Source organism: Vibrio sp. JCM 18905, from assembly GCF_055393305.1.
This window is the reverse complement of the sequence record NZ_AP043879.1, coordinates 749,590-864,932: the sequence shown is the minus strand read 5'-3', so window position 1 is coordinate 864,932 and position 115,343 is coordinate 749,590. Positions and strand designations below refer to the sequence as shown.

108 protein-coding genes, 1 tRNA gene and 1 pseudogene (2 of these 110 only partly in view) are annotated in these 115,343 nt (G+C 44.7%); 44 read left to right on the top strand and 66 right to left on the bottom strand.

The annotated features are described in order from the left end of the window. The 4 genes from ACZ5ZC_RS12265 to ACZ5ZC_RS12250 form a co-directional block, all read right to left on the bottom strand. Positions 1-130 carry the beginning of a NupC/NupG family nucleoside CNT transporter gene (locus ACZ5ZC_RS12265; protein WP_464931942.1) on the bottom strand. It extends 1,070 nt beyond the left edge of the window, so the window shows 130 of its 1,200 coding nt (coding positions 1-130); it begins with the start codon at positions 128-130; its stop codon lies beyond the left edge, outside the window. 257 nt (positions 131-387) lie between these two features. Then, positions 388-1,332, bottom strand: coding sequence for a LysR family transcriptional regulator (locus ACZ5ZC_RS12260; protein WP_005396032.1), 945 nt, complete (start codon positions 1,330-1,332; stop codon positions 388-390). A 91-nt stretch (positions 1,333-1,423) separates the two neighbouring features. Next, complete coding sequence (locus ACZ5ZC_RS12255; RefSeq protein WP_048626139.1) at positions 1,424-2,395, bottom strand: lytic murein transglycosylase; 972 nt, start codon at positions 2,393-2,395, stop codon at positions 1,424-1,426. A gap of 48 nt (positions 2,396-2,443) precedes the next feature. Then, a complete protein-coding gene (locus ACZ5ZC_RS12250) occupies positions 2,444-2,725 on the bottom strand; it encodes a YcgL domain-containing protein (RefSeq protein WP_005382303.1) in 282 nt (93 codons plus the stop codon). Between the two features lie 197 nt (positions 2,726-2,922). Between ACZ5ZC_RS12250 and minC the strand changes: the two genes are divergently transcribed. From minC to minE, 3 genes are read left to right on the top strand one after another with little or no spacing between them, the layout of a single operon-like run. Next, positions 2,923-3,585, top strand: a complete 663-nt coding sequence (gene minC / locus ACZ5ZC_RS12245) for a septum site-determining protein MinC (RefSeq protein ID WP_464931941.1) — start codon at positions 2,923-2,925, stop codon at positions 3,583-3,585. A 17-nt stretch (positions 3,586-3,602) separates the two neighbouring features. Beyond that, complete coding sequence (gene minD / locus ACZ5ZC_RS12240; RefSeq protein ID WP_005388331.1) at positions 3,603-4,415, top strand: septum site-determining protein MinD; 813 nt, start codon at positions 3,603-3,605, stop codon at positions 4,413-4,415. Between the two features lie 2 nt (positions 4,416-4,417). Then, positions 4,418-4,681, top strand: coding sequence for a cell division topological specificity factor MinE (minE, locus tag ACZ5ZC_RS12235; protein ID WP_005396037.1), 264 nt, complete (start codon positions 4,418-4,420; stop codon positions 4,679-4,681). Between the two features lie 78 nt (positions 4,682-4,759). Here minE and rnd read toward each other — a convergent pair whose 3' ends face one another. The 7 genes from rnd to ACZ5ZC_RS12200 all read right to left on the bottom strand — a co-directional run bounded on the left by rnd (position 4,760) and on the right by ACZ5ZC_RS12200 (position 12,253). Further along, positions 4,760-5,878 (bottom strand): ribonuclease D, encoded by a 1,119-nt coding sequence (rnd, locus tag ACZ5ZC_RS12230; protein ID WP_054867852.1) that lies wholly within the window; start codon positions 5,876-5,878, stop codon positions 4,760-4,762. Between the two features lie 79 nt (positions 5,879-5,957). Beyond that, positions 5,958-7,649 (bottom strand): long-chain-fatty-acid--CoA ligase FadD, encoded by a 1,692-nt coding sequence (gene fadD, locus ACZ5ZC_RS12225; RefSeq protein ID WP_005396044.1) that lies wholly within the window; start codon positions 7,647-7,649, stop codon positions 5,958-5,960. Positions 7,650-7,755: 106 nt separating this feature from the next. Continuing rightward, complete coding sequence (locus ACZ5ZC_RS12220; RefSeq protein WP_006743344.1) at positions 7,756-8,610, bottom strand: alpha/beta fold hydrolase; 855 nt, start codon at positions 8,608-8,610, stop codon at positions 7,756-7,758. A gap of 6 nt (positions 8,611-8,616) precedes the next feature. Continuing rightward, positions 8,617-9,174, bottom strand: a complete 558-nt coding sequence (locus ACZ5ZC_RS12215; protein ID WP_237283698.1) for a Slp family lipoprotein — start codon at positions 9,172-9,174, stop codon at positions 8,617-8,619. 41 nt (positions 9,175-9,215) lie between these two features. Continuing rightward, entirely contained in the window at positions 9,216-9,521 is a 306-nt protein-coding gene (locus ACZ5ZC_RS12210) for a hypothetical protein (protein WP_012842040.1), read from the bottom strand. Between the two features lie 60 nt (positions 9,522-9,581). Continuing rightward, entirely contained in the window at positions 9,582-10,283 is a 702-nt protein-coding gene (gene tsaB, locus ACZ5ZC_RS12205; protein WP_054867851.1) for a tRNA (adenosine(37)-N6)-threonylcarbamoyltransferase complex dimerization subunit type 1 TsaB, read from the bottom strand. A 29-nt stretch (positions 10,284-10,312) separates the two neighbouring features. Further along, positions 10,313-12,253 (bottom strand): ATP-dependent DNA helicase, encoded by a 1,941-nt coding sequence (locus tag ACZ5ZC_RS12200; RefSeq protein WP_005382210.1) that lies wholly within the window; start codon positions 12,251-12,253, stop codon positions 10,313-10,315. 218 nt (positions 12,254-12,471) lie between these two features. Between ACZ5ZC_RS12200 and purU the strand changes: the two genes are divergently transcribed. The 3 genes from purU to ACZ5ZC_RS12185 all read left to right on the top strand — a co-directional run bounded on the left by purU (position 12,472) and on the right by ACZ5ZC_RS12185 (position 15,498). Then, a complete protein-coding gene (purU, locus tag ACZ5ZC_RS12195; protein ID WP_005382206.1) occupies positions 12,472-13,305 on the top strand; it encodes a formyltetrahydrofolate deformylase in 834 nt (277 codons plus the stop codon). Between the two features lie 218 nt (positions 13,306-13,523). Then, positions 13,524-15,125 (top strand): trypsin-like serine protease, encoded by a 1,602-nt coding sequence (locus tag ACZ5ZC_RS12190; RefSeq protein ID WP_253651724.1) that lies wholly within the window; start codon positions 13,524-13,526, stop codon positions 15,123-15,125. 4 nt (positions 15,126-15,129) lie between these two features. Continuing rightward, the gene (locus ACZ5ZC_RS12185; RefSeq protein WP_054867850.1) at positions 15,130-15,498 is read left to right on the top strand and encodes a hypothetical protein; all 369 of its coding nucleotides are present in this window, start codon (positions 15,130-15,132) and stop codon (positions 15,496-15,498) included. A 72-nt stretch (positions 15,499-15,570) separates the two neighbouring features. Here ACZ5ZC_RS12185 and ACZ5ZC_RS12180 read toward each other — a convergent pair whose 3' ends face one another. Continuing rightward, positions 15,571-16,167, bottom strand: a complete 597-nt coding sequence (locus ACZ5ZC_RS12180) for a VOC family protein (protein ID WP_243327079.1) — start codon at positions 16,165-16,167, stop codon at positions 15,571-15,573. 220 nt (positions 16,168-16,387) lie between these two features. On the opposite strand from ACZ5ZC_RS12180, the gene argS reads away from it, so the two are divergent. Both argS and ACZ5ZC_RS12170 read left to right on the top strand, forming a co-directional pair. Further along, positions 16,388-18,121: an arginine--tRNA ligase gene (argS, locus tag ACZ5ZC_RS12175; protein ID WP_170892663.1), complete on the top strand. Its 1,734-nt coding sequence runs from the start codon at positions 16,388-16,390 to the stop codon at positions 18,119-18,121. Positions 18,122-18,247: 126 nt separating this feature from the next. Then, complete coding sequence (locus ACZ5ZC_RS12170) at positions 18,248-18,676, top strand: HIT family protein (RefSeq protein WP_012842045.1); 429 nt, start codon at positions 18,248-18,250, stop codon at positions 18,674-18,676. A 93-nt stretch (positions 18,677-18,769) separates the two neighbouring features. Here the strand turns inward: ACZ5ZC_RS12170 and ACZ5ZC_RS12165 are convergent, their stop codons facing one another. From ACZ5ZC_RS12165 to znuA, 5 genes are all read right to left on the bottom strand, one after another. Beyond that, positions 18,770-19,000 carry a FeoC-like transcriptional regulator gene (locus ACZ5ZC_RS12165; protein ID WP_005396058.1) on the bottom strand — a complete coding sequence of 77 codons (231 nt, stop codon included), beginning with the start codon at positions 18,998-19,000 and terminating at the stop codon, positions 18,770-18,772. Further along, a complete protein-coding gene (gene feoB / locus ACZ5ZC_RS12160; RefSeq protein ID WP_268979816.1) occupies positions 18,997-21,273 on the bottom strand; it encodes a Fe(2+) transporter permease subunit FeoB in 2,277 nt (758 codons plus the stop codon). Before feoB ends, ACZ5ZC_RS12165 begins: the two co-directional genes overlap by 4 nt. Then, positions 21,273-21,500, bottom strand: coding sequence for a FeoA family protein (locus tag ACZ5ZC_RS12155; RefSeq protein WP_005382190.1), 228 nt, complete (start codon positions 21,498-21,500; stop codon positions 21,273-21,275). The genes feoB and ACZ5ZC_RS12155 overlap by 1 nt, the downstream gene beginning before the upstream one ends. 828 nt (positions 21,501-22,328) lie before the next feature. After that, positions 22,329-25,706: a helix-turn-helix domain-containing protein gene (locus ACZ5ZC_RS12150; protein WP_464931940.1), complete on the bottom strand. Its 3,378-nt coding sequence runs from the start codon at positions 25,704-25,706 to the stop codon at positions 22,329-22,331. Positions 25,707-25,907: 201 nt separating this feature from the next. Then, positions 25,908-26,795, bottom strand: a complete 888-nt coding sequence (znuA, locus tag ACZ5ZC_RS12145) for a zinc ABC transporter substrate-binding protein ZnuA (protein WP_046874248.1) — start codon at positions 26,793-26,795, stop codon at positions 25,908-25,910. A 78-nt stretch (positions 26,796-26,873) separates the two neighbouring features. On the opposite strand from znuA, the gene znuC reads away from it, so the two are divergent. Together znuC and znuB are read left to right on the top strand one after the other, a co-directional pair. Then, positions 26,874-27,662: a zinc ABC transporter ATP-binding protein ZnuC gene (gene znuC, locus ACZ5ZC_RS12140; RefSeq protein WP_006742704.1), complete on the top strand. Its 789-nt coding sequence runs from the start codon at positions 26,874-26,876 to the stop codon at positions 27,660-27,662. Next, a complete protein-coding gene (gene znuB, locus ACZ5ZC_RS12135; RefSeq protein WP_046874250.1) occupies positions 27,655-28,440 on the top strand; it encodes a zinc ABC transporter permease subunit ZnuB in 786 nt (261 codons plus the stop codon). The genes znuC and znuB overlap by 8 nt, the downstream gene beginning before the upstream one ends. Before the next feature lie 70 nt (positions 28,441-28,510). Here the strand turns inward: znuB and sucD are convergent, their stop codons facing one another. The 8 genes from sucD to sdhC form a co-directional block, all read right to left on the bottom strand. Further along, complete coding sequence (sucD, locus tag ACZ5ZC_RS12130; RefSeq protein WP_005382181.1) at positions 28,511-29,383, bottom strand: succinate--CoA ligase subunit alpha; 873 nt, start codon at positions 29,381-29,383, stop codon at positions 28,511-28,513. Continuing rightward, positions 29,383-30,549, bottom strand: a complete 1,167-nt coding sequence (gene sucC / locus ACZ5ZC_RS12125) for an ADP-forming succinate--CoA ligase subunit beta (RefSeq protein ID WP_054867849.1) — start codon at positions 30,547-30,549, stop codon at positions 29,383-29,385. Before sucC ends, sucD begins: the two co-directional genes overlap by 1 nt. 213 nt (positions 30,550-30,762) lie before the next feature. Next, positions 30,763-31,971, bottom strand: a complete 1,209-nt coding sequence (gene odhB, locus ACZ5ZC_RS12120) for a 2-oxoglutarate dehydrogenase complex dihydrolipoyllysine-residue succinyltransferase (protein ID WP_005393012.1) — start codon at positions 31,969-31,971, stop codon at positions 30,763-30,765. 28 nt (positions 31,972-31,999) lie between these two features. Beyond that, positions 32,000-34,825 (bottom strand): 2-oxoglutarate dehydrogenase E1 component, encoded by a 2,826-nt coding sequence (gene sucA, locus ACZ5ZC_RS12115; RefSeq protein ID WP_005393014.1) that lies wholly within the window; start codon positions 34,823-34,825, stop codon positions 32,000-32,002. Between the two features lie 170 nt (positions 34,826-34,995). After that, positions 34,996-35,706: a succinate dehydrogenase iron-sulfur subunit gene (locus tag ACZ5ZC_RS12110; protein WP_005382174.1), complete on the bottom strand. Its 711-nt coding sequence runs from the start codon at positions 35,704-35,706 to the stop codon at positions 34,996-34,998. Between the two features lie 15 nt (positions 35,707-35,721). Next, positions 35,722-37,488 (bottom strand): succinate dehydrogenase flavoprotein subunit, encoded by a 1,767-nt coding sequence (gene sdhA / locus ACZ5ZC_RS12105; RefSeq protein WP_005393016.1) that lies wholly within the window; start codon positions 37,486-37,488, stop codon positions 35,722-35,724. Next, the gene (gene sdhD / locus ACZ5ZC_RS12100; RefSeq protein WP_005382169.1) at positions 37,489-37,833 is read right to left on the bottom strand and encodes a succinate dehydrogenase, hydrophobic membrane anchor protein; all 345 of its coding nucleotides are present in this window, start codon (positions 37,831-37,833) and stop codon (positions 37,489-37,491) included. Then, a complete protein-coding gene (gene sdhC / locus ACZ5ZC_RS12095) occupies positions 37,827-38,219 on the bottom strand; it encodes a succinate dehydrogenase cytochrome b556 subunit (RefSeq protein WP_017634811.1) in 393 nt (130 codons plus the stop codon). The genes sdhD and sdhC overlap by 7 nt, the downstream gene beginning before the upstream one ends. A 396-nt stretch (positions 38,220-38,615) precedes the next feature. On the opposite strand from sdhC, the gene ACZ5ZC_RS12090 reads away from it, so the two are divergent. After that, on the top strand, positions 38,616-39,905 hold the full coding sequence (locus ACZ5ZC_RS12090; protein ID WP_005382163.1) for a citrate synthase: 1,290 nt from the start codon (positions 38,616-38,618) through the stop codon (positions 39,903-39,905). 92 nt (positions 39,906-39,997) lie between these two features. Here ACZ5ZC_RS12090 and ACZ5ZC_RS12085 read toward each other — a convergent pair whose 3' ends face one another. Then, entirely contained in the window at positions 39,998-40,756 is a 759-nt protein-coding gene (locus ACZ5ZC_RS12085) for a Nif3-like dinuclear metal center hexameric protein (RefSeq protein ID WP_005393019.1), read from the bottom strand. A gap of 232 nt (positions 40,757-40,988) precedes the next feature. Between ACZ5ZC_RS12085 and ACZ5ZC_RS12080 the strand changes: the two genes are divergently transcribed. After that, positions 40,989-41,762 carry a DUF1853 family protein gene (locus ACZ5ZC_RS12080; RefSeq protein ID WP_054867846.1) on the top strand — a complete coding sequence of 258 codons (774 nt, stop codon included), beginning with the start codon at positions 40,989-40,991 and terminating at the stop codon, positions 41,760-41,762. A gap of 62 nt (positions 41,763-41,824) precedes the next feature. On the opposite strand, the gene pgm is transcribed toward ACZ5ZC_RS12080, so the two are convergent. Continuing rightward, positions 41,825-43,471 (bottom strand): phosphoglucomutase (alpha-D-glucose-1,6-bisphosphate-dependent), encoded by a 1,647-nt coding sequence (pgm, locus tag ACZ5ZC_RS12075; protein WP_256964992.1) that lies wholly within the window; start codon positions 43,469-43,471, stop codon positions 41,825-41,827. Between the two features lie 92 nt (positions 43,472-43,563). Then, a complete protein-coding gene (gene seqA / locus ACZ5ZC_RS12070) occupies positions 43,564-44,106 on the bottom strand; it encodes a replication initiation negative regulator SeqA (protein ID WP_005393026.1) in 543 nt (180 codons plus the stop codon). A 92-nt stretch (positions 44,107-44,198) separates the two neighbouring features. Here seqA and ACZ5ZC_RS12065 point away from each other — a divergent pair, with 92 nt between their 5' ends. From ACZ5ZC_RS12065 to fldA, 3 genes are all read left to right on the top strand, one after another. After that, a complete protein-coding gene (locus tag ACZ5ZC_RS12065; RefSeq protein WP_464931939.1) occupies positions 44,199-44,966 on the top strand; it encodes an alpha/beta fold hydrolase in 768 nt (255 codons plus the stop codon). Positions 44,967-45,078: 112 nt separating this feature from the next. Further along, positions 45,079-45,300 (top strand): DUF2788 domain-containing protein, encoded by a 222-nt coding sequence (locus ACZ5ZC_RS12060; RefSeq protein ID WP_005393038.1) that lies wholly within the window; start codon positions 45,079-45,081, stop codon positions 45,298-45,300. Between the two features lie 48 nt (positions 45,301-45,348). Beyond that, entirely contained in the window at positions 45,349-45,882 is a 534-nt protein-coding gene (gene fldA / locus ACZ5ZC_RS12055; RefSeq protein ID WP_005393040.1) for a flavodoxin FldA, read from the top strand. Between the two features lie 50 nt (positions 45,883-45,932). Here the strand turns inward: fldA and ACZ5ZC_RS12050 are convergent, their stop codons facing one another. Further along, positions 45,933-46,436, bottom strand: coding sequence for a DUF4442 domain-containing protein (locus ACZ5ZC_RS12050; protein ID WP_047009532.1), 504 nt, complete (start codon positions 46,434-46,436; stop codon positions 45,933-45,935). 200 nt (positions 46,437-46,636) lie between these two features. On the opposite strand from ACZ5ZC_RS12050, the gene fcrX reads away from it, so the two are divergent. After that, on the top strand, positions 46,637-47,086 hold the full coding sequence (gene fcrX / locus ACZ5ZC_RS12045) for a ferric iron uptake transcriptional regulator FcrX (protein WP_005382141.1): 450 nt from the start codon (positions 46,637-46,639) through the stop codon (positions 47,084-47,086). Between the two features lie 289 nt (positions 47,087-47,375). Here fcrX and glnS read toward each other — a convergent pair whose 3' ends face one another. Continuing rightward, positions 47,376-49,046: a glutamine--tRNA ligase gene (gene glnS / locus ACZ5ZC_RS12040; RefSeq protein WP_085343423.1), complete on the bottom strand. Its 1,671-nt coding sequence runs from the start codon at positions 49,044-49,046 to the stop codon at positions 47,376-47,378. Between the two features lie 235 nt (positions 49,047-49,281). Then, entirely contained in the window at positions 49,282-50,853 is a 1,572-nt protein-coding gene (gene nagE, locus ACZ5ZC_RS12035) for an N-acetylglucosamine-specific PTS transporter subunit IIBC (RefSeq protein ID WP_006742711.1), read from the bottom strand. A 489-nt stretch (positions 50,854-51,342) separates the two neighbouring features. Between nagE and nagA the strand changes: the two genes are divergently transcribed. From nagA to asnB, 4 genes are all read left to right on the top strand, one after another. Further along, positions 51,343-52,479, top strand: coding sequence for an N-acetylglucosamine-6-phosphate deacetylase (gene nagA / locus ACZ5ZC_RS12030; protein ID WP_047009534.1), 1,137 nt, complete (start codon positions 51,343-51,345; stop codon positions 52,477-52,479). 2 nt (positions 52,480-52,481) lie between these two features. Next, a complete protein-coding gene (nagC, locus tag ACZ5ZC_RS12025) occupies positions 52,482-53,696 on the top strand; it encodes a DNA-binding transcriptional regulator NagC (RefSeq protein ID WP_006742713.1) in 1,215 nt (404 codons plus the stop codon). Positions 53,697-53,777: 81 nt separating this feature from the next. After that, on the top strand, positions 53,778-55,367 hold the full coding sequence (locus ACZ5ZC_RS12020) for a cation:proton antiporter family protein (protein ID WP_104971389.1): 1,590 nt from the start codon (positions 53,778-53,780) through the stop codon (positions 55,365-55,367). Positions 55,368-55,597: 230 nt separating this feature from the next. Continuing rightward, positions 55,598-57,262: an asparagine synthase B gene (gene asnB / locus ACZ5ZC_RS12015; protein WP_005393054.1), complete on the top strand. Its 1,665-nt coding sequence runs from the start codon at positions 55,598-55,600 to the stop codon at positions 57,260-57,262. A 148-nt stretch (positions 57,263-57,410) separates the two neighbouring features. On the opposite strand, the gene rfaH is transcribed toward asnB, so the two are convergent. After that, positions 57,411-57,911, bottom strand: coding sequence for a transcription/translation regulatory transformer protein RfaH (gene rfaH / locus ACZ5ZC_RS12010; RefSeq protein ID WP_005393056.1), 501 nt, complete (start codon positions 57,909-57,911; stop codon positions 57,411-57,413). 334 nt (positions 57,912-58,245) lie between these two features. Between rfaH and ACZ5ZC_RS12005 the strand changes: the two genes are divergently transcribed. Next, positions 58,246-59,634 carry a peptide MFS transporter gene (locus tag ACZ5ZC_RS12005; RefSeq protein ID WP_005393058.1) on the top strand — a complete coding sequence of 463 codons (1,389 nt, stop codon included), beginning with the start codon at positions 58,246-58,248 and terminating at the stop codon, positions 59,632-59,634. Positions 59,635-59,677: 43 nt separating this feature from the next. Here the strand turns inward: ACZ5ZC_RS12005 and hemH are convergent, their stop codons facing one another. From hemH to htpG, 3 genes are all read right to left on the bottom strand, one after another. Continuing rightward, positions 59,678-60,640: a ferrochelatase gene (gene hemH, locus ACZ5ZC_RS12000; RefSeq protein WP_104974378.1), complete on the bottom strand. Its 963-nt coding sequence runs from the start codon at positions 60,638-60,640 to the stop codon at positions 59,678-59,680. Positions 60,641-60,809: 169 nt separating this feature from the next. Beyond that, positions 60,810-61,454, bottom strand: coding sequence for an adenylate kinase (adk, locus tag ACZ5ZC_RS11995; protein ID WP_005393061.1), 645 nt, complete (start codon positions 61,452-61,454; stop codon positions 60,810-60,812). A gap of 321 nt (positions 61,455-61,775) precedes the next feature. Next, entirely contained in the window at positions 61,776-63,680 is a 1,905-nt protein-coding gene (htpG, locus tag ACZ5ZC_RS11990) for a molecular chaperone HtpG (RefSeq protein WP_005393063.1), read from the bottom strand. A 271-nt stretch (positions 63,681-63,951) separates the two neighbouring features. Between htpG and ACZ5ZC_RS11985 the strand changes: the two genes are divergently transcribed. From ACZ5ZC_RS11985 to ACZ5ZC_RS11970, 4 genes and pseudogenes are all read left to right on the top strand, one after another. After that, positions 63,952-64,830 carry a transcriptional regulator gene (locus tag ACZ5ZC_RS11985; RefSeq protein ID WP_054868387.1) on the top strand — a complete coding sequence of 293 codons (879 nt, stop codon included), beginning with the start codon at positions 63,952-63,954 and terminating at the stop codon, positions 64,828-64,830. Positions 64,831-64,840: 10 nt separating this feature from the next. Further along, the gene (toxS, locus tag ACZ5ZC_RS11980; RefSeq protein WP_005393067.1) at positions 64,841-65,356 is read left to right on the top strand and encodes a transmembrane regulator ToxS; all 516 of its coding nucleotides are present in this window, start codon (positions 64,841-64,843) and stop codon (positions 65,354-65,356) included. A gap of 46 nt (positions 65,357-65,402) precedes the next feature. Beyond that, positions 65,403-66,158, top strand: a complete 756-nt coding sequence (locus ACZ5ZC_RS11975; RefSeq protein ID WP_053807090.1) for a sulfite exporter TauE/SafE family protein — start codon at positions 65,403-65,405, stop codon at positions 66,156-66,158. Positions 66,159-66,179: 21 nt separating this feature from the next. Continuing rightward, positions 66,180-66,457: pseudogene (locus ACZ5ZC_RS11970) on the top strand (Rdx family protein). A 39-nt stretch (positions 66,458-66,496) separates the two neighbouring features. Here ACZ5ZC_RS11970 and yfcE read toward each other — a convergent pair. From yfcE to ACZ5ZC_RS11940, 6 genes are all read right to left on the bottom strand, one after another. Next, on the bottom strand, positions 66,497-67,042 hold the full coding sequence (yfcE, locus tag ACZ5ZC_RS11965) for a phosphodiesterase (protein WP_005393071.1): 546 nt from the start codon (positions 67,040-67,042) through the stop codon (positions 66,497-66,499). A gap of 64 nt (positions 67,043-67,106) precedes the next feature. Beyond that, positions 67,107-67,316 (bottom strand): hypothetical protein, encoded by a 210-nt coding sequence (locus ACZ5ZC_RS11960; protein WP_005393073.1) that lies wholly within the window; start codon positions 67,314-67,316, stop codon positions 67,107-67,109. A gap of 149 nt (positions 67,317-67,465) precedes the next feature. After that, positions 67,466-67,873 carry a CBS domain-containing protein gene (locus ACZ5ZC_RS11955; RefSeq protein WP_005393075.1) on the bottom strand — a complete coding sequence of 136 codons (408 nt, stop codon included), beginning with the start codon at positions 67,871-67,873 and terminating at the stop codon, positions 67,466-67,468. Continuing rightward, on the bottom strand, positions 67,870-68,220 hold the full coding sequence (locus tag ACZ5ZC_RS11950; RefSeq protein ID WP_005393077.1) for a P-II family nitrogen regulator: 351 nt from the start codon (positions 68,218-68,220) through the stop codon (positions 67,870-67,872). Before ACZ5ZC_RS11950 ends, ACZ5ZC_RS11955 begins: the two co-directional genes overlap by 4 nt. Then, positions 68,210-69,001, bottom strand: a complete 792-nt coding sequence (locus ACZ5ZC_RS11945) for a DUF1538 domain-containing protein (RefSeq protein WP_005393079.1) — start codon at positions 68,999-69,001, stop codon at positions 68,210-68,212. Before ACZ5ZC_RS11945 ends, ACZ5ZC_RS11950 begins: the two co-directional genes overlap by 11 nt. Beyond that, positions 68,998-69,732 carry a DUF1538 family protein gene (locus ACZ5ZC_RS11940; RefSeq protein WP_464931938.1) on the bottom strand — a complete coding sequence of 245 codons (735 nt, stop codon included), beginning with the start codon at positions 69,730-69,732 and terminating at the stop codon, positions 68,998-69,000. The genes ACZ5ZC_RS11945 and ACZ5ZC_RS11940 overlap by 4 nt, the downstream gene beginning before the upstream one ends. Before the next feature lie 252 nt (positions 69,733-69,984). Between ACZ5ZC_RS11940 and ACZ5ZC_RS11935 the strand changes: the two genes are divergently transcribed. The 6 genes from ACZ5ZC_RS11935 to ACZ5ZC_RS11910 all read left to right on the top strand — a co-directional run bounded on the left by ACZ5ZC_RS11935 (position 69,985) and on the right by ACZ5ZC_RS11910 (position 75,141). Further along, entirely contained in the window at positions 69,985-70,899 is a 915-nt protein-coding gene (locus ACZ5ZC_RS11935) for a TIGR01777 family oxidoreductase (RefSeq protein ID WP_005393083.1), read from the top strand. A 40-nt stretch (positions 70,900-70,939) separates the two neighbouring features. Then, positions 70,940-71,767 (top strand): SDR family oxidoreductase, encoded by an 828-nt coding sequence (locus ACZ5ZC_RS11930; RefSeq protein ID WP_054868393.1) that lies wholly within the window; start codon positions 70,940-70,942, stop codon positions 71,765-71,767. Positions 71,768-72,246: 479 nt separating this feature from the next. Then, the gene (locus tag ACZ5ZC_RS11925) at positions 72,247-73,101 is read left to right on the top strand and encodes a co-chaperone YbbN (protein WP_464931937.1); all 855 of its coding nucleotides are present in this window, start codon (positions 72,247-72,249) and stop codon (positions 73,099-73,101) included. Between the two features lie 154 nt (positions 73,102-73,255). After that, a complete protein-coding gene (locus ACZ5ZC_RS11920; RefSeq protein ID WP_005393087.1) occupies positions 73,256-74,173 on the top strand; it encodes an SPFH domain-containing protein in 918 nt (305 codons plus the stop codon). Between the two features lie 3 nt (positions 74,174-74,176). Beyond that, entirely contained in the window at positions 74,177-74,638 is a 462-nt protein-coding gene (locus ACZ5ZC_RS11915) for an NfeD family protein (protein WP_012842052.1), read from the top strand. Between the two features lie 323 nt (positions 74,639-74,961). Beyond that, positions 74,962-75,141, top strand: coding sequence for a hypothetical protein (locus tag ACZ5ZC_RS11910; RefSeq protein ID WP_074191004.1), 180 nt, complete (start codon positions 74,962-74,964; stop codon positions 75,139-75,141). Positions 75,142-75,479: 338 nt separating this feature from the next. Here the strand turns inward: ACZ5ZC_RS11910 and ACZ5ZC_RS11905 are convergent, their stop codons facing one another. The 3 genes from ACZ5ZC_RS11905 to zipA form a co-directional block, all read right to left on the bottom strand. Further along, positions 75,480-76,889, bottom strand: coding sequence for an OprD family porin (locus ACZ5ZC_RS11905; protein WP_006742721.1), 1,410 nt, complete (start codon positions 76,887-76,889; stop codon positions 75,480-75,482). 509 nt (positions 76,890-77,398) lie between these two features. Continuing rightward, positions 77,399-79,411: an NAD-dependent DNA ligase LigA gene (gene ligA / locus ACZ5ZC_RS11900; protein WP_041852978.1), complete on the bottom strand. Its 2,013-nt coding sequence runs from the start codon at positions 79,409-79,411 to the stop codon at positions 77,399-77,401. Positions 79,412-79,501: 90 nt separating this feature from the next. Further along, complete coding sequence (gene zipA, locus ACZ5ZC_RS11895; RefSeq protein ID WP_258656666.1) at positions 79,502-80,458, bottom strand: cell division protein ZipA; 957 nt, start codon at positions 80,456-80,458, stop codon at positions 79,502-79,504. Positions 80,459-80,709: 251 nt separating this feature from the next. On the opposite strand from zipA, the gene cysZ reads away from it, so the two are divergent. From cysZ to crr, 5 genes are all read left to right on the top strand, one after another. Next, positions 80,710-81,453: a sulfate transporter CysZ gene (gene cysZ, locus ACZ5ZC_RS11890; protein WP_031780324.1), complete on the top strand. Its 744-nt coding sequence runs from the start codon at positions 80,710-80,712 to the stop codon at positions 81,451-81,453. A gap of 164 nt (positions 81,454-81,617) precedes the next feature. Beyond that, a complete protein-coding gene (gene cysK / locus ACZ5ZC_RS11885; RefSeq protein WP_005382045.1) occupies positions 81,618-82,586 on the top strand; it encodes a cysteine synthase A in 969 nt (322 codons plus the stop codon). Positions 82,587-82,886: 300 nt separating this feature from the next. Next, positions 82,887-83,144, top strand: a complete 258-nt coding sequence (locus ACZ5ZC_RS11880) for an HPr family phosphocarrier protein (protein WP_005382043.1) — start codon at positions 82,887-82,889, stop codon at positions 83,142-83,144. A 140-nt stretch (positions 83,145-83,284) separates the two neighbouring features. Then, a complete protein-coding gene (gene ptsI, locus ACZ5ZC_RS11875) occupies positions 83,285-85,009 on the top strand; it encodes a phosphoenolpyruvate-protein phosphotransferase PtsI (RefSeq protein WP_005393100.1) in 1,725 nt (574 codons plus the stop codon). A 121-nt stretch (positions 85,010-85,130) separates the two neighbouring features. After that, positions 85,131-85,640 (top strand): PTS glucose transporter subunit IIA, encoded by a 510-nt coding sequence (gene crr, locus ACZ5ZC_RS11870; protein WP_005382041.1) that lies wholly within the window; start codon positions 85,131-85,133, stop codon positions 85,638-85,640. 80 nt (positions 85,641-85,720) lie between these two features. Here the strand turns inward: crr and ACZ5ZC_RS11865 are convergent, their stop codons facing one another. The 3 genes from ACZ5ZC_RS11865 to ACZ5ZC_RS11855 all read right to left on the bottom strand — a co-directional run bounded on the left by ACZ5ZC_RS11865 (position 85,721) and on the right by ACZ5ZC_RS11855 (position 89,756). Further along, entirely contained in the window at positions 85,721-86,845 is a 1,125-nt protein-coding gene (locus ACZ5ZC_RS11865) for a flagellin (RefSeq protein WP_464931936.1), read from the bottom strand. A 116-nt stretch (positions 86,846-86,961) separates the two neighbouring features. Then, entirely contained in the window at positions 86,962-88,095 is a 1,134-nt protein-coding gene (locus ACZ5ZC_RS11860) for a flagellin (RefSeq protein ID WP_005393103.1), read from the bottom strand. A 506-nt stretch (positions 88,096-88,601) separates the two neighbouring features. Next, positions 88,602-89,756, bottom strand: coding sequence for a flagellin (locus ACZ5ZC_RS11855; RefSeq protein WP_006743025.1), 1,155 nt, complete (start codon positions 89,754-89,756; stop codon positions 88,602-88,604). 258 nt (positions 89,757-90,014) lie between these two features. On the opposite strand from ACZ5ZC_RS11855, the gene ACZ5ZC_RS11850 reads away from it, so the two are divergent. Further along, a complete protein-coding gene (locus tag ACZ5ZC_RS11850; protein WP_181869548.1) occupies positions 90,015-90,173 on the top strand; it encodes a hypothetical protein in 159 nt (52 codons plus the stop codon). Positions 90,174-90,179: 6 nt separating this feature from the next. On the opposite strand, the gene flgL is transcribed toward ACZ5ZC_RS11850, so the two are convergent. The 13 genes from flgL to ACZ5ZC_RS11785 all read right to left on the bottom strand — a co-directional run bounded on the left by flgL (position 90,180) and on the right by ACZ5ZC_RS11785 (position 103,181). Further along, complete coding sequence (gene flgL / locus ACZ5ZC_RS11845) at positions 90,180-91,373, bottom strand: flagellar hook-associated protein FlgL (protein ID WP_005393113.1); 1,194 nt, start codon at positions 91,371-91,373, stop codon at positions 90,180-90,182. Between the two features lie 13 nt (positions 91,374-91,386). After that, the gene (flgK, locus tag ACZ5ZC_RS11840; protein WP_464931935.1) at positions 91,387-93,327 is read right to left on the bottom strand and encodes a flagellar hook-associated protein FlgK; all 1,941 of its coding nucleotides are present in this window, start codon (positions 93,325-93,327) and stop codon (positions 91,387-91,389) included. Positions 93,328-93,487: 160 nt separating this feature from the next. Then, a complete protein-coding gene (gene flgJ, locus ACZ5ZC_RS11835; RefSeq protein WP_046874278.1) occupies positions 93,488-94,414 on the bottom strand; it encodes a flagellar assembly peptidoglycan hydrolase FlgJ in 927 nt (308 codons plus the stop codon). 16 nt (positions 94,415-94,430) lie between these two features. Then, complete coding sequence (locus ACZ5ZC_RS11830) at positions 94,431-95,522, bottom strand: flagellar basal body P-ring protein FlgI (protein ID WP_006743028.1); 1,092 nt, start codon at positions 95,520-95,522, stop codon at positions 94,431-94,433. Positions 95,523-95,565: 43 nt separating this feature from the next. Continuing rightward, a complete protein-coding gene (flgH, locus tag ACZ5ZC_RS11825) occupies positions 95,566-96,345 on the bottom strand; it encodes a flagellar basal body L-ring protein FlgH (RefSeq protein WP_006743029.1) in 780 nt (259 codons plus the stop codon). A gap of 30 nt (positions 96,346-96,375) precedes the next feature. Beyond that, positions 96,376-97,164 carry a flagellar basal-body rod protein FlgG gene (gene flgG / locus ACZ5ZC_RS11820; protein ID WP_005382032.1) on the bottom strand — a complete coding sequence of 263 codons (789 nt, stop codon included), beginning with the start codon at positions 97,162-97,164 and terminating at the stop codon, positions 96,376-96,378. 18 nt (positions 97,165-97,182) lie between these two features. Further along, a complete protein-coding gene (gene flgF, locus ACZ5ZC_RS11815) occupies positions 97,183-97,932 on the bottom strand; it encodes a flagellar basal-body rod protein FlgF (RefSeq protein WP_005382031.1) in 750 nt (249 codons plus the stop codon). A gap of 289 nt (positions 97,933-98,221) precedes the next feature. Further along, entirely contained in the window at positions 98,222-99,535 is a 1,314-nt protein-coding gene (flgE, locus tag ACZ5ZC_RS11810; protein WP_005393123.1) for a flagellar hook protein FlgE, read from the bottom strand. Between the two features lie 30 nt (positions 99,536-99,565). Continuing rightward, complete coding sequence (gene flgD, locus ACZ5ZC_RS11805) at positions 99,566-100,276, bottom strand: flagellar hook assembly protein FlgD (RefSeq protein ID WP_005393125.1); 711 nt, start codon at positions 100,274-100,276, stop codon at positions 99,566-99,568. Positions 100,277-100,293: 17 nt separating this feature from the next. After that, a complete protein-coding gene (flgC, locus tag ACZ5ZC_RS11800; protein ID WP_005393132.1) occupies positions 100,294-100,707 on the bottom strand; it encodes a flagellar basal body rod protein FlgC in 414 nt (137 codons plus the stop codon). A gap of 5 nt (positions 100,708-100,712) precedes the next feature. After that, entirely contained in the window at positions 100,713-101,108 is a 396-nt protein-coding gene (flgB, locus tag ACZ5ZC_RS11795) for a flagellar basal body rod protein FlgB (protein ID WP_005382026.1), read from the bottom strand. Positions 101,109-101,415: 307 nt separating this feature from the next. Next, positions 101,416-102,243, bottom strand: coding sequence for a CheR family methyltransferase (locus tag ACZ5ZC_RS11790; RefSeq protein WP_005382024.1), 828 nt, complete (start codon positions 102,241-102,243; stop codon positions 101,416-101,418). A gap of 11 nt (positions 102,244-102,254) precedes the next feature. Beyond that, positions 102,255-103,181 (bottom strand): chemotaxis protein CheV, encoded by a 927-nt coding sequence (locus ACZ5ZC_RS11785; RefSeq protein WP_005382022.1) that lies wholly within the window; start codon positions 103,179-103,181, stop codon positions 102,255-102,257. A gap of 76 nt (positions 103,182-103,257) precedes the next feature. Here ACZ5ZC_RS11785 and flgA point away from each other — a divergent pair, with 76 nt between their 5' ends. The 3 genes from flgA to ACZ5ZC_RS11770 all read left to right on the top strand — a co-directional run bounded on the left by flgA (position 103,258) and on the right by ACZ5ZC_RS11770 (position 104,888). After that, positions 103,258-104,004: a flagellar basal body P-ring formation chaperone FlgA gene (gene flgA / locus ACZ5ZC_RS11780; protein WP_005393139.1), complete on the top strand. Its 747-nt coding sequence runs from the start codon at positions 103,258-103,260 to the stop codon at positions 104,002-104,004. Between the two features lie 116 nt (positions 104,005-104,120). Further along, positions 104,121-104,435: a flagellar biosynthesis anti-sigma factor FlgM gene (flgM, locus tag ACZ5ZC_RS11775; RefSeq protein WP_005382018.1), complete on the top strand. Its 315-nt coding sequence runs from the start codon at positions 104,121-104,123 to the stop codon at positions 104,433-104,435. A gap of 27 nt (positions 104,436-104,462) precedes the next feature. Further along, entirely contained in the window at positions 104,463-104,888 is a 426-nt protein-coding gene (locus tag ACZ5ZC_RS11770) for a flagella synthesis protein FlgN (RefSeq protein WP_012842057.1), read from the top strand. A gap of 112 nt (positions 104,889-105,000) precedes the next feature. Here ACZ5ZC_RS11770 and flgP read toward each other — a convergent pair whose 3' ends face one another. Beyond that, positions 105,001-105,432 carry a flagellar assembly lipoprotein FlgP gene (gene flgP, locus ACZ5ZC_RS11765; protein ID WP_031854523.1) on the bottom strand — a complete coding sequence of 144 codons (432 nt, stop codon included), beginning with the start codon at positions 105,430-105,432 and terminating at the stop codon, positions 105,001-105,003. Positions 105,433-105,441: 9 nt separating this feature from the next. After that, positions 105,442-106,080 carry a FlgO family outer membrane protein gene (locus ACZ5ZC_RS11760; protein WP_005382013.1) on the bottom strand — a complete coding sequence of 213 codons (639 nt, stop codon included), beginning with the start codon at positions 106,078-106,080 and terminating at the stop codon, positions 105,442-105,444. 169 nt (positions 106,081-106,249) lie between these two features. Between ACZ5ZC_RS11760 and ACZ5ZC_RS11755 the strand changes: the two genes are divergently transcribed. The 3 genes from ACZ5ZC_RS11755 (at position 106,250) to ACZ5ZC_RS11745 (ending at position 108,421) form a co-directional block, all read left to right on the top strand. Beyond that, on the top strand, positions 106,250-107,383 hold the full coding sequence (locus tag ACZ5ZC_RS11755; RefSeq protein WP_167426815.1) for a flagellar assembly protein FlgT: 1,134 nt from the start codon (positions 106,250-106,252) through the stop codon (positions 107,381-107,383). A 177-nt stretch (positions 107,384-107,560) separates the two neighbouring features. Next, positions 107,561-107,637, top strand: a tRNA-Arg gene (locus tag ACZ5ZC_RS11750). A 277-nt stretch (positions 107,638-107,914) separates the two neighbouring features. Then, the gene (locus ACZ5ZC_RS11745) at positions 107,915-108,421 is read left to right on the top strand and encodes a hypothetical protein (RefSeq protein ID WP_031780328.1); all 507 of its coding nucleotides are present in this window, start codon (positions 107,915-107,917) and stop codon (positions 108,419-108,421) included. A gap of 113 nt (positions 108,422-108,534) precedes the next feature. Here the strand turns inward: ACZ5ZC_RS11745 and ACZ5ZC_RS11740 are convergent, their stop codons facing one another. The 4 genes from ACZ5ZC_RS11740 to chiP all read right to left on the bottom strand — a co-directional run bounded on the left by ACZ5ZC_RS11740 (position 108,535) and on the right by chiP (position 113,584). Then, complete coding sequence (locus ACZ5ZC_RS11740; protein ID WP_006743033.1) at positions 108,535-109,497, bottom strand: OmpA family protein; 963 nt, start codon at positions 109,495-109,497, stop codon at positions 108,535-108,537. A 640-nt stretch (positions 109,498-110,137) separates the two neighbouring features. Then, positions 110,138-111,565: a glutamate--tRNA ligase gene (gene gltX / locus ACZ5ZC_RS11735; protein WP_054868259.1), complete on the bottom strand. Its 1,428-nt coding sequence runs from the start codon at positions 111,563-111,565 to the stop codon at positions 110,138-110,140. A gap of 178 nt (positions 111,566-111,743) precedes the next feature. Further along, positions 111,744-112,337, bottom strand: coding sequence for a YccT family protein (locus ACZ5ZC_RS11730; protein WP_012842058.1), 594 nt, complete (start codon positions 112,335-112,337; stop codon positions 111,744-111,746). Positions 112,338-112,462: 125 nt separating this feature from the next. Next, positions 112,463-113,584 carry a chitoporin gene (gene chiP / locus ACZ5ZC_RS11725; RefSeq protein ID WP_006743034.1) on the bottom strand — a complete coding sequence of 374 codons (1,122 nt, stop codon included), beginning with the start codon at positions 113,582-113,584 and terminating at the stop codon, positions 112,463-112,465. 479 nt (positions 113,585-114,063) lie between these two features. Here chiP and ACZ5ZC_RS11720 point away from each other — a divergent pair, with 479 nt between their 5' ends. Continuing rightward, on the top strand, positions 114,064-115,343 hold the 5' portion of the coding sequence (locus tag ACZ5ZC_RS11720; RefSeq protein ID WP_464931934.1) for a heavy metal translocating P-type ATPase. Its footprint extends 1,450 nt past the window's final position; 1,280 of the gene's 2,730 nt are visible here — the first part of the coding sequence; its start codon is at positions 114,064-114,066; its stop codon lies off the right edge, out of view.

The window sequence follows — 115,343 nt, the reverse complement described above, 5'->3', positions numbered from 1 at the left end:
AAACCAACAATGCAAACAGCACCTGTAAAGCAAACGCAAACGTCACTGTTCTCAGCTTTATATTTTTTCTATTTGTAGAAAGTAGCCATGCTACGAATAGTATGGCTACGATACCAATAATTGAGTTCATAAAATGAATCCGACAGAAGGGGGATATGGAAGGCACCGGATTGTATAGCGGACTCAAAATGCTGCAAGTTGAGGATGTTAACAGTGTGAAAAGTTTAAGCGCACAATAATTGACCTTAATTATAAGGCATTGAATTATATAAATATAAACGTTTGCTTATTTTTATTGTTTCTATATGGAAAAGATGTTTCTAGTTCTGGAAAAATTTTTGTGAATTGAATCACCTTATGTGCCGTTCAATAACGTCATTGATCCTGTTATTTAGGAATAGATATGTAAGGCGCTAGACGTTGATCCCAATGACACGGGTTACCGATCTTCTGTTTGATGAAGTTAATCACTGCGGATATTTTTTTGGGCATATGTTGGCGGCTTGGATACACCGCATAAAACGGCATCGACTGGCTTGCTTTCCAGTCCGGTAACAACTGTATTAACTTACCCGTTCTAAACTCATCACCCAGTAAGTAAGTGGCAAGGTAGGCAATGCCCCAACCCGCAATAGCGGCATCCCGAACGGCTTCTGCCAGATCCACTGAATAGTTGCCCGAAACTTTTACGTTCAACTCCTGCTGATCTTTAGTAAATGCCCACCCCGTATAGTCACGCTCCCAGCTTCTGTATATAAGACAGTTGTGAGAAGACAAGTCATCCGGCTCTGTTGGCGTATCATGCTTCAATAAGTAATCTGGTGATGCCGCTACAACAAACTGGCAATCCGTCAAACGCTGCGCAATGTAGCCTTCAGGCAAATGCTCGTTGTTAGTCACCCATAAATCGAGCCCTTCGGCTAACATATCGACTTTATAGTCAAACAAATGCACCTCCACTTGAAGTTGAGGATACAGTTCGCGTAACTCTTGAATCGCTGGGATAATGTGCAAGGTACCGAATGATTGCGACAAACCAAGACGCACTAAGCCTGCCACTTCATCCCGCTGGGTTTCCATCTCTAATGTAGCACTGCTCACCGCTTGTACTACTTGCTCACAGTGATGAAAAAAGGTTTTTCCTGCCTCAGTCGGCGTAAAGCTTCGCGTAGTGCGTTGAACAAGCTTGATACCAAGAGACGCTTCTAGCTGGCTCAACTGCTTACTCACATGAGACACCGACACGCCTAAGCTCTTTGCAGCAGCCGTGAAACTTTTATGTTTAAGAAGAGCGGAGAAGATCACCATTTGTGCAGCACGTTCAGATAACACGCTTTACCTCGATTTGATTATAGGAAAAACAAAGGACTCCGAAGAGCCCTCATATTGAATACTGGATGCCAAGTGATTATTTGATAACAGCTCAGTATTTAATTCGGTCAGCCAAGTGACTCACGGCGAGTGCGAAGTAGTAAGAGCGGTTCCACTTCATCAGTACGTTGTAGTTATTGTAAACCAGATACGTACGACCATTTTCGTCGTCCGGCATGATCAACCATGCTTTGATGTCTTCATCCAGTTTTGGCAACGGACTACCGTCGTATTTTGTGATGCCAAGTTTGCTCCACTCCTGAAGGTATTTACCTTTTTCAGCCGTGCGCCCTTCTAAGCTGCGATCAATGCCTTTAGGAACTTTCACTTGGCGACCCCAAGTGTATTTGTCATCCCAGCCGGACTTGCTCAAATAGTTAGCGGTTGATGCAAATACGTCGGCTTCAGATTGCCAAATGTCTTTTTTACCATCCCCGTTGCCGTCAGCGGCAAAACGTAGGAAAGAGCTTGGCATAAATTGACACTGTCCCATCGCACCAGCCCAAGAACCTTTAAAATTATCTAGCTCGATATGGCCTTGATCGAGGATCTGCAATGCCGACATGGTCTCTTTACGGAAAAACTCTTCACGACGACCTTCAAATGCCATTGTCGACAACGCGTCAATCACTTTGAAGTTACCCGTAAATTTACCAAAGTTACTTTCTACACCCCACAGCGCCACGATAAAGCGAGGCTGCACACCGTACTCATCGCCTATACGCTTTAGCTCGGTGTAATGCTCTTTATAGAGTTGTCTTGCTTGCTTCACCTTCCATTCAGGCACCGCGCGAGGAATGTATTCATCCAACGTCAGTTTCTTCTCTGGCTGGTTTCGGTCCGCTTTTACTGCTCGAGGCTTGTACTCAACATTCGCAAAAGCAGCACTAATGACCTGCTCTGAGATACCTTTATCACGCGCTTCAGCACGCAGCTTATTCAAGTATTCATCGAAACCCTCGCTACTTGCAAAAGCCGAGGTACACACACCAACGCTAAGCATGGTAGCCAGTATTTTTTTCATATTGCCCTCCTTGAGCAAGGCAGAAATCCCAGATGAAAAACGATGACGTTATTCGCCTTTCTGCTGGGCTTTTTGTTCTTTGTACTTTTCTAGTAGGTTCTCCGGCGGAGGCGGAACCTGCAAAAAGAAGCCATCATTTTGCAATGAAGCCTTCACTTTTTCGATATCAACTTGTGCCAATTTACGGCCATCAAGTTTAATCGTCATAACAGCGATAGGCTTACCGAACATCTGCATTAAGGTGTCAGGAACCTGTGAAAAATCATCCTTTTTCGGAATATAGAGATAAGTACCTTCTTTTTTCGAGCTTTTATAAATAGAACAAAGCATGACACGCCTTTTATGCTGATTTAGCCGCGTTGAGTGCGGATTAGGTTGAAAACGTCAAATTCTCGCAAACTTAATAGCAAATTTGAGATTAATTCACCTATTTGCCCACGAGAGAACTTGCTGCGTCAAAGGATGAAATATAACATGACAGACCTAGTTTAAGGCAACGCTCTTTCAATAAAGGCAAGAAGTCCACGATGACCCATTCACCAGACCTTAAAGGTAGCAGTTTTACATTGTCAGTTTTACACCTTTCTGACAATGAGATCGCAAAGACTGTCGAATTTTTGCAAGAAAAAGTTTCTCAAGCACCTTCTTTTTTTGCATCCGCGCCTTTGGTAATCAATATAGCAAAAGTACAAGGCGACATTGATTTCCCTAAGCTTAAACAAGGCATCTCAGATGCTGGTTTTATTCCGGTCGGTGTAACGGGCTGTAAAGACAAGCGTGTACAAAATCTTGCTTCCGAAGCTGGCTTCGCCATTATGTCGGCAAGCAAATCACCAAGCCAGGCGCCAGCCAAAATGGCACCAACGAAAGTAGTTCGCACGCCTGTTCGATCAGGACAACAGATCTACGCGAAAGGTGGTGATTTGGTAGTGTTAGCGCACGTAAGTGCTGGTGCTGAAGTCATCGCTGACGGCTCTATTCATATCCATGGCACACTTCGAGGCCGTGCGATTGCAGGCGCAAGTGGTCAGCAGGAAGCGCGTATTATTTGCCACGATTTACAAGCAGAACTGGTATCCATTGCGGGTGACTACTGGTTAAGCGATCAAATTGAAAGCGAGTACTGGCAAAAGAAAGTAATGATCAGTAAAGCCGATGAGTCATTACATTTAGAAGTTCTCGCGATTTAATCTAAAAAGGAAAAAAAATGGCACGCATTATTGTAGTAACGTCTGGTAAAGGTGGCGTTGGTAAAACCACTTCAAGCGCAGCCATCGCCTCTGGTCTAGCTCTGAAGGGAAAAAAGACCGCGGTGATCGATTTTGATATCGGTTTGCGTAACCTCGACCTAATCATGGGCTGTGAGCGCCGTGTCGTGTATGACTTTGTAAACGTCATTAACGGCGAAGCGACATTAAACCAAGCGCTGATCAAAGATAAGCGCACGGACAACCTATTCATTCTTCCTGCTTCTCAAACTCGTGATAAAGACGCACTGACAAAAGATGGTGTTCAGCGCGTATTCGGCGAACTTGATGAAATGGGCTTTGATTTCATTATTTGTGATTCACCAGCAGGTATCGAACAAGGCGCATTGATGGCCTTGTACTACGCCGATGAAGCCATTGTCACAACGAATCCAGAAGTCTCTTCTGTGCGTGACTCTGACCGCATTCTCGGTATTTTAGATTCTAAGTCCCTGCGCGCAGAACAAGGGCTAGAGCCAGTAAAACAGCACCTGCTACTGACTCGCTACAACCCATCTCGCGTCACTCAAGGCGAAATGCTAAGCGTTGAGGACGTAGAGGAGATCTTACATATTCCACTACTGGGCGTGATTCCAGAAAGCCAAGCCGTGCTTAACGCGTCAAACAAAGGTGTACCGGTTACTTTTGACGATAACACCGATGCGGGCATGGCTTATTCTGACACCGTTGATCGCTTATTAGGCAATCAGGTTGAATTTCGTTTCCTTACTGAGGAGAAGAAAGGACTCTTTAAACGACTCTTTGGAGGCTAGACATGTCATTATTAGAATTTTTCCGCCCACAGAAGAAAACTTCTGCGAATCTAGCTAAAGAGCGTTTGCAAATCATTGTTGCTGAGCGCCGCAGCCAAAATGATCCTGCGCCTTCTTACTTGCCTCAATTGAAAGAGGACATCTTGAAGGTGATCAGTAAGTACGTGGCAATTGATCCAAATATGGTTGACTTAACATTTGAGCACAAAGACGACGATATCTCAGTTCTTGAGCTCAATGTGAAGCTACCAGACGACGAGAAATAAACCACTTTTCCTCACGAGATTGAATGCTCAGATTAGAATGAAAAAGGTTGGCACCGAGGCCAACCTTTTAATCTTTTATTACTTTAATGCTTTGTTCATCTTGTCGCCGAGCAGATCCAAACGCCATCCCTGCATCAAGTCAGGCAACACTTCTGGATCGCGATCTTTTTTCCACACCCAACTGATCAGCTGATTAATCTGCTTTTTAGAAGCAAGGAACTCCGTCGCTAAGCCAGACTTCTGCGACGCCGATTTCACTATGTCTTTCATATTTTTGAAGACTTGTTTGTAACCTGGATAATCCATTAAGCGTTCAATTTTCGCTGGATACTCTTCAGAAGGTGTTTGCTTCGCTTGTTTAACAATAGCGGCAATCTTCGCGCCATGGCGGTTAATCGCTCGGATATCAATATCTTCCGCTTCCATCTTCTTAAAGTTAGTTAAGCCAAGACGAGCGACTGTTAACAGGTCACCTTCTTTGAAGATAAAGTTCAGCGCTAAATCTCGTTTGATTGCTTCACGGTAACGCCACGTCGCTAGAGGCTTTAAAATCGCCAGCTCAGAAGGTTTTAACTGCCAAGCACCTTTAATATCAAGGTAGGCATTCTCTTCATTAGTGACGCGAATGCGTTTTGAAACCAACAAATCACTTTCTTGTTGTACGGCTTCCCACCAACCTGCTTGCGTCACCTTATCGAAAAGCTTTTCGTATAACGGTAGCAAGTAATGCACGTCTGCAGCAGCATAGTCTAATTGCTTTTGTGTCAGTGGACGAGCCATCCAGTCAGTACGTGACTCACTTTTGTCGAGCTCAACACCTAAATATTCTTCCACCAGCGTTGCAAAGCCTGTTGATAGACCGTGGCCAAGAAAGGCCGCCATCAACTGAGTATCTACCATAGGGAACGGCGTACAACCAAATGCATTTTGGAAAACTTCTAAATCTTCACCGCAGGCATGCAGCACTTTTAACACGGAAGTATCTTTTAATAGCGCTACGAACGGCGTCATATCCGTTAATTCGGTCGGATCAATCAGCGAGAGGCGATTACCATCGAAAAGCTGAATCAGACCTAACTGCGGGTAGAAAGTGCGAATACGGACGAATTCGGTATCCAGCATCACTACATCTGCCTCTCGGGCGTGAATGCAAACTTCTTCTAGGTCTTTGTTTTTGGTAATAATTTGATAATTCACATACTTCTCGCTATAAAAAATGCCAGCAAAACGCTGGCATTCTATCATTTTTTAAATCTCTCGACTCGACGAAATCGGCTTATGCGCTTTTCTTCGCGAGTTCAGCGTCGTTCTCCTCACGCAGAACACGACGCAAGATCTTACCGACATTGGTTTTAGGTAAGTCTTCACGGAACTCAACCAACTTAGGTACTTTGTAGCCAGTTAAGTGCTGACGACAATGCGTAATAACTTCATCTTTGGTCAAGCTCGGGTCGCGCTTCACGACGTAGATCTTCACTAATTCACCAGACACTTCGTGCGGTTGACCAATAGCAGCCACTTCAAGGACTTTGCCGTGTAGCGCTACAACGTCTTCGATTTCGTTCGGGTAAACATTAAAGCCTGATACTAAGATCATGTCTTTCTTACGGTCAACGATATGCAGGAAGCCTTCGTCATCGAACTTAACGATGTCGCCGGTTGATAGCCAGCCGTCTTCGTTAATCGTATCTTTCGTTGCTTCAGGTCGTTGCCAGTAACCTTGCATAACCTGAGGACCACGAACTTGAAGTTCACCAGTTTCAGTATTCGCAAGAGCGTTGCCTTCTTCGTCCACGATACGAACTTCTGTTGATGGTACCGGCAGACCAATAGAGCCATTGTATTCAACAAGATCATGCGGATATGCCGCCACCAACGGAGAACATTCTGTTAGACCGTAACCTTCGAGCAAATAGCAACCCGTGGTCTTTTGCCATCTTTCTGCCACTGAGCGCTGCACTGCCATGCCGCCGCCAACGGCTAAACGTAGGTTACTGAAATCCAACTCGTGGAAGTCTTCGTTGTTGATCAAAGCATTAAATAAGGTGTTCACGCCCGTAATCGCAGTAAACGGATGCTTTTGTAGCTCTTTCACGAACCCTGGAATATCTCTAGGGTTGGTAATAAGTAGGTTACGGCCCCCCATTTCGACAAACAGTAAACAGTTTACGGTAAGAGCAAATACGTGATACAGCGGTAACGCTGTCACGACTAACTCGCGCCCCGGAGATAAAACCGGTCCGTACGCGCCTTTTGCCTGTAGAACGTTCGCAATCATGTTGCGGTGAGTCAGAATGGCACCTTTCGCGACGCCTGTCGTCCCCCCCGTATATTGCAGGAATGCAATGTCATCCCCAGACATAAACGGTTTAACGTATTGTAGACGACGACCTTTACGTAGAGCCTGACGCATTGAGATCGCACCAGGTAAATCGTACTTAGGCACCATGCCCTTAACGTACTTCACAACAAAATCGACAATCGTACCTTTCGCTCGTGGCAGCATTTGACCAAGGCTGGTTAACACCACGTGTTTAACTGGTGTTTTATCGACGATTTGTTCTAGCGTGTTCGCAAAGTTAGATACAATCACAATCGTCGTCGCACCTGAGTCATTCAATTGGTGTTCAAGTTCACGAGGAGTGTAAAGTGGGTTAACGTTTACGGCGATACAACCTGCACGCAAAATACCAAACAACGCCACTGGGTATTGCAGTAGGTTTGGCATCATCAGAGCAACACGGTCACCCTTTTGCAGTTTTAACTCGTTTTGCAGATACGCTGCGAATGCGCGACTACGCTCTTCCAATTTACGGAAGGTCATAACCGAGCCCATGTTCATGAATGCTGGTTGGTCTGCATATTTTTGTACAGACTGCTCAAACATTTCTACCAAAGACTCATATTGCTCTGGATTAATGGTTTCAGGTACGTCACTTGGATAACGTGAAAGCCATGGTTTATCCACGATGTTACTCCTCGTTTATAACTGGCTAAAAAATAGCGTCCTTTTTATTTTGAAAGCTATTACAGCACAGCGAACGTGCTTGAGCACGCAACTCTCAAACACTTGTTTAAATTTTGTTAACTACACCAAGAATTCGCGTTGCGACCTCGAGTATTTGCTCTAAATGACAGTGATGACCACCCTTGACAGAAACCACTTGCGGCGGGTTCTCTCCCCAATCAGCTTGGTTAGATGGTAAATTCTGAAATCCTTGATCGCCTAATACGATCAAATGAGGACAACGTATTTGGCTGGTAATCGAGTTAGCATGCGCTTGCGCCATTCGGTAAAGCGACGCACATTTTAACTTGGCGTCATGCCGCCAATACCATTTATCTCCTCGCTGCTCCGTTCCTCGCTCGACTATCGGCAGAAGCTGCTCAGCGGTTAATTGGTTGGCTTGCACGCGTAATTTTAACGCCAGATCGAAGGAGGCAATGGCTCGCTCTGGCTTGTTTTGCTGTCTTATTCGACTTAAAACGCCATCGCGAAGACGAGGCAAACTGTTAGTAGGATCTTCAGTAAGAGGTCCTGCTCCCTCAATTTGCACAAGAGCTTCGACCTGCTCTGGAAACGCAGCACTATAGCAACTTGCGATTAAAGCACCAAGTGAATGCCCTACTAATATCAGTCTGTTTGGCGATAATTCGTCCAACAACTGATATAAATCGGCAATATAGTCGTGAAAGGGGTAATAGTTATCGTGAGATTTATGACTCGATAAACCGTGACCAAAATGATCGATGGCGAGGAGGTGTAAGTGAGGATTAAGTTGGTTCAACTGCTCCATGAGCGCTTTAAAGCTGCCCGCATTATCTAACCACCCATGAAGAAAAACGACTGACAAGTCAGCCGTTTTCTCGTTCCCTATCTCAAGGGCTGCCATTTTGCCGGCAGGAAGCTCGAATTGACGCTCATGCATCGCAGATTATTTGACCTGTTTTATCACTTTACCGTCTTGTGGGAAATCATTACGCCACATGCGGCAGTTAATCGAGTAACATGGGTAAAAGTAGGTTGGCGAGTCATACATGCGTACACGTTCTTCAATTTTCCATAAACGATACCCTTCCCCCTTAATAATCGGGAAGATGTAACCGTGCTCACCGATCTTTCCTTCTTCTTCCCCTGCTCCTTTGCCTACAACCGTCACCAAACGGCCTTCACTAAAGGCGACAGGCTCTAAATAGCCATCAAAATAGGCGACAAAACGTCCCGTAGGCTCTTCATCAATATCCGGTTTACCAGATTTACTGATTGGTAGGTTTACAATCTCTAGACGGGTTTTATCTTTAAAGTTATCCACTTTAGCGATGATTCCACCAAGGCGAACATCTTCACTCACTTGCCCCTGAGACTCAGCAAAAGCTTTATAGTCTGTAACGACCAATTCTGTGCTTGCATTTAGCTCCTCTGGCAACGAGCTACACGCAGACAAACCAACCGTAGCAAATAATGCGAGAAAAAACCGTCCAAAAACCTTCATAAACCACCTTTCAATATTAGTAACCCCAAGCAGGGGAGATCTCACACGTAAATATCGACACCAAGTAATTGAGCCAGTTCCTCTTTTTTAGCTCGATTCATGACATCCATGTACTGCTCCATTGCTTTACGTGCGCTCCCTTCAGGAAGGTCATATTGCACTTGAGCTCGGTGAATTTGGGACTCATCCACGTGCTTTATGGAGTGCGCCACAGCGTTAGCAACCTTTGAAGGCTGACCTACAGGCTGCTTTGTTTGTGATTTATCTACCTGCTTCTTTTTGCTGACTTTATTAGTGCGATTTGCACCGGGAATCAAAGAAGGAGGCAAGCCATTAATCGACGCCATAGCACTCCATAAAAATACAGGGCAAACGCCCTGCTTTTTGTCAGGTTAATGAAAAACGGACTATTCGCGACCAGGAAGTTTTTTCCATGTCACATTATCGCGTAGATAAACTGGGCTAGAATCTTCTACCGGCACAGTATTACCCTTTTTAAATTCTTGTTCAGCAAGAATCACGATGTCTTGTGAATCAGGGTACAGAACGTCACCATGCGTCAAATTAAACGGTAGGTCTGCTAATACTTCTTGGTAGGCATCCCAACCAGTACCTGCTGTCGTCCATGTTTTGTCGTCTGCTTGTGCTTCTTCAGTTAGACGTGCTGGTGGAATAACACACTCTTCATCAATACCAACCCATTCACCATTGTCTTGACGAGAATAGCGCGCCCAATAAACTTCACTCATACGTGCATCAATGGCAACAGCGACATTGGTCACACCATGTAAACGATGGCTACCTTGAGCCATCGCAGCCAGCGTTGAAACGCCGATCATAGGTAAGTCAGCACCGAACGCCAAACCTTGTGCGATACCAATACCGATACGAACGCCAGTAAAGCTACCTGGACCACGTCCAAACGCTAACGCATCTAGCTCTTGTAGAGTCAGGCCAGCTTCTTTAAGTACTTCATCAACCATTGGCAGTACTTTTTTGGTGTGATCGCGTGGTGCAACCGCGCTACGTGAAATCACTTGATCATTAGCCAACAACGCAACTGAACAGTTTTCAGTCGCTGTATCGATAGCAAGAATTTTTGCGCTCATTTAACTCTCTACAACTCTCATTTATTGGGTTATGCCTCAGCACTTGCGTCTGTGACAGATTGTTCTGCTTTCAGGAATGCTTTGATTCCATCTAAGTCTCGCGTTCTTGGGATAGGTGGTAGGCTTCCGAGGAAAATACCACCGTAGTCTCGCGTGACAAGGCGATTATCACAAATGATCAACGCACCGTGATCCTTCTGATCTCGAATTAATCGCCCTACTCCCTGCTTTAACGTAATCACTGCATCCGGGATTTGTACTTCAGCAAATGGTTCACCGCCACGTAATCGACAATCCTCGATACGGGCTTTGAGTAACGGATCGTCAGGGGCGGTAAACGGTAATTTGTCGATAATAACACAGCTCAGCGCATCACCTCTAACATCAATCCCTTCCCAGAAAGCGCCTGTCGCCACGAGTAAAGCGTTACCCAGTTCCATAAACTCCGCCAAGGTTTTCTGCTTACTCATCTCCCCTTGCATTAACACAGGCAGCTCAAGTACTTCTCGGAACTTCTCACCTAGTTCACGCATCATGCTGTGCGAGGTACATAAAAAGAAGCAGCGACCATCGTTTTCTTCAATCACCGGGGCAAGCATTCGGACTAACTTATCCGCTAAGCCGTTACTGTTTGGCTCTGGCAAATACCTTGGCACACAAAGGCGCGCTTGTTTTTGATAATCAAAGGGGGACGGCAGAGAAAATTGCTTTGTAGGCTTGAGGCCAAGGCGCTCAGTAAAGTGCTTGAAGTCGCCCGATACGGCTAGGGTTGCTGACGTGAAAATCCACGCGCCTTGTTTAATCTCTATTTGCTCATGGAACTTGTCCGCGACAGAAAGAGGCGTAATGTGCAGAGCGAAATGACGAGGCGAGGTATCATACCAGTATGAGTAACCAGTAATATCGACATCACATACCCGGTCGATGCGGCCTTTGATCAAATTGGCTCGTTCAAAGGCGGTATCCAGTAATTGACTGCGCCCTAAGGCTATTTTGAGTACATCAATCGCCAATTCGAGGCTATCAGTTAAGCGCAACAATTCTCGCTTAATAGAGCCTGATTGCAACGCCTCACGCCAGTTGCCACGAAAGCCAGGCTCACCCAGTACAATCCGCATGTCCATTGCGCTTTGCATGAGTTTGTCACCCACTTTTTGCAATTGGCGCATGTCTTTTGCTTCGGTGCGATAGGCTATTTCAATGTCTTTGGCAAGATCGTGAATTTGGCGGCTTGAAACTGACTGGCCGAAATATTCGCTCGCAATATCTGGCAACTGATGAGCCTCATCAAAAATAAACACATCGGCTTCTGGAATCAGTTCGCCAAATCCTGTTTCTTTGATCGCTAAGTCAGCAAGAAATAAGTGATGGTTCACCACAACAATGTCGGAATCCATGGCTCGCTTACGCGCTTTCAATACAAAGCAATCGGTGTAGCTCGGACACTCTTTACCTAAACAGTTATCATTGGTTGAAGTGATGGTCGGAATGATCATGCTGTCTTCGGGTAGATCATCACAATCACCAAGGTCACCTGTTTTGGTTTCTGATGACCAAGCACGCACTTTAACCAGTTGAGTTAATAACGTCGGGTCAGATTCATTAGTGTGGCTTTCGACCATTTGGCGGCTCAAACGATCCAAACACAGATAATTAGAACGCCCTTTTAATAACGCCACTTGGCCATAAAAACCAAGCGCATTGACCATAAGCGGTAAGTCCCGATGGTACAACTGCTCTTGCAAGTTTTTCGAGCCTGTACTGATGATCACTTTTTTACCACTCAACAGCGCAGGGACTAGGTATGCGAAGGTCTTACCGGTTCCGGTTCCTGCCTCCACCACCAACTGGGTTTGATCTTTGATCGCACTGCTGACGGCTTCCGCCATATCGATTTGTGGCTGACGAGCTTGAAAGCCCGGAATGGCCTTACCTAATGCGCCATCAGAGGAAAAAGTTTTTGCGATCATGCTTGGTATTGAGTATGAAAAATTATCGAGAGTATATCAGAGGAATAGGAGTGACATCAGCCCACAATCTGACCAGCTTGCGGCGACACACGGATATTTTGTTGAAACCAACGTAAGAATAGATTATTTATGGTGAAACATGGCAGTACAGTTACACCCGCCAGGGAATAATAACAAATTCGTACGCTAAAATATTAATGCATGGAAGTACCTGATTTATGGAAAAGAAAACACTGTTGACCCACTGTTCTGACGCCCCGGGTCTCATCTCGAAAATCACTAATATCTGTTACAAGCACCAACTCAACATCGTTCACAATAACGAATTTGTTGATAATACCAGTGGTCACTTTTTCATGAGAACGGAGTTGGAGGGATACTTCAACGATCAAACGTTTCTTGCCGATTTGGACCAAGCACTCCCGCAAGGTGCTAAGCGTAAATTGGTTGGCTCTCGCCGTAAGCGCATCGTCATTCTCGTCACAAAAGAAGCGCATTGTTTAGGCGATATTCTGATGAAAACCTACGATGGAAGCCTAGATGTTGAGATCGCTGCTGTGGTGGGGAATTACGACAAACTGCAAACTCTCACTGAGCGCTTCGACATTCCTTACCACCACGTGACCCATGAAAACCTTAGCCGTGAAGAACACGAGCAGAAGATGCTAGAAGTGATCGATCAATACGATGCTGACTTTTTGGTGTTAGCTAAATACATGCGCGTATTGACGCCTACGTTTGTTGAGAAATACCACCACAAAATCATTAATATTCATCACAGCTTCTTACCTGCTTTTATTGGCGCGAAGCCATATCAACAAGCTTACGATCGCGGTGTGAAAATCATCGGAGCAACGGCACACTTCGTGACCAATGATTTAGATGAAGGGCCGATCATCAAGCAAGACGTAATTCCTGTCGACCATACATTCAATGCCCAAGATATGGCGCAAGCAGGACGCGATGTAGAGAAGAACGTATTGAGTAAGGCTTTGAATAAAGTGATCAATGACCACGTCTTTGTTTATGGAAATAAAACAGTGATCCTGTAATCCTTCCGCACTAGTTACAAAGAGAATGAAACCCGTCCAACTTGACGGGTTTCATCTTTTCAGGGATATCCCCCGACTCTAACCATCAAAATTAAACCGATATATTATAATTTTTCATTTCACTACAATTATTTACTGAGAGAATGATTCCGTTTATCATTTGGTCCCTTTATAATAAACCACGTTAATATTACGGAATTAAAAGGAAAAAAACGTTAGTGGCTTTTCTGATTGGGCTGACTTTGCCAGCAACCACAATCGCAGATACTCTTAAGCCTGTTCAGAATGATGTATCCACTCGCATTATTGGCGGCGAGCCAGCTAATACTTCCGACTGGAAGTTTATTGCTTCACTGGTCCGTAAAGGACAGCCAACATCTATTGGTCACTTCTGTGGCGGTAGTTTCCTTGGTGGAAAATACGTATTAACTGCTGCACACTGTGTGGAAGGTCTCAATGCGGACGATATTGATATCGCTCTTGGTCTTTATGATCAAAACAACGAGTCTCACGCGCAGCGCATCGCGGTTAACAATATCTACTCGCATACTGCATATAACAGTAATACAACGAACAATGACATCGCTCTTATCGAATTAGAACGCAATGTCGATAGCGCAACTATTGATCTGGCAACGCCAGAACTTTTAGATAGCGTACGTGTGGGAGACAAGTTGCATGTGGCTGGATGGGGAAATACGTCCACGACAGACAGAATATACCCAACCGTTTTACAACAAGTAGATTTGGAATACGTAGATCGAGCTACCTGCCAAAACCTACCAGGAAACTACTCTAATGTATCAGATGACGGCATTTGCGCCGGATACTATTGGGGAGGTAAAGATAGCTGCCAAGGAGATAGCGGCGGTCCGCTCATCGTTGACGATAACGGCATCAACAAATTATTAGGGGTGGTCAGTTGGGGTGACGGATGTGCTCAACCAAATGCTTATGGTGTTTACGCAAACGTCGCTCATTTTCAGCACAACGGCTGGATAGATAGTCATCGTAATACTATCAGCTACACTCAGTATCGAGATCTTCATTTCGTTGAGCGAAAAGCGCAGCAAGAGACCTTTACTATTCGTAATGACGAGGTGAATACGCCAATTAACATCACGGGCGTTACCCTAACAAGCGGAATCAGCCTCGCCAAAAATACCTGTACTGCGACACTGGCACCATCTCAAAGCTGTCAAATTACGGTAGGCTACTACCCAAGCTACTCGCACTCAGTTGAAACGATTGAAGTCTCTACTGATCATCCGAAACTATCTAAACTTTCGACTACCTTAATATATAGTGGTATTGATAAAGCAAGCAGCTCATTGAGCAGTGCCGTTACGCTAGCTGGCGCAAACGTGTACACCAATGAACACGCTTGGACCGCTGAAAATGGTGAACTTCAGTCAGCAGAAATGGGAATGTCTACTGGTGCATCCATCTTGCATTTAACCGATCTTCCAAAAGGCAAACTATCAATGGACTTTAAAGTCTTGTCAGATGGTTTCGATGTTTTTGTCGTTTACGTCAATGGCCAAGAGTATGACTACACTCGCCAGCTTCTTGAGTACAATGAACTTTCTATCGATCTTTACCGGAAGTCAAACACGGTTACTTTTGCTTATCTGAAAAACTACGAGTTTAGCGGTGGTTACAACGCGCAAGCGTATATTCGCAATATCAAGATGTCAGTTAGTTCAGATAACAATAGCGAGAGCAGCGTAACCAAAACATCGAGTTCAGGCGGCAGCTTCTCAATTAGCCTATTAATGCTGCTAGCTGCAGGTCCTTTCCTACGTCGCAAAAAAGGATAACAAGATGCAATATATACTCAAAACAATGCTGCTTGGTTTGAGCTCAATCAGCTTAGTCGCTTGCTCGGCAAATACAGAAATGCAGCAAGGTCAAGAGTCTGAACACCAAGCAATCATGGTAGAAGCGTACCGAACTATCGATAGTCAAATTTCATTTATCGCCGAGTCTAATGGCTGCAGTAAGAACGATGACTTTAGCTTAAAAATAGAGCAAAACTCTTCAACGGAAGCCCTGCTCACAATCGTCAGGAACAAAGTGGATCATTGTAAACGAATGCCGTTTCCAAAGACTTTCACACTAACTCTAGACGAAGAGTTGAAAGGCAAAAAGCTTTCCATTACCAACCCAAAAAGCAAGTCACCGGCTAAATAGTGATTCGCTTACGAAAGGGAGCCTCGGCTCCCTTTTTGCCTCTCGCAACTCAGCAATTTTCACTCTAGCGTTTTACGCCTGCTCAGACTCCACAATACGCTTAAGTGAATGCGGGTGCAGCTTGATACAAATGCCTTGGTACTTAAACGCCACGGTTGGGTTGTTCAAGCGTTCGCCTTCCCCTTTCGGGCTCGACAATTTGATCTTCACACCCAGCTCTTTTAACTCATCAAAACGCGCGCCAAACGCTGGGTAAGTGTGTTTCAAATCAGCAAGAAACTCATCTGCGGTTTCGGCATGAGACGGAATCACAAACTCCACATGTTCCCAGCTTTCATTTGGGTAGATTTTGCCTTCCGCAGGGTATGGCAGCTCCAGACACTCAATCTTCCAGCCACGGCTTTCCAACGCTTTGTCGAATTCGATAACGATGATTGGGCGACCGTTTATTTTCGCTTGTGAAATCACCTTACCGTATTGATTCCATGCTTCATGCGCGGCTTTCGCTGTTTCAGTATCATTAATACGCAGCGCAATATGGTCAGCTTGAGCAAAGCTCAGATCCAGTTTTAACAGGGTTGCAAGCTCTTCAATCTTCGCCATAAATGCGTCCAGATCTTGGATCATCAATTCAGGCGTTAGGCGCTTTTCAACTAGTTGAGTCGTCATTGTGGGTCTCTTATGGGGCGATTTATCTCATTACTTTGAGCGCAATAGTAAACGCAAACTAAGCCACATTTCCATTCAATCGAAAAAGTAAAAATTTCGCCTATTCATCTCTGTATGAAAAGCAATAAAGTTGTTATGATTAGCCCCATTTTTGTGAACTCTAACAGAGCTCGGCGTACATATTGCCGAGTTCTTTGTCCTTGAATTGAAGGAAACGCGTGTGAATATCCAAGCACTTATTAATGACAAAGTATCTCAGGCTCTAGAAGCCGCTGGCGCACCTGCAGGCAGTCCTGCAGCCGTTCGCCAATCAGCAAAGCCACAATTTGGTGATTACCAAGCAAACGGCGTAATGGGCGTTGCTAAAAAACTGGGTACTAACCCACGAGAATTTGCACAGAAAGTACTGGATGTTCTAGACCTAGATGGTATTGCGAGCAAAACAGAAATCGCTGGCCCTGGTTTCATCAACATTTTCCTAAGCGAAGAGTTCCTTGCGAAACAAGCCGACGCGGCGCTAACAGACGAACGTCTTGGCGTAGCTAAAGAAGAAGCGCAAACCATCGTTGCCGACTACTCTGCACCAAACGTAGCAAAAGAAATGCACGTAGGTCACCTGCGTTCAACCATCATCGGTGATGCAGTGGTACGTACGCTTGAGTTCTTAGGTCACAAAGTGATCCGCGCGAACCACATCGGCGACTGGGGTACTCAGTTCGGAATGCTTATCGCAAACCTTGAGCGTGTACAACAAGAGTCTGGCGAAGTTTCTATGGAACTTGCGGACCTTGAAGGCTTCTACCGTGAGTCTAAAAAGCTGTACGATGAAGATGAAGAGTTCGCAGTAAAGGCGCGAAACTACGTGGTAAAACTGCAAAGCGGTGACGAGTACTGTGCAGAAATGTGGAAAAAACTCGTTGATGTAACCATGATCCAAAACCAGCGCAACTACGACCGTCTAAACGTGTCACTGACTCGTGACGACGTAATGGGCGAAAGCATGTACAACGACATGCTTCCTAAGATCGTTGCAGACCTAAAAGAACAAGGCCTTGCCGTTGAAGATGATGGCGCGCAAGTTGTATTCCTAGATGAATACAAGAACAAAGATGGCGAACCAATGGGCGTTATCGTTCAAAAACGCGATGGCGGTTTCCTATACACAACAACAGACATCGCATGTGCAAAATATCGTTATGAAGAGCTAAGCGCAGACCGTGTGCTTTACTTCATCGACTCACGTCAACACCAGCACCTAATGCAAGCTTGGACGATTGTTCGTAAAGCGGGCTATGTGCCTGAGTCTGTATCTCTTGAGCACCACGCGTTCGGCATGATGCTGGGTAAAGACGGAAAGCCATTCAAGACTCGTGCGGGTGGTACCGTTCGTTTGGCAGATCTTCTGGATGAAGCAGAAGTTCGCGCAGCACAGCTGATCGAATCTAAAAACCCTGAACTAGATGCGGAAGAAAAAGAGAAGATCTCTAAAACAGTTGCAATGGCAGCGGTTAAATACTCTGACTTATCTAAACACCGTACGACTGACTACGTGTTCGATTGGGACAACATGTTAGCGTTTGAAGGCAACACAGCACCATACATGCAATATGCATACACTCGTGTAGCTTCAATTTTCGCTAAAGCTGGTGTTGCTATGGATGCTCTCCAAGGTGACATCAAAATCACTGATGAGAAAGAGAAAGCACTTATTGCTAAACTTATGCAGTTCGAAGAAGCGGTGCAATCTGTTGCTCGCGAAGGCCAACCACACATCATGTGTAGCTACCTATTCGAACTAGCAGGTCAGTTCTCTAGCTTCTACGAAGCGTGCCCTATCCTAGTTGCTGAAGACGAAGCAGTGAAACAAAGCCGTCTGAAACTAGCTGCGCTAACAGCGAAGACCATCAAGCAAGGTCTGTCTCTACTGGGTATCGATACTCTAGAGCGTATGTAATCCGCTTTTACGTAGTTAGCTTAAGTAGCACAAGCTAAATGATGACGAAGGTTGACGTGAAAGCGCCAACCTTTTGTTTTATCTGTCGTATACTAATTCAAACTAAAAATTAATCGGACAGCAATAATGAGTTTTGAACTTCATCCTCAATTGGCAAAAGACACTTCGGTGATTGGTCACTTCCCACTTTGCGTCGCGCTTCTTCATAAAGATAATGCTGTGCCATGGGTTATCTTGGTGCCTAAACGCGAAAATTTGAAAGAGCTACACCACTTGCCAATGCAAGAGCAACAACAGTTTTTGCTCGAATCTCAAGCGGTAAGCCAAGCACTCGAAGCGACATTCCGCCCAGACAAGTTAAACCTTGGCGCCCTAGGTAACATGGTGCCACAGCTGCACATTCACCATATTGCGCGCTTTAAAGACGATATGGCATGGCCAGGACCAGTTTGGGGGAATACAAAAGGAGAGTTTCGTACTGACGAAGAACAAGAAGAGATTCTTAACCGAATTCGTAATGTGTTGTCGTTAAGCTCTATCTTCCGTAAAGCGTAACCGTTATATAACTTTTAATTCAGGTAGAAAGTAAAAAGCCGCATCATTGCTGATGCGGCTTTGTTGTTTGTGCGCGATGGTTCATTGCTCCTACTACATGGTCACGGTAAGTGACAAACCATCGTGCTTTGTGACTGCATAGCGTATTCGCGTTATATGATGAGCTTTATTTGTATCTACCAAGCGAGAAATGCGACCTTTGTTAATCCATACACTTAACATGGCGTCTGCACCGTCTTCACTCATTCCGAACTGTTTTGCTAGCTCAGATTGGGAAACCGTTCCTTTTTCGGCAATATATTGATAAAGCTCTTTTAAAATCATACGACTTGCGCCTCAAACTCGCCTTGATGTTTCTTGCCTACGCGCTTGAAAACGCGGTACGTGCCAAAGAAAATCGCAATAATTATGGCAATCCAAACGCCGCTGGTGATAGGGCTATCAGCGAAATGCATAAGCTGATGATAGAAAGTCGCACTCAAGTACGCGAGCCCCATTGTCCATACCGCTATAAAGCGCGCAAAGTTATTGCCGAATTCTCGAACATAGGCACCCATCGCAGCCACACAAGGAGTGTAAAGTAAGATAAAAACTAGGTACGCAAAAGCAGCATGACCAGAAACAAATTTCTCTTTTATGTTACCAAAGATCGATTCATCAATTTCTTGCTCCTCTGCGACTGCATGAGAATCTGCTAAATCACCGACGTCAATCCCCAGAGGATCAGAATAGCTCAGCCCTGCTAGGTTTTCAGGAATGCTCATCACAGCTTCTTCTAGGCTACCCATAAGATCAAATTCTGCATCCTCTCCATCGGTTGGCGTAGTATATAAGCTGTTCAATGTGCCCACGACTGCCTCTTTCGCGAAGATACCAGTAATAATACCAACCGTTGCTGGCCAGTTATCCTCTTGAATACCAATTGGTGCAAACACTGGCGTCACAACCTGAGCGGCTTTTGATAGAACCGATTTATCACTGTCTTCATTACCGAATGTACCGTCAGTTCCTAGCGAGTTGAGGAAGCTCAAGATAGCAACAACCACTACGATGGTTTTACCTGCACCCAATACAAACCGCTTAAGTTTTTGCCAAGTTTTGATCACGACGTTCTGCAATGTCGGAAGCTCATAGTCAGGCATTTCCATCACCAAGCTATCACTGCTGCCAGGATACAGCGTGTGCTTGAGGAACAAACCGGTAAACACCGCGGCGACAATACCAAGTAGGTAAAGTGCAAACACAATGTTTTGACCAGAGCCTGGGAAAAAAGCGGCAGCAAATAAAGCGTACACAGGCAAGCGAGCACCACATGACATAAACGGTGCCATCGACGCAGCCAACTTGCGCTCACGCTCTTGGTCTAGCGTGCGCGTTGCCATGATCGACGGAACGTTACAGCCAAAACCTAGAACCAAAGGGACAAACGCTTTACCCGGCAAGCCGATTTTCTGCATCACTTTATCAAGCACAAACGCAGCACGTGCCATGTAACCCGAGCTCTCAAGCACAGCAAGGAATAAGTACAAACACGCTATGACCGGGATAAAGGTCGCAACTGTTTGAATACCGCCGCCTAAACCATCAGCAATCACCGTAACTAGCCATACGGGGAGGTGACCATCTAATAAGTGGTGTCCACCATCAACCAGCAATGCGCCTACACCAATGTCAAAAAAGTCGATAAATGCACTACCGATGTTAATCGAGAACATAAACATCAAGTACATAACAACAAAGAAGAATGGGATCCCAATCCACTTGTTCAAAATAAACTGGTCGAGTTTTTCAGTCACACTACGGCTTAATTTGCCTTCGCTTCGACGAACTTTTTTACACTGTTCATGCAGGTATGTGTACTTGGTATCCGCGACATGCAAATCGATATCCAAGTCTAAAGTCGCAGTGACTTCCAATACTTTGCTTCTATCAATATCGGAAAGGCTATTGAGAACCATCGTGTCTTTTTCAAGCGCACGAATCGCTAATGCACGATGGGCGACGGTTTGATCGTTAAAAAGTGCGGAAACAGTTTGAATCGCCGACTCCATCTTTTCACCGTAATGCAAAGATAGCTCTTTAAGCGCGACCCCTTGAACAATGGACTTATGAAGTTTTTCTTTAAACTCTGCAACTTGAGTTTTATTGGTTGCAGATAAACTTACTACAGGACAACCTAATGTTTTCTCAAGCTCTGAAACGTTAATCATTTGACGTTCACGTTTTAGTGCATCCATTTTGTTGAGAACAACAATCATAGGACGGCCAAGTTCGCGAAGTTGTAACGTCATATATAAGCTGCGCTCTAAACTCGTGGCATCAACCACGTTGATAATGAGATCGGCAGGATGAGTTAGAACCGCACGCGATGCAATGGATTCGTCAATACTATTGCTATCATTACCACTGTCTAACGAGTAAATACCAGGAAGGTCAGTGAGCAAAAACTCGTCACCCGCATGTTTGAATTGTCCCGTTTTCTTTTCAACGGTGACGCCTGCCCAGTTACCAACTTGCTGTTTTGCGCCAGTCAAACCATTAAATAGCGTCGTTTTACCACTATTAGGATTACCTACGGTAAGCACTTGATATTGCATTACACTCGCTCCACTTCAATTTTCTGAGCAATGGTTTCTCGCAATGCGACAGACACACCACGGACTTCGACTTGTAAAGGATCGCCCATTGGAGCACGTCGAATCACTTTGACTTCTGTATTGGGAAGCAGCCCCATTACCATGAGTTTCTTTCTGATATCTGATGAAAGACCATCTAACAACCGAATCGTCACCGTATCGCCAGGATTAATCTCTGATAACTTCATAGTGGCCCTTAAGAGTATTGCTAATGAGAAATATTATTATTTAATAAGTTTAGGCTGCCAATATTACTCTCCTATAACCCTTCAATCCTTGTGTGAAATCAAAGATTTCATAAATGTTTTCATGCTTTCAAACGTAAACTCCGTAAATTTCCTCTCGTTATTTACGTCAAAATTAACAATTAAAAATCACGACCAATGAAATAAAAATGTCACAAATAAATGGTAAAGATAAAAATTTCCACACAAAACAACAAGTTATATGACATTTAAAACTTTGTCGTTTTTCTCATATCAACATGGCGTTATTTTTATAAGAAAAATAAGTAACCTCTCGTATAGTTACTCCATCGAGAGGGCAACCTCTCAAATGAATTCCAGAGGTGGCATGGCAACATGTCACTCCGGCAGCAAGCGAAGGTGTCATTGACACCCGTGGTATAGTCCCCCCGGCTATACCACGATATTTTTTTTCATCTCTCTCTAAACTCTTTATCTTATCCACCTTTTCAGCACAGTTCTGTTTTCACGAATTTCGCATCCCCCCACTACTCAAATGAACCAACGCACTCTAGATACAAAAATACAACCATTCATATATTTGTCGCCGTAGGTAAATCCGTCCTCTTAAGCCATGTATGGTTATAGCTAAGAACAGCGCTACTAACAGATAGAGCGTGACCGTGCTTACGTATTGAGAATGGATTTGTAGGCTAGATGTGATGAAGAAGCAATGAGAATCACTGCATTGGTAGCTCTAGCAATAGTAGAGCACTATAAGCAGCTCCCCAGTCTTTTGAATATTCACTAGGGAGTGTGTAATGAGGTTTTTTAGTTGGTTTCTTGGCTTTCTTGAGTCAAAGCAAACTTGGAAGGAGGCAAACCAAAATGCAATTTAAACTTTTGGCTAAAGTAAGAAGGATCATTAAAGCCGCAGTTAAACGCTACTTCGCTGATTTTCTCGCCCGCTAATAACTGCTCACACGCCGTTTCTAAACGAACTTCGGTTACATAATCTTTTAACGTTCTTGACGAGGCTGATTTAAAGCGCCTCTGTAAAGAGCGTTCTGACATGAACAGCATTTTAGCCGCTAAAGCAGTACCAAACTCAGGGTCATGGTAGTGCTCAGCCACCAGCTGATAGACTTTTTGCAACCACTCTTTCTCTGGGGTCACTTTATCTTCGACGATAGGTTCAGACTCAAACTCTTGCAGAGATTCATCCACATAACTCATCTCCTTCGCAGTTGGCCATGTAATTTCGATTTTATTTTGAGCGTCGGAAGTAAACACCGCCAAGTATCCTCCACTCGTTGTCACTAACTGGGCAAGATGATCAATACTCAATTCAGAGTGGTTCATATTAGATGGACGCCCGGTCGTCACTTTATTAGGCAGTTGCGTCCCATAATCAAGAAAACTCAATGAAACAATATCATTGCCCTCTTCTAGCATGATTCTCACCGTTTGGCCTCGGAAAGAACGCTTGATGATATTGGCAAAAATGCTGTTGAAGATAACATCAAGGTTAAAGCTTTCCAGAGCAATTCGACTTGTTTTTCTCTCATCTTCAAGCTCCACCATAATCCCAGCCTTCGCAAAATCATCTTGCCATACATCAACCACCGATTGAGTTATCTGACTCAAATTGTAATTGTGACTACCGCCGCTAGCTTCGCCAGGAACACTTTTTAACTCATTTAATTGCCATGTCGTTTTCGCCAGATGATCTTCCGTAGCTGCATCCAAAGGTATGGGTAATTTTGACGCTATAAAATCCACACTGGACTTAATAGATTGCGCCACGTGATCAACCAACAGGTTTCTGACTTGAATCTGTTTACGTAGCTGTTGGTTACTCGTCAACAACACTCGGCTTTGATGCCTCAACTGGTTAGTTTTGAGTGTCACTTGCGCAGCTAAATCACGGTTAGCCTGTACAACATAGCGAGAACGCCAGTACATAAGTAGTGCAACCATGGCAATACTCGCGACCACAAAACCTAAAATTGCGAGTTGCGATAAATACCAAGGATTAAGCACAATAAAATATGACTCGAGCCCAACCAATCCAGCAGCGACTTGAGACTCATTACTTACCTGTAGATGGTATTCACCGGAATTGAGATGCTCTAGAGTCAGTTGGCCTCCCTCTAGCGCTTGCCAAGGATCATCGCTATTCAATCGATAATACAAATTTTGGCTGTCTGGTTTTGGCATCACGCCAAATAAGAAACTTAGAGAAGAGCCATACGGTAATTTTATGCCATTCAAATCGGCGCTACCAACTTGTAGAATCTCGTTTTCAAGCACAACTTGGCTCACGATAAACTTCGACTCTGGAGGGTTGGACACAAGCAGCTTGGATGCTTCAGCTTTTACCAACCCGTATTTCGACCCTAGGACGAGCTCTCGCTCACCACCTTCTTTTTGCTGTATAACACTGCAGATTCCTGGTAGAAACTCGTTGTTCATTAAGCCAGACGCCGATGAATAATGTTTCACTAATTCACCCGAAAGGTGGTAATAGCTTAATCCGACAGAAGAGGCTAACCACACACCTTGCCTGTCTCTGATCAAGCAAGCAGGTCGCGCGTTGGACACACTCATTTCAACAACATGTTTCTCGTTACTTCCTTTAATCGTTTTAAAAACGCCGTAAGATGACGCAAACCACTGACTGCCATCAACCGCCGTGACCATGTCTAATGATTCACCAAATTTTTCGGAATAGCGGATGAACTGGATGTTTTCATTGCTGTATTGATAAATCCCATGATCGGTCCCTATCAATAGAGAATCTTCAGTGTCGTATAAACGCGTAACCTTAGCTGGTAAGTACTGACTTACTAGCCACTCACTTCCAAAATTTCTTACGCTTTGCTTGGTTATATCAACATTGTAAAGATGGTATCCGCTTGATACCCAGAGACGCTCATTACCATCTACAGTCACATGCTCCACTCCGTGTCCAGCCATAACCTGTAAATAAGGAAATGTCACTTTGTTAAGACCATTCAGCTCGAATATTTCGAGCCCTTTAGAGGTCGCAAGCCAAAGCATCCCACCTTGAAATGCAAATTCATTGATCTGCGAATCAAGCTCCAAGACTTTGATGTTGCCACTCTCACCTGTCCGATAAAGCTTTCGGTCATCCGCGAACCAAAGCGCATCATCAGGTCCTGTGGAGGTTTGTCGAATTCGCCCTGATAAGGTTTGCGAGTCGTAACTACTGAAGGTTACTCGTTCAAACTTTTTACTAAACAAGGAGTAATAGCGAATGCCTTGGTTAGTCGCGATCCACATCCCTCCCATGTTGTCACTCAGTAGCGAATAGATCTTTGTATTATCCAGCTCCAGTTCAAGAAAGCTTGCAGGCTCGACTTCTGTCACTTCGCCTGACAAGAATGAGTATAAATACAGACCATGCTCAGTCCCCACCCAGTACTCTTGATTTGTCTCAGCGAAAGTCAACACATGAGAGCCGCCAATCTTAATCACCTCTTTATCAGGTTGATAAATATTGAAAATTAATGCCCCACGCAACGTTCCTACCAGAATTTCTCTGCGCGTGTGTGAGTAGTAGATCTTTTCAATGTAGTTCTGACCTGAAGCGACTACATGGTCAAACTTATCTCCTTCTGAAAGATAAAAGCCAGAAGTTGTAGCAAGTGCCCACTTCTCTTCGAGCAGAACTGCATCGTTAATATAAACATAGCTATTGTTGCTATGTTGATAGAGCTGCAACAAAGAAAAGGACTTTAACTCGCTAGTATCGATGTTGTAAGTATAGAAATGTGCGCCATCACTAACCCAAATATAATCTTCAGAAGAACCGATTTTTCTTATTTGCGACCCGGGGTTTAAGCTAAAGACTAAACGTCTTTCTTGATTTGGATAAGTTTGATACACCTCATTCTCAACAAAGGTCCAGAACGAGCCTTCATGATAAGCCAGTTGCTTGGCAGACGTTTGTAAAAAACTGCCTGATTTAGGTAGGATATTTTGGCCATCATAAAACAACACCCGCCCATGCACGTCGTGAATCCACAAGCCCCCTTGCTCACCCAAGAACAATTTTTTAGCCGCAATAAAAGTACCCTTAACCTGAGTCGGCAAAGGGTAAAAGATGGCATTCGCATTATGAAGAGCAAATGCTTGGAAAGATAGGAAAAAGCCCAACAAGACAAGGGCTAATTGGCGTAGCAAGACGAAAACCTTTTATATCAATTTGTGCTCGGCGCTCACCGTCCATATCTTCTACAGCATGGACTTATACGGTTATTTTGAGCTGCTAATTATTGATAATGATATCTCAATTACTGTTTGAGAAAAGGCTCGCCTTGCCAAAGGTTGTAATTCTTACTACTGGATCACGTTAAAAGGACTATTCCTACACAACAACACTACTTAATCCGTCTTTTGGCTCAAGCACTGCTCAAAATTATTCGCCATATTGTTGAGAAAAGTAAAGTAACTGCCCGGTTTTGCTTCAATTGTGCTCCCTAATGGGTCAAGTTCACCTTTGGCAACTTTGCTACCTCGCATCACGCTCTGAACGACAGCTGGAGTAAACTGAGGTTCAGAAAACACGCAGGCTACATCTCCTGAACTTAACTTTTGACGAATTTGGATTAAGGTTTTTGCGCCCGGCTTACGATCCGGGCTCACGGTGAAGTGCCCCATTTGATTTAACTCATAACGCTCTTCGAAATAACCATAAGCATCGTGAAACACAAAGTAACCTTTGTCTTTCACTGGCGATAATTTCTTCTTGATCTCTAGGTCCGTCTGGCTGAGCTCAGTTTCAAATTTTTTAAGGTTTTCTTGGTACTGTGCTGCATTTTCCGGATCAAGTGATCCCAGTTGATTCACGACAGCCTTGGCAACTTGTTGTGCTTGACTTACACCTAACCAAAAGTGCGGATCATGTGAACCATGATCGTGGCCATCATGGTCATGATTGTGCTCACTATCAAACTCACGCAAATCTAGATCTGGAATTTGACTAATAGTCAGAATATTCGATCTGTCTGACACGACTTTTTCCAGAAACGGTTCTAGATCATGTCCGTACCAAATAACTAAATCAGCAGAAGCGATTTTCTTAACATCCGATGGGCGTAAAGCGTAATCATGGGGTGAAGTGTTGGACTGCAGTAATACATCTGGCGAAGTCACACCTTGAGTAAGTTCTGTCACTAATAACTGAATAGGTTTGATACTCGTTAGTACCGTTACTGCGTGTGCTGGCAACGTTAGCATCGCTGACGCAGCAAGAATTAATGCTCTTTTCATAGTTTTACTTGGGATATGGTGTAGAAAGTGTGATAATGTTACATTATAACATTATTGATTTGCAAATGAGTTTCATTCATGTCTTCCTTAGTCCATCTTGAGCACTTATGCGTCGAGTTCGATGGCCGCAGAGTTCTCGATAACATTAGTATGGAATTACAAAAGGGCAAAATAACAACCCTAATTGGTCCCAATGGAGCGGGAAAATCAACGTTAGTCAAAGTCATTTTAGGCCTTCAAAAACCGACTAGCGGCAAATTAAACCGACAAAGAAAACTAAAAATTGGTTATGTTCCTCAAAAATTGAAGCTCAATGACTCTCTTCCATTGAATGTCACCCGTTTTCTAAATTTAGCAGGAAAATACAGTAAACAAGAATGTATTGATGCATTAAGGCTTGTTGGCGCTGAGCATTTAATTAGTAGTAACATGCATCGCTTGTCAGGTGGTGAAAACCAACGCGTATTACTTGCGCGTGCTTTGCTTCAACGCCCAGAGCTGTTAGTGCTAGATGAACCTGCGCAGGGTGTGGATATTCAAGGTCAAATCGATCTCTACGATCTAATTGAAAGCATTCGTCACCGATTCGATTGCGGTGTATTTATGGTGTCACACGACTTACATTTAGTAATGGCCAAAACAGATGATGTCATTTGTCTGCATCACCATGTTTGCTGCTCTGGTTCACCTGCCACGATTACTCAGCACCCTTCTTACATCGCGCTATTTGGCAATGCAGCGAGAGAATCGCTCGCGTTTTATCATCACGACCACGAGCATCATCATCACGATTTATCCGGAACGCCAGTAACTGGCGATGCGACATCATGCTCCAACCATAAACACGGACATCATCACCATGATTGAGTTTCTTCTACCTTCTATTCTTGCTGGTATTGGCATCGCGATCATTGCAGGTCCTCTTGGGTCATTCGTCGTTTGGCGCAAAATGGCTTACTTCGGTGATACCCTGGCACATGCTTCATTGATGGGTTTGGCATTAGGCTTTCTGCTCAACGTGAACCTTTATCTTGCACTACTCGTTTGCTGTTTAGCACTCGCCGTATTGCTCGTGACATTGCAGAAACAACAACTGGTCGCAACCGATACGCTTCTGGGTATACTCGCCCATAGCGCATTATCTGTTGGTCTAGTTTCTGTTAGTTTCTTGGATAATGTCCGTGTAGATCTGATGAGTTACTTGTTCGGTGACTTACTCGCAGTATCTCCGCAAGATCTGATGTTCATTTACGCAGGTGTCGCTGCTGTTAGTGTGTGTCTTTACGTTTTTTGGCGACCTTTATTGTCGAGCACAGTTAGTGAAGAGCTTGCTGCCGTCGAGGGCGTCAATACAGACTTGGTTAGATTGGTGTTAATGCTTATGGTAGGTGTTGTGATTGCCGTAGGAATGAAGTTTGTTGGGGCACTTATCATGACTTCTTTGCTGATCATCCCAGCAGCAACAGCACGTAAGGTCTCTTCATCACCAGAGCAAATGGCACTGTTCGCATCTATTATTGGCTCTGTGGCAGTACTAATGGGGCTTAGCCTATCATGGCACTTCGATACGCCGGCTGGCCCATCAGTAGTAATCAGCGCAACATCTCTGTTTATGCTTAGCCAATTTATTCGCCAAAAATCGTAAAAAGCACCTTGATACAAAAAAGCCTAGCAACAATTGCTAGGCTTTTTTAGCTTTAAGCTTCGAGTTGAAATTACCAGCCCGTTACTTCACGTAGACCTTGGCCGATCTCTGCTAGAGATTTCACAGTCTTAACGCCCGCCGCTTCTAGTGCAGCAAATTTGTCTTCAGCAGTACCTTTACCGCCAGAGATAATCGCACCAGCGTGGCCCATACGTTTACCAGGAGGAGCAGTTACACCAGCAATGTAGGAAACCACTGGCTTCGTTACATTTTCTTTAATGTATGCTGCTGCTTCTTCTTCTGCTGTACCACCGATTTCACCGATCATAACAATCGCTTCAGTTTCAGGGTCTTCTTGGAACAGTTTTAGGATATCAATGAAGTTTGAACCTGGGATTGGGTCACCACCAATACCAACACAAGTAGACTGGCCGAAACCTTCGTCTGTTGTTTGCTTAACTGCTTCGTAAGTTAGAGTACCGCTGCGAGATACGATACCTACTTTTCCTTTCTTGTGGATGTGACCAGGCATGATACCGATCTTACACTCGTCAGGAGTGATAACACCCGGACAGTTAGGACCGATCATGCGAACGCCAGTTTCTTCTAGCTTCACTTTCACGTCGATCATATCTGTTGTAGGGATGCCTTCCGTGATTGTTACGATTAGCTCGATGCCCGCATCAATCGCTTCTAGAATTGCATCTTTACAGAAAGGTGCTGGAACGTAGATTACTGTCGCTGTTGCGCCAGTTGCTTCTACTGCTTCGCGAACTGTGTTGAATACAGGTAGACCTAGGTGAGTTTGGCCACCTTTACCTGGAGACACACCACCAACCATCTGAGTGCCGTATGCGATAGCTTGCTCTGAGTGGAAAGTACCTTGACCACCAGTGAAACCCTGACAGATTACTTTAGTGTCTTTGTTAATTAATACAGACATTATTTAGCCTCCGCAGCAGCAACAACTTTCTGAGCAGCATCCGTTAGCGACTCAGCAGCAATGATATCAACATCAGAATTAGCAAGAACTTCGCGACCTAGGTCAGCGTTAGTACCTTCTAGACGAACAACAACAGGTACGCTTACACCTACTTCTTTAACCGCACCGATAATACCTTCTGCGATCATGTCACAACGTACGATACCACCGAAGATGTTAACAAGTACCGCTTTCACGTTGTCATCAGATAGGATGATCTTGAATGCTTCAGCAACACGCTCTTTCGTCGCGCCGCCACCTACATCTAAGAAGTTAGCTGGCTTGCCGCCGTGTAGGTTTACGATATCCATCGTACCCATTGCTAGGCCAGCACCGTTAACCATACAGCCAACGTTACCGTCTAGTGCTACGTAGTTCAGTTCCCACTGAGCTGCGTGCGCTTCACGCTCATCTTCTTGTGATGGATCATGCATTTCACGAAGCTTAGGCTGACGGTAAAGAGCGTTTGAATCGATGTTGATCTTACCATCAAGACATAGCAGGTTGCCTTCACCAGTAACCACAAGTGGGTTGATCTCTAGCAGAGCAAGGTCGTACTGAGAGAACATAGTGCCAAGACCCATAAAGATCTTAACGAATTGTTTGATTTGGTCACCTTCAAGACCAAGTTTGAACGCAAGCTCGCGACCTTGGTAAGCTTGTGGGCCTACTAGTGGATCGATTGCTGCTTTGTGGATAAGCTCCGGCGTTTCTTCCGCAACTTTTTCGATTTCCACACCACCTTCTGTTGAAGCCATGAAAACGATCTTACGGCTTGCACGGTCAACAACCGCACCTAGGTATAATTCGTTTGCAATGTTTGAAGCTTCTTCAACAAGGATTTTTGTAACTGGCTGACCGTTAGCGTCAGTTTGGTAAGTCACTAGGTTTTTACCTAACCACTTTTGTGCAAACTCTTTAACGCCTTCTTTTGTATCGTGCAGCTCTACACCGCCCGCTTTACCACGGCCACCAGCGTGAACCTGACATTTAACTACTTTCTTTTCTGTACTGATACGGCCTGCAGCTTCAAAAGCTTCTTGTGGTGTATCACACGCGTAGCCTTCTGGCACAGGCAAACCGAATTCTGCAAACAGCTGTTTGGCTTGGTATTCATGCAAATTCATTTCGATATTCCGTTTGTTTTTCCCTTAAGGGATTTATTATTTCCATAACGCTGCAGTCTTGGCTGCTTGTACGTCTGTAGGGTCTTCTCAAATCAATCCCTCATCACGAGTACTCATGGTGTGGGATTCAAATGAAGGCCAGACGTTGAGCTAGTCTAGCCATTGAAATTTTTAACGTCTAGCTACCTACGATAACTAGACGTTTTAGCGATATTAAACGTCTAATAGGAGACGTGCTGGATCTTCTAGCAACTCTTTAATAGTCACTAGGAAGCCAACAGACTCGCGACCATCAATTAGGCGGTGATCGTAAGACAGCGCTAGGTACATCATCGGCAAGATTTCAACTTTGCCATCCACTGCCATCGGGCGCTCTTGGATCTTATGCATACCAAGAATCGCTGATTGAGGTGGGTTGATGATTGGTGTAGACATTAGTGAACCGAACACACCACCGTTTGTGATAGTGAAGTTACCGCCCATTAGCTCGTCTACCGTTAGCTTGCCATCACGACCTTTGATAGCCAGTTCTTTGATGCCTTTTTCAACATCAGCGAAACCAAGCTTGTCACAGTCTTTTAGGACTGGTGTAACTAGACCACGTGGCGTTGATACCGCCATGCTAATGTCGAAGTAGTTGTGGTAAACAATGTCATCGCCATCAATCGAAGCATTTACTTCTGGGTAACGCTTAAGCGCTTCTGTTACAGCTTTCACGTAGAAAGACATGAAGCCTAAACGAATACCGTGACGCTCTTCGAACTGATCTTTGTACTGTTTACGAAGGTCCATGATTGGTTTCATGTTCACTTCGTTAAACGTCGTTAGCATTGCCGTATTGTTCTTCGCCTCTAGCAGACGGTTAGCGACTGTCTTACGCAGGCGAGTCATTGGAACACGTTTTTGGCTACGAGCCGCTGCCGGCACGTCAACCACTGCTGGTGCTTCTTCTTTTGGCGCAGCTTTAGCGTTCGCAAGATGCGCTTCAATATCTTCGCGCGTAATACGACCACCAACACCAGTGCCTTTCACTTGGCTTGCTTCTAAGCCATGCTCAGCCAATAAACGACGTACTGCTGGGCTTAGTGCATCATTGCTTTCTTCGCTAAGCGCAGCTTTATGACGTTTATCAGGAGATGCTTCCGTACCTTCTGTTTTGTCTGCGGTAGGCTCACCTGCAACTGCACCTGGCTTCAATTTAGCAATGATTTGTTTAGAAAGTACTGTCGCACCTTCTTCTTCAACGATAGCTTCCAAAACGCCTGCTTCCGGAGCTGGCACTTCTAGAACGACTTTGTCTGTCTCGATGTCAACCAAAACCTCGTCACGCTCTACTGCGTCGCCTGGTTGTTTGTGCCATGTCGCTACGGTTGCATCAGCAACTGATTCAGGTAAATCTGGAACCAGAATTTCAATTGTCATATCTGTTTCTTCCTTTAACTTCTAGTTCTTAATTCGAAGTTTTTGAGTTCACGTTCAGAGCGTCTTCAACCAACGCTTTTTGTTGTTTCAAGTGCACCGACATGTAGCCAACTGCTGGCGAAGCAGAAGCTGGGCGACCTGCGTATTTAAGATCTGCACCTGCAGGAATAGCGGCACGGAAGTTGTGTTGGCTACAGTACCAAGCACCTTGGTTCTGAGGCTCTTCCTGACACCACACGAAGTCTTCAACGTTAGTGTATTGAGCAATCGCTGCTTGTACTTCTTCCATCGGGAATGGATAAAGCTGCTCGATACGCACGATAGCGACATCGTCTTGCTCGTTGTTACGGCGCTGCTCCAGTAGGTCAAAATAAACCTTACCTGAACAGAACACGACGCGTTTTACTTTGCTTGGGTCTAAATCATCTACTTCTGGAATTGCAGATTGGAATGTACCGTCCGCTAAGTCTTCAATTGTCGAAGTACATAGAGGATGGCGCAGCAAAGATTTTGGCGACATCACAATCAGAGGTCGACGCATTGGGCGTACAACTTGACGACGAATCATGTGGTATACCTGAGCCGGTGTTGAAGGAACTACAACCTGCATATTTTGCTCAGCACACAACTGAAGGTAACGCTCTAGACGTGCAGAGGAGTGCTCAGGGCCTTGACCTTCGTAACCGTGAGGTAGAAGCATTGTGAGACCACACAAGCGTGCCCATTTCTGCTCACCTGACGAAATGAATTGGTCAATCACAACCTGCGCGCCGTTGGCAAAGTCACCAAACTGCGCTTCCCAGATAGTCAAACCACCTGGCTCTGCTGTTGCGTAACCGTATTCAAATGCCAATACCGCTTCTTCTGACAGTACTGAGTCAAACACTTGGAATGGCCCCTGATTGTCATGAATATTCGCTAATGGAATGTACGTACTTGCATCTGTTTGGTTATGAAGAACCGAGTGACGGTGGAAGAAAGTACCACGACCCGAATCCTGACCAGAAAGGCGAATACGCTTACCATCATCAACTAATGTTGCATACGCCAATGTTTCGGCCATACCCCAGTCGATTGCTTTTTCACCGGTCATCATTGCTAGGCGATCGTTGTAAAGCTTATTAACACGGCTTTGCAGTTTATGGCTTTCTGGATACTGACAAAGACGATTACCCAACTCGATAAGACGCGTCTTGTCATATTTTGAATCCCACTCCATATCCCATTCATGCCCTAAGTAAGGGGACCAGTCTACAGAGTGCAACGCCATTGGACGCCATTCTTTAACCACCACTTCACCGCGGTCTAATGCGTCGCGGTACTCATTGACTAACTGAGTCGCTGTCTCGATATCTGATTCGTTTTTATCGATCAGAATATCCGCATACAATTTGCGTGGTGTAGGGTGTTTTTTGATTTTTTGGTACATCAAAGGCTGAGTCGCGTTTGGCTCATCGGCCTCGTTGTGACCATGGCGACGGTAACACACCAAATCAATCACGACATCGCGCTTGAACTCGTTGCGGTAATCCAAAGCAATACGAGTAACAAAAGCAACCGCTTCTGGGTCATCGGCATTCACGTGGAAGATTGGCGCCTGAACCATCTTCGCGATATCTGTACAGTACATCGTTGAACGCGTGTCACGAGGGTTAGACGTCGTAAAGCCAACTTGGTTGTTAATAACGATACGCACCGTACCACCGACTTGGAAACCACGAGCCAGTGACATGTTGAACGTTTCGGCAACCACACCCTGACCAGCGATTGCAGAGTCACCGTGGATAGTGATAGGAAGCACTTTGCTACCTTGATTATCACCCAAGCGATCTTGGCGTGCTCGCACCGACCCCATGACTACTGGGTTGACGATTTCTAGATGCGATGGGTTAAATGCAAGAGCTAAGTGAACATCACCACCTGGGGTAGCAAAGTCGGCAGAGAAGCCTTGGTGATATTTCACATCACCCGTGCCCCAAGTTTCGTCGTGTTTACCGGCAAACTCATCGAACAGATCTTGAGGCTTCTTACCAAGCACGTTCACCAGCATGTTCAAACGACCACGGTGAGCCATACCGATAACCACTTCACGCATCCCACTTGTTCCCGCGTGACGGATCAACTCTTTCGTCATCGGAATCAGTGCGTCACCACCTTCTAGAGAGAAACGTTTTGCACCTGGGAATTTCGCTCCGAGGTAACGCTCCAAACCTTCAGCGGCTGTTAGCTCTTCTAGGAATGTGCGCTTCTCATCTTTGTTGAATGATGGCTGGCCTACGACAGACTCAAGACGTTGTTGGATCCAACGTTTTTGCTCTGTGTCAGTCATGTGCATGTATTCAGCACCGATGGAACCGCAGTAAGTTTTGTTGAGGGCTTCATAGATGTCTTTCAACTTCATGGTTTCTTGCCCAACAGCAAAAGAACCTACGTTGAAAGTTTCTTCGAAGTCATCTTCGGTAAGATTATGAAAAGCAGGGTCTAACTCCGCCACGGTTGGGCGTTGCCATAGACCTAGTGGGTCTAATTCTGCAGCTTCATGTCCGCGGAAACGGTATGCGTTGATTAGCTGTAGAACTTTTACTTGTTTTGCATCGACATCTGGGTCACTAACTTGGACATTGTAATGCTTTGTTTCTCTAGCGAGTCGACGGAAGTAGTCACGGACACGTGAATGTGGTTGTTCTGCCACTTCTTCTGACGGCTTAGGTAAGCCTTCAAAAACACGTTTCCACTCCTCACTTACCAGATCGGGATCACTTAGATACAGTTCGTAGAGGTCCTCTACATACGTTGCATTGGCGCCAGCCAAGTGTGAAGACTCGAGCCATGCCTTCATCACGCCGTTGTGCATATTTTCCCTTAACCAGTAGTTTTCACGTTTGCTTCGGTCTTTGCCGAGCTATAAGAGCCGACCAGAACTAGTCGGCAATTTTTGTATTCTTTACTCGAAATATTCTTGAAGCAGTGAAGCGGTCATATCGGGTGATCCGCAACACTGCGACATTCCTAAGAGCGAGTAAATTAAACCGAGCGATTAACCAGCATCGACTTAATATGGCCGATGGCTTTCGTCGGATTTAATCCCTTAGGACAAACACTTACACAATTCATGATGCCATGGCAACGAAAAACGCTAAATGCATCATCAAGATCAGACAAACGTTCATCTGTTGCCGTATCGCGGCTATCAATTAGCCAACGGTACGCCGCAAGAAGACCAGCTGGACCGATGAATTTGTCAGGGTTCCACCAGAATGATGGGCAAGACGTTGTACAACATGCACACATGATACATTCGTACAATCCATCTAAATGCGCACGATCATCAGGCGATTGTAGGTTCTCGCGTGATGGTGGTAATGCACCATCATCAATCAAGAATGGTTTAACTTTCGCATAGTTATCATAGAACTGCGTCATGTCAACGATAAGATCGCGCACGACAGGTAACCCTGGCAGTGGACGAATAACTATCTTATCGCCTTGTAGAGCAGATAACGGTGTGATACACGCTAGACCATTTTTACCATTCATGTTCAAACCATCAGAACCACATACCCCTTCACGGCATGAGCGACGGAACGCGATGCTTGGATCTTGCTCTTTTAGCAGAATCAATGCATCAAGCACCATCATGTCTGAGCCTTCGTCTACCTCAAGGGTATACTCTTTCATGTAAGGCTTGGTATCCACATCCGGATTGTAACGGTATAAAGAGAAGTTCAATTTCATAGTCGTATCCTCCCTTTAGTATGTACGTACTTTCGGCGGGAAAGCTTCACGATGCGTTGGCGTCATGTTCACATCACGCTTAGTCATCGCTTCTGTTTCCGGGTTGTAGATAGAGTGGCATAGCCAGTTCTCATCATCACGCTCAGGGAAATCGAAACGAGCATGTGCGCCACGGCTTTCAGTACGGTAGTTCGCCGCTACGGCTGTAGAGAATGCTGTTTCCATCAAGTTGTCTAGCTCTAGACACTCAATACGTTGCGTGTTGAATTCAGAAGACTTGTCCGCTAGATGTGCATCTTTCAGACGCTCGCGAATCACTTTTAACTCTTCTAGACCCGTTGCCATTGCATCGCCTTCACGGAATACCGAGAAGCTGTTTTGCATGCAAGCTTGTAGGTCTTTACGGATTTGAACTGGATCTTCACCGCCAGTACTATTTTCCCAACGCATGGTACGCGCTAGAGATGCTTCAATATCAGATTCAGTTGCAGGACGAGCTTCCGCTTGCGCTGCGAGCGTTTCGCCAAGGTGCAAGCCAGTCGCGCGACCAAATACGACTAAGTCTAGTAATGAATTGCCGCCTAGACGGTTTGCTCCGTGTACTGATACAGAAGCAATCTCACCACATGCATATAGACCTTGTACTTCCATCTCGCTGCCGTCAGCCTTTTGCTTGATTGCTTGACCAGACACTTGAGTCGGTACACCACCCATCATGTAGTGACAGGTTGGAATTACTGGAATTGGCTCTTTCACTGGATCAACGTGCGCGAAAGTACGAGACAGCTCACAAATACCAGGCAGACGTGACTCAAGCACTTCTTTACCAAGGTGATCCAACTTCAGCTTAATGTGTGGACCCCAAGGACCATCACAACCACGGCCTTCACGAATTTCGATCATCATTGAACGTGCAACTACGTCACGACCAGCAAGGTCTTTCGCGTTAGGAGCATAGCGCTCCATGAAGCGTTCGCCATCTTTATTTAGAAGGTAACCACCTTCACCACGACAACCTTCTGTTACAAGAACACCTGCACCAGCGATACCCGTTGGGTGGAACTGCCACATTTCCATGTCTTGCATAGGTACACCCGCACGCAATGCCATACCTACACCGTCACCAGTGTTGATGTGTGCGTTAGTGGTCGACGCGTAAATACGACCTGCACCACCTGTTGCTAGAATCGTTGCTTTTGATTTGAAGTAACAGATTTCGCCTGTTTCCATACAAATCGCAGTACAGCCCATTACGGCGCCGTCTTGGTTTTTCACCAAGTCTAGTGCATACCATTCCGAGAAAATGGTGGTTTTGTGTTTCACATTTTGTTGGTAAAGCGTATGCAGAAGCGCGTGACCTGTACGGTCCGCAGCTGCTGCTGTACGTGCAGCTTGCTCACCACCAAATTCTTTTGACTGACCACCGAATGGACGTTGGTAAATGGTACCGTTATCAAAACGAGAAAATGGAAGGCCCATTTTTTCTAGTTCGATAACTGACTCAGGGCCATTCTTACACATGTATTCAATCGCGTTTTGGTCACCGATGTAATCGGAACCTTTAACGGTATCGTACATGTGCCATTGCCAATCGTCTTTGTGCGAGTTACCCAGAGCAACGGTAATACCGCCCTGTGCAGACACTGTATGAGAACGTGTTGGAAATACTTTTGACAACAAAGCACATGATAGGCCTTGTTCTGAAATTTGTAGTGCAGCGCGCATACCTGCACCACCAGCGCCGATTACTACGGCGTCAAACTCACGAACTGGAATAGACACTTACGCACCCCACAGAATAAATAGACCAGAGAAGACATAGCCGAATAGCACGGCAATAACACCAAGTTGCAGTGCGCCACGCAGTTTCGCGCACTTAATGTAATCCGTTAATACCTGCCACAAACCGACCCATGCGTGGATCAGGATCGAGACAAGTGCCAACATGGTGAATACTTTAGTGAAGGTACCACCAAAGAATTGGGTCCAAGATGCGTAAGAGATATCTGAAAATGCACAGAAGCTAATCAGATAAATCGTGTATAGCGTCATAATGATTGCAGTTGCACGAATTAGTAGGAAATCGTGTACACCATTACGACCAAATGAAGATACGTGTTTTACCATACCAAGATCCCCGCCAATAATGATAATACTGCTGTTGCACCAAACGCGACTTTAGCGCTCATCGTGCCAGAATCTAGCTCTTCAAAGTGACCTAGATCCATCAACAAGTGACGGATACCACCTGCAATGTGGTAGGCAAGTGCAGTAAGAATTCCCCACAGGATGAATTTTACGAAGAAGCTATCGACGATGTCAGCGGCTTCCATAAAACCCATTGGGGATGACAGAGAAATGGACAGTAACCACAGTAGTATACCCACCGCAACAAACGTAATTACCCCAGACACACGGTGTAGGATGGATGCGATTGCTGTGATAGGAAAGTGGATGGTCTGTAAATCTAAATTAACAGGTCTTGACTTTCTTTCTTTCACGGGCTTGCTCACTCAGCTCCATTGAGCATTTATTGTTATAACCAATTTCAGCTTCCAAACGTACAAAAGTTAACATCTATTTAACAAATATCGCGAGTAACCACCTAGATAATTGTAAACAACTTGTTAACAATCGGAGTCCAGCAACAAACCTCACTCTTTGTTTCTAGCCCCGAATTTATAAGGATTTAACTAAAATTTTCTTAGCCAATATACGGCGAGCAACATTCTAATACAATTGGTGTAACAAATTATGCTACATAGAACAGATTTTTAACGATTTTCATGAGAAAAATCATAACAAGTGCACACAAAGATGGAGAAAAATTGACTTTAAGCTTTAACAACAGTACAAAAATGGCACATAAACATCCTGGACGGATTAAATAATAAACAAAGGAGATTGTTATGGCGGATAAGAAAGCGACCCTTCATGTTGAAGGTCAAGCGCCAATCGAACTGCCAATTATGGACGGTACGCTAGGTACACCTGTAATTGACGTTCGTAAGCTGGGAGCCAATGGTTACTTTACTTTTGACCCAGGTTTTCTTGCCACTGCATCTTGTGAATCATCAATCACGTACATCGATGGCGGCAAAGGTATTCTTTTGCACCGCGGTTTCCCGATTGATCAATTAGCCAATAACGCAGATTACTTAGAAGTATGTTACATCCTTCTTTATGGTGAAGCCCCTACCCGAGAACAATACGAGCAATTCAAGACGACCGTAACGCGTCATACTATGGTCCACGAGCAAATCGCAAGCTTTTTCCATGGCTTCCGACGTGATGCTCACCCGATGGCAGTAATGTGTGGTGTAGTCGGTGCACTTGCAGCCTTCTACCACGACTCTCTTGACATCAACAACGACGAGCACCGTGAGATCGCGGCGTACCGTCTGCTATCGAAGATGCCGACACTGGCGGCAATGTGTTACAAATACTCTATCGGTCAGCCATTTATCTACCCACGCAACGATTTGAGCTACGCAGAAAACTTCCTACACATGATGTTCGCAAACCCTTGCGAAGAGTATGAAGTAAATCCTGTCGTTGCGCGTGCGATGGATAAAATCTTCACTCTACACGCGGATCACGAACAGAATGCGTCGACGTCAACTGTACGTCTAGCTGGCTCTTCTGGTGCTAACCCATTTGCATGTATTGCCGCTGGTATTGCATCACTTTGGGGACCTGCTCACGGTGGTGCAAACGAAGCGTGCTTGAGAATGCTAGAAGAGATTGGCAGCGTCGATAACATCCCTGAGTATGTAGACCGCGCGAAAGACAAAGATGACCCATTCCGCTTAATGGGCTTTGGTCACCGCGTTTATAAAAACTACGATCCACGTGCGACAGTAATGCGCGAAACGTGTCATGAAGTTCTCAAAGAGCTAAACATTCAAGACCCTCTACTAGATGTAGCAATGGAACTTGAGCGCATTGCGCTTTCTGATGAGTACTTCGTTTCTAAGAAGCTGTACCCGAACGTAGACTTCTACTCAGGTATCATTCTTAAAGCGATTGGTATTCCAGTTTCTATGTTTACGGTTATCTTCGCGATTTCTCGTACCATCGGTTGGATTGCTCACTGGAACGAAATGCACAGCGATCCACTGAACCGCATCGGTCGTCCTCGTCAGCTATACACTGGTGAGACACAGCGTGAGTTTTCTCCACTTCACGAACGTGAATGATCTTTTTAGTTAGAAGATAAACAAACAAAAGGGTTGAGATTTTGTCTCAACCCTTTTTTCTTTTCAGCGTTTCACGTTATGAATAGCGAACACTAAACCGGATTATCAATATCGATAAACTCGACATGTAGGCCGTATTCATCCGCTAGCCACTTTCCTAAAGCCTGAACACCATAACGCTCAGTAGCATGATGACCTGCAGCAAAGTAATGAATGTCCATTTCTCGCGCAGTATAGGTTGTACGCTCAGAAATTTCGCCAGAGATAAACGCATCTAATCCGTGTTGTACAGCAAGCTCAATAAAATCCTGCCCTCCACCAGTGCACCAACCGACCGTCTCAATCATCTTATCGGTATTCTCTGGCGCAATATGCAGTGGTTCTCTATCAAGAACTTGATTGATCTTGCTCGCAAACTCAGCACCAGACATCGGTTTTTTCAAGCGTCCAAACATGGCTACTGATTGAGGATGTCCTTCAAGTCCACCTTCTACTTCGATTTCAAGTAAGCGAGCTAATTCGGCGTTGTTGCCTAGCTCTGGGTGAATATCCAGAGGAAGGTGATAACCATATAAGTTGATATCGTTTTTGATCAGACTACGAATTCGTTTACCTTTCATACCACGAATTGGCTCAGGTTCACCTTTCCAAAAATAACCGTGATGAACGAGTAATGCGTCTGCATTAAGCTCAATCGCTTTATCGATTAAGGCTTGGGAGGCAGTTACGCCAGTGATAATACGCTTTACGGCTGGCGTCCCTTCTACCTGTAACCCGTTTGGTGCGTAATCTTTAATTAACTGCGGTGACAGTTTGTCATTAAGAATCTGTTCTAGCTTTAAGTTATTCATTATTACTTCCAATTTCTAGCGCATGTAAACCTAAATAACCTCTCGATGAAATCAGACCGAGAGTGTGCAACCTAGTTGATACAACAACGTTTTGACATCTGGCACCTTGATATCATTTAGGTACTTAAAGTGTATCTCGAACCCTAATATCGATGCTAGCCACCCTACCCTCAAAAGCAAATTTAGTTACAATAACAAAGCTTGTCGCCTCACCATACATATAGGGATACGGATGAACCAACTGCAACGCTTTTACCAATGGATCGCCACTTCACCTCCTCTTTTCAAGTTACGCCCTCCGTTTGCAACCTTAGAAGATGTCTCGGTCAAACCTTTGAATAGCTCAGAACAATACAATGGTAATCCGAGATTGGGTTTTTTATATCAGCACCTATGCACTGCGGCTCTTTCTAATTCAGAACGATATCAGATTATTGCCGAAGAAATTCAGTTCAACGACGCTGAAGGTAAGACCATTGGCGCTGTCGATTTGGTATTGAGGAATATAGAATCAAATCAGATAGAACATTGGGAAGTGGCGATTAAGTTTTATCTTCTTTACAACGGCATTTGGTATGGCCCGAATGCTCACGACCAGCTACATACAAAACTGAATAGAATGCTTACTCATCAGTTGAAAATGAGCGATCGCCCGGAATTTCAAAAAATAATTCCGTTAAACGACGCTCCACAAGAACGTCTATTGATGCAAGGACGACTCTATATTAATCCGTTTACTCCAGAGCCAACTCCTAGCGAGTGCTTGGGTTATGAACTAAATCCAAGTCAGATTAGTGGTTACTGGTGCTACCAGAGCCAATGGGAGTTAATCGGTAAGCCACTTTATCATTTACACAAACCATGCTGGGCGATTGGTACGGACGATTTATCTCAACCCATTGAAAAGCCTTCAGACCGATTTGTACATGCACAAACGGAGGACGGTCAATTCTGGTTTGTGGTACCGGATTCCTGGCCCGGAAACAACTCAGTTCAGGAATCTTAAAACGCAAAAGGGTTGATGCTTGCACATCAACCCTTTGTTTTCTAAATCGACTATTGAATGGTTTACAGGCCGGCAGCTGCAAACACTTGATTAACGATCTCTTGTGCTTCTGCTTCGATTTGTTTTAGGTGCTCTTCACCTTTGAAGCTTTCACAGTAAATCTTGTAGATGTCCTCTGTGCCTGATGGACGAGCAGCAAACCAGCCGTTTGCCGTCGTTACTTTTAGACCACCGATTGCAGCACCATTACCAGGCGCATGCGTGAGACGAGCCGTAATTGGATCACCCGCTAGTGTTTCAGCCGCGACCATTTCTGGTGACAACTTCTTCAGTACGTCTTTTTGAGGGCCATTCGCTACAGCTTGAATACGGTTGTATTTCGACTCACCGTGTTTCGCCGCTAGCTCTTCATAGTAGTCTTGTGGGTTCTTACCCGTTACCGCAGTGATCTCTGCCGCTAGAAGACATAACAAGATGCCGTCTTTGTCTGTTGACCAAGGCGTACCATCTTTACGAAGAAAAGATGCCCCGGCACTTTCTTCGCCACCGAAGCCGAATTTACCAGTGTACAGACCATCAACAAACCATTTAAAGCCTACTGGTACTTCACATAGCTCACGACCTAGATCCGCAACAACACGGTCAATCAGTGCACTTGATACTAGTGTTTTACCAACAGCTACATCTTTACCCCATGCGTCACGATGGCGGTATAGGTAGTCGATACAAACGGCTAAGAAGTGATTCGGGTTCATCAAACCTTTTGGCGTAACGATACCGTGACGGTCGTAGTCAGGATCGTTACCAAATGCTAGATCGTACTCATCTTTCAATGCCAATAGACCCGCCATTGCGTAAGGAGAAGAACAGTCCATACGTACAACGCCGTCTTTATCGAGAGACATGAATTGGAAAGAAGGATCGATCGATTCACTTACTAGCGTTAGGTCTAGGTTGTATGCCTGACCAATTTGACGCCAGTAATCGATGCCGCTGCCACCCAATGGATCTACACCAATCTTCAGATTTGCTTTTTGGATTGCTTCCATATCGATAACGTTCACCAGATCATCGATATAGGGTTTAACCAAGTCCATCTCCACAAACAGATCCGATGCTTTTGCTTCTGCTAGTGGTAAGCGTTTAACACCTTGTAAACCTTCGGCAATCAGTGCGTTCGCACGATCTTCGATAGCTTGAGTCAACTCAGCTTCTGCTGGACCACCGTGAGTCGGATTGTATTTGATACCGCCGTCTTGTGGTGGGTTATGAGATGGTGTAATCACAATACCGTCTGCTTTTTCATCGTGCTTGATGTTGTAAGTCAGAATTGCGTGCGAGATACCTGGTGTTGGCGTGTAGCCGTTATCCTGCTGTACGATGACTTTTACGCCATTCGCAATCAAAACTTCAATCACGCTAGAAAATGCAGGTTCAGACAAAGCATGCGTGTCTTTACCGACAAACAAAGGACCTGTGGTCCCTTGCTGGGCACGAACCTCTGCAACCGCTTGAGCAATAGCCAAAATGTGGTTTTCGTTAAATGTATGCTTATCAGCGGTACCACGGTGACCTGATGTGCCGAATTGAACCTTGTGATCGGGGTTCTTAGCATCAGGTTGAAGCAAGAAGTAATTGGCAACAAGTGCCGGAATATTATGAAGATCTTCCTGCTGCGCTTTTTGCCCAGCACGAGGGTGCATAGCCATGTTTGACATCCTTTCTTTAAATACAAATAAAATTAAAAAAGCCTCATAATATCCGCTAACTGCGACACATTATGAGGCTTCTATCAGGTTTCTTAGATTGAACCTGTTACTTTTTCTATTAAGTCAGGTTGGTACCCCATGTGTGTCATCACTTGTTCAACCATCTGTCTTTTACGACTGGTATTGTTGTTCGTGATAACCCAAAACGGTGTGCCAGGAATGGCTTTTGGCTTGGTCGTGTTGCCATTTGCCAACAAGGTTTCTTCATTATCTGCAAAGTACACGCGTTTGCGTCCCTTTACATTCGTAGCCTGCGCGAAACCTTCTGGATTTAATTTATGTAAGGTCGATAGTACTAACATAAAGCGATCAATCGCTTTTTTTAGACCGGCAAACTCATCAGAAATAAGCAGCGAACGCATTTCTTTCACTACATCAACAGATTCCGTTTTACCCGCATCTTTACTTACTACAATCCCTTGTGGCTTCTCTACTACAGGCGCGGCTTCAGCTTCCTGCAACTGACCATCAAGGTTTAAAAGGCGTCGCAAAATATCCGAGGCGCTTTCACCGATATGCTTAGTTTGGCTAGCAATGTAACGGTATAGATCCTCATCAACCTCAATTGTTTTCATTCGCTTTTCACATTCTCAATGTTTAAACTCTGGGGGATTATAACGAGATCCTCTCGGATACTCCACGTTAAACCCATCACGAATAAGATAAAATGTCAGCATTACTCAACTATAAGCAGGAAGGCCAAGGCCAAACAGTTGTTTTGATTCACGGATTGTTTGGTAGTTTAAGTAATCTGGGTCTACTAGCCCGCGATCTTATTAAAGATCACACGGTGATCAGTATTGATCTGAGAAATCACGGCCTCTCTTTTCACTCAAACATTCATAATTACGCCGACATGGCAAAAGATGTGGCACAACTTCTACAACACTTAAATGTAGATCCATCTATTATTATTGGGCATTCAATGGGTGGAAAGGTCGCGATGACACTGGTGGACATTGCTCCAGAGCACGTCAAACAGTTGGTTGTGCTCGACATGGCACCTGTCGCCTACACAGCAAACCGTCACGACAATGTGTTTAATGGTTTACACGCCGTAATTAACGAAAAGCCAGCAAGCCGTCAACAAGCGATGGATATCCTAGCTCAACATGTTGAGATCGACGGTGTAAGACAATTTCTCTCTAAGTCACTATACAAAAATGGCGATAAAATGGACTGGCGGTTTAACGTACCGAGCCTTTTTGAGAATTACGCACAAATTATCGGCTGGCAGGAAATTGCCCCAACAGACATACCCACTCTGTTTGTTAAAGGTGGTGATTCCGATTACTTAATGCCAGAGCACCAACCTGCGGTGCAAAAACAGTTCAAACAAGCAAAAGCACATATTATCGCTAATACTGGCCACTGGCTTCACGCCGAAAAACCGGCTGAAGTAATGAGAGTCATTCGGAAATACATTTCGAGTTAACAAATTCGAAAAGCAACAATAGATTATTGAAATAACCCTTCTTGTAGTGCATTAACTTTACCGTTTAACAGTGGTATAGTGCGCCCAAGATTTTTCGGCATGAAGGACTAAAATGCTTTACGACTATATGGATATGCTCGAGTCTATTGGGCTCGATCTTCTTTTTGCTGCTATCTTCTTTTTCATCGGGATGGCGATAAAAGATGTGCTAAAGCAAGGCAATGTACCTGTTTTTGGTCGTCGTATTGTGTGGTTAGTCCTTTTCCTAGGCTGTGCTGGCTTTATTGCAAAAGGTGTAATTCAGCTAACTTGGGAAGGCTCTGGGTTAGGTTAAACCCTTAGTACCATCGCCAATAACAAACAATGTAAAGGTATAGACTCTATGGCAAGTGTAGGTATCTTCTTCGGTAGCGACACAGGTAATACTGAAGCCGTTGCAAAGATGATTCAAAAGCAACTAGGTAAGCATCTAGTTCACGTTCAAGACATCGCGAAAAGCAGCAAAGAAGACATTGATAACTTCGATCTTCTTCTTCTAGGTATCCCAACTTGGTACTACGGCGAAGCACAATGTGATTGGGATGATTTCTTCCCTGAACTTGAGCAAATCGACTTCTCTACTAAGCTAGTGGCTATCTTTGGCTGTGGCGACCAAGAGGACTACGCAGAGTACTTCTGTGACGCGATGGGCACAGTACGTGATATCGTTGAGTCTAAAGGTGGCACAATTCTTGGCCATACTTCAACAGAAGGCTACGAATTTGAAGCGTCTAAAGCACTTGTTGAAGGCGACGACAGCCAATTCGTAGGTCTATGTATCGATGAAGACCGTCAACCGGAACTGACTGACGAACGTGTTGAGAACTGGGTTAAACAGATTTACGAAGAAATGTGTTTAGCTGAGCTTGAAGGCTAAATAAATCGAATTATACAAAGACCTCCGATTGGAGGTCTTTTTGTATATTTTCACAAAGCATCGGTGAGCACTTCCTCTTCGCGATACTGAGGTTTCTTTCTTACATAAAGCTTGCGTTGAACCTCTGAAACCACATTCCCCTGCTTATCTTTTACATGGGTAATAAATTCAGGAAAACACTTTTCTCCATTCCGTGTCATTTGATAAATGTTTTCTAGCATCCCTTCAGTAACTTCGAATTCTGCATATAAATCACTTTGCCCTGGCTTAATAAAGTTAATACTCGCCTCTTTATCCCACACGTAATACTCCTCGCGTAGAATCCCCATCAGCATCAACGAGTAAATGGGATCAGTTAAAGAGAAAATACTGCCACCATACTGAGTACGATTGGCGTTTTTATTCCACCAGCGAAGCTTCAAACGCACCTTCACGGTACGAAAGTCTTCAGAAATATGTAAGATTTTAATACCAGCGCCCCAAAAAGGTGGCCAAATATTGAGTGCGAATTTTACAATTCCTGGTTTGTATATCTTCGCAAGTCGCTTATTCATCGCAGTCCGTGCCCTCTCCAAGCTCAATGTTACATAATTGTAACTGGTCAGATCTGTAATATAATCGACCTGTTTCTAATTTACAAAAAGATTCTATTAACCCTTTGAAGTTCGTGGTTTAATGTTCTGAGCGCTTATCCTATAATGGTAGGAAGATTGAATTCTGTTAAATCGCTGCAGATGATCCAACGGGAAAGTATATGTCAGATAATAATCAGGCGCTGAAGGATGCGGGTTTAAAAGTAACCCTTCCAAGGCTAAAAATTCTAGAAGTACTTCAGCAGCCAGACTGCCAGCACATCAGTGCTGAAGATTTGTACAAAAAGTTGATTGATCTAGGTGAAGAGATTGGCCTAGCAACTGTTTACCGAGTTCTAAACCAATTCGATGATGCTGGTATTGTAACTCGTCACCACTTTGAAGGTGGTAAGTCAGTCTTCGAATTATCGACTCAACATCACCACGACCATCTAGTGTGCCTAGACTGTGGTGAGGTAATTGAATTTTCTGACGATCTTATTGAAGAACGTCAAAAAGAGATTGCAGCTAAGTACAATGTCACGCTAACAAACCACAGCTTATACTTGTACGGCAAGTGCAGTGATGGTGGTTGTAAAGACAATCCAGATGCACACAAACCAAAAAAATAACGGTTTGTTGATTTAAAATAAACGTCAGCTCATGCTGGCGTTTTTTGTTTCTGAGGGCGATATCTTTCAATAGCTGAATTGCCGTACCAACTTTTGTAAAGCGTCGATTAGACTTACCAATTCAAACCTTAATAAACATCATTGTTTTGCTTCCAAACCGAACATTTATCAAACGTCCCTCGTTCTTAAGCAACTCCCTACACTACCTATAACAGCCGCATTACGATAATGAGAATAAAAAAATGCCAGCATTTGCTGGCATTTTTATCGGTTTTTGCATTAATCGAGATTATTGGTTCTCAATTTTTGCCCAAGTATCACGTAGACCAACCGTGCGGTTGAATACTAGTTTATCTGCTGAAGAATCTTTCGAGTCTGCGCAGAAGTAACCCATACGCTCAAACTGGTAGCCTTTTTCTGCTTCTGCTGACGCTAAGCTAGGCTCTACAAAACCATTGATCACAACTAATGATTCAGGGTTGATTGTAGAAGCAAAGTCTTCTGCTGCACCCGGGTTTGGAACCGTAAATAGACGATCGTACAGACGGATTTCCGCTGGTAATGCTTTATCAGCTGATACCCAATGAATCACACCTTTTACTTTACGGCCATCAGCAGGGTTCTTACCTAGTGTGTCTGCATCGTAAGAACAGAAGATAGTCGTGATGTTGCCTTCGGAATCTTTTTCAACGCGCTCTGCTTTGATCACGTAAGCACCACGTAAGCGAACTTCTTTACCTAGCACTAAACGCTTGTACTTTTTGTTCGCCTCTTCACGGAAGTCTTCACGCTCAATCCACAACTCACGAGTGAATGGTACTTCACGCACACCCATCTCTGGTTTGTTTGGGTGATTAGCGACCGTCAAGTTTTCTACTGCACCTTCTTCAAAGTTTTCGATAACAACTTTAACAGGATCCAACACAGCCATTGCACGCGGAGCGTTCTCGTTTAGGTCATCACGAATACAAGATTCTAGTGAGCTAAACTCGATCATATTTTCTTGCTTCGTTACACCAATACGCTTACAGAACTCACGGATAGATGCTGGCGTGAAGCCTCGACGACGCAGACCTGAGACTGTTGGCATACGTGGGTCATCCCAACCGTTAACCAGTTTTTCAGTGACGAGTTGATTAAGCTTACGTTTAGACATCACTGTGTACTCAAGGTTTAAGCGACTGAACTCGTATTGATGCGGACGGCTTTCGATCGTGATGTTGTCCAGAACCCAGTCGTACAGACGACGGTTATCCATAAACTCAAGCGTACAGATAGAATGCGTAATGCCTTCTAATGCATCAGAGATACAGTGCGTGAAGTCGTACATTGGGTAAATGCACCACTTATCACCAGTTTGGTGGTGGGTAGCAAAACGCACACGGTATAAAACTGGATCGCGCATAACCATGAATGAAGAACCCATGTCAATCTTGGCACGAAGACACGCTTTACCTTCTTCAAATTCACCAGCGCGCATTTTTTCAAATAACGCTAAGTTCTCTTCAACAGAACGGTCACGGTATGGGCTTGGTTTACCTGGCGCCTTTAGCGTGCCACGGTATTCACGAATCTGCTCTGGACTTAGCTCATCTACGTACGCTAAGCCTTTGTTAATCAATTCAATTGCATATTCGTAAAGCTTATCGAAGTAGTTTGATGAGTAACATACTTCACCACTCCACTCAAAGCCCAACCAGTTTACATCTTTCTTGATAGACTCAACGTATTCGATGTCTTCTTTTTCAGGGTTCGTATCGTCGAAACGTAGATTACATTGACCCTGGTAGTCCTGAGCAATACCGAAGTTCAAACAGATAGACTTAGCATGACCGATATGCAGGTAGCCATTTGGCTCCGGCGGGAATCGAGTATGCACGCTAGTGTGTTTACCATCCGCTAGATCTTTATCAATGATCTGGCGAATAAAGTTTGATGGACGAGCATCAGCTTCACTCATCTATAGCACCTCAAAAATATTAGTATTGTCAGAGAAAACGGAACTCTGCATCCAAGTATGGTTTTGCAGAGTACATTGTTTCTAATGATCCACAATTCTAAGCAATTAGACAACAAGAACTCGCGCTAAAACGACAATATTTATCGAGTTAGTGCGAAAGCACAGCAGATTCAAAGTGCCAAAACAAAAAAAGACCTCCCGAGGGAGGCCTTAGTCAGATATCAGTTCGATGTAATTAAGGCAGTTTTACATTCGATAGGTCTTCATTAGCACCGATTGCTTTCATTTCGCCAGCAACGATTTCAGCTAGAGGACCAAGGATAACTTGAAGGTTGTTTTCACCAAGTTTAACCACACCTTTCGCACCCAATTTCTTCAGTACTTCCTCATCAGCGACTGAACGATCTTTTAGCGTCAAGCGTAGTCGAGTGATACATGCGTCGATTGAAGTTAGGTTATCATGACCGCCAAGTGCTTTTAAGTATTGGCGAGCTAGGTCACCACTTTTCTTCTCACCAGCAGGCGCAGCTGCTTCGCTGTCGTCATCTTCACGACCAGGCGATTTCAAGTTGAATGCGCGGATTGCGAAGCTGAATGTGAAGAAGTATAGAGCACCAAAGCCAAGACCAACTGCACCAAGTAGTAGCGGTTTAGTTGCTAGACCGTAGTTCAACAAGTAGTCAATTAGACCAGCTGAAAATGTGAAGCCGTGTAGCGTACCAAGCATGTTAGCAACAACAAGCGACAGACCAGTGAACACTGCGTGAATCGCGTATAGTGCAGGCGCTAGGAATACGAACATGAACTCTAGAGGCTCTGTGATACCAGTTAGGAATGAACAGAATGCAACAGAGAACAATGCACCACCAACTTGGCTACGTTTCTCAGCAGGAGCCGCTAGGTACATTGCAAGCGCCGCACCAGGTAGGCCGAACATCATTACTGGGAAGAAACCGTTCATGAACACACCAGCGCTCTTATCGCCGCCGAAGAAACGGTGTAGGTCACCAGATTTAACTGTTTCAGTTACTTCCTTCACTGTTGCAGTGATTTCAGGAGTGACAGAGTTAGCGAATTCAAATGTATGAGTTTGACCAGCCACAAGCGTTTTCGCTAGCGCAGGATCAACACACAGTTGTTGTAGAGCAGGAAGCGCTTGACCCGCAGCATTTGCACCAGTTACTAGCACTTCTTGACAAGACCCCATACCAAACCAGAAGAATGAGTTAAGTACGTGGTGTAGACCTACAGGAATAAGGGCTCGGTTCAGTGTACCGTAGATAAACTGACCAATAGCGCCAGAAGTTGAGATGCCATGAGCAAGCGCATCTAGACCACCTTGAATTGTTGGCCATACAATGCCACCAACTGCACCAGCAACTAAAGCGAATAGACCTGCCATAATCGGCACTAAACGTTTACCAGAGAAGAAAGCAAGCCACTCAGGAAGACGTGTAGCATGGAAAGCGTTGTAAGAGTGGCCAGCAATAATACCTGCGATGATACCACCAAAGAACGACATGTTTACTGATGCATCAATTGTTGACGCTGTCGCTGTCAGTACAAAGTACGCAACTGCACCAGCAAGGCCAGCTGCACCTTGACCGTCTTTAGATAGACCGATCGCAATACCAAGGCCAAATAACAATGGAAGGTTAGAAAAGATTGAGTTACCTGCTTGTGCCATAAATGCGATGTCAAAAACATCCGGCTGGCCCAAGCGCAGTAACAAGCCTGCGATTGGCAAAGTCGCAATAGGAAGCATAAGAGCTTTACCTAACTTCTGCGCGTATCCGAGAATATTCACCTTAAGTTCCCCCTATAGGATTAGATGTTATGTTGAATGACTTATTTCAGTCGTCCAATTTAGTCATCCTCAGTTTATGACATTAATTTTGCTCCGCAAATTAAAAGCTCACCGTTTGTGATCATAATCACCACAATTTGCCCTTTCGGAAGGTTTTTGCTAGCGAGATCATAAAACTTATTTTATTATACGAAAAAATGGCGTTTTAAAGATAATATTCTCGCACTTTATGCAAGGCAGAATCAGTGTTATTTTGGTATCTAGGCGGGTAAATCACTGTAACTTTGCTCTGAAAAAGAATCATAAAAAACCATACAATTATTACTTTTCAGTTAGTTACTATGACAATAACATCGATAAAACGCGACTTGCTGTATGTGACTCGTTATCTAATTCAGTGATACAAACTAAGTACCCATATGACTAAAGCAGTCTCCACTTAGGTAACGATATAGAAATTGAATTCTCATCTATAAGGACTAGCTGACTATGTACGCGCTAAGTAACTGTAAAATTTATACCGGTAGTGATGTTCTTACCGATCATGCGGTCATCATCGAAAACGACCTTATTCAATCTATTGTGCCGGTTGCAGAGCTACCTCAGGGCATCGAAGTGAAAGACCTCGCAGGCGCAAACCTAAGTCCGGGCTTTATCGACCTGCAACTGAATGGCTGTGGCGGTGTAATGCTAAACGATGCAATCACACCGGAAACCATGCAAATCATGCACGAAGCAAACCTCAAGTCCGGCTGTACTAGCTTCTTACCAACGCTCATTACTTCATCAGACGAAGATATGCGAACTGCAATTTCTGCCGCTCGTGAATATCATAACCAATATCAAAACCAATCACTTGGTCTACACCTAGAAGGCCCTTATCTTAACGTCGCGAAAAAAGGTATCCACAACGTCGATTTTATTCGCCCGTCAGATGAAAGCATGATTGATCTTATCTGCGCAAACGCCGATATCATCGCTAAAGTAACGCTTGCACCAGAGCAAAACGATCCAGAGCATATTGCACGATTAAAAGCAGCCGGCATCGTAGTTTCTATTGGTCATACAAATGCGACCTACGCCGAAGCGCGTAAAGGCTTTGAAGCAGGTATTACTTTTGCCACACACCTATTTAATGCGATGACACCAATGGTTGGTCGTGAACCTGGAGTTGTTGGTGCAATTTATGATACGCCTGACGTTTATGCTGGCATTATTGCTGATGGTTTCCACGTAGACTACGCAAACATCCGAATTGCTCATAAAATCAAAGGTGAAAAGCTTGTTTTGGTGACGGATGCCACAGCTCCAGCAGGTGCTAACATTGATCACTTTATTTTTGTCGGTAAGAAAGTATATTACCGAGATGGTAAGTGTGTTGATGAAAACGGCACACTAGGCGGCTCAGCTTTGACAATGATAGAAGCAGTTCAGAATTCAGTTGAGCACGCGGGGATCGCTTTAGACGAAGCTCTACGAATGGCCACGTTATACCCAGCAACTGCAATTGGTGTTGAGGATCGCCTTGGCCGAGTTCGAAAAGGGATGGTTGCAAACCTGACCATTTTCGATCGTGACTTCAAAGTAAAAGCGACGGTTGTTAACGGACAATACGAGCAAAATTAAGCATGAATGGCGGACAGATTGGTAATGTAGATTTAGTAAAACAGCTTAACAGCGCTGCGGTATATAGGCTGATTGATCAGCAAGGTCCTATCTCCCGTATTCAAGTCGCAGATGTGAGCCAGCTCGCACCTGCTAGTGTTACCAAAATAACCCGCCAACTTTTAGAGCGCGGCCTTATTAAAGAGGTCGCCCAGCAAGCTTCAACTGGTGGTCGTCGTGCAATCTCTCTGACCACCGAAGTCAAACCCTTCCACTCTATTGCGGTTCGTTTAGGTCGAGATTACGTACAATTTTGTTTGTACGATTTAGGTGGCACTGCACTTGCGGAAGATCAGCACGAACTGCATTACACCAACCAAGCTGACTTGATCGCTGGGCTTATCGATTTACTTAAAGACTTCGTAAACCGTTGCGAAGACAAAATTGATCAGCTCATCGCAATTGGTATTACGCTACCGGGCCTTGTTAACCCAACAACAGGCGTAGTTGAGTACATGCCGAATACCGATATCGATAATCTAGCGTTGGGTGAAATTGTTGGAGAGAAGTTTAATACCGCATGCTTTGTTGGGAATGACGTACGTGGCATGGCGTTAGCGGAGCACTACTTTGGGGCAAGCCAAGACTGTCAGGACTCCATTTTAGTTAGCGTTCACCGCGGTACTGGCGCAGGTATTATCGTTAACGGCCAGGTTTTTCTTGGCTTTAACCGCAACGTCGGTGAAATTGGTCATATTCAAATCGATCCGCTTGGTGAACAGTGCCAATGTGGGAACTTTGGTTGCTTAGAAACCGTAGCAGCGAACCCTGCCATTATCCAACGAGTAAAACAACTGATTGCTCAAGGCTATGAGTCAAGCTTGACTGACCTTGAAAACATCACGATTGAAGCAGTGTGTCAGCATGCAATGGATGGTGACGAACTTGCAAAGCAGAGTTTAGTGCGAGTGGGTAACCAGTTAGGTAAAGCGATTGCAATTACCGTTAACTTGTTTAACCCTCAGAAAATTGTCATTGCGGGCGACATTACTGCTGCACAAGACATAGTCTTCCCTGCAATTCAACGTAATGTCGAAAATCAATCTCTCAAAACTTTCCATAACGACCTTCCTATCGTGGCTTCACACATTGATAAGCAGCCAACGATGGGCGCATTTGCGATGATTAAACGCGCAATGCTAAACGGAGTTTTGTTACAAAAGTTACTTGAAGACTAAGTTTATACAACTAATTGAGTTACAATCTCGGGCTGTGTTTTCACAGCCCGTTTTTGTATATCAGGAATACAGCTCAACAGTATGGAAATTATTCTAATTACAACAGCTTTTTTAGCTGGCTTTATTGCGCTTAAATGTAGCCTCCCTCCCCTCGTTGGTTTTCTACTGGCAGGATTTGGTTTGCATGCATTTGGCTATCAAAGCAATGACGTTATCGTCACTCTTGCAGATCTTGGTGTCACTCTTCTTCTATTCACGATCGGACTCAAGCTTGATGTCAAAACGCTACTGTCCAAAGAAATATGGGGAGGAGCGACCGCCCACAACATACTGTCTACCGCTTTTTTTGCACTAGCGCTATCAGGTTTAAAACTACTGGGCTTAACTTCGCTCGCCAGTATGGATAGCGGTCAAATCCTACTTTTAGCTTTTGCACTATCGTTCTCCAGTACCGTTTTTGCCGTAAAAGCATTGCAAGAAAAAGGGGAAATGAACGCGACCTACGGCACACTCGCGATCGGTATCTTGGTTATGCAAGATATTTTTGCCGTGGTATTCCTGACTGCTTCAACCGGCAAAGTCCCAGAATGGTATGCCATTGGTTTGTTCGCATTGCCTTTCCTTCGTCCACTATTCTATAAACTGTTAGATAAAGTTGGCCACGGCGAAATGCTGGTGCTGTTCGGTATTTTCTTCGCGCTTGTTGTTGGGGCAGGGCTATTCGAACTGGTCGGAATGAAACCAGACTTGGGCGCGCTGATTTTAGGCATGCTACTCGCTGGCCACCCTAAAGCTTCAGAGCTATCCAAATCGCTATTCAATATGAAGGAGCTGTTCTTAGTCTGCTTCTTTTTAAACATTGGCTTGTCCGCTTCATTGAGCGTCAATGGCGTCGTACTCGCCCTACTATTTATCTTACTGCTGCCAATAAAAGGGCTCTTGTACTTCGTCACGATTAATCACTTTAAGTTTCGAGTACGTACCTCTTTGCTCGCCTCTTTATCGCTGTTCAACTACAGTGAGTTTGGCCTTATAGTCGCAGGGTTGGCCTATAAAATGGGCTGGATGCCAAGCGATATGCTCGCTGCGATTGCGGTTGCGGTGTCTGTGTCCTTTATTATTTCTGCGCCACTTAACCGCCTTAGCCACAAAATTTATCAACACTCCGGCAAGTGGCTGCAAGAGACAGCCGCAGAAAAGCTTAACCAGCGTGACCAACTCATTAACCCTGGGCATGCCCAGGTATTGATCTTAGGCATGGGGCGCATCGGGACTGGGGCCTATGATGAATTACGTGCGCGCTATGGCAAAATTTCACTAGGCATAGAAATTCGTGAAGATGCAGCACATCAGCACCGTTCAGAGGGAAGAAACGTGATCGCTGGCGATGCCACAGACCCAGATTTTTGGGAACGAATTTTAGATACAGGTCATGTCAAACTGGTGCTGCTTGCCATGCCTCATCATCAAGGTAACCAAACCGCACTTGAGCAGCTTAAACGCAGAAAATATAAAGGGCAAATAGCTGCTATCGCCGAGTACCCAGATCAGTTGGAAGGTTTGCTGGACAGCGGAGTTGACGCCGCATTCAATATATACAGTGAAGCAGGTAGCGGTTTTGCTCGACATGTGTGTAAACAACTTGAACCTCAGTTCACACCAATAAAATAAGCAACCATACTAATATTTTTTAAAAGCCTTTCTATCAATAGAAAGGCTTTTTTGTATGGTTTTCATACCAAACCTTGATTCCATTCACCAAATGAGCCATTAAATTAAATAATATTTACACAACAAGGCTTTTTATCATTTTTATAATCACAAAACGTTGCTTTTTTTACTAGTAATGGCAAATTGAAGCCATACCGATTAGAAATTATTTAGTTTAGTAAGGATGTAGTATGTGTTCAGTATTTGGCATTTTAGACATTAAAAGCGATGCAGCCGCATTGCGCCCTATCGCATTAGAAATGTCGAAAAAACTTCGTCATCGTGGCCCTGACTGGTCTGGGATTTACTCTTCAGAGCGCGCTATTTTAGCGCATGAGCGCTTGGCGATTGTTGGTCTAAATAGTGGTGCACAACCGCTATACAGCCCTGATAAAAAGCTCATCCTTGCAGTCAATGGTGAAATCTACAACCATAAAGAAATTCGTGCTCGTTACGAAGGAAAATACGAGTTTCAAACCGATTCAGACTGTGAAGTCATTCTTGCACTGTACCAAGATATGGGTGCAGATCTCCTTGAAGAACTAAACGGTATTTTCGCTTTTGTTCTGTACGATGAAGAAAAAGACGAATACTTAGTCGGTCGCGACCACATTGGCATTATCCCTCTTTATCAAGGTCATGATGAGCATGGCAACTACTATGTTGCATCAGAGATGAAGGCACTTGTTCCAGTATGTAAAACAGTGAGCGAGTTCCCTCCTGGTAGCTACTACAGTTCAAAAGATGCCGAGCCAACGCGTTACTATGTTCGTGACTGGAACGAATACGCTGCCGTTCAAGGTAACACCACCAGCAAAGAAGAACTGACTGAAGCACTAGAAGCAGCGGTTAAACGCCAACTAATGACGGATGTTCCATATGGTGTTTTACTATCAGGTGGTTTAGATTCATCCATCACCTCTGCTGTGGCTAAACGTTTTGCTGCAATGCGAATTGAAGACGATGAAAAGTCAGAAGCTTGGTGGCCACAACTGCACTCTTTTGCTGTTGGTCTAGAAGGCGCGCCTGACCTGAAAGCCGCTCGCGAAGTTGCCGACCAAATCGGTACCGTTCACCATGAAATGACTTATACAATTCAAGAAGGTCTCGACGCGATTCGCGACGTGATTTACCACATCGAAACGTACGATGTGACCACCATCCGCGCATCCACGCCTATGTTCTTAATGGGTCGCAAGATCAAAGCGATGGGCATTAAGATGGTACTTTCTGGTGAAGGTGCAGATGAGATCTTTGGTGGTTACCTATATTTCCACAAAGCACCAAACGCGAAAGAGTTCCACGAAGAAACAGTACGTAAGCTGCTTGCTCTGAACATGTTTGACTGCGCGCGCGCAAACAAATCGCTAGCGGCATGGGGGGTTGAAGGCCGAGTACCGTTCCTTGATAAAGAGTTTATTGATGTTGCAATGCGCCTAAACCCAGCAGATAAGATGTGTGGCAACGGCAAAATGGAAAAACACATTCTACGCGAGTGTTTTGAGCATTACTTGCCAGAGTCGATCGCATGGCGTCAAAAAGAGCAGTTCTCTGATGGCGTAGGTTACAGCTGGATTGATACGTTGAAAGAAGTCGCAGAGCAAAAAGTGACGGATCAGCAGATGGAAACGGCTCAATACCGCTTCCCATACAACACGCCAACCACCAAAGAAGGTTACGTGTACCGAGAAATCTTTGAAGAGCTATTCCCACTACCTTCAGCGGCTGAGTGTGTGCCAGGTGGTCCTTCAGTAGCTTGTTCATCAGCGAAAGCGATTGAATGGGATGAGTCATTCCAAAACTGTGTAGACCCGTCAGGTCGTGCGGTGCAAACCGTCCATAACGACGCTTACTAAGCGACTAAGTAGGGTGTCATGCCCTACTCCTAATCGGTAACCATCGTTGTTTTGCTAAGCTCGCTAAACAGCGTCCCACTGCTGGTGATTACCAGCAAGATTAAAAAAGAGGTGCCAAAGCACCTCTTTTTTTGTTTGTACACATTAGCTATTTCAAGTCTAAATCGCTGTTATCAATACTGACAGGCACTCGTTTAGTGATCATCTGCACTAACATGATTGAGCGTTTCTCACCATCTTGCTCTTGGAAGATAGCATCTATACCTGCAAACTGACCGCTCTTAACTCGGATTTGATCACCTGGTTTTGGCATACACTCAGAAGCGGTATTTTCATTACAGCATTTTTCTAGCTGCATCAATTCAAAGACTAAGTCACCTTGGACTTCTTTCGGTTGAGCACCAAAACGCACAAAATCAACAACCCCTCGAGTGGAGCGGACTGAGGTGAAGTTAGGTCCCTGTTCATAATCAAAGTACGCAAACACATAACAAGGAAACAGCGGCTCTTCGACTTTTTGTCTTTTCCCGCGCAAAATCTTCTCAACTTCTACAGTTGGATAAAAGCACTCTACACCTTGGTTTTCAAGGTGCTGTTTCGCCCTAACCTGCTCCCCACGTTTACAATAAAGTAGATACCAACGTTTCATCTTTTTTACTAGCCAATTCTATTTTGTTTTTATCCTAGCATTAAGCCAAAGTTGAGTCATTGACATTCAGTTTATCTATAAAAGTATGATTATACATCGCTCGCATTAACGGTATTTTTTCAAGAACTTACGAGAAGAAGTCCATAGACAAAAATGGAAATTAAGTTTGTAACACAGCCAACACACCATCATATCATCTGCAAATACACTCAAAAACAGTCACTTAACAAACAACTTTAGTCGTAATGCAAAATTTTATTGTTTGTCACTCATTAAATTGCAATGTATACGTAGAAGTCGTTAAAAAATGTAATAACTATTATTAGAAGAGCTTATGTCAAACCAACATCAATATTTCGGCCATCCTCGTGGCTTGTTCTTATTGTTCGGTACTGAACTGTGGGAACGCTTTTCTTACTACGCAATGCGCGCCATTCTAGTACTTTACCTTACAGATACAACGATGAATGGCGGCCTTGGCTGGTCAACCAAAGACGCACTAGACCTATACGGTATTTATACTGGTCTTGTGTATATCACACCTCTTATCGGTGGTTACTTAGCGGATAACTATTTAGGTCAACGCCGTTCAATTTTGCTTGGTGGCGCGTTAATGGCTATCGGCCAGTTTACACTCGCACTTCCTGCTGACGCTCTGGGTATTGGTTCGCTACACAGTTTCTATTTAGGTCTTGGTCTGCTTATCACTGGTAACGGCCTCTTTAAGCCGAATATCTCAACCATGGTTGGCGATTTATATAAAGAAGGTGACAACCGTCGTGACGGCGCATTCACTATCTTTTATATGGGTATCAACTTAGGTGCGTTACTTGCCGGCGTCGTTTCTGGCTCTGTGACAACCTCTTACGGTTGGAAAGCCGGTTTTGTGGCCGCAGGTGTAGGTATGATTATTAGCTTAGTGATGCAAATGGTGCTAGCTCAGTCTTGGCTTGGTGACATCGGTCGCGAGCCCGCAGCAAAACGAGATCTAAGCAACAAAAACTCCACCACGAAGCAACCCCTAACGAAAGAAGAAGTAAACCGACTAAAAGTAATTTTGGTCATGAGCTTATTCACTATCGTCTTCTGGGCTGGCTTTGAGCAGGCCGGTGGCCTAATGAACATCTACACTCAACAATATACTGATCGTATGATTGGTGGTTTTGAAGTACCTGCTGCGTGGTTCCAATCGCTAAACCCATTTTTCATTATTACCCTAGCACCAGTTCTGGCGGTCCTTTGGGTAAAACTGGGGAAACGCGAACCTACGTCACCAGTGAAATTTGCGATGGCACTATTTTTCTTGGCAATTGGCTTCCTATGTATGGTTGGCGCTGTGCTAGAACAAGGTGGAGACACAACGGTAAAAACATCAATGTTGTGGCTGGTGGGTGCTTTCTTCTTCCACACCTTGGGCGAGCTGTGTTTATCTCCAATTGGTCTTTCACTGGTAACCAAGTTAGCACCGCTTCGCTTAGCTTCACTCATGATGGGTGCATGGTTTGGCTGTAATGCGATTGCAAACTACGTTGCGGGCTATGTGGGGTCTCACGTAGGAGAATTGGGCGCAATGGCTATCTTTAGTGGCATTGCCGTCAGCGCTACCGTGAGTGGTGTAATCCTACTTCTATTCTCGAATACGCTCGTTCGCTGGATGCATGGTGCAGAGAATACTCACAGCACAGCAGAACAAGTCGAAGAGCAGCAAGTACAAGTCGCTTAATCGCTCTACAAAAAAGGGTCGCTTTTGCGACCCTTTTTTGTACCTAAAGCTTAGAGTGAACTAACTCAGCCATCATTTCTATATGAAGCTCACTATCGTTCAAACAAGGAATGTAGGTAAAGTTTTCACCACCTGCTTCAAGGAAAATCTCTTTACACTCTTCCGAGATCTCTTCCAACGTTTCTAAACAATCCGAAGAGAATGCTGGTGTCACTACATTGATATTTTTTACCCCTTTTGCAGGAAGTGCCTCTAGGGTTTTATCGGTATAGGGCTGTAACCACTCTTCTCGGCCAAATCGAGACTGATACGTCATACCTATCTGTTGCTCGTTTAACCCTAACGCTTCAGCGAGTAAGCGAGTCGTCTCTTCACAGTGCTGAGGGTAAACATCTCCATTATCAGCGTAACGTTTTGGAATACCGTGATAAGAACATAGCAAGTAGTCTCCCTTACCATACTCTTGCCAATGTTCACGAACTGAATGCGCTAACGCTTCAATGTATTTCGGGTGATTGTAGTAATCCCGAATAAAGCTAAAGCCCGGCATCACGGGCAGGTTTTTAAACGCTTTAGTTATTCCGTCAGAAACCGCTGCCGTTGTTGTGCCCGAGTATTGCGGATACAAAGGTAAAACGATGACTTCCTCTACCCCTTTAGCCAACAGCGCTTCAAAACCTGATTGCAAACTTGGATTTCCATAAGTCATGCCAAGTTCGACTGGCATATCAAGCTTTTGAGCCAACTTTTCTGTTTGACGCTTAGAGTACACCATCAGTGGCGAGCCCTCTTCCATCCAAACTGATTGGTAGAGTTTAGCAACCTTGGGAGCTCGGATTGGAAGGATAACGCCGTGCAATAGCGGACACCAAAGCCATCGAGTCATGTCTACCACTCGGTGATCATGAAGAAACTGACTTAAAAAGCGCTTTACGGCAGGAGCGGTTGGTGCGTCAGGAGTACCCAGGTTCACTAGGAGTACACCCTGTTTATTATTCTCTTTCATAACATCCTATTCATGGTAAACGGCTTGGTTCATATACTTAAATAGCCTCACGGCGCTGCATCGCTGACACTTGAAGTCATTTAGATATATGTTTACGAGTAAACTAAAAAAAGCGACCACTTGGGTCGCTTTCAATATATCAAAATATTAATTTTTTGACTTCAGCAAATTACGAGAGTGCTTTCTCGATATCTGCACTAACTTCAGCTACTTGCTTAGTACCATCAAACTTAAGGTACTTAGTGTTGCCTGCTTCAGCTTCTTTACCGTAGTAGTTGATTAGTGGTGCAGTTTGCTCGTGGTAAACACCTAGACGTGCACGTACTGTTTCTTCTTTGTCGTCATCACGAACAACAAGATCTTCACCAGTTACGTCATCTTTACCTTCCACTTTAGGTGGGTTGTAAACAACGTGGTAAGTACGACCAGAAGGAAGGTGAGCACGACGACCTGCCATACGCTCAACAATCACATCATCTGCAACGTCAAATTCGATAACGTAGTCTACATCAACGCCCATTTCTTTTAGGCCGTCAGCTTGAGGAATAGTACGTGGGAAACCATCCAGTAGGAAACCGTTCGCACAGTCTTCTTGAGCGATACGCTCTTTGATAAGTCCAAGGATGATTTCATCAGAAACTAGCTGACCAGCGTCGATAACAGCTTTAGCTTGTTTACCAAGCTCTGTACCTGCTTTGATAGCAGCACGAAGCATATCACCAGTAGAGATTTGTGGAATACCGTATTTTTCCATGATGAAGTTTGCTTGTGTGCCTTTACCTGCACCTGGAGCACCTAGAAGAATGATGCGCATGATTTATCCTCTTTAATATTTAAGATTTATACCGAAGCTCACAATAGCTGGGCTTCTTAGACATCAAACCCGAGAAGCACTCGCAACGATAAGTTTCGGTATAACGTATATAGGCGAGCAAAAATACACGCCTTATTACTCACATTCAAGTCGCAGATTCTATCACAGGTTCGCCGCGCAAAGAGTGTATTAAGACTAAAGAATGTTAACGATACCCTCTTTCACGCCCTATTGATTATTAACTCAACACCTGAGATGCAAAATTTTGCGACAACAAACAAAAAGCTCGCGAAATGCGAGCTTTTTGATGTACTGAGGTTATTACACCTTAGTCAAAAGTTTATTAACAGCTCCTAAGAACTCCGTTGGGTCCTCAATTGAGCCTCGCTCTGCAAGCATTGCTTGACCAAGCAGGACTTCTACCCAACGACCAAATGCCTCTTCATCCGCTTCGTCAGCCATGCGCTTAACCAGCTCGTGCTCAGGGTTTAGCTCAAAGATGTACTTCACTTCTGGCACTGCCTGACCCGCCGCTGCAAGAAGCTTCGCCATTTGAGTGCCCATTTCGTAATCGTCCGTTACCACAACAGCAGGTGTAGACGCGAGTTTAAAGGTCGTACGAACTTCTTTCACACGATCACCTAGGTAAGACTTCGTGCGTTCTACAACCGACTTAAACTCTTCTTCAGTTTCTTTCTGCTTCTCTTTTTCTGCTTCATCTTCAAACTGACTTAGATCGAGCCCAGCTTTTGTGATTGACTGGAACTGCTTGCCGTCAAACTCAGTTAAGTAGTTCATCAGCCACTCATCAATGCGGTCGTACATCAAGATAACTTCAATGCCTTTCGCTTTGAACTGCTCTAAGTGAGGGCTGTTTTTCGCAGCTGCATAGCTGTCTGCCGTCAAGTAGTAGATCTTATCTTGACCTTCTTTCATGCGCTCAACGTAAGCAGCTAGACCCACGGTTTGCTCCGCAGAATCCACTTCAGTTGAAGCAAAGCGCAATAAGCCTGCAACTTTCTCTTTGTTTGCGAAGTCTTCTGCCGGACCCTCTTTCATCACAAGACCAAACTCTTTCCAGAATGATTGGTATTTCTCTTCATCATTCTTAGCCATGCGCTCTAACATCGTTAGCACACGCTTAGTACAAGCATTACGTAGAGACTGAGTCACTTTGTTATCTTGTAAGATCTCACGCGATACGTTGAGTGGCAAATCATTGGAGTCTATCAAACCACGTACAAAACGTAGGTAAGACGGCATGAACTGCTCTGCATCGTCCATAATGAACACGCGTTGTACGTATAGTTTCAAACCTGATTTGTGGTCGCGGTTCATCATATCCCATGGCGCTTTAGATGGGATGTAAAGCAAGCTCGTGTAATCGTTTTTACCTTCTACACGGTTATGGCTCCAAACCAATGGATCGGCAAAGTCATGTGATACGTGCTTGTAGAACTCTTGATACTCTTCATCTGAGATATCCGATTTATTACGCGTCCACAGAGCTTGAGCTTTGTTGATTTGCTCCCACTTCTTCTCATCCGTTTCTTTGCCTTCGTCATCGCGAACAACCGTTTGGATGGAAACTGGGATGCCAATGTGATCCGAGTACTTGCTGATCACATCACGTAGACGCCATTCATTTAGGAACTCTTTACCTTCTTCACGCATATGAAGAATGATATCAGTACCACGCGATTCTTTAGTGATGTTTTCGATGGTGTACTCACCTTCACCGGCTGAGTGCCATTGTACTGCTTCATCAGCGGCTAGGCCCGCAGCACGAGTGCGTACGGTGACGGCATCAGCAACGATAAACGCCGAGTAGAAACCAACACCAAACTGACCAATAAGCTGAGAGTCTTTGCTCTGCTCTTCAGACAGCTTTGAGAAAAACTCCGCGGTCCCGGATTTTGCAATCGTACCTAAGTGCTCGATCACATCATCGCGGCTCATACCGATACCGTTATCAGAAATGGTTAAGGTATTTGCGCTTTCATCAAACGACAGTTTCACGCAAAGATCTGCATTACCTTCATATAAGTCTGGGTTAGATAGCGCTTGGAAGCGCAGCTTGTCCGATGCATCTGATGCGTTAGAAATCAGCTCGCGCAAAAAGATCTCTTTATTTGAATAAAGAGAATGGATCATTAAATGCAGTAGTTGTTTTACTTCTGATTGAAAACCACGAGTTTCTTTGTTTTGAGATACGGTTTCGCTCATGTGTGCTCCATAACATCTAAACTAATTGGCTTTTTCATGGAGATAAGTTTGTGACTTTCCCCTTGAAATTACCTTACTGAGATGTCATTTAACATATGGCTGACAAATGTAAATTCAAGGTCAATATTGCTAAAAACGGTGTTTTTTTAGAAAAATTTAATTATCCTACCAGCCTAAAAGCATCTAAAATGTCGTGCGCACTCCATGCGCTTCGGTAATTTTGTGACATAAATCACTATAATTACAACATCATCCATCTAAGAAGAACTAAATGACTAACATCGGCACCAAATTTCTACTTGCTCAAAGGTTCACCTTTGATCCAAATAGTAATTCGCTCGCTGACCAACAAAACGGCAACGGCGTTGTACGATTAGGAAGCAACGAAAGCCGTATACTTCTGATGTTGGCAGAGAGACCAAACGAAGTTTTAACCCGTAACGAGCTTCACGAGTTTGTTTGGCGTGAGCAAGGTTTTGAGGTGGATGACTCAAGCCTGACTCAAGCGATCTCTACTCTGCGTAAGATGTTGAAGGACTCAACAAAATCTCCAGAGTTTGTTAAAACGGTTCCTAAACGCGGTTATCAACTCATTTGTTCAGTGGAACGCTTAAGCCCATTATCTGCTGACTCTAATACTGACGTTGAAGAAGCCACTTCTGAAAATGAAGTGCACGCTGCTGAAATAGAAACAAGTGACGCGCCGTCAACAGAAGCGGCGACAGACACCACGACTGAAGTAGAGCCTCAAGTAGAACTACCTAAGGCACAGCCAAAACCAGCAGCTAACACTAATAACTGGCTGCCGCGTATGATCGTTCTTTTGTCTCTGCTGCTTCCTATTTGTGTATTGCTATTCACCAATCCTGCAGAATCCCAATTCCGTCAGATTGGTGAGTATCAAAATGTACCTGTGATGACGCCAGTGAACCACCCGCAAATCAATAGTTGGTTGCCGTCCATTGAGCAGTGCATTGAACGCTACGTAAAATACCATGCAGAAGATTCAATGCCGGTAGAAGTGATTGCTACAGGTGGCCAGAACAATCAGCTGATTCTGAACTACATTCATGACAGTCAACATTCATATGAGAACGTGACATTGCGTATTTTCGCTGGTCAAAATGACCCAACCGATATCTGTAAATAAGGAGGCCAGAATGAAGATAAAATTAGCATCTGCGGTTTTGGCCGTATCCGTTCTTTTCAGTGGTTGGTTATATTGGGGTAGCGACCTAAAAGTGGAACAGGTCCTCACTGCCAATGAGTGGCAGTCAACCATGGTGACGGTCATTACAGACAGCTTGCCTGACGATCCTGTCGGCCCACTGCGTCGTGTTAATGTTGAATCAAATGTGAAATATCTCCCTAATGGAGACTATATTCGCGTAGCAAATATCAAACTATTCGCTCAAGGTTCAACGGCAGAATCCACGATTAATATCTCGGAAAAAGGGCGCTGGGAAGTAAGTGACAACTATTTGTTGGTTTCGCCTTCTGAGTTTAAAGATATTTCATCTTCTCAATCAAAAGACTTCTCCGAAGCACAGCTACGTTTGATCACTCAAATCTTTAAGCTTGATGCCGAGCAAAGTCGCCGTATTGATGTCGTGAACGAAAAAACGCTATTGCTCACTAGCTTGAACCACGGTTCTTCGGTGCTGTTTAAAAACTAACTTTGATTTGATGATAAGGGGGCAAAACGCCCCCTTTATTTTGCTTATGGATTGGCTAGATACCCTCACCCTCTTTTTCGGCTCACTTATCGCTAATACTCTGGCTTCGCTTTCTGGCGGCGGTGCAGGCTTACTTCAATTCCCTTTGCTCATCTTTCTCGGCTTGCCATTCTCGGTTGCGCTGGGGACACATAAAGTGGCTTCCGTCGCTTTAGGCTTAGGGGCAGCAAGCACACACTTAAAAGCAGGCACAATTAAATGGAAGGTCGCGCTCTACCTTATAGTCTCTGGCAGCATTGGCGTAGTCTTAGGGGCGAACTTAATTGTCCAAATACCTGATGGTATGGCGGAAAAAATGCTAGGGAGCATGATTCTCGCGCTCGGCATCTATTCACGATTTAAGAAATCGTTAGGCCAATCAGAAATAATACGTAACCGTCACCCAATCGGTTGGGTCATCGGCGGTGTCGGACTAATGCTCATCGGTATCATCAACGGGTCGCTGACCGCAGGTTCTGGTTTACTCGTGACACTATTTTTAGTTCGCTGGTTTGGGTATAACTATAAACAAGCCGTTGCTTACACCATGATTTGCGTCGGGTTGTTTTGGAATGGCATTGGTGGGATCGCTGTCGTCCAAGCTGGCGCTCCGATACATTGGGCTTGGTTGCCTGTTTTATTGTTAAGCTCATTTCTAGGCGGCAGTTTAGGCGCATGGGCCGCGACTCGATACAGCAACCGAGTGATTAAAATTGCATTCGAAATTCTCACGTTTGCCGTGGGTATCAAGTTGCTAGTTTAAACCGATTAAAAGGAAAGTTTCATGGATAAAGCAATCATTGATATTTATTACTGCCGCCAATGCAACTGGATGTTGCGTTCAACTTGGCTATCGCAAGAACTACTGCATACTTTTAGCGAAGAAATAGAAACGATCAGCTTACACCCAGATACGGGTGGTCGCTTCGAAATTTTCTGCAATGGCCAGCAAATTTGGGAACGGAAAAAAGACAGCGGCTTTCCGAAGCAAAGGTGCTAAAACAGCGCGTAAGAGACATTATCGACCCAGAACGCGATTTAGGACATTCAGACACAAAATAGGGAGCAATTCGCTCCCTATTTTTTTACTTAGTAAAACCGTTAAATCATGGTTTGTGCTAAGACTTCGCCTTCTGGCGTTTTTACCGTTAGCGTATTGTCTTCTAAAGTACCAAAGCTTCTTGGTAAACCATTACGTGGAAATGTCATCGAGCCTGGGTTAAATATAATGGCTCCATCTTGCATCTCTGCGACAGGAACATGCGTATGACCGTGGGCGATGATATCACCTTCACGCAGTGGCGGCCGTTTTTCAGAGTTGTACAAGTGACCATGAGTCAAAAAGATTCTCTTGCCAGATTCAAGTAGCACCCACGAGTAATCCATCATCATTGGAAACTTCAATAGCATTTGGTCCACTTCACTATCGCAGTTACCACGCACAGATATAATTTGATCACTGTATTGGTTCAATAGCTCCGCCACCTGCGGTGGGTTGTAACCTTCTGGAATCGGGTTTCTTGGCCCGTGGTTTAGCGTATCCCCCAACAAAATCAGGTGCTCCGCACCAGAGGCTAAAAATAGCTCAATAGTTTCTTTAGTTGCTGGCAAAGAGCCATGCAGATCTGAGGCAAAAAATAGTTTCACGACATCGTCTCCTCACAAAGTACGAGGTCATTCTACGGCATTTTTATGACAGCTCAACCAACGACTACTGATAGCGCAATGATTCAATGACCATAGGCAAAATATAGAACCATGCGGCATACGCAGTTCCAACCAACACCAGTATCCAAAACACCATCGACATAAATTTTGACTTAGCTAGGTGGTGCAGCGGGTCTGGCTCTCCGCATCCTGGACATGCGTGAGCGCGCTTTGAGATTTGTTTCTCACACACAGGGCAAGAGACTAAAGGCATGATACAAATTCCTCGACAATAGACTTAGGGCGCAAAGAATAATGGTGAATCAACACATATGCAACCTAACATATATTAAATATTTTAGTTCTTTGTAACAGTCGCTGACTTGAGAAAAAATGCGTTGATTTTTCATTTATATCAACCTATTACACTTCTTCTCGCACCATGCCATTGATGACAATATTGTTATAACTCACCATGCCAATGACCTCCCCATCTTCAATGACCGGAGCTCGGCTAATGCCAAATCGTTCAAATAGGCGCGCACAATATTTCACATTCATATCAGGGTCGACACACAAAGCGGGCTTGGTCATGATCTCATAAATATTCGTGCGCTGTGGAGAGCGATTATTCGCCAGCACCTTTTTGGCGATATCATTCATCAAGACGATGCCATATTCATCGTTGTCATCTCGCTTTTTCACCACCAGCGCTTTGACTTGGTATTTTTTAGCCAACGTTATGCCTTCATAAACTGTCATTAGCCCATCAACCATGACATAAGTAGCCGCCATTACATCTCGAACTCTAATTATCGTTTGACTGCTCATAACTCATCCTCAACCACTTTGGTCAACGTCTCTACTTGATGCGCGACACCGACTGCATCCTCAATATCGATCTGAATAGCAATGCCCTGCCCCGACTCTCGGTCGAACTCACCAACTTCATTGATGGTTTCTAATATGTGTCGAGAAAGGTGCTCCTCAACGACAAACAGCAGCACATCTTTTTGTACTTCCAGCGTTAAGCCAAAAAACGTTCGCTTTTGATTTAAACCTTGTCCACGAGCGTTATTAATCACCGTCGCACCAGTCGCGCCAGCTTCGCGAGCAGCGTCCAGTACCTTGTCTGTTTTGCTATCTTCAACAAACGCAAGTATCAATTTAAAGCGCATTTTCTTCGTCCTCCGAGACATCTTTATTCAGCCATTGGGTTATTTGCGCATAGCCCATCACAGAGATCATAGGAAACAGACTGGCAAAAGCGATCAAGCCAAAGCCATCAATCATTGGGTTTCTTCCTGGGACGGTAGAAGCAAGCCCCAGCCCTAGTGCGGTTACAAGCGGAACAGTGACAGTAGAAGTCGTGACGCCTCCAGAATCGTAGGCGAGCGGAACAATAAGCTTTGGCGCATAAAACGTTTGAATCACAACCACGATGTAACCCGCAATGATGTAATAGTGAATAGGGTCACCGACAACAATCCGATAGCTCCCTAGCGCGATGCCAATGGCCACCCCAAATGCAACAGCCACGCGTAAGCCGTTAATACTGATACTGCCACCAGAAACTTGGTTTGCTTTTATCGCTACAGCGATTAGAGAAGGCTCAGCAATCGTGGTACTAAAACCGATAAAAAAGGCGAAGGTATACACCCAATAGTAGTCGACCCACACTAAGGCTTTTCCCACAGAGACTTTAAACTCTTGTAAAAATTCCGGCGCCGTCAGTTGCACGGCCATGGTCTCTCCGAGCGGAAACAGAGCCATTTCTAATCCGAGCAAAAAAAGAGCGAGCCCAAGAATCACATAAACAAACCCAAGCAAAACCCTCTTAAGGTTGTTAACTGGACGCCTTAACACCGCTAACTGAAAACCAAAAATAATGCTGGCGATGGGAATGACATCTCGAACGGTCGATAATAAAGTGTCTAGGAAATGTTCAATTGAAATCATGTTACGACCATTCCGTAAACCATCACAAACATCATCGGTAGCAGCGAGGCAAAAGCGATCAAACCAAAACCATCCACTATGGGGTTTCGCCCTTTAATCGCCGATGCTAAACCAACCCCTAGTGCAGTGACCAAAGGCACGGTGATAGTCGACGTCGTCACACCTCCAGAATCATAAGCAACGCCAATAATGGCTTCCGGTGCAAACCACGTCAGGACTACAACGCCGACGTAGCCGCCGATGATCATGTAATGAATTGGCCACCCTTTTAAGATGCGCAGAACGCCAATAACGATGGCGATTCCCACAGAAAGCGCTACCGTTACTCGTAGCCCTTGTCCATAATCCTGCATCGATTGCTCTGAGTTTGGGATCATCCCGCCTTCTGCCGCAACTTCTGATGCTTCTTCTGCTACGGCCGTTAATGCAGGCTCGGCGATCGTGGTGCCAAAGCCTAGACAAAACGCAAAAACTAACAACCAGAATACGCTGCCTTTTTTTGCAAAGGCTTGAGCCATACTCTCTCCGATAGGAAAAAGACCAAGCTCTAGACCAAAAATAAAAAACGTTAACCCTAAAACCACAAGCAATAAGCCAAAAAGAATGGAGATGAGATTAGGAAGTGGCTCTTGCAAAACAACTAATTGAAAAAAAGTGATAACAACAACGATGGGTAGCAGATCGCGAGCACTATTAAGGAGCGCTCGAAAAAGAGCAACAAATGCTTCCATACCTATCCTCCTTGATGGTGCAAACTGATTACGCTTGTTCCGGTAGCGATGTTCCTAGTCTGGCATAGATTTAGTTCTCCTACCGTGAACGAATTAGCGCCATACATAACATTTAGTTACATTTTTTCAATATGTGAAGTCAGTAGCCTCGCTACAGGCTTGCCACTATCCTAGAAATAATAGTGTTGAGATGATCAAGCTCAGCACAAAACGACTATAATGTTCTAATACGTGTACATTCAAAGAGATAACATGAAGATATTACTCACAGGTGGCACTGGGTTTATTGGTTCGGAGTTGCTCAAGCTGCTATCCACTCACCAAGTTATGCTACTTACACGCTCTCCTGAGCAAGCAAAACAACGCCTCCAACACGCTGATTTGGGTAATATCGAATACCTTGACTCGCTTGAGTCATTCGCCGATCTCAATCACATTGATGCCATAATTAATCTTGCGGGTGAGCCTATCGCAGATAAAAGATGGACCAGCGAGCAGAAAGAAAAAATCTGCAAAAGTCGCTGGAAAATTACCGAACAAATCGTTGAGCTGATCCACGCCAGCACAGAGCCTCCCGCAGTTTTTATTAGTGGCTCGGCCGTTGGTTACTATGGCGATCAACAAGACCACCCGTTTGATGAGTGCCTGCATGTTAACAGTGAAGACTTTCCTCACGAGGTTTGTGCAAAATGGGAACAAATAGCCAAACGCGCAGAGTCTGAACAAACACGTGTTTGTCTATTGCGAACTGGCGTGGTGCTCGGCCTTAATGGCGGGGCTTTGGCGAAAATGCTCTTACCTTACAAACTTGGCGTAGGCGGCCCGCTCGGGAACGGTAACCAGTACATGCCTTGGATTCACATTCTGGATATGGTCCGCGCCATCATGTACTTGCTTGAAACACCACATGCCCACGGTGCGTTCAATATGTGCGCACCTCACCCTGTGACTAACCGTATCTTTAGCGGCACGTTGGCAAAAACGCTCAAACGACCACATATCTTGTTCACGCCTAAATGGGCGATGGAACTCCTAATGGGTGAATCTTCCTGCTTATTATTCGATAGCATGAGAGCCAAACCCAAAAAGCTCACCGAACTTGGCTTCAAATTTAGCTACTCCAGAATAGAACCAGCACTCAAGCACTTGCTTCATGACCGGAGCTGATGAATGATGACCTCATTCAATGTTGCTTGAGGCTTAATTTATGAAAAAGTCGATTCTTATTACGGGTTGCTCAACCGGTATCGGTTACGTGTGCGCTCACGCCCTGCAAAACGAGGGATTTCATGTCATAGCATCTTGTAGGAAAGAGCAAGATGTCCAACGTCTAATTAATGAAGGGCTAACCTGCATCAAGCTAGACCTAAACAGCCCTGAAAGTATTTCTTCGGGCGTGAAGCAAGCATTAGAGCTAGCAGAGGGTAAGCTTTATGCCGTGTTCAATAATGGTGCCTATGGCCAGCCCGGTGCATTGGAAGACTTGCCCACCGAGGCTCTTCAAGCTCAATTTCAGACCAACTTTTTTGGTTGGCACCAGTTAGTCAGAGAAGTGCTTCCTCACATGCGCATACAAGGCGAAGGACGCATCATACAAAACAGTTCTGTTCTTGGCTTTGCTGCAATGAAATACCGCGGCGCCTACAATGCGTCAAAGTTTGCCCTAGAAGGCTGGACTGACACACTACGGCTAGAGCTTGCGGATACGAATATCAAAGTGGCATTGATAGAACCTGGACCTATCGAAACTCAATTTAGAAACAATGCATTAAAAGCCTTCGAGAAGTGGATTGATATTGAATCCAGCCCTCACCGCCTCGCCTATGAAGGACAAAGAGAGCGACTCAACAACGACAAATCTAATAATCGATTTGTCTTACCTGCAGAGTCCTGCGTCGCACCTGTTCTTCATGCATTAACTAGCGCTTCACCTAAAATTCGCTATCGAATTACTACGCCGACTAAATTATTCGCAGTCTTGAAAAGGTTATTACCAACCCGTGTGCTTGATAAAATTTTGCTACAAGCTGCATAAAAAAGTTTTGTCACAATGTAATTTCATCGTAACAATGTGATGTCATTATGAGCATGTAGGTTAAAAAAACCTCGAGCAAACGAATCAATTTCTACGCAATTCAGTGAGCACTATTCAGCCTAAAGTGAATGAGTTGCTTAGATTTGGTATCGCCACCCATTACGTTTTGTAGCAATGTTTTTACTACTGCGAGGCAACAATGACATTAAATCAGCTTAACTGGCTTAGTGTGGGTGTAGTGTTGACCATGTTCATCCTATTTTGATACCGCACTAACAAATAGCATTAGAACTGCGCTGCTTCGGCAGCGTTTTCTTTTTGCCTTACACTTATTCAGCAGTAACACTATTCTCTTGCCGCATCCTTTCGCAAAATAGAATGATTCATTATTGATGATGATTAGCAACCATCGCTTGAATTTCCCTTAAATCAACTCCATATCTATTATCAACGACAAGACACAAAGCAAGGATACTCTGATGCAATCCCCATTTATCGTTGAGATAACAGAACAGAACTTTCGCGAAACGCTTGAAGGATCAATGAACACGCCCGTTTTGATCCACTTTTGGGCCAACGCTCAGCCAGAAAGCGCACAGATACTCCCTGAGTTGCAATCTCTTGCTCAACAGTACAACGGTGCATTTACGCTTGCTTTATTAAATTGTGAAGATCAGCCCGCTTTAGCGTCTCAATTTGGCGTGCAAGTATTGCCAACTATCGCGCTGTTTATAAATGGTCAAGCCGTCGATGGTCTGGGAGGCCCTCAGCCAATTGATGCCATTGCTACCATGCTACAAAAGCATTTGCCAAGCCCAGATGAACAACTATTAAAACAAGTCAGTGAACTTCTTCACCAAGGTGAGCATGCTCAGGCTTTGAGCATCATCAACACTTTGCCGCCAGAACTGCAAGAGCGTGGCGATGTGAAACTCGCGATGGCTGATTGTTTATTAGAAACCAAACAATTTGATGTAGCCCAAGAGCTACTGAACGCTATCCCTCTTGAGTATCAAGATAACTACTACAAGAGTCTAATAGCCAAGCTCGAGCTGCATTTGCAGGCTGCAGATAGCCCTGAGTTACAACGACTAGAACAAGCATACGCAGCAGACATGGCAAACTTCGAACTCGCTTGTGAATTGGCGGTACAGTACAACCAGGTGGGTCGTGATGAAGAAGCGCTGGAACTGCTGTGGAATATTCTTAAAAAAGACTTGGGCGCCCAAGACGGTGAAGTGAAGAAGACTTTTATGGATATTCTCAGCGCGCTAGGTCAAGGCAACGCATTAGCAAGCAAATATCGCCGTCAGCTGTATTCGATTCTGTACTAACTCGCTGAAAAGCGAAACTTCAACTAAAGGCCGGATATTCCGGCCTTTGTTATATAAAAACCAATAACCTCTTAAGGTTCTCAGAACTTCAATTGTCTATTGTCTATAAATAGGTAAAAATGAATCGGACATTATGCACTTAAGGGAATAACTCATGCCAATTGATTCACTGATTACCATCGGTATTTTCGTCGTTCTTGCTGTAGTTATCTTATCTTCAGCCATTAAGACGGTGCCACAAGGAAATAACTGGACAGTCGAACGCTTCGGACGCTACACCCATACGCTAAAACCCGGCTTAAACTTGATCATTCCATTTGTTGATAAGATAGGGCAAAAAGTCAACATGATGGAGCGCGTTCTTGATATTCCAGCGCAAGAAGTTATTTCAAAAGACAACGCTAATGTGGTTATTGATGCCGTCGGATTTGTTCAAGTCATCGATGCTGCCAAAGCGGCTTATGAAGTCAACGATTTGGAACATGCCATCAGAAATTTAACTCTCACCAATATCCGTACCGTTTTAGGCTCAATGGAGTTGGACGAAATGCTGAGTCAGCGTGACATGATCAACTCCAAGCTGCTGGCAATTGTTGACCAAGCCACCAACCCGTGGGGTGTAAAAGTCACGCGAATTGAAATAAAAGATGTCCAGCCACCATCCGATCTAACGGCGGCGATGAATGCTCAAATGAAAGCCGAGCGAAATAAACGAGCGGAGATTCTTGAAGCAGAAGGGGTACGCCAAGCTGAAATTTTAAAGGCTGAAGGTCATAAGCAATCGGAGATATTAAAAGCTGAGGGCGAAAAGCAGTCTGCTATTCTCCATGCTGAAGCTCGTGAACGCGCCGCGCAAGCAGAAGCAAAAGCGACTTATATGGTTTCTGAAGCGATTGCCAAAGGCGATATGCAAGCCGTCAATTACTTCATTGCTCAGGGCTATACCGAAGCGATCAAAAGCATTGGTCAAGCCGAAAACGGCAAAATCATTATGCTTCCATTAGAAGCGACCGGACTAATGGGCTCGGTTGCAGGGATAGCAGAGATGTTTAAACAACAAGATAAAGAATAACTTATGGACTTTTTCAGTTTGCTGGAAGGCGTCTCTTTCTGGCATTGGCTAGCCTTCGGTTTTGCACTTCTAGCGGTAGAGCTACTTGGGACTGCGGGATATTTTCTCTGGCTCGGAGTTTCTGCACTTATCGTTGGGGCACTAATGACCGTTTTGCCAATGAGCTGGCAATTACAATGGCTTTGCTTTGCAAGTTTCAGCTTAATCACCACTTGGTTATGGTGGCGACGACAATGGTCTAAAGACAAGAAAGAAGACCAAGAAAGAGATCTGAACCAAAAGTATAAGCAGTTAATCGGACGCACACTTACCATTGAAGAGGACTTTTCTGTTGGGCTCAATCGTATCAAGGTTGCCGATACCACGTGGTCGGCACAGTCGGATCAAGCACTTCCAGCAGGAACGCGCGTTAAAATAAAAGATATCGATGGTATTATTTTAATCATTGAGCCTGATTCTAAGTAATTTATGCCAAAGTAATGGGGCAAACTATGCTCCATTACTTTAATCTAAACAACCGCTTTCATTTCATTGATTTAATTAAAATCGAACAAAAAATAAGTAGCAGAAATATTATTAATACCTACCCTCTTCTTCCAATCATTTAATTCTTCATCATACGATAATCAATAAGATAGAAATATATCGATATAAATTATCTTTCTAAATTTATTTTAAAAAATAAAACTTTATTGAATTATTTTTTGATCTTTTTGCCCCCCCATACATACTTAACGCATAAGCATTTAAGTTGAATGCTTTTTATTTGGTAAGTAAGAGGATGTACTATGAAGAAACTTCTCTTTTTAATGTTATGCGGTATCTTTTCTTTTTCTTCCTTTGCCTACACCAACGGAAATGGTGGTACAACTAATTTAGGACCGATAGTCGAATGTAAATTGCCAAGTGGTGATGTCACTAATATTCCAAGTGAAATGTGTCGATTTAGAGGCGGAGAATGGAACTAATATAGAAGTCAGTAGTTAGTTCGATATAAGTAAACTATTGATACCTTACTTTTCAGTAAAGTCATTATTTACCCAAGCAAGTAGATATTCAATGTCTACATTAAGGTGATGATTATGAGATTTTTAGCTGGTCTATTGTTAGCATGTTTTGCCCTAGCTCCATTAACTACTCATGCCAATGGTGCTTCAGGTGGACGTACGCTAGCCCCAGAGATAAAGTGTGAGTTACCAAACGGTAACGTGCATATGTTACCGCCGTTATATTGCAAAATATATGATGGTCGAGAAGTAAAATAAAAAAGGAGCCTAGCGGCTCCTTTTTATCATCTCACTAAGTATTAGTGGAAGCTGTAAGGGATAAGAACTTGTAGACGTAGGTCTGTTTCATCCGCATCACCAGCACCAGCGTACTCATCGCGCTCTAGGATTGTACCGTGTAGACGGATCGTAGAACCTTTCAGTGCGCCACTCTGTAGAGAGTAAGATACTGTCGCGTTAACTGCGTATTCACTTTCGTAATCCCAGTCACCTGATGCACCGCTTGCTGCAGAATCAGCACCAGTACCGTAACCAAAGCCTAGGTAGTAGTTCCAGCCGTTACCTTGGTTGTACGATAGACGGTTGTACCACGCTAGCTCACCCGCTTTGTTCCAGTCAGACAGTGCATCCCACCACTGAGACCAAGTACCATTGTTCATACCGTAAGTATGAATTGTACGTGGAACGAAGTCAGCACGGTTGTCTGTGTCTGTGTAGCGTAGCTCAGACATCCAAGCTAGCTTGCCGAAAGATTGATTCAAAGATAGACCAGTGTGGAAACCTAGACCATCGTATTTCACATCATCGTCAACACCGTAGAAATCAAATGCTAGAGTTGTACGGTCACTCACAGTGTACTTCAAGTAAGCCTTGTAAGAAGTGTTGTCAGTTTCGTTGTGGTAGCTAGTTACTTGACCTGCACCCCAGTCGATACCATTTGCATATTGAACGCCAGTAGCTTGACCCAAACCAAGTTGCATAAACAAGCTGTCAGTTAGGTTACCGTTTAGGCCTAGAGAGTGTAGGTAGCTCCATGAAGTATCAGACCAAAGCGCTGGCGCGTAGTCATCTTCGTGAAGTAGCCAAGGTGCTGTAAATTGGTCTGCACCAAAGTAGCTTAGGTTGAAATCACCTAGTTTAGCGTTCAATTCGAAACCACGGTAAGTACCAGGTACGAAACTCCAAACGTTACCAATAGTACCGTTACCACCAGCTTGTAGCATACCAAAGCGCGCGTTGAAGCTTTCGTTTGCTTTGAACTTCAGTGCTGCTTTGTAAACTTTAAGCTGTTGACCATCACCTGCACCCCAGTCTAGGTTGTTACAAGTTGAAATTTCGTTACATAGGTAGCCTTCGTTTGAATTGTAAAGGCTATCGTTGTAAAGGTCGCCAGAATAGTAAGCCGCAACATCTGCACCAACCCAACCATCATGGTAGCCAGAAGTAAAGTCTAAAATTGCGTTGTAAGAAGAGTAGTTTAGACGACTCCAACGGTCACCGTTTTCACCGCCAGGCTTACCTGTTGTACGAGTACGAGAACGAGTATCAACTAGAAATAATGCATTAAGACTAGAGTCTTGCATAAATTCGTTCACTTTCTCTACGTACTCGCCACCTGCTGCACTTTCAGTAGACGCTGTAGCTGGAGCAACAGCAACAACACCAAACATTGCTGCGGTTAACGCTGAAACCTTAAAAAATTTGTCCATGGAAAAACTCCTAAAAATGGATATAGCTGTATTTTTCTATCTCACCTTTAGTTGGCCGCCGAAGGAGAGAAGTAAATTCCTGATCAAACCTCATTATTTCTAATTTGGCTTTTTTTAGTTCCTGCATACACACCGTGTATCCACGTGATTAAGACTAACTTCGCAGCTAAAAACATCCAAACGGAACTTATTTTTTTTCTAAAAAAATATGAGCCAGCCCAAAGTTCCATATAAGTTGTTGATCCAGATCTTACTTTTAACAACACCAACACAAAAAGACAGTTAAACATTAAATATCAATAACTTAAACCACACCCTAGAATTCCAACTTGAAGTCACTCGCAGACTAAAGAAGTAAAAAACCTTAATAATTCAATGGGAGATCTTGATCACTGAAAAGATAAAAAGCACAAATAACTCAATCAAAAAGCACTTAATTATGAGCAAGAAAAAGCCCCACATGCTTACCATGTGGGCTTTTAGTTATTTTTTAGCTTTTTTGATAAGACTTAATTCATCAACTCGAGTAAGTCTTGTTCTGTTTTGATCTCGATACCCAGTTCTTGTGCCTTTGCCAACTTCGAGCCTGCATTTTCACCAGCAAACAAAATATCTGTTTTCTTAGAAACACTACCTGTCACTTTTGCACCTAGTGATTGAAGGGCTTCTTTAGCCTCTGTGCGACCTAATTGAGAAAGTGTTCCTGTCAATACAACTGTCTTACCTTCTAACGGTAGCTCTCCTACCTGCTCAGTCGTATTAATCTCTGGCCAGTGGATCCCTTGTTCAAGCAAATCTTTAACCACTGCTTGGTTCTGCTCTTCACTGAAGAAAGTCGTAATATGTTGAGCAACCACAGCACCGATGTCTTGCACTTCAATTAACTGCTCTTCGTTAGCATTTTGGATGGCTTCCAACGTTTTAAAGTGCATTGCTAGGTTTGCGGCGGTTGCCTCGCCAACTTCACGAATCCCAAGCGAATACAAAAAGCGAGGTAACGTTGTTTCTTTGGATTTTTCTAACGCATTCACAATATTCTGCGCAGACTTTGGCCCCATGCGATCTAATACCGTTAAAATCCCCGCAGATAACTTAAATAAGTCAGCAGGGGTTTTTACCATCTCACGATCAACAAGTTGCTCGATCACTTTATCGCCTAGACCGTCAACGTCTAACGCTTTACGAGACACAAAGTGTTTTAGCGCTTGTTTACGTTGGGCTTGGCAAACTAAGCCACCCGTGCAACGTGTTACCGCCTCTCCTTCGATCCGCTCAACATGCGAGCCACAAACCGGACACTGAGTTGGAAAAATAATATCTCGCGCTGTTTCTGGTCGACGCTCTTTGATGACAGAAACGACTTGAGGAATAACGTCACCCGCTCGACGAATCACAACGTGATCACCGATCTTAACTTGCAGACGTTCTATCTCATCTGCGTTATGAAGCGTCGCATTACTTACCGTTACCCCGCCAACAAATACAGGCTCTAGTTTAGCAACAGGTGTAATCGCACCAGTACGACCGACTTGGAATTCCACCTCATTCAACGTCGTCATTTCTTCCTGAGCCGGGAATTTGTAGGCAATCGCCCAACGTGGAGCGCGAGCAACAAATCCAAGACGCTCTTGCACGGCAATATCGTCAATTTTAATGACGACACCATCGATCTCATAAGGAAGGGCATCACGACGCTGCAAGATATCTTGGTAGTAAGCTTTTACATCAGCCAAGCTTTCAACTCGCTTGGTCTCCGGGCACATTGGTAATCCCCAAGATTTAATTTGCAAGAAGCGTTCGTAGTGACTTGCCGCCAATTCAGCGCCTTGCACCACGCCCACACTGTATGCATAGAAGCTAAGCGGACGAGAAGCCGTAATGCGTGAATCCAATTGTCGTAAGCTACCAGCCGCAGCGTTACGTGGGTTGACAAAGATTTTTTCGCCTTTCTTCCTTGCTAATTCATTGAGCTTTTCAAACCCAGCTTTCGGCATAAAGACTTCACCACGAACTTCAAGACGATTTGGCCAGTCATTACCTCTGAGTTTTAAAGGAATGGCTTTAATCGTGCGAACATTCTCTGTGATGTTCTCGCCGGTAGTGCCATCACCTCGTGTTGCCGCCTGCACTAACACTCCGTTCTCATACAGTAAACTAACTGCAAGTCCATCCAATTTCGGCTCACAACAGTATTCTTTTACACTCTGACTGCCCACCCGCTCTTGTGCTCGCTTATGGAAACTATCAAGTTCGCTGTCATCAAACGCATTATCAAGCGAAAGCATCGGTACTTCATGTGTCACTTGGCTAAACGCAGAGAGAGGTTGTCCACCGACACGTTGACTTGGTGAATCTACGGTAATTAAATCAGGGTTCTCAGCTTCAATATCCAGGAGCTCTCGCATTAAGCGGTCGTACTCGGCATCAGGGATCTCTGGGTTATCTTCCACGTAGTAACGCACAGCGTGGTAATGCAACGACTCTTTTAGTTCTTCTAATCGCTGAAGTACTGATTCAGACATAGTAAAGCCCCGTGTATTTTCAATCGGTGAGGTTGGGAAATCCAAGAAAAAGGGCTCCATCCGGAGCCCTATTATTATTTGCTGTTAAGATTATGCGTTAGCGGCATTAAACTCAACTATTTGACGTCGATAAGACGCTAAACGGTCTGGTGTCATTAAGTTACGCTGGTCATCAAGAACGTTGCCACCTAAATCATCAGCAATTTGCTGCGCAGTTCGGAGCATTAAGTTGAAGTTCTGTTCAGCCTCGCCATAACAAGGCAATGTCATGAAGAATGAAATCCCCTTCGTTGTAAACTCAGCAGGATCAGCATGCTCAAACGTACCAGGGTGCATCATATTAGCGACGCTAAACAGCACTTTGCCGTTACCGGACAAGTCGACATGACGGTGGAAAATATCCATCTCGCCATAAATTAAGCCGTTTTGTTGCATACTCTCAAATAAAGCAGTACCAACAAATGGCTCTTCACCCGCGCAGTGCACATTCAATACAATCACTTGCATTTCAGGTTCAGGCTTTGGCTCTTCCTTAGGCTCTGCAACGACAGGCTCACTAACCGTTTCGACTTGCTGTTCTTTCTCAGCAATATCAAACGCGGCGGGAATAGCTTCTTCTTCCACAGCAGGCTGGAGTGGCTCTTCAACTACTGGTGCTTGAACAACAGGCTCAACGTCCTCTTCTTTATCTTTTTCTGCAACAAATGAAGGGATGTCATCTGGCTCCTGCTGTGTCTGTGTTACTTCAGATGGGCCACCGAATAGCGGGTCAGATTCAAATTTGTTGTCGAAAGAACTCGCCATCCCAAAATCTGGTTCTTTGCGATCTTTACGAATGATCTCAAAGTCATCTTCAGGAGCGGGAGCGAAGTCTCGTTCTTTCTCGACAAGATCATTTTTGTCCCCTTGGTCAACATCCAGCTTACCAAGCGGCTTGTTACCAAACTTTGCTTTGCCTTCTTTTTTACTGCTCCACAAACCATGAAACAGCAATGCCGCGATGGCTAATGCGCCAACAACAATGAGTACGAATCGCAATTCCTGCATTATTTACTCTCAATATACTTGTTTTTACTACTCGCAGTTCCTTGAGCAGCAACCCAAGTGCAATAAATCTGAATGATACGTTTACTTTACCAAAACTATATGTAGATTTAGAACAACTTAATGCAAGAAGTTCCGTTTTTTGTTGTGATTCTTGCCACGATTCCACTTAACAAGACGTCATTTGTCAGGGCATTGAAAGAAAAGCCCTCACAGGTACAATGAGTTTTCATTTACACGAAGCCAAAATAGACATGAAGCAAAACAATCAGCAGAGAACCGGATTCGGTTATTTTCTATACGGGATACAATTGGCACTTGCCCCTAAAATCAGACGCTTTGTCATCTTACCTCTACTTGCAAATATCTTGCTTGTGGGTGGTGCCATCTTCTATCTATTTTCAAACCTTAATATATGGATCGAAGACTGGATTGGGCAGCTGCCTGAGTTTTTATCCTGGTTAACTTACATTCTTTGGCCTTTACTCGCTCTAACGATACTCGCTACCTTCTCCTATTTTTTCAGCACGCTCGCGAACTTTATCGCCGCGCCATTCAATGGCCTCTTAGCTGAAAAAGTGGAAGAGTACTTAACGGGACAAAAAGTAAATGATGATGGTTTCACTGCCGTCCTGAAAGATGTTCCTCGCGTTTTAGCTCGTGAGTGGAGAAAGCTCCTTTACATTTTACCTAAAGCAATAGGCCTATTCCTGTTATTGCTCATCCCTGCCCTTGGACAAACAGTAGGCCCATTTTTATGGTTTATCTTTACCGCCTGGATGCTCGCGATTCAATATTGTGACTACCCGTTTGATAACCATAAAATCCCATTTAACGACATGCGTTACAAATTGAAACAAAAGCAAGGTAAGGCCTATGGCTTTGGGGTATTGGTGTCTGTGTTTACGACGATCCCAATTTTGAACCTCATTGTCATGCCTGTAGCAATATGTGGTGCAACCGCTATGTGGGTCGCGGAGTTTAAGCACCAACGATAGTCGACTAGAGATTAAGGAAAGGGATCAGCGCCAGCTTTTCCCTTTTCTTTTATCAAGTTCTGGGCCAACCTAATAAGATATAACTTTTTAATCCTTTTCCCTTTTTTTCATACCGCATATTCTTCTATCCATATTCACACAACGTGTAATGAAGGAACATCACTATGAGCAAAATCTACGAAGATAACTCTCTTACTATCGGTAATACACCTCTCGTTCGTCTAAACAAAGTAAGCAAAGGCAAAGTTCTCGCGAAAATTGAAGCGCGTAACCCTAGCTTCAGTGTTAAGTGCCGTATCGGTGCAAACATGATTTGGGAAGCAGAGAAAGCGGGGCTTCTTAAGCCAGGTGTAGAGCTTGTAGAACCTACCAGTGGTAACACAGGTGTTGCTCTAGCATTCGTAGCGGCCGCTCGCGGTTACAAGCTAACATTGACCATGCCTGAATCAATGAGCCTAGAACGCCGTAAGCTACTTAAAGCACTGGGCGCTAACCTTGAGCTGACTGAAGCAGCGAAAGGCATGAAAGGGGCGATTGCTAAAGCAGAAGAAATCGTAGCAAGCAACCCTGAGAAGTACCTACTTCTTCAACAATTTGACAACCCTGCGAACCCAGAAATTCACGAAAAGACTACGGGCCCTGAGATTTGGGAAGCGACAGACGGTGAAATCGACGTATTCGTTGCTGGTGTCGGTACGGGCGGTACTATCACAGGTACAAGCCGTTACATCAAAGGTGAAAAAGGCAAAGCCATCACTTCTGTCGCAGTTGAGCCAGCAGAGTCTCCAGTTATTGCACAAGCACTTGCTGGCGAAGAAATCCAACCTGCTCCGCACAAAATCCAAGGTATCGGTGCTGGTTTCATCCCAGGTAACCTCGATTTAGACATTATTGACCGCGTTGAACAAGTCACCTCAGAAGAAGCAATTGAGATGGCTCGTCGCCTAATGGAAGAGGAAGGTATCCTAGCTGGTATCTCATCTGGTGCGGCTGTTGTTGCAGCCAACCGACTTGCAGAACTCCCTGAATTTGAAGGAAAAACAATTGTAACCGTTCTACCAAGTTCAGGTGAGCGTTACCTAAGCACAGCACTCTTTGCAGGTATCTTTACCGAAAAAGAGAACCAACAATAATATGTGTTCAAATCAATTTTTAGTTTAAAAAAGCCCCGTTTAGGGGCTTTTTTGTTGATCCCTGCCCTACCTTTGGTAATATCAGGGTGTTTTATTTCTAGCTTCAAAATAAAGAAGCAGAACACAAAAAGGTTTCAAAGTGATTACGCACGCAAACAGTTGCGTAGTTACCAAACTTTTGACTAGTATCAGAACTGACGCGCTTTGAACTCTTCCCGTGCTAGCGCACAAGATGTAAAGCAGTTAAGCTAAAATCTAGTCACAAACTAACAAAAAAATACATTTATTGGGGTATATCACATGTACGAGAAGCAAGTAGAAATCACAGCAGAAAACGGCCTTCACACTCGTCCAGCTGCACAGTTTGTTAAAGAAGCAAAAGCATTCGACGCAGACATCACTGTGACTTCTAACGGTAAAAGCGCTAGCGCTAAGAGCCTATTCAAACTACAAACACTAGGCCTAGTAAAAGGTACTCAAGTAACTATTTCTGCTGAAGGCCCACAAGCTCAGCAAGCAGTTGACCACCTAGTTGCTCTAATGGACCAACTACACTAATCCGGTCTCCTACTCCAGAAGCCATTTTGTGAAAGCAAAATGGCTTCGTTGGAAATAGGCTCAAAACTAAGCTAAAACTATTCGTTAGCGCACCCATTATTCTCCCGTTTTATAAAGTTGACCAAACTTAAGGTAAGGCTATGATTTCAGGCATCCTAGCATCTCCTGGTATTGCAATCGGTAAAGCACTACTACTTCAAGAAGATGAAATTGTCCTAAACACAAACACTATTTCTGACGATCAAGTAGAAGCTGAAGTTCAGCGTTTCTTCGACGCTCGTAACAAATCTGCAGCTCAGCTAGAAACTATCAAGCAAAAAGCGCTTGAAACGTTTGGTGAAGAAAAAGAAGCGATCTTTGAAGGTCACATCATGCTTCTTGAAGACGAAGAGCTAGAAGAAGAGATCCTAGCACTTATCAAAAACGACAAGATGACTGCGGATCACGCTATCCACTCAGTTATCGAAGAGCAAGCATGTGCTCTTGAGTCACTAGATGACGAATACCTAAAAGAACGTGCAACTGACATCCGCGATATCGGTTCTCGTTTTGTGAAAAACGCACTGGGTATCAACATTGTTTCGCTTAGCGACATCAATGAAGAAGTTATCCTAGTTGCTTACGACCTAACACCATCTGAAACGGCACAGATTAACCTAGACTACGTTCTTGGTTTTGCTTGTGACATCGGCGGTCGTACATCTCACACTTCAATCATGGCTCGCTCTCTTGAGCTTCCAGCTATCGTTGGTACTAACGACATCACGAAAAAAGTTAAGAATGGCGATATGCTGATTCTTGACGCGATGAACAACAAGATTGTTGTTAACCCATCAGAAGCTGAACTAGAAGAAGCGAAAGCGGTTAAAGCGGCATTCCTAGCTGAAAAAGAAGAGCTAGCGAAACTGAAAGACCTGCACGCAGAAACGACTGACGGCCACCGTGTAGAAGTTTGCGGTAACATCGGTACAGTGAAAGACTGTGACGGTATCCTCCGTAACGGCGGTGAAGGTGTTGGTCTGTACCGTACTGAATTCCTATTTATGGACCGTACTGCACTTCCAACTGAAGAAGAACAGTACCAAGCGTACAAAGAAGTTGCGGAAGCAATGAACGGTCAAGCTGTGATCATCCGTACTATGGATATCGGCGGCGATAAAGATCTCCCATACATGGATCTTCCAAAAGAGATGAACCCATTCCTAGGCTGGCGTGCTGTACGTATCAGTCTGGATCGTCGTGAAATCCTTCGTGATCAGCTACGTGGCATCCTACGTGCGTCTGCACACGGTAAACTGCGTATCATGTTCCCAATGATCATCTCTGTCGAAGAAATCCGTGAGCTTAAGAAAGCGATCGAAGAGTACAAAGAAGAGCTACGCGCTGAAGGCCACGCATTCGACGAAAACATCGAAATCGGTGTTATGGTTGAAACTCCTGCAGCTGCAGCGATTGCACACCACTTAGCGAAGGAAGTGTCTTTCTTCTCTATCGGTACAAACGACCTAACTCAGTACACGCTAGCGGTAGACCGTGGTAACGAGATGATCTCTCATCTTTACAACCCACTATCACCAGCAGTACTAACCGTGATCAAGCAAGTTATTGACGCTTCTCACGCAGAAGGTAAATGGACTGGTATGTGTGGTGAGCTTGCAGGTGACGAGCGTGCAACGCTTCTACTTCTAGGTATGGGTCTGGACGAGTTCTCAATGAGCGGCATTTCAATCCCTAAAGTGAAGAAAGTAGTTCGTAACTCTAACTTCGCAGAAGTGAAAGCAATGGCGGAAGAAGCCCTTTCTTTACCAACAGCTGCAGAAATCGAAGCAGTGGTAGAAAAGTTTATTGCTGAGAAAGCTCAGTAATCGGTAGTACCAAGTAATTCAATACTTAATGGCCATTAGGCGGCGAAAAAAGTCGTCTAATGCGCTATATTGGTATACTATAATTCGACAGAATAAAACCAAACCTTAGGAGCATGACACAATGGGTCTGTTTGACAAACTTAAGAAGCTTGTATCTGATGACAGCGCTGACGCTGGTGCTATCGAAATCATCGCGCCACTTTCTGGTGAGATTGTAAACATCGAAGACGTGCCAGATGTTGTTTTCGCTGAGAAAATCGTTGGTGACGGTATTGCTATCAAGCCAGCAGGCAACAAAATGGTAGCTCCTGTAAACGGTACTATCGGTAAGATCTTCGAAACTAACCACGCATTCTCTATCGAGTCTGACGACGGTGTTGAGCTTTTCGTTCACTTCGGTATCGACACAGTTGAACTAAAAGGCGAAGGCTTCACGCGTATCGCTGAAGAAGGTCAAACTGTTAAAGCTGGCGACACTGTAATTGAATTCGATCTAGCTCTTCTAGAAGAGAAAGCGAAGTCAACGCTAACTCCAGTTGTTATCTCTAACATGGACGAAATCAAAGAGCTGAACAAGCTTTCTGGTTCTGTGACTGTTGGTGAAACTCCAGTTCTACGTGTAACTAAGTAATTTTTACTTAGCCGAACACGAAAAAACGCTGCCATTGGCAGCGTTTTTTATTACCTGAAGTTTATGCTTTCTTACCAGATTCAACTGAGTAGACCAAGTGCCGAGCTCGGCCTTTGTTTTGCCTGAGCCAATAACGCAGTTGTCGCATCTTGGAGCACTTGAGAACGTACCACTTCCGTAGATTCTCTTGCGAAGTCTGTATCTCTTATTCGACTCTTGGATTCTGTAACACTCCGATTCACGGTATTTAAGTTATACACCGAACCATTTACACGGTTCTGAAAGCTGCCAATTTCACTTCGGTGCGAATCAACGTACTTAATTGCTGCATCAATCACCCCAATTGAAAGCTGCGCCTTACCTGCCGTCGACATATCGATGTCATCCATTGTGACTAATTGACCAGTGCTTATATCAAGCTCATCCGCTAAACTCCCATCGAGAACCACGCCCTCTGGCGCCTTCATCGTAGAGGCAAAGAATTGCAGTTCATTGTTTTCCGTTACTGAGGCACTCACTACCGATTGTTGAGCATTGATGTAAGTGGCGACCTGTTCTATGCGATCACCCAATTTGAGCCCAATGGATTCCGTTTGGGGTTGCCCTTTACTGTCTTGGTATTCGACTTTTAGAGTTTGGTTATCTTTAGTGACTCGCCAATCTTTATCGACCGCATCACCAACATAATGCTGCCCTCCCATCTCTGGGATATGGCTACGCATATTACGTAACGTCAAAGAGATTGAATTAGCGTTCGCTCCAATATGAAAGCTTTGCGAGCCATAAGATCCATCAAACAGGTTTTTATCCGCAAATGTTGTCGTGATCGCGACACGATCAAGCTCATCCTGCAGCGCTACGACCTCGTATTGGATGCTTTGTCGGTCACTGGTATCGTTACTACCATTTGCCGCTTGAAGCCCTAGAGAGCGTAACCGTTGCAAAATATCACTGCTCTCATGTAACGCGCCTTCCGCGGTTTGCGCGACCGAATAAGCATCGTGCGCATTTCTTAAGGCGACATCAAGCCCTCTCGTTTGCACATGGAGAGTATTGGATATCTGTAAACCTGCCGCATCATCACTCGCCGAGTTAATTCGAAAACCAGAAGTCAGGTTGCGTTGTGATTCGACGTTTTGCGCTGCTGCTTGACTCAAGTGTCTCTGCGCCACCATCGCGGCAACATTGGTATTTAAAGAGACCATCTAATCGATATGAGTGCCTTGTCGAACATCCTGTTGGGACGCATCTAAACGTTATAGCCGATAAGCAAAAAAGCCAGGGATGAGCCTGGCTTTTGTATCTTGTCTTATTAAGGTGCTTAACCTAGCAAACTTAGCGCTGAGTTTGGCGCTTGTTTCGCTTGCGCAAGGATTGAGCTTGACGCTTGCGATAGAATTTGTGACTTGGTCATTTGAGTCGTTTCTTTCGCGAAGTCAGTATCTTTGATACGGCTCTTCGACGCGTTCACGTTCTCGTTAATGTTGTCCAAGTTGCTGATTGCATGGTTGAAACGGTTCTGGAATGCACCCAGCTCTGCGCGGTGGCTGTCTACGTATTTCAGTGCCGCATCGATGATAGCGACAGATTCTTGTGCGCCACCAACTGAGGTTACGTCGATAGTATCTACCGTTACTTTTTTACCTTCGCCCAAACCTAGCTCGCCAGATAGGCCTCCTGAAAACTCGACTTCGCCTTCGACTTTGTTGTTGCCAGCAAAGATTTGCAGTTTACCGTCTTGGTCTACTGAGGCTTTCACTAGGTCAGTTTGACCGTTAATGTAAGTCGCAAGCTCTTCGATATCGTCACCTGCTTTTGCGCTGATGTTGATTTCTTGCTCCTGACCGTAGCTGTCCGTTAGGTTGATTTTTAGGTCGTTCTTACCTTCAGCAACGTTCCAGTCTTTACCTTTACCACTTTCAGCTTGGTAGCTCACACCGCCCATCATTTTGTTGTCTGAACGCATGTCTTTTAGCTCAAGCATCACGGCTTCACCGTTATCTGCACCGATTTGGAACGATTTCGCGCCGTGTGTGCCGTTTAGTAGCTTGTTACCACCGAAAGAAGTGGTTTCTGCGATACGGTTTAGTTCGTCGTTTAGCGCGGTCACTTCTTCTTGAATCGCCACACGCTCTGATTTCGAGTTTGAGCCGTTTGCTGATTGTAGAGACAAATCACGCATACGTTGAAGAATGTTAGTGGTCTCGTTCATTGCACCTTCAGCGGTTTGTGCAATTGAGATACCGTCGTTCGCGTTGCGAACCGCCACATCCAAACCACGGCTTTGTACGTTCAAACGGTTCGAGATTTGTAGACCCGCAGCGTCATCTTTTGCGCTGTTGATTTTGAAACCCGAAGACAAACGCTCCATAGAAGTTTGTTGAGCTGAGTTTGCGTTGTTTAGGTAACGCTGAGCCGTCATCGCTGATACGTTAGTGTTTACATTCACTGCCATGGTGATTTCTCCAATTGATTTTCCGGTATAGCGGTTTCCGACGTCTCGGAAAACCAAGTAGTTCTCTCAAAGTTACCCCTATTAACGACACCAAATTCAGAAGCTTTAGAAAAAAATTTAAAAAAATAACATTGCGAGATTTGGCTAAAAAAATTGAAGAAAAGTAAGAAAAAGTGCTCAAGTTTCCACAAATCGAGCCGAGTGGGCCAAATTGTATAGAAAACCAGCAAAAGGAAACAGTTGAAGGTAAGTTCGCAGACGATAGACGTGAGAATTAGAAAAGAAAAAGCCCCTTTTCCTTTGAGAGAACTGGGGCTAGGTTGGTCGCCAGAGCCTATGTGGAGATCAAGAGAAATGAACACATTTCCGGCATACCGAGTGCAACTTTACATTGAAAATGATTGGCAGGTGAGAGATGAGAGAGCCGCTCATTCTATTATAAAGTTGCTTGCCAAAAGCCTGCATTCCCATCCACGTCTGAATGTATTGAGTACAGGCTAAGTAAACTACTGCAATAGTGACATTGCAGAGTTTGGCAACTGTTTCGCTTGAGCAAGAATCGATGTACCTGCTTGTTGCAAAATTTGTGCTTTGGTCATTTGCGTGGTTTCTTTCGCAAAGTCCGTATCTTTAATTCGGCTGTTCGACGCGTCAACGTTTTCTTGGATGTTTGCCAAGTTGTTGATGCTGTGACTCAGACGGTTTTGCTTCGCACCCAGATCCGCACGTTGTGAATCCACGTATTTCAGTGCCGAATCCAGCACAGAGATAGCGTTTTGAGAACCTTGTACGGTTGTCATATCAATATCTTGTACTGATGTTCTAAGAGGTTCATCGCTCAAACCAAGCTCAGACGCCAATCCACCCGAAATTGAAATTTCACCCTGAACGTTTGGATGTGCAACAAAAACTTGTAACTTGCCATCTTCACTTACAGACGCGTTGATCATATCAGACTGACCATTAATGTACGTTGCAAGCTCTTCGATGTCGTCACCTGCTTTTGCATTAATGTTGATTTCTAGATCATCGACATTGCCGTCTTCGTCTTCACCCATACCTGGCAAAGTGATTTTTAGATCCGATTTAGCTGGGTCAACGCCCCAATCTTTATCTTTACCGTTTTCCGATAAGAAGGTCACACCGCCCATGCGAGTATCGTCCGCACGAATGCTGGTTAGCCCCATAATCATTGCTTCACCTGAGCTCGCACCAATCTGGAATGCCGCTTCACCGAATGAGCCGTTCAATAGACGACGGCCACCGAATGACGTGGTTTCTGCGATACGGTTTAGCTCGTCAATCAATGCCATTGACTCTTCGTTGATCGCCTGACGCTCAGCCGGAGAGTTAGTACCGTTCGATGATTGAATAGCAAGGTCACGCATACGTTGCATGACAGATGTTGCCTCATTCATCGCACCTTCAGCGGTTTGTGCAATCGAGATACCATCGTTCGCGTTACGCATTGCGACATCTAGACCACGAGACTGTGCAGTTAAGCGGTTAGAGATCTGTAGACCTGCCGCATCATCTTTTGCACTGTTAATCTTATGTCCTGAAGATAAGCGCTCCATCGACGTGTTTAATTCGTCAGTCGCTTTGTTTAGGTAACGCTGCGCGGTCATCGCGGAGACGTTAGTACTAACTGTTACAGCCATTTTGCTCTCCTTTTGAGTTCGCAAGCTTTTGCGAAGCGGCCAGCTTTACTCTCATTTGGATAAGCACTGACCGTAAAAATTACTTGCTAAATCTGCCTTAAACGCAGGGTTTAGAATCTCTAAATCTGTTCTGATATTTTCAATACAATTTGTGTGCCAACTTATAAAATTTATTTCACCGCTCTTAAAAGGAGCACATAAACAATAAGTTAGCGTTATCACTAAACCATTTCCGGATAATGAGGCTCATCTTGCTTCATGGATATTGACCGCTACTTTGTTGCCGCCCGACTTGCCTCTCGCGTCATTGCCGCTTTGGGTAAAATCGTGCCGCATAGCCTGACTCTTAATTTACGTCGATTTATCGCACTTAAGGCTTTGCACATAAGGCATCAAAAATCAGACAGTGTGTCTTAAATCAGACTAAATATAGTTAAACAGAGTTAGATCTTTGGTCTTACCGAATGCTTGTTGCGATGCCTGTAACGCTCGCGAGTTTTCACTGAACTCGATAACGGCTTTAGAGTAATCCAAATCCTCAAAGTTGCTCTTCGCTTTCGCCAGAGACAAATTAAAGTCTTCGTGGTTTTGCTCTTGGATATCGAGCGTGCTCAATCGAGCGCCAGCATCAGTACGCGCTTTATTCAAATGGATAAAAGCAGCGTGAAATTCTTCTGTCATTTGGTGCAATTTGGCGGTCGCCGACGTATCCGACACCGATTTATCTGACCACGCCATTGCATCCTTGAAGGTATCGAAAATGCTGAACTCTGCCCGCTTTTCGATCTCGATGCTATCGCCAGGCGTAATTTGACCTTTTACGTGCACTTTCAGGCCTTTGTACTCAATGCCTTTTTCTGGAGAAAACTCATCGGCATCCACGACTTTACCGTTACGCTCTAGTTGGTAACCAAATTTGCCGTTGTTCATATCGACAAATGTCACGCGATACGCCGCATCATCCTTCGTATCAACGTTAGTGGCTCTGTTTAATAGCAACTCAGAACCGTTTTGTAGATCGTAATTCGGCTGATAATCGCCAAATGGGTTTGGTATCTCCATAAACAGCTTGCTGCCAGGATCGTTCATTGGCATCTCAAGCATGCTGGAGACTTTCATTTTGCGCTGGTAATCGTCTCCAGCGTACTGAACACTACCGTCTTTATCGCGATAGAATGGTTGGCTTTTTGGCTTAGTGCCAGCAAACACGTAGTTACCAGATTCATCTTGCGAATTCACTAAGTTAAGGAAGTTGTTCGCAATCTCTTCTAGCTCACGCTTCTTTGCTTGTCGGTCTTCCGCAGAAAACGCACCGTTAATCATCTCCATCGTTAAGCGCTTCGACTCGTCGGCAAAATTCTCTGCATTGGCGATATTAACTTCGTGGTTTTCTAGACGATTACGCACCAACACTATTGAGCTAAGGTATTGTTGTAGCTGTTCTTGTTGCTGACTAATATTTTGAATGTAATGCGACGCAAGGGGATCGTCGCTAGGTTTCAGTAACTTTTTCCCTGAAGCAAGTTGCTCTTGGTTATGGTGAACCTTATTTTCTTGACGACGCAAATCATTTTGTACGGACTGATAGTTATGGAAACTAGAAATTCGGGTTAGCACTTATCTCTTCTCCTTACCTCAGTTGTAAAATGGTATTGAAGGTATCATTCGCCGCTTGCATCACACGTGATGAAGCCATGTACGCTTGTTGAAACTTCATCATGTTGGCCGCTTCTTCATCGAGGTTAACGCCAGAAATAGAAGCAACGCGCTCTTGTGCCGCCTCATGCTCTAAGCGAGCGACGGAGGCTAATCGGTTTGCTGTAGAAGATTTCAATCCGACTTCGGTATTGAGGTTGTGATAAACATCAATCAAGGTACTGGATTTTCCGTCCATCATCTTATCTGTTTGGATCTTCTGCATTTTTCTCAAGTTGCCATTACCACCTTCCGAAGGCACCAAGTTCGCGGTGAACTTGTCATTCATCAGCGCACCTTCGCTCAACTCAAACACGGTTACATCGCCGTTTTTATACAGCGGATGGCTTTTCGGCACTGAGATTTCAATCATCGGGTTATCTTTGTCTAGCGGGTATGAGTATTTGTCCGATAGCAAATTGCCTTTGTTGTCCGTGATCTTTAACCACGGCTTATCATGTTTCTCGTCGGCTGGTTGTACGGTGACCTCAAACTCTTTGACATCCCCCGCCTCACGAATTTTGAACTTGGCGTTACCTTGAGCAAAAGTGGTTGAAGCTTCATAACTTTGCGCTGCAATGGCTTTTGCATCATTGGTTTCCATCTTGATGATGGCTGCGCCACTTCGTGTTGGGCGCAATAATACGCGCTCACCAGCAGCAAGACCTTCACCGATTTGCACTTTCATACCATCCAGAACAAACGAAGAATCTGATTGATCAATGTTCAACGACATTTGCTCACCTTTCGGTGTTGTCACGCTATACTGGTCGCCATCATAACGTAGCGAATATTCACCACCTTTGATCGCTGAGATATCATCAATGTAAACCGCAACATCAGCTTGAGAGTCAGGCGCAGCAAAAACTCGAGATTTTGCCACCAGCTCAGAGTTCACGTCGGTAAATACGTCTTTACCTATCTTACCGTTAAGATCCAGACCTTGAGATTGCAGCTGATTAATTTTGTAGGAAAATCCCGTCGCTAAACGGCCCATTTCATCCTGAAGTTGTGGAATGTGTTTGTCGCGCATTTCAAGCAAGGCACCGATTTTGCCATCCATGTCGTCAGACTTGATCGCTTTAATGCCATCTCCTTCCACCATTGCTAATCGTCTCTGGTGAACATCAGGATAGCCGTCAATCATTTTGAGCTGGCTTGCTTCCGTGCCCGAAACTAGCGTGTGTCCATTGCCAATATGAACATTAAACCCTTCGGCATTTTTGCGTGGGGTTACGGTTACTTTGGTGTACTCAGATAGCTCAGTAACCAGCTTTTCATGCTGGTCCATCAAATCATTGTGTGGACCGGGTGTGCGCATCATTAACCGATGCACATCGCGGATTTCCAACGCAAGTTGGTTCACGCGTTCAATGCCCATATCCAATTTTTTATTGGTCACATCAGATTGCAATCGCACGGTTTCATGGAAGTCATTTAATGTATCAGAGAAGATTTTCGCCTTTTCCAATACCACTTTCCGTGCCCCCAAATCGTTCGGGGTATCTGCCATGGTTTTGACCGCATCGAACCACTCGTTCAAGTTCTCTGGAATTTTCTTCGATGCAACTGAGCTCAACATGCTAGAGAGCATATCAAGATTGTCTTGGGTATCCGTTTTGTTGGCATTGTTGGTTGACGACAAGTTCAGTTCATTCACGGCAAACTGATCCCACGAGCGGCGAACATTTTCCACATGCACACCCATGCCGTAGGTAGAACCACCAAACATGCGCGGATCATTCGTACCTTGGATAACAGACTGGCGGCTATAACCCTCTGTATTAACATTAGAAATGTTATGACCAGTGGTGTTTAATTGTCTCTGAGCAGTAAGCACACTTTGAGTACCTACATTCAGAAGATCTGACGCCATACATGCCCCCCAAAAACGAAATAAAATCGGCAAAACCGATCACCTAGACACATCAAAGCAAAAGGTGTGCCAAATAAAATAGAGGTGTGAATGTTCAGAAAAAGTAAAGGCTTGCACTGTGGCAAGCCTTCGAAAACAACATGAACTGGCGAAGAGTAAATTACATACTTTCGATTTTCTGCTTCACCTGCAGGACTTTGTCTGCGTAATTCGGATCGGTCGCGTAACCCGCGCTGTGAATGCCGCGAATGAAGGACTCTGAATTCCCTCGCTGTTGCAATGCTGTCTCGTAACGTGGGTTGTCATTTAAAAAGCGCACAAAGTCATTAAAGCTGTCTTCGTAATTTGAGTAGGCGCGAAACGCTGCCGTCTCTTTCACTGGCGTATTATCGTGGAACTCTAGCGTTTGAGTCGTCACTTTGTCACCCTGCCAGCTTCGATCTGCTTTGATGTTAAATAAGTTGTTGCTGCTGCCACGCGCGTTCTTCACGACCTTTTGTCCCCACCCGGTTTCCAAAGCCGCTTGCGCAAGTAGCAGAGATGGCTCGACACCTAGGGCTTTCGCAGCTTTCTCCGCGTATGGCTTCATCGAGTTAACAAAAGATTCTGGCGAATCGAATCGAGTTGGTTCATTGCTTGGTCGAGATAGCTGACCAGATTCAATCAAGCGCTGTTCAATCTCACGCGCTTTTTTCGGGTCAACACGACGATATTCCACGGCATTATTTGCCGCATCACGCATTGCCGTTTCACTCTTGTCGTTACCTTGCCCAGCCGTTAATTGCTTAACAATCATATCGGCCAAGCCCATTGAACCAGACGAACTGAGCTCGCTCGCCATCTGCTCATCCAGCATTTGTCGGTAGAACTTCTCGTTCTGGCTGTTCATCATGTTGGACTCAAAGCCCTCATTGGCTTCTCGCATTGATTTCAACATCATGGAGGTGAAAATAGATTCGAACTGACGAGCCGCTGCACGCAGTGCTTCTTGCTCGCCATCTTTACCTTCTTTCACTGCTTTTTGACGCAAGGTATCCAGCGAACTGATGTCATGAATAAAACCAATGTCGTTAGGATTGTTCATTATACCTACCTTCTAACCATTAAATGATGATCAACTGGCCTTCAATGGCACCAGCTTGTTTCAATGCTTGCAAGATAGCCATCAAATCCGACGGCGCTGCGCCGACTTGGTTAACGGCACGGACCAAATCATCCAACGTTAAGCCTGGCTCGAACTTAAACATCTTGCCCTGCTCTTCGCTGACTTCGATATCTGAGTCTGGTACGACAACGGTTTGCCCACCAGAAAAGCCGTTCGGTTGGCTAACATTCAGGTTTTCTTTGATCGCAACCGTCATGCCACCATGCGTTACCGCAGCAGGTTTAAGGCGAACATGTTTACCAACTACGATGGTACCCGTGCGAGAGTTAACGATGATTTTGGCTGCGCCATCTGCTGGGTCGAACTCTAGGTTTTCAATTGCCGATAAGAACGCCACACGCTGGCTGACATCACGAGGGGCACGTACACGTACCGACGTCGCGTCTACTGCACTCGCCATTTGTGGGCCAAGGAAGTTGTTTACCGCATCCGCCATACGTTGAGCCGTTGTGAAATCTGACTCAAGCAAGTTGAACGTGATGTAATCGCCACGACCAAATGGGTTTGGAATTTCGCGCTCTACTGTCGCACCACTAGAGATAAGACCAACGGTTGGATTGTTACCTACGATTTTGGAACCGTCAGCGCCTTCAGCACTGAAACCGCTCACCACTAAGTTACCTTGAGCAACCGCGTAAACTTGACCGTCGAGACCTTTGAGGAACGTTTGTAGTAGCGTACCACCACGCAAACTTTTGGCACTACCGATAGAAGAGACTGTCACGTCTACTTGCTGACCTGGTTTAGAGAATGGCGGCAATTCTGCCGTTACCATGACTGCGGCAACGTTTTTAATTTTCGGCTTTGTGCCCGGCGGCATCTGAATGCCGAAGTTTTGCAGCATGGCGGCGAAACTTTGCTCCGTAAACGGGTTCGCTTCGCCTGTGCCAGGTAAGCCTGAAACCAAACCATAACCCACGAGTTGGTTGCTTCGTACACCTGCCACTTGCGCGACGTCTTTGATACGTGCAGCTTGGGCAGCGGTAGAAAACAGAGCAACGCTCATCAGTATTAAAAGGAGTTTTTTCATGCTTACTTATCTCTTGCAGTCAAATTGCCGTCAGCACGGCGTGTTATAGCGCTACATTAAAGAATCGTGCCAAGAAACCCGGCTCTTGCATATCTTGTTGTACACCGGTGCCAGAATACTGAATTCTTGCGTTAGAAACGCGGTTTGATGCAATAGTATTGTCGAAACTAATGTCATCCGGACGAATAGTGCCGCTTAAACGTATGTACTCATCACCCGTATTAAGCGTCATCCATTTTTCTCCACGGATAACGAGGTTGCCATTTGCCAAAACTTCAATCACCTCAACAGTAATGTAACCACTGATGCTGTTACTCTGCTTAGCAGAAGAGTCACCCGCAAATGAGTTTGAGTTATTTAAGTCATAAGAGAAATTGTATTTGCCACCAATTTGCAGCTCTTCGCCACCCACTTGAAGCGGGTCCATTTGCGCTTCATTGGTTTTCGATAAATCGGCATTGGCGCTTTTCGTGGCGCTGGTAGTCTCATCCAGTGTCACGGTAATAATGTCGCCAATACCACGTGGCTTGGAATCGTCGTAAAGATCGGTAATGTGCTCGGCGCTAAACAGTGAACCTGTTGCAGCAGCATAATGCTCAGGTTTCTTTTTCGGATGAATAGGAGCCCATGCAGGATCACCCGCAACCGGATCGCTTCTGCCACGCAGTGTATCCACGATACCGCTGCTCTCTTCTTTCGATTTATCGCCTTCTACCGCGTCAACCACCGTCGTTGCTTGTGTCACTTCATCCGTTTCAATCGGCTCTAACATGGCACAACCCGACATCGTGGCAATCAAAGCAAGTAGACAAATACGTTTCATCGTGAGCTCCTCAATTCTTGCTCTTAACCGTTATAACTGCTGGTTAACGAAGCTCATCATCTTATCGACTGACGAGATCACTTTTGAGTTCATTTCGTAAACACGCTGGGCTTCGATCATGTTGACCAACTCTTCCGTTACATTCACGTTAGACGCTTCCAGCATGGATTGACGGATTTCACCCAAACCGTCCAAACCAGGAACACCTTCTTGTGGATCGCCACTGGCACCCGTTGGTAAGTAAAGGTTCTGGCCAATTGGCTCTAGGCCACCTGGGTTAACAAAGTCTGTAATGGTTAGCTGACCAACGACTTGGTTGTCTTGCTGACCACGGACGCGAACCGATACTTCACCATCCGTACCGACAGTGATAGAAATCGCATCTTCTGGAATCACAATTTCAGGTTCTACAGGGTAGCCAGAACCCGACGTGACTAACGTGCCTTCACCATTTAACGTGAACTGACCGTTACGGGTGTAACCGATGTTGCCATCCGGCAACGTCACTTGGAAGAAGCCGTCGCCTTCAACCATCATGTCCAGTGCGTTGGTCGTTGTCTGCGCATTACCATGCGTGTGCACTTTTTGCGTCGCAACCACTTTAGAACCCGCACCTAGCATCAAGCCACTCGGCAGTTCAGTGTTCTGAGATGATTGGCCGCCAGGCTGGTTGATGTTCTGATAGAACAAATCTTCGAATACCGCACGGCTCTTTTTGTAGCCCACAGTAGAGGCGTTCGCCAAGTTGTTCGAAATCGTGGCAATGTTGGTTTGTTGGGCGTCTAGACCTGTTTTACTTACCCATAGTGCTGGATGCATAGTGAACCTCTAACTCTGTTAACTCATACGAAGCAGTGAATCTGAAGATTTATCCATCTCTTCAGCAGTGCTCATCATCTTGACTTGCATTTCAAACTGACGCTGTAAGTCAATCAATGCGGTCATTTCACCTACGGCATTCACGTTACTGCCTTCAATCGCTCCTGTCTGGAGGCTAACAGTCGCGTCTGCTTCGTAAGGTTGATTTGGAGTTTTATGGCGAAATAAGCCATTGGTGTCTTTAAATAAGCTTTGATCATTAGGCTTAACAAGCTTGATGCGATCAACCGCTTGGAATTCTTCCGCCGGGGCACCTTGAGGAAGCACAGAGATGGTGCCATCCCGACCGATTTCAATTTTGGAGAGAGGAATAGGCAAAGTAATCGGCGCATCGTTTTCACCCAGCACCAAATGACCACTTGCGTTGGTAAGCATGCCATTTTGATCGACTTTTAGGTTGCCGTTACGGGTCAACCCTTCTTTCCCTGTGTGATCGAGTACCGATATCCAGCCGCTGCCTTCAATCGTCACATCCAGATCACGCCCTGTTGTAATCACGCTACCTTGAGCAAAGTTATGCCCTGGACGCTCTGTCATGCTGAAAACACGTGAAGGATGGCCTTCACCATAAGCCTGCATTGAGCGAGCCTGCGCTAAATCCGCACGAAACCCTGTCGTGCTTACGTTAGCCAAGTTATTAGCACGCAATTGTAGTGCCTGCATATTTTGCTTGGCCCCACTCATTGCGAGAAACAGTGCGCGATCCATAAATTACTCCAAAAACTTCTCTGTACACGGAGTAAAAGCAATAGTTATGCCAACATAGAATGAGCTTATTTATCAAATATTTAAATAAGAAACAAAAGATTAAGAGGGGTTTCAGTGGCAGAAAACTGCAACAAGGGGCAAGGTTTTGATCCACATGGCGGCAACGGCGGCAAATCAGAGATCAAAGCATGCTTAACCTGAACTGAGGTATTTTCAGGCTAAGCATCAGATGAATGTCATGATGTTATCAAGCCAAGCGGCGAAAGCTCGCCTAACTTGATGATGCAGATTATCGGATCTGCAGGATATTTTGTTGTAGCTGGTTGTGCACTTCTAGCGAACGTGAGTTTGCTTGGAAGTTACGCTGAGCAGAAATCAGGTCCACCAGCTCCTGCGTCATATCAATGTTTGACTGTTCCAGCATACCGTTGTTGATGGTGCCAAAAGAGCCTTTGTTAGATTCACCCCAAATCTTGTCACCAGAGAACTGAGTTGAATCCCATTGCGTACCGCCCTTCTTATCCAGACCTTGCTCGTTTGGAACACGTACTAGCGCTACACGACCCAATGTGACGTTTTCACCGTTTGAGTAAGTCCCCATTACGCTGCCGTTTTCATCGAAGTCAACTTTGGTTAGGAAACCCGTTGTTGCACCGTCTTCATCGAACTTAGTCAGTTCGAACGGAGCAGCAAACTGTGTTGCCGAGCCTAAACCGAAGTTAAGCGTCTGCGCAGGATCGGCACCATTCATATCGACTGGTGTCGTGTTCGTCGCCGGATCGCCTAATGCCACAGACGTAATTGGCTGACCATTGTTCAAGCTCGCCAACGTACCATCGTTGTTGAACTTCATGGTATGACCCACATGGCCTGTTGGCGTTTGTGCATCACCTGCCGCAACATTTAAAGGCTTTTCGCCTTCTTTATCTGTCACGGTGTAGTAAGTGTTCCAAGTGTTTGGCTGAGTCTGATCTTTCAAGTAGTACGTCGTTAGCTTGTAAGACTGACCCATCGAGTCATAAATAGTCGAAGAAGTTGAACGGTTGTATGTATCTGGGTCTGAAAAATCAAACTGAGTCGGATCTTTCAAATCGCCGTTTGCTGGCAAGTTCACGCCCACTTCAATGTTTGCTGTTTGCTTTGGCTTACCAAATTCAGCAGGAATATTGATAGGTTGTGGCTCGTATGAAGAAACCTCACCAGAGCTTGGATCCACTTGGTAACCTAATAAGAACTCATCGTTCGCGGTCACCATGTAGTTTTCTTTATTTAAATGGAATGCACCATTACGTGTCAGTTCATTCTGTTGTGGAGTCAGACGCTCCTTCGCCACGGCGAAGAAACCTGTACCCGAAACACGCAGATCCATTGGGTTGTTGGTGTAAATGCTTGAGCCTTCATGGAACTGCTGCGCCACTTGGCTTGCTTGCGCACCACCACCCGGCGTGGTTTTTGCGTTAGTAAATAAAGAGTTAGAGTAAACATCAGCAAACTCAGCACGGGACTCTTTAAAGCCGTACGTGTTGGCGTTCGCAATGTTGTTACTGGTGGTGTTCAAATCCAGTTGGGCGGCGGACAAACCGCTTAAAGATACATATGACATTCCAAAATCTCCTAATCTAGCGAGCTATAACTACGCTTTGCCGACTTCCAATACTTCTGCAAGTCGAACTGGCGATTCAAAACCAGCCAGATTGAGTAATACGTTTCCGTCACCTTTGCCGAGCAATACGCTATTTACGTTGGCATATGTCGATACTGGGAACTCTTGCGACTCCCCTTCAACTAAGCCAGACGCTTTCACTTTGTATTTGCCAGCAGGCAGTGGATTTCCGCTTTCATCTTTACCGTCCCAAAGCACACGCGTGTCGCCGGCTGGTTTCGCTCCTACCTCAAAAGTACGAACCAGTTGGCCAGCTTCATCCTCTACACGAACAAACAGATTATCGATAGATTGTGAAAGCTTAACCATTGCCGCCATTGGCGCGTCGTCCTGCTTCACACCTGCCGCTCCTGGGACCAATACGTCACGTCCTACCAAAGAGGAAGCTTGTAACGCTTGGTTTGATGTCATTGACGAGTTCAAACTCTCAAACTGAGTGTTCATCTTGCCAATGCCATCAACGGTCGCAAATGAAGCCATTTGCGCAATCATCTGGTCATTACTTACCGGCTTAAAAGGGTCCTGTTGAGACAATTGCTTCGTGAGCAATGATAAGAAGTCTTCCTGTTTTAGGTCTTGCTTACCCGTGCTCTCTTCCGTCTTCTTGTTACTCTCTTGTAGACTTTTAAGCTGGTCGATATAGGACAAGCCGCTTTGACCAACGTTGTTAATTCCGGCCATACGCTACCTCCTTATCCTTATTGACCCATCTGCAGCGTACGCAGCAGCATTTGTTTACTAGAATCCGCTACTTGCACATTGGTTTGGTATGCGCGAGAAGCTGAAATCATGTTCGCCATTTCTTCCATTACATTGACGTTCGGCTTGTAGATGTAGCCTTCTTCGTTTGCAAGGGGATGGTCTGGGTTGTACTCCGCACTCAGCGGTTTATCGCTTTCTACAATGCCCATCACTTTCACTGGCACCGTATCACCGCCACGCATGGCGTTACTTAACTCAGCTCCAAACACAGCATGGCGCGCTTTATAAGTGTCTTTCGCAGAGCTGCTGACACTGTCGGCGTTCGCCAAGTTGCTTGAGGTAGTGTTCAGACGAACGGATTCAGCGCTCATTGCGGAACCTGTCACATTGAAAACGTTAAATAAGCTCATCTAAATTATTCCCCTTTGATTGCTTTGGTTAAGTTCTTGAATTTGCTGCCTAGAAAATCGAGTGATGCTTGGTGTCTGATTTGGTTTTGCATAAACAAGTTACGCTCTAAATCCAAGTCTACCGTGTTGCCATCACCCGTATCAGGCTGCGTAGGAAGACGATATAGCTTGTCCCCGACCAACGTTGTAGTGGCAGGAATATGCCGACCATCCGTACGACTAAGACCAATGCTTGCCCCAGATGTTGCCGCTTGCAATTCCTTCGCAAAGTCTAAACCTCTTGCTTTGTAACCAGGCGTGTTGGCTTGTGCAATGTTGGTGGAAATCACCTCAGCATTGCGCTCACGTACGCCCACCGTGTGCTGGTGGATGCCTAGTGCATTGTCAAAAGATATAGCCATGTTTGCCTCTACAATTAAGAACTGACCGTGATTGATAACCAAAAAGCAATTAGCATGCCAAAAACATAAAGCGCTCTATCTACTTAATAGCTATCACCCATTGGAATAGCAATAAGTGAGCCAAAGTGACTGGAATGTCATGTCGTTTCACTTTGTTCACTTAATAAAGATACACCGTGATGAGGGAACAAAGCAAAATCGCGCTTCAATTTAGCAAGTGAAAACGTGGAAACACTCGAAGGCAGGAAACCAGCAAACAAAAAAAGCCTGACACGAGGTCAGGCTTTTTATCAATGAAGAGATACCGCTATTTAAGCTTGTAAATGATACCCGGATTACAGCGCACCATTTCAAATTTATCAGTCAGACCAGTTAGCGACTCTGATGCCCCTAACAGCAGATAACCACCTGGGTTTAAGCTGCTCGCCATTTGGTTAAGCACTTTTGATTTCATTTCCGGTGAGAAGTAAATCAGCACGTTGCGACAAAAAATAATGTCGAACTTACCCATCAGTGCATAACTGTCCATCAAGTTTTGTGGACGAAAGTTCACCAAACGTTTGACGTTGTCTTTGACTTTCATACGGCCACCGTCCGCATTCTCAAAGAAGGTGCGGCGACGTTCTGGTGAAAGTCCGCGCCCTAGAGCCAAATTGTCATACACACCTGCACGACACATTTCGAGCATACTTGCTGAAATGTCTGTTGCTGTAATAGACACGTTTGGTAACAAACCCGGCTTACGCTGTTGCGTTTCCAGAATCGTCATTGCAATAGAATACGGCTCTTGGCCCGATGAACTGGCTGCAGACCAGATCTTGATTGGGCGCTTGCTTGCCGCTACTTCTGGCAATAATTTGTCAGCTAAAACTGTGAACGGATAAGTATCTCGAAACCACAAGGTTTCGTTAGTCGTCATCGCGTCCACAGCGGCCACTCGTAATTCACGATTGCGCCCTGTAACAACATCACGTAGCAAATCTGATAACGATGCGAGCTTAAACTTCGTCACTAAAGGACTCAGTCGGCTACGCACAAGGTATTGCTTGCTATCACCTAACACGATGCCACATTGCGATTCTAGAAAACGGCTAAAGTCACGATACTCTTGATCACTGATTGTAATAGCAGTCATTAATGTCTCTTTTATTGTGTTAATGCAGATTTAACCGCGTTACCCAATTCATCTGGGTTAAATTTCGCAATGAAGGTATTGGCACCTACACGCTCAACCATAGCCTGGTTGAATACACCACTTAATGAAGAATGGAGGATAACATAAAGGTCTTTCAAATCGGCATGTCTGCGAATTTCAGCCGTTAAGGTATAGCCGTCCATTTCTGGCATTTCAATATCGGAAATAACCAACGAAATTTGATCGTAGATATTGCCTTCTTGAGCCATTTCAATCAACTTATTGTACGCTTCTTTGCCATCTTTGACAGATACGACCTCGAAACCGATTGATGTAATCGCACGCTCTACCTGTTTACGCGCGACAGTCGAGTCATCAGCAATCAATATACGGCGTACAATAGGCTTTTCTTGTTCTGCTTGCGCGATTTCTTCACCGATAGCGGAATCCATCGTTTCATCAACCGGCGCAATCTCCGCCAGGATTTTTTCAACGTCAAGGATTTCAACCAGCTCGTTGTCGATGTTCGTCACTGCGGTCAAGTAGTGCGCTTTACCCGCACCGTCTGGCGGTGGCAAAATCGCTTCCCAATGCATATTGATAATACGCTCAACCGATGATACCAAAAATGCTTGGATCGTACGGTTAAATTCTGCGATAACAACAAAACATTTATCCAGATCAGTGGTTGGGCGGCCACCAATTGCCAGGCTCAAATCAATAACGGACACGGTATGGCCGCGGATATGAGCGATACCTTTTACCAGCGGGTGTAGATTTGGCATTGAAGTCAGCTTAGGGCACTGCAGTACTTCTTTCACTTTGAATACGTTAATGCCGTAGCGCTGTCGGCCCATCAGTCGAAAGGTCAATAATTCCAATCGGTTCTGACCGACGAGTTGCGTACGCTGATTCACCGAGTCAAGAATCCCCGTCATATGCTCATCTCCATCTCAAACTTTTTGTTTTTAAATGATACTCTACCACTGGCAAGCACGATACCAGGGAGACAGTATGGCGTATTTCACTTTCACTTCGACACCATTGACTATGACAATATGTAGAGCGCTAATTACAAAGTACGCTAAGTCTATCGGCATTTTGCTCAGTATGTTTAGCTTTTTTGTTCATTCAGCTTCAGATAATCAGATCGAGCAAATAAAAACGGCAGCAGAACAACATATTCTTGCTACAGTTGATCAGCCTGATGGTGGCGAGCTATCTGTTAATGCGGCAGATATCGACTCGAGAATAAAAGCAACGGATTGCCCAGTGCCCCTAGATACGTCAGCTTCTTCCACCAGCAGTACTCGAAGCAACATCAATGTTCTAGTGGAATGCCCACCGGATGACTGGAAAGTCTATGTGCCTGTAAGGATCTCTGTATCGGTGCCAATGATCGTCGCAACACGAACACTAGGGAGAGGAGAAATCGTCAGCGCGTCGGATGTCACCACTTCCATGATCGAGCTGCAGCGCTTTCGCAAAGATGGCTTTTCTAACTACGATCAAGTGGTTGGCGCAAAGCTAAAACGCAACGTTCGCTTAGGTGATGTTGTTGAGCGTAATGATGTCTGTGTCGTTTGCCGGAATGAAAAGGTCACAATTAAAGCGGTGAATTCTGGCATGACAATCACCACTCAAGGCACAGCATTGCAAGATGGTGCGGCTGGCGATCAAGTAAGAGTGAAAAATGATAAGTCACAGCGTATAATAGAAGGCATAGTGACTGGCATTGCGGAAATCACTGTTAATTTTTAATACCCACTGGTAGCGTGTTTAAACTGATCAATAAAAATGCAAAAAATGACTAAAGTTATTTTTGCACTGGTCGATAGTCTGGATACCAGTATTACGATACAAGGCAAAGGTTAAACATGGCAGGTATAGATAATATACGTTCAGGGCAAATGATGACGACGACAAGTCGTGCACCTGCGCGTAACGATTCCAATGCTACCAGCACGACTGAATCGAAAAAAGCACCCGCACAACAAGACGCTGTATCACTCAGCCAGCAAAGCAAAGCCGTTAGCAAACTCCAAAAAGATATGGCAGCTTCTCCGGCCTATGACAGCGCCAAAGTGGCGGCAATCAAAGAAGCAATCACAAACGGTTCATACAAAGTCGATCCTGAAAAATTGGCCGACAACATGATTAAGTTTGAAAACGAATTGCAAGGCAAAAGCTAACTGACTTAGGCCGAAGGTAAGTATTTTATGGCAGCATTAGTCGATCTCGTCAATTTCCAACTAGAAAATGCTAAGGCACTTTCTGCTGTTTTGCGTCAAGAAACACAAGCGATAACTGCGCGTGTCTCTACCGAGATTGAGAATATTGCCAAACAGAAGATGACACTCATTGATCAGCTTAGAACGACTGATCAGCGAATCGCCTCTCACCCGCACGTCAATCAACTTACTGAAGATGAGCACCTAAGTCAGGTTGTTGCTCAAATCCAATCGATCGTCCTCGACTGTCAACAAGTCAACAAAGTAAATGGTGAATCGCTTAGTCGCGCACAGCTGAGTTTCAATAAACTCAATAACATGCTTCAGCGAACTCATGGCAAAGTGGGCATGACCTACAATGCCGGTGGCAAAACCCATACTATTTCGACACTTGGCACCAATATAAAAGCCTAAACGTCACTCCTGCCCCACCATCTCTAGAATGTAGATATAAAAAAGCGACTCATTGTTGCCAATCAGCCGCTGGAAAGATTATCTGGTCTTCTGAAGTAATGCGCTCAGTGCATTAGAACAAGGTTTGTTGACGCTTCTCAGGCACCTGTTGAACTTCTCCGTAATCACGCAACTTATCCATCTTACGAATATCAAGACGCAGCTCTGTCACGTAACTGTCTTCAACAAGATAACTACGCACAACTTCTGCACCGCGAATCACACCATCGACCGCACCAGTGGTACTTTCAATACCCAAACGCTGGTCTTGCAGTTCGGCACGTCCACTAACACGCATGCCATAAACTTGTTCTGCTAGCTCACGATAAGCATCAATTTTTGATGCGCGCATCGCTCGTACACGCTTCTCTTCTACTGTGCGGCCAGTTTGCTCACTGACACTCGCATAACCCACTGCCACTAAGATTTCATCTTGACGCATCTGTTGTAGTGGCTGACACCCCACTAATATCAGTGTGGCAATAATAAATAAGAACTTCTTCATGCTTCTATCCTATGGACGCAGAATCACAGTGTACGGCTGACGAATGGTTGGGTCTGAGCGAATCAACACGCCATCTTGCGTACGGATACTGTTTAACGTATCTAAGTCACGACCAATACGGTCAGCCGGAAGGAAACCCTGCGCCGTTGCTACAACCACACGGCTCTGCATACCGACCACACGTGCATTGACCAGCACCCCGCCCTCTTGGCGAAGCATCGTGCCGGTCAGTACATACTGAATTTGTTGCTCTTGCGCCAGATCTTGCCAATCACGGCTTAAAGCAAAATCGCCCTGTTGCGTCACTTGGATAGAGCCCGTAGTTTTGAAATCAACCACTTTAAACCCTCGGCGCTGGAACTGATGGATAAAACCTTCCGAGACCGAGTTGCCTAACCAGTTTGTTGCATCCATATTTTGTAGATCAACAAACGAGGTAATCGCAATCGGTGTCCGCGCAGATACCGCCACATTAGAAACCATCAGGTCTTCGGTCATACTTTCAATGAAAAAGTCCATCGTATGACGTGGACTATCCATAAGCATGAACTGGCTTCCCGAGTACGGTTCTTTACCATTGTAAATCGGTGAGTACGCGCACGATGTCAGAAGCGTCATCATCGATGCGGCGACAAGCCACTTTTTCATGGTTTGATTCTCCAGATAATCTTAGGTGATACCGTTCTTGATTAATTCCTTTCTAAGAAAGTGAATATTGGAACAGTCTTTGCTTTTCTTTGTTTGCCTAACGAAGAAAAATCCACCAAACTTCACTGAAATTGTTAAAGCAATATTTATACCCGAACGGTTGTAATCAATGAAAAAAATATTAAACAGTCTGTTTTCAATCACTTTAGTGATGCTTGTGCCTTTTAAAGTAATGGCATCTTGGTATGAAGTAACAGGCGTTGCCACTATCGTTTCTTCAGAAGAGACGGCAAGGCTCCATGCGTTGGAAGACGCGCTGTTCAAAGCCGTCAATTTTTCGGGCGCAGATATTGGCAGTATTAGCAATTTGATGCCGCTATTAGAAGAAAGCCGTAACGAGTACCAGTTTACCAACCATGAAGTCCGTTACATTTTGGTCGAGTCTGAACGTAAACGTAGAGGTAAAGTCGAGGTAAAAATTCGCGTCGATATTTATCCATCGGCAACGGGTTGCCACACCGATCAATACAAAAAGACGCTCCTTGTCGGCAATATTGAGGTTGCCTCACCACAACAAGCGGTGATGGGACAGATTTACCAAGTGGGTGACGATTTTAGCCGCGTGGTGAATCGCCAGCTGGATCAAACCTCTCGCAGCTTTGTATCTGTGGGTACAACGGACTATTCAATTAGCAGTAACTATCCCGCTCGTACTCAAATGATCGCGCAAGATAACGGCGCACAATACATCATTGGGGGAGTCATTACCGATCTCACTGCGACGGTCGAATCTCAACTACTGCAAGATGACATCATCAATCGTCAGTTTGCGTTAGAGATGAAAGTATTTGATGGTAAAACTGGCCATGAAGTCTTCAACAAAGCCTACCGTGAAGTGGCGCGTTGGCCATTTGCCAAAACGAGCCAAGTGGATACTCGCAGTGCGCGCTTTTGGGCGTCGACCTATGGCGAGATGATGCTACGCGTTAGTCGCAATATAATGCTGGATCTAGAGTCAGAGCTGTCTTGCAAAATTACGCTGCCAGAGGTCGTTGCTGTCTTCGGCAATACAGTAACGATGGATCTCGGCCGTATGCATGGCGTCAAAGAGGGAGACAAATTGCAGCTTTGGCACACCGCATCATTTATCGACCAAAACGGACTACCAAGAAATAAAGTATCGCAAAGTGAAATTACATTGACGGTATCACGTATATACGAACACGAAGCCGAGCTTACGATTGATCAGCCAAATTTAGCCTCTAGTGTTCAAATTGGCGACGTAATGAACAAGATCCTATAAAAGCAAACATTAAGTCTTGAGATATGCTCACTTTTGAATATCATAGGCAGCGCATCTTATTTGATTATACCAATGACCGTAGTGAGTCGTTCAAAGTGATGCTGATAAAGACCTAAACAAAGTTGCTAGGTTTGCATTCAGTAAAACGGTTCAATGAACTGCAACTATTGGTATTACGCCCCCATGGCACAGCTGGATAGCGCAGTCCCCTCCTAAGGGACAGGTCGTAGGTTCGAATCCTACTGGGGGCGCCATATCATAGCCTTAGTTCCCACTTGAGCTAAGGCTTTTTTGTATCCACTATTTCGAGCTTCACAGAGCGTTTGCAAGTAACGTGTGAAACAATTTCTTCAGTAATCAATATGATCGTCTCACTCCTTTACTCGACGAGATAAAACCTTTTACTGTTCCGACCTCTTCCCCTTGAAATCATTTCAACAAGCCCTATTTACAGTTTTGTATTTTATTACTTTAATTATCTATGAGTTTTGCTTACCCTTTTAGCTATTAATAAAATTATTAGTTAGCACTATGTCTAAGAGCAATTTAATAACTAACACTGGACACCGCTTTATTTCTAAAGGCAAGACTGCCTTTAAGATTCATATCCATACCCCCGAGGACACGGTACTGCACCGCTCGGTTGGGTTTGTTCGTATTGGAGAAAAGAAAGGCTTACAAAAAGCCATTAAGCTGAGAAACGAATTAGGCCGGCAAATGTGGGGCAAATTTTGGCGACGTCTTTTGAAGGATCCTTATCTCATGACCAGACTCCCACACAGCGTTGAGCCAAAAATTGTTCACAAGCCTAACCCCACTCTTGAAAACCCAGATAACCGAGATACGTGTTACATCGCTAAGTGGCGAGAGTTCAATGACGACGGTGACTACAAATACAAAACGGTGGTTCGCTCTATTAGTAAATACGGCAAGCTTGCCGCCTACATGCAAACCAAAAAAGCGTTGCTAGAAGCACATAAAGACAACTTGGAAATCCTAACGTTCATGGGGCGCTTAAACAGCATTGACCTCAAGTGATGTTTACCGTTTTTAACTTTTCAGTCCGTTTCAAATAGAAATGAAAAAGCCCCAAAGAGCGAACTCTTTGGGGCTTTCAGCTTTAGTCTTCTATACTACGGTCGGATAGAAGCTTATTGCTGAACTTGGTATTCAAATTCTGGAACAACGATTTCTACGCGACGATTTTGCTGACGACCTTCACGAGTGTCGTTTGAAGCGATTGGATTGTTTTCACCTTCGCCACGCGCTTGAATACGTGATGAATCAATGCCTTTTTCAACAAGTGCGTTAGCTACAGATTCCGCGCGTTTCTCAGAAACTTTTAGGTTGTAAGCTGCTGGGCCAGAAGTATCTGTGTAACCTACAACTTCAACGTTCGCTTGTGGGTGCTCGTTTAGGAAAGCAACTAGGTTATCAAGTTTTGCAGCGCTCTCTGGTTTTAGAGTTGTGCTGTTTAGATCAAAGCTACCAGTGCCGATTGTTTGAGTTTCGAATGTTTTCGTTACAACTACTGGCTCTTCTACCACTTCTTCTACAACCACTTCTTCAACAACAACTGGCTCTTCTACGATTACTGGCTCATCGTTGCCACCGAATTTGAAAGAAACACCCAGTGTTGCTGTGTTACCTGTCGCACGAGTTACATCGTTGCTGATATCAGTCAGAGTTTGGTATTCCGCGCGAGCAGTTACGTTTTGGCTTAGGTTGAACTCAAGGCCAGCTGCACCTAGGTAAGAGTAATCATCTTTACCATCAAACATTACGTAAGCGCCACCCACTTTACCGTAAAGTGCGATGTCTTCAGTGATTGGTAGGCTGAATTTAGGTGCAAGAGTGATTGCTTCTACATGGCCACCGAAAGAAGTTTGGTTAAAATCACCGATGTTGTCGAAACCTGCTTCTACTGCGAAGTATTTATTCATTTCGTAACCAACAAAAGCGCCAAGAGTAGAGTCGTCTTTGTCACAAGCCTGGCCCGCTACACACGCGTCTTCCATCCATGACTTACCCATCTTACCACCAACGTATACTTCTGCTTGTGCTGCTGAAGCCATAAGTAGAGACGCTGAAATTACCGCTGCTAATTTTTTCATTATTGATTCCTCTAAAGAAGTTCTTTTGTTAGATGCCGAAATGCGCCGTCTGACTGACGTTGTATTTCAATTCTTTTTATTCATTCCTTGAGTGAGATACTTAGTCAGCTTCTTTTTATGCACATGCATTTTTTTTATGGAAGCTACTTACGTACATTTCCTGTTCAGTGATACATATCGCCATCTCGGTATCACTGACGGGGTGAACTATAACGCTAAGAAATCGCGAGAAAAATCCCAATTCTGTCAATTTATTGTCATCAAAAATCTCAACAACATGTGATCTTAAGCAAAAAAATCCCCACACAATCACGACGCAAACGTTTGCTTTATTTTCTGGAACACTACAACTTAAGCAAAGTTTTTTCTTAAAAATGAGACAACAAAAATGGAACTTTAAGGAAGGTGGATAAAAATCAATCAGATATTTGATATATAATCGCTCGTTTTTTATTCATGCCAACGATATTTGGATTAAAAAATCTTATCCATACCTAGGTGAATTACGGTCCTAAATACCACATCCTTCACCGACATATGAGAAGGTTTCTCATTATCTAGGATTCAGATACAAAAAAGCCGCGGGTGTTTACCGCGGCTTTGTGACTATTTATTCAAAAGAACCTTTAGTTCAAAGCAATTATGCGTTTGCTTCACGCTCAGCAATGAACTCAAGCGCCATCTTAATACGAGCAACACAACGCTCTTTGCCAACCAGTTCCATTACTGCATCGACAGAAGGAGATTGACCGCCGCCTGTTACAGCAACACGTAATGGCATACCGATTTTGCCCATGCCGATTTCTAGCTCTTCACAGACTGCAGCGATAACGCCATCTTTGATGTTTGCTGTTGTCCACTCGGTCAGTACTTCAGCTTTCGCTAGAGCAAGCTCTAAAGGCTCTTTAGCCACACCGCGTAAGTGTTTCTTCGCTGCGCCCGCTTCAAACTCAGAGAAATCTTCGTAGAAGTAACGGATTTGCTCAGCTAGCTCAACCAGCGTGTTGCAACGCTCACCCACTAGCTTGATCACGTCAGTGATAGCAGGACCATTCGTTACGTCTAGTTTTTGTTGATCTAGGTGCCATTGTAGGTGCTCTGCAACGTACGCAGGATCTGAGTTTTTGATGTAATGGTTGTTCAACCATTGCAGTTTGTCCGTGTTGAAGGCAGACGCTGACTTAGATACTGCATTTAGGCTGAATAGATTGATCATCTCTTCTTGAGAGAAGATTTCTTGGTCGCCATGAGACCAACCTAGACGCACTAAGTAGTTATTTAGTGCCGCAGGCAGGTAACCCATATCGCGATATTGCATGACCGATACAGCACCATGACGCTTAGACAGTTTCGCACCGTCATCACCCAAGATCATTGCACAGTGCGCAAACGTTGGTACTGGCGCACCTAGTGCTTCGTAGATGTTGATTTGACGAGGCGTATTGTTGATGTGGTCTTCACCACGAACAACGTGAGTGATACCCATGTCCCAGTCATCCACTACTACACAAAAGTTGTAAGTAGGTGAACCGTCAGTACGACGAATGATTAGGTCATCCATTTGATCGTTGCGGATTTCAATGCGACCACGGATTTGATCATCAAATACTACGCTGCCTTCTTTCGGGTTACGGAAACGGATAACACATGGATCGCCATCTTTTGCCGCTTCGTTTGCCGCTTTGATTTTTGGATGGTTCGCATCGTAACGAGGCATTTCTTTGTTTGCTTCTTGCTCTGCACGGATTTCATCTAGCAGCTCTTTAGACGCGTAACATTTGTAAGCTTTGCCTTCTGCCAGCAGCTTATCAACCATTTCGTTGTAACGATCAAAACGTTGAGTTTGGTAGTAAGGACCTTCATCCCACTCCAAGCCTAGCCATTCCATGCCTTCAAGAATTGCATCAACCGCTTCCTGAGAGTTACGCTCAAGGTCTGTATCTTCGATACGTAGAACGAATTCACCACCTTGGTTTTTAGCGTATAGCCAAGAGTAAAGTGCAGTACGCGCACCACCAACGTGTAGATAGCCAGTTGGGCTAGGAGCAAAACGAGTTTTAACCGTCATTTGAGTTCCTTAGGGGTAATGAGCAACGAGAGATCTCTCGTTGTAATGTCAAGGATAAAAGTGGCGACATTTTACCACCGTAAGTCAATTCTACAATCGGTTTGACACCAGAAATACAAACAGGGCAGCACCAATAAAGGTACTGCCCTCCTATTTACTGTTAAAGTGCAGAACGAAATTACTTCAGGTTACGCATCGCCCATTGCATAAATTCTTGCTGCTCTTCACGGCTTAACTCATTAAACGATGCTTTGATTGTTTTGGTTTCCGCCGGAGAAGACGCAATGCTTGCCTTGGTCGATTCTTTGTTCATTGCATTGTTATAGTCAGCCACTTCTCGCTCGTAATCACGAAAACCTTGCAAACCACCTTTACGAAGTTGAACCATAGAGAATGCCACTTCTTTTCCGTGTTTGTCTTTCAATACCACTTTTGGATCGAGTTCAAAGGCTTTCGCTTCTTCGATGGTACGGAACGCCTTGTAAGTCAGCGATAGCTCGGCGTCTTTTTCTGCTTCAAACTCTAATACCAGTGGCTGCGAATCGAACTTACGGCGCTTGCCATCTTCAAAGACAATTTGTCCAACCGTCACCGCCAACTGATTTTCCCCGTCCTTCAGCTCGATGCTGTTATTTTTGGAAATCCACTCAGGGTACACGAACTCACCGTTGAGAACGCGAGGAACCAGTTCAGCTTGCAGAGTCAGTTGAGCAGCAAAAGCAGGCGCAGAAAGCATTGCGCAAAGTCCGAGAAGTGTCGTTGTTTTTTTCATCGTGGTTTCTCACTTTATACTAATTTAGATAAACCTCTGAAACTTACAGGCCCGTCATTCCAAAGGCTTATTTGAATCAGTATCAAGACAAAAAGGGCGTTTCCGCCCTTTTAGCTGCTTCTTTATTAGAAGTAGTATTCAACACCCACAGAGAACTCATCGTAGTCCGCAGATTTCCAACGCGCTTCTGTTGGTTTATCCAGTTGATATGCACCGTCGCCAAAGTCTAGAGTACGAGCACGTACGTAAAGCACTGCCGATGGGTCTACGAAGTACATAACTTGTGCAGATAGTACATCGTCTGCTGTATCGTTAATTGTCTTACCATCACGCTCTAGATCAAAGTTCGCTGCGTAAGCCAGTTTGTATTGCCAATCACCAGTGGTGTACATGATAGCGGCAGACATTGCGTCTTGCTTCTCACTCACGCCGTTGCTTGCGTCAGCTTCCATGTATTTGTATTGCGCGAAGAAAGAAATACCGTTATCAAACCAGCCTTGAGCACCCACCAAGTATGTGTTGTTTTCCCACGTTTGGCCTTCCATCTTAATGTTACGGTTACCCTCGTATGCGGCATCTAACTGAATTGGACCAATTTTGTAGTGCGCTGCGATACCACCCCAGTAGTCATCACCTTCACCCAGACCCGCTTTGTCACCTGCACCAGCCGCAATATCTAGAGAGAATTTGTCCGCATACATTGGCGAGTCCCAACGAATGGTGTTTGATTGACGGTCTTGATACTTAGCACCACCGATTGCACCACCCCAGTCGTAAACATCACCGAGACCTGGGTTAGATGCAGGCCAGTCAACCAATTCGTACATCGGTGTTAATACTCGACCTAAACGAACTTGACCCCAAGATGCACTTTCAAAACCGACGAATGTGTCACGTTCACCAAGACCTGCACCCTCGCCGCCAAAGCTAGGGTCAACGTAACCACCTTCGATTTGCCAAATAAAAGTAGGACCGAAGTTAGCAAATTGTTTTTTACCGCGGAAACCGATGCGAGATTCGTTGTTTAGCTGCATGCCACCTAGATCATCGTCCGTTGCTTTGTTTCCAGAATCGTAATCGCGGTACGCGGCCTGCATCGCGATGATCCCGTAAACTTCATAAGAGAATGAATCTTTGGTTAGGAACTCTTTTGCTGCGTCACTGTTTGCACCATCAGCAAATGCAGCACCACTGAACATCATGCCTGTGATTGCCGTAGCAAGTAGGCTTTTCTTTAGGTAAGACATTTTTAACCCCTATATTTTTTAGTTTTTTCCATTTTCAAATTCGCTAACTAGGACATGGCAGGAACTTGAAACAATGTTTGGACGGGGCAAATATGACAAACTTTTTTCGCACTAAAAAACTTTCCCTACAGCAATCTGAGCGACTTCAAAATGAGAAGATCAAAAATAATATAATCAATTAAAAATCAAAAACTTAAATTTAAATATAAAAAATCAAAAACGTTAAAAGCACTTTTTGACACTGAACTGACATTGAGAGCATCTCAAAAGCGTGAGCGACTTCATTCATCTTTTAGGTGTTTTAACGGAACTTTATATTCAGAGAGAAAAAACCTTGAGATCACTCGCAAGTAAAATGGCAGTGAACTTTTGTGATTCAAGCGATTTTGACGAAATTGTTGAGAGCAAAAAATGGGTATTGACCTTACCCTTGCAGGAAGGTTTAAGCTCAATGTATCACTATTATTGAGGTGCAGATTATGTATCAGTTTGTTATACCTTTATCAGGGCTCAACTGCATGGGCTGTGCGAGAAAAGTTGAGAAGGCTTTACATGCGAATCACGATGTAGAGATCCTCACTTTGTCCCCAACGCAAGTCGAGGTCAAAACCGAGTCCTCTCTCAAAGAGCTTGTCTCATCAATTGAATCTCTTGGTTACCAAGCAGGAAATCAGTACGAGTTAAACCTTTCAGGCTTAAGCTGTGGCGGCTGCGTGAAAAAACTCTCGTCTTTATTAGACTCTCATCAAGACGTTATTTCTTTCGAGGCTTCAACAACGCACTTAGAGATTCGTACCCTACTCTCCGAGCAACAAGTCATTGAGCTAGTTGCCAGCTTGGGCTATACGGCCAACAATAGCGCTGTTACTGATAACTCAGTTGCTGAAGAGCACAAGGCAATCACTCCCGATCAACGCCAAAGCCAGACATATCAAAGCGAAAAAGGCGACCAAGCAGCGCCTGACGAGCAACCAGCAGGCACGGCTCAGCTACAGATGTTGATTCAAGGTATGACCTGTGCAAGCTGTGTCGCATCAGTAGAAAAAGCCCTGACTAATGTACAAGGGGTTGAAAAAGCCCAGGTAAACCTCGCAGAACAAAGCGCACTGGTGTTTGTGACTGAAGACTCAGATTCGTTACATCAATCTATTTTGCAATCTGTCAAACAAGCGGGTTACCAAGGCGAGGTTTTACAAGACGCCGCGACACAGCAAGAAAAGCAAGCGCAGCAACAACGTCAACAGCAAAAACGCTTTAAGTTGGATGCAATTGCCGGCCTTGTTGTGGGTGCCCCTTTGATGATTTGGGGTGTTGCTGGTGGCAACATGATGATTCGCAACACCAATGACCAATTGGTTTGGGGCGCGATCAGTATTGTGTGTTTACTGCTGCTTGCCACTGCCGGAAAACAGTTCTTTAGTAACGCTTGGTTAGCAGCCACTCACAAGCGCGCCACGATGGATACCTTAGTTGCGCTCGGTACTGGCGCAGCGTGGTTCTATTCTATGCTTGTGGTGATTTTCCCAGATTGGTTCCCAATGGCATCTCGTCATGTTTACTTCGAAGCCAGCGCGATGATCATTGGTTTGATTTCACTTGGTCACTATATAGAAGCCAAAGCGAAAGCAAACACAACTCGCTCGCTTCAGGCTTTGGTGAACTTACAGCCTCAACAAGCGACCGTCATCACTGAGCAAGGTGATAAACAAATCGCGGTAGAAGAAATCACTTTAGGAATGAAGTTACGTATCAAGCCGGG

What these genes read in the sequence shown, in the direction of transcription:
- ACZ5ZC_RS12215 (WP_237283698.1), bottom strand. Translation starts at nt 9,174, where the DNA reads ATGAAGGTTTTTGGACGGTTTTTTCTCGCATTATTTGCTACGGTTGGT.
- adk (WP_005393061.1), bottom strand. Translation starts at nt 61,454, where the DNA reads ATGCGCATCATTCTTCTAGGTGCTCCAGGTGCAGGTAAAGGCACACAA.
- flgE (WP_005393123.1), bottom strand. Translation starts at nt 99,535, where the DNA reads ATGTCATATGTATCTTTAAGCGGTTTGTCCGCCGCCCAACTGGATTTG.
- ptsI (WP_005393100.1), top strand. Translation starts at nt 83,285, where the DNA reads ATGATTTCAGGCATCCTAGCATCTCCTGGTATTGCAATCGGTAAAGCA.
- ACZ5ZC_RS11925 (WP_464931937.1), top strand. Translation starts at nt 72,247, where the DNA reads ATGCAATCCCCATTTATCGTTGAGATAACAGAACAGAACTTTCGCGAA.
- ACZ5ZC_RS11785 (WP_005382022.1), bottom strand. Translation starts at nt 103,181, where the DNA reads ATGACGGGGATTCTTGACTCGGTGAATCAGCGTACGCAACTCGTCGGT.
- crr (WP_005382041.1), top strand. Translation starts at nt 85,131, where the DNA reads ATGGGTCTGTTTGACAAACTTAAGAAGCTTGTATCTGATGACAGCGCT.
- ACZ5ZC_RS12170 (WP_012842045.1), top strand. Translation starts at nt 18,248, where the DNA reads ATGAGTTTTGAACTTCATCCTCAATTGGCAAAAGACACTTCGGTGATT.
- flgP (WP_031854523.1), bottom strand. Translation starts at nt 105,432, where the DNA reads ATGAAGAAGTTCTTATTTATTATTGCCACACTGATATTAGTGGGGTGT.
- znuA (WP_046874248.1), bottom strand. Translation starts at nt 26,795, where the DNA reads ATGAAAAGAGCATTAATTCTTGCTGCGTCAGCGATGCTAACGTTGCCA.
- flgK (WP_464931935.1), bottom strand. Translation starts at nt 93,327, where the DNA reads ATGGCGTCAGATCTTCTGAATGTAGGTACTCAAAGTGTGCTTACTGCT.
- ACZ5ZC_RS11975 (WP_053807090.1), top strand. Translation starts at nt 65,403, where the DNA reads ATGGATTGGCTAGATACCCTCACCCTCTTTTTCGGCTCACTTATCGCT.
- rfaH (WP_005393056.1), bottom strand. Translation starts at nt 57,911, where the DNA reads ATGAAACGTTGGTATCTACTTTATTGTAAACGTGGGGAGCAGGTTAGG.
- znuB (WP_046874250.1), top strand. Translation starts at nt 27,655, where the DNA reads ATGATTGAGTTTCTTCTACCTTCTATTCTTGCTGGTATTGGCATCGCG.
- ACZ5ZC_RS11855 (WP_006743025.1), bottom strand. Translation starts at nt 89,756, where the DNA reads ATGGCTGTAACAGTTAGTACTAACGTCTCCGCGATGACCGCGCAGCGT.
- flgG (WP_005382032.1), bottom strand. Translation starts at nt 97,164, where the DNA reads ATGCATCCAGCACTATGGGTAAGTAAAACAGGTCTAGACGCCCAACAA.
- ACZ5ZC_RS11830 (WP_006743028.1), bottom strand. Translation starts at nt 95,522, where the DNA reads ATGAAAAAACTCCTTTTAATACTGATGAGCGTTGCTCTGTTTTCTACC.
- sucD (WP_005382181.1), bottom strand. Translation starts at nt 29,383, where the DNA reads ATGTCTGTATTAATTAACAAAGACACTAAAGTAATCTGTCAGGGTTTC.
- ACZ5ZC_RS12110 (WP_005382174.1), bottom strand. Translation starts at nt 35,706, where the DNA reads ATGAAATTGAACTTCTCTTTATACCGTTACAATCCGGATGTGGATACC.
- ACZ5ZC_RS11880 (WP_005382043.1), top strand. Translation starts at nt 82,887, where the DNA reads ATGTACGAGAAGCAAGTAGAAATCACAGCAGAAAACGGCCTTCACACT.
- ACZ5ZC_RS11905 (WP_006742721.1), bottom strand. Translation starts at nt 76,889, where the DNA reads ATGGACAAATTTTTTAAGGTTTCAGCGTTAACCGCAGCAATGTTTGGT.
- hemH (WP_104974378.1), bottom strand. Translation starts at nt 60,640, where the DNA reads ATGAAAGAGAATAATAAACAGGGTGTACTCCTAGTGAACCTGGGTACT.
- ACZ5ZC_RS12065 (WP_464931939.1), top strand. Translation starts at nt 44,199, where the DNA reads ATGTCAGCATTACTCAACTATAAGCAGGAAGGCCAAGGCCAAACAGTT.
- ACZ5ZC_RS11945 (WP_005393079.1), bottom strand. Translation starts at nt 69,001, where the DNA reads ATGATTTCAATTGAACATTTCCTAGACACTTTATTATCGACCGTTCGA.
- ACZ5ZC_RS12180 (WP_243327079.1), bottom strand. Translation starts at nt 16,167, where the DNA reads ATGACGACTCAACTAGTTGAAAAGCGCCTAACGCCTGAATTGATGATC.
- ACZ5ZC_RS11910 (WP_074191004.1), top strand. Translation starts at nt 74,962, where the DNA reads ATGAAGAAACTTCTCTTTTTAATGTTATGCGGTATCTTTTCTTTTTCT.
- purU (WP_005382206.1), top strand. Translation starts at nt 12,472, where the DNA reads ATGGAAAAGAAAACACTGTTGACCCACTGTTCTGACGCCCCGGGTCTC.
- cysK (WP_005382045.1), top strand. Translation starts at nt 81,618, where the DNA reads ATGAGCAAAATCTACGAAGATAACTCTCTTACTATCGGTAATACACCT.
- ACZ5ZC_RS11930 (WP_054868393.1), top strand. Translation starts at nt 70,940, where the DNA reads ATGAAAAAGTCGATTCTTATTACGGGTTGCTCAACCGGTATCGGTTAC.
- znuC (WP_006742704.1), top strand. Translation starts at nt 26,874, where the DNA reads ATGTCTTCCTTAGTCCATCTTGAGCACTTATGCGTCGAGTTCGATGGC.
- htpG (WP_005393063.1), bottom strand. Translation starts at nt 63,680, where the DNA reads ATGAGCGAAACCGTATCTCAAAACAAAGAAACTCGTGGTTTTCAATCA.
- fcrX (WP_005382141.1), top strand. Translation starts at nt 46,637, where the DNA reads ATGTCAGATAATAATCAGGCGCTGAAGGATGCGGGTTTAAAAGTAACC.
- ACZ5ZC_RS11755 (WP_167426815.1), top strand. Translation starts at nt 106,250, where the DNA reads ATGAAAAAAATATTAAACAGTCTGTTTTCAATCACTTTAGTGATGCTT.
- ACZ5ZC_RS11770 (WP_012842057.1), top strand. Translation starts at nt 104,463, where the DNA reads ATGGCAGCATTAGTCGATCTCGTCAATTTCCAACTAGAAAATGCTAAG.
- ACZ5ZC_RS11740 (WP_006743033.1), bottom strand. Translation starts at nt 109,497, where the DNA reads ATGAAAAAATTAGCAGCGGTAATTTCAGCGTCTCTACTTATGGCTTCA.
- ACZ5ZC_RS11915 (WP_012842052.1), top strand. Translation starts at nt 74,177, where the DNA reads ATGGACTTTTTCAGTTTGCTGGAAGGCGTCTCTTTCTGGCATTGGCTA.
- flgB (WP_005382026.1), bottom strand. Translation starts at nt 101,108, where the DNA reads ATGGCTATATCTTTTGACAATGCACTAGGCATCCACCAGCACACGGTG.
- ACZ5ZC_RS11730 (WP_012842058.1), bottom strand. Translation starts at nt 112,337, where the DNA reads ATGAAAAAAACAACGACACTTCTCGGACTTTGCGCAATGCTTTCTGCG.
- ACZ5ZC_RS12210 (WP_012842040.1), bottom strand. Translation starts at nt 9,521, where the DNA reads ATGGCGTCGATTAATGGCTTGCCTCCTTCTTTGATTCCCGGTGCAAAT.
- ACZ5ZC_RS12080 (WP_054867846.1), top strand. Translation starts at nt 40,989, where the DNA reads ATGAACCAACTGCAACGCTTTTACCAATGGATCGCCACTTCACCTCCT.
- ACZ5ZC_RS12250 (WP_005382303.1), bottom strand. Translation starts at nt 2,725, where the DNA reads ATGCTTTGTTCTATTTATAAAAGCTCGAAAAAAGAAGGTACTTATCTC.
- ACZ5ZC_RS11985 (WP_054868387.1), top strand. Translation starts at nt 63,952, where the DNA reads ATGACTAACATCGGCACCAAATTTCTACTTGCTCAAAGGTTCACCTTT.
- ACZ5ZC_RS11920 (WP_005393087.1), top strand. Translation starts at nt 73,256, where the DNA reads ATGCCAATTGATTCACTGATTACCATCGGTATTTTCGTCGTTCTTGCT.
- nagA (WP_047009534.1), top strand. Translation starts at nt 51,343, where the DNA reads ATGTACGCGCTAAGTAACTGTAAAATTTATACCGGTAGTGATGTTCTT.
- ACZ5ZC_RS11940 (WP_464931938.1), bottom strand. Translation starts at nt 69,732, where the DNA reads ATGGAAGCATTTGTTGCTCTTTTTCGAGCGCTCCTTAATAGTGCTCGC.
- gltX (WP_054868259.1), bottom strand. Translation starts at nt 111,565, where the DNA reads ATGACGGTTAAAACTCGTTTTGCTCCTAGCCCAACTGGCTATCTACAC.
- sdhD (WP_005382169.1), bottom strand. Translation starts at nt 37,833, where the DNA reads ATGGTAAAACACGTATCTTCATTTGGTCGTAATGGTGTACACGATTTC.
- asnB (WP_005393054.1), top strand. Translation starts at nt 55,598, where the DNA reads ATGTGTTCAGTATTTGGCATTTTAGACATTAAAAGCGATGCAGCCGCA.
- glnS (WP_085343423.1), bottom strand. Translation starts at nt 49,046, where the DNA reads ATGAGTGAAGCTGATGCTCGTCCATCAAACTTTATTCGCCAGATCATT.
- odhB (WP_005393012.1), bottom strand. Translation starts at nt 31,971, where the DNA reads ATGACAATTGAAATTCTGGTTCCAGATTTACCTGAATCAGTTGCTGAT.
- ACZ5ZC_RS12185 (WP_054867850.1), top strand. Translation starts at nt 15,130, where the DNA reads ATGCAATATATACTCAAAACAATGCTGCTTGGTTTGAGCTCAATCAGC.
- sucA (WP_005393014.1), bottom strand. Translation starts at nt 34,825, where the DNA reads ATGCACAACGGCGTGATGAAGGCATGGCTCGAGTCTTCACACTTGGCT.
- ACZ5ZC_RS11950 (WP_005393077.1), bottom strand. Translation starts at nt 68,220, where the DNA reads ATGCGCTTTAAATTGATACTTGCGTTTGTTGAAGATAGCAAAACAGAC.
- ACZ5ZC_RS12060 (WP_005393038.1), top strand. Translation starts at nt 45,079, where the DNA reads ATGCTTTACGACTATATGGATATGCTCGAGTCTATTGGGCTCGATCTT.
- fldA (WP_005393040.1), top strand. Translation starts at nt 45,349, where the DNA reads ATGGCAAGTGTAGGTATCTTCTTCGGTAGCGACACAGGTAATACTGAA.
- ACZ5ZC_RS11960 (WP_005393073.1), bottom strand. Translation starts at nt 67,316, where the DNA reads ATGCCTTTAGTCTCTTGCCCTGTGTGTGAGAAACAAATCTCAAAGCGC.
- ACZ5ZC_RS12200 (WP_005382210.1), bottom strand. Translation starts at nt 12,253, where the DNA reads ATGATCGCAAAAACTTTTTCCTCTGATGGCGCATTAGGTAAGGCCATT.
- flgM (WP_005382018.1), top strand. Translation starts at nt 104,121, where the DNA reads ATGGCAGGTATAGATAATATACGTTCAGGGCAAATGATGACGACGACA.
- tsaB (WP_054867851.1), bottom strand. Translation starts at nt 10,283, where the DNA reads ATGAGCGCAAAAATTCTTGCTATCGATACAGCGACTGAAAACTGTTCA.
- minD (WP_005388331.1), top strand. Translation starts at nt 3,603, where the DNA reads ATGGCACGCATTATTGTAGTAACGTCTGGTAAAGGTGGCGTTGGTAAA.
- ACZ5ZC_RS11850 (WP_181869548.1), top strand. Translation starts at nt 90,015, where the DNA reads ATGGATATTGACCGCTACTTTGTTGCCGCCCGACTTGCCTCTCGCGTC.
- seqA (WP_005393026.1), bottom strand. Translation starts at nt 44,106, where the DNA reads ATGAAAACAATTGAGGTTGATGAGGATCTATACCGTTACATTGCTAGC.
- nagC (WP_006742713.1), top strand. Translation starts at nt 52,482, where the DNA reads ATGAATGGCGGACAGATTGGTAATGTAGATTTAGTAAAACAGCTTAAC.
- flgH (WP_006743029.1), bottom strand. Translation starts at nt 96,345, where the DNA reads ATGAAACGTATTTGTCTACTTGCTTTGATTGCCACGATGTCGGGTTGT.
- ACZ5ZC_RS12090 (WP_005382163.1), top strand. Translation starts at nt 38,616, where the DNA reads ATGGCGGATAAGAAAGCGACCCTTCATGTTGAAGGTCAAGCGCCAATC.
- ligA (WP_041852978.1), bottom strand. Translation starts at nt 79,411, where the DNA reads ATGTCTGAATCAGTACTTCAGCGATTAGAAGAACTAAAAGAGTCGTTG.
- toxS (WP_005393067.1), top strand. Translation starts at nt 64,841, where the DNA reads ATGAAGATAAAATTAGCATCTGCGGTTTTGGCCGTATCCGTTCTTTTC.
- minC (WP_464931941.1), top strand. Translation starts at nt 2,923, where the DNA reads ATGACCCATTCACCAGACCTTAAAGGTAGCAGTTTTACATTGTCAGTT.
- ACZ5ZC_RS12085 (WP_005393019.1), bottom strand. Translation starts at nt 40,756, where the DNA reads ATGAATAACTTAAAGCTAGAACAGATTCTTAATGACAAACTGTCACCG.
- ACZ5ZC_RS12020 (WP_104971389.1), top strand. Translation starts at nt 53,778, where the DNA reads ATGGAAATTATTCTAATTACAACAGCTTTTTTAGCTGGCTTTATTGCG.
- ACZ5ZC_RS12220 (WP_006743344.1), bottom strand. Translation starts at nt 8,610, where the DNA reads ATGCATGAGCGTCAATTCGAGCTTCCTGCCGGCAAAATGGCAGCCCTT.
- flgC (WP_005393132.1), bottom strand. Translation starts at nt 100,707, where the DNA reads ATGAGCTTATTTAACGTTTTCAATGTGACAGGTTCCGCAATGAGCGCT.
- ACZ5ZC_RS11955 (WP_005393075.1), bottom strand. Translation starts at nt 67,873, where the DNA reads ATGAGCAGTCAAACGATAATTAGAGTTCGAGATGTAATGGCGGCTACT.
- minE (WP_005396037.1), top strand. Translation starts at nt 4,418, where the DNA reads ATGTCATTATTAGAATTTTTCCGCCCACAGAAGAAAACTTCTGCGAAT.
- ACZ5ZC_RS12165 (WP_005396058.1), bottom strand. Translation starts at nt 19,000, where the DNA reads ATGATTTTAAAAGAGCTTTATCAATATATTGCCGAAAAAGGAACGGTT.
- flgD (WP_005393125.1), bottom strand. Translation starts at nt 100,276, where the DNA reads ATGGCCGGAATTAACAACGTTGGTCAAAGCGGCTTGTCCTATATCGAC.
- sucC (WP_054867849.1), bottom strand. Translation starts at nt 30,549, where the DNA reads ATGAATTTGCATGAATACCAAGCCAAACAGCTGTTTGCAGAATTCGGT.
- ACZ5ZC_RS12050 (WP_047009532.1), bottom strand. Translation starts at nt 46,436, where the DNA reads ATGAATAAGCGACTTGCGAAGATATACAAACCAGGAATTGTAAAATTC.
- chiP (WP_006743034.1), bottom strand. Translation starts at nt 113,584, where the DNA reads ATGTCTTACCTAAAGAAAAGCCTACTTGCTACGGCAATCACAGGCATG.
- ACZ5ZC_RS11790 (WP_005382024.1), bottom strand. Translation starts at nt 102,243, where the DNA reads ATGACTGCTATTACAATCAGTGATCAAGAGTATCGTGACTTTAGCCGT.
- flgA (WP_005393139.1), top strand. Translation starts at nt 103,258, where the DNA reads ATGGCGTATTTCACTTTCACTTCGACACCATTGACTATGACAATATGT.
- feoB (WP_268979816.1), bottom strand. Translation starts at nt 21,273, where the DNA reads ATGCAATATCAAGTGCTTACCGTAGGTAATCCTAATAGTGGTAAAACG.
- cysZ (WP_031780324.1), top strand. Translation starts at nt 80,710, where the DNA reads ATGAAGCAAAACAATCAGCAGAGAACCGGATTCGGTTATTTTCTATAC.
- ACZ5ZC_RS12005 (WP_005393058.1), top strand. Translation starts at nt 58,246, where the DNA reads ATGTCAAACCAACATCAATATTTCGGCCATCCTCGTGGCTTGTTCTTA.
- ACZ5ZC_RS11745 (WP_031780328.1), top strand. Translation starts at nt 107,915, where the DNA reads ATGTCTAAGAGCAATTTAATAACTAACACTGGACACCGCTTTATTTCT.
- ACZ5ZC_RS11760 (WP_005382013.1), bottom strand. Translation starts at nt 106,080, where the DNA reads ATGAAAAAGTGGCTTGTCGCCGCATCGATGATGACGCTTCTGACATCG.
- ACZ5ZC_RS11865 (WP_464931936.1), bottom strand. Translation starts at nt 86,845, where the DNA reads ATGGTCTCTTTAAATACCAATGTTGCCGCGATGGTGGCGCAGAGACAC.
- ACZ5ZC_RS12155 (WP_005382190.1), bottom strand. Translation starts at nt 21,500, where the DNA reads ATGAAGTTATCAGAGATTAATCCTGGCGATACGGTGACGATTCGGTTG.
- flgF (WP_005382031.1), bottom strand. Translation starts at nt 97,932, where the DNA reads ATGGATCGCGCACTGTTTCTCGCAATGAGTGGGGCCAAGCAAAATATG.
- ACZ5ZC_RS12255 (WP_048626139.1), bottom strand. Translation starts at nt 2,395, where the DNA reads ATGAAAAAAATACTGGCTACCATGCTTAGCGTTGGTGTGTGTACCTCG.
- zipA (WP_258656666.1), bottom strand. Translation starts at nt 80,458, where the DNA reads ATGCAGGAATTGCGATTCGTACTCATTGTTGTTGGCGCATTAGCCATC.
- ACZ5ZC_RS11860 (WP_005393103.1), bottom strand. Translation starts at nt 88,095, where the DNA reads ATGGCAGTGAATGTAAACACTAACGTATCAGCGATGACGGCTCAGCGT.
- pgm (WP_256964992.1), bottom strand. Translation starts at nt 43,471, where the DNA reads ATGGCTATGCACCCTCGTGCTGGGCAAAAAGCGCAGCAGGAAGATCTT.
- ACZ5ZC_RS11935 (WP_005393083.1), top strand. Translation starts at nt 69,985, where the DNA reads ATGAAGATATTACTCACAGGTGGCACTGGGTTTATTGGTTCGGAGTTG.